Source organism: Pseudomonas sp. P105, assembly GCF_032614175.1.
In the GTDB taxonomy this organism is placed as follows: domain Bacteria; phylum Pseudomonadota; class Gammaproteobacteria; order Pseudomonadales; family Pseudomonadaceae; genus Aquipseudomonas; species Aquipseudomonas rhizophila.
Genome location: NZ_CP126693.1, coordinates 3,400,767 through 3,514,457 on the forward strand (window position 1 = coordinate 3,400,767; position 113,691 = coordinate 3,514,457).

104 protein-coding genes and 7 pseudogenes (2 of these 111 running past the window's edge) are annotated in these 113,691 nt (G+C 60.2%); 49 read left to right on the forward strand and 62 right to left on the reverse strand.

Going from position 1 to position 113,691, the window contains the following annotated elements; translation table 11 throughout:
* Both QOM08_RS15250 and QOM08_RS15255 read left to right on the forward strand, forming a co-directional pair.
* A protein-coding gene (locus QOM08_RS15250) for an NAD(P)H-quinone oxidoreductase (protein WP_160892220.1) crosses the window boundary here: on the forward strand, positions 1–630 show its 3' portion. 372 nt of this gene lie to the left of the window's left edge; the window shows 630 of its 1,002 coding nt (coding positions 373–1,002); the start codon falls outside the window, past its left edge; its stop codon occupies positions 628–630.
* 373 nt (positions 631–1,003) lie between these two features.
* A pseudogene (locus QOM08_RS15255) lies at positions 1,004–1,240 on the forward strand (nucleotidyltransferase family protein); the annotation flags it as partial.
* 86 nt (positions 1,241–1,326) lie between these two features.
* On the opposite strand, the gene QOM08_RS15260 reads toward QOM08_RS15255, so the two are convergent.
* A complete protein-coding gene (locus tag QOM08_RS15260) occupies positions 1,327–1,728 on the reverse strand; it encodes a GFA family protein (protein ID WP_076384371.1) in 402 nt (133 codons plus the stop codon).
* 164 nt (positions 1,729–1,892) lie between these two features.
* On the opposite strand from QOM08_RS15260, the pseudogene QOM08_RS15265 reads away from it, so the two are divergent.
* The 4 genes and pseudogenes from QOM08_RS15265 to QOM08_RS15280 all read left to right on the forward strand — a co-directional run.
* Positions 1,893–2,047: pseudogene (locus QOM08_RS15265) on the forward strand (DUF6124 family protein); the annotation flags it as partial.
* A 277-nt stretch (positions 2,048–2,324) separates the two neighbouring features.
* Entirely contained in the window at positions 2,325–2,621 is a 297-nt protein-coding gene (locus QOM08_RS15270; protein WP_047225704.1) for an ArsR/SmtB family transcription factor, read from the forward strand.
* A gap of 55 nt (positions 2,622–2,676) precedes the next feature.
* Positions 2,677–3,687 (forward strand): zinc-dependent alcohol dehydrogenase family protein, encoded by a 1,011-nt coding sequence (locus QOM08_RS15275; protein WP_047225703.1) that lies wholly within the window; start codon positions 2,677–2,679, stop codon positions 3,685–3,687.
* Positions 3,688–3,783 (forward strand): annotated as a pseudogene (locus QOM08_RS15280) (transposase domain-containing protein); the annotation flags it as partial.
* Positions 3,784–3,987: 204 nt separating this feature from the next.
* Here QOM08_RS15280 and QOM08_RS15285 read toward each other — a convergent pair.
* The 3 genes from QOM08_RS15285 to QOM08_RS15295 are packed head-to-tail and all read right to left on the reverse strand — an operon-like array spanning position 3,988 to position 7,664.
* Positions 3,988–5,016 (reverse strand): DUF2955 domain-containing protein, encoded by a 1,029-nt coding sequence (locus tag QOM08_RS15285; protein WP_107322330.1) that lies wholly within the window; start codon positions 5,014–5,016, stop codon positions 3,988–3,990.
* Positions 5,006–6,145 carry an HlyD family secretion protein gene (locus QOM08_RS15290; RefSeq protein WP_107322329.1) on the reverse strand — a complete coding sequence of 380 codons (1,140 nt, stop codon included), beginning with the start codon at positions 6,143–6,145 and terminating at the stop codon, positions 5,006–5,008. Before QOM08_RS15290 ends, QOM08_RS15285 begins: the two co-directional genes overlap by 11 nt.
* The gene (locus QOM08_RS15295; protein ID WP_047225699.1) at positions 6,138–7,664 is read right to left on the reverse strand and encodes a TolC family protein; all 1,527 of its coding nucleotides are present in this window, start codon (positions 7,662–7,664) and stop codon (positions 6,138–6,140) included. Before QOM08_RS15295 ends, QOM08_RS15290 begins: the two co-directional genes overlap by 8 nt.
* A 116-nt stretch (positions 7,665–7,780) precedes the next feature.
* On the opposite strand from QOM08_RS15295, the gene QOM08_RS15300 reads away from it, so the two are divergent.
* From QOM08_RS15300 to QOM08_RS15310, 3 genes are all read left to right on the forward strand, one after another.
* Positions 7,781–8,287, forward strand: a complete 507-nt coding sequence (locus QOM08_RS15300) for a transporter suffix domain-containing protein (RefSeq protein ID WP_076384367.1) — start codon at positions 7,781–7,783, stop codon at positions 8,285–8,287.
* A 329-nt stretch (positions 8,288–8,616) separates the two neighbouring features.
* Entirely contained in the window at positions 8,617–9,858 is a 1,242-nt protein-coding gene (locus QOM08_RS15305; RefSeq protein WP_076384365.1) for an OprD family porin, read from the forward strand.
* A 62-nt stretch (positions 9,859–9,920) separates the two neighbouring features.
* Positions 9,921–11,516, forward strand: a complete 1,596-nt coding sequence (locus QOM08_RS15310) for an argininosuccinate lyase (protein ID WP_107322328.1) — start codon at positions 9,921–9,923, stop codon at positions 11,514–11,516.
* Positions 11,517–11,519: 3 nt separating this feature from the next.
* On the opposite strand, the gene QOM08_RS15315 is transcribed toward QOM08_RS15310, so the two are convergent.
* Positions 11,520–12,770 (reverse strand): cation:dicarboxylate symporter family transporter, encoded by a 1,251-nt coding sequence (locus QOM08_RS15315; protein ID WP_177513909.1) that lies wholly within the window; start codon positions 12,768–12,770, stop codon positions 11,520–11,522.
* Between the two features lie 113 nt (positions 12,771–12,883).
* Here QOM08_RS15315 and QOM08_RS15320 point away from each other — a divergent pair, with 113 nt between their 5' ends.
* Positions 12,884–13,807 carry a LysR substrate-binding domain-containing protein gene (locus tag QOM08_RS15320; RefSeq protein ID WP_188250790.1) on the forward strand — a complete coding sequence of 308 codons (924 nt, stop codon included), beginning with the start codon at positions 12,884–12,886 and terminating at the stop codon, positions 13,805–13,807.
* 22 nt (positions 13,808–13,829) lie between these two features.
* Here QOM08_RS15320 and QOM08_RS15325 read toward each other — a convergent pair whose 3' ends face one another.
* The 3 genes and pseudogenes from QOM08_RS15325 to QOM08_RS15335 form a co-directional block, all read right to left on the reverse strand.
* Positions 13,830–14,807 carry a saccharopine dehydrogenase family protein gene (locus tag QOM08_RS15325; protein ID WP_188250789.1) on the reverse strand — a complete coding sequence of 326 codons (978 nt, stop codon included), beginning with the start codon at positions 14,805–14,807 and terminating at the stop codon, positions 13,830–13,832.
* Positions 14,804–15,205: a VOC family protein gene (locus tag QOM08_RS15330; RefSeq protein WP_107322325.1), complete on the reverse strand. Its 402-nt coding sequence runs from the start codon at positions 15,203–15,205 to the stop codon at positions 14,804–14,806. Before QOM08_RS15330 ends, QOM08_RS15325 begins: the two co-directional genes overlap by 4 nt.
* A 16-nt stretch (positions 15,206–15,221) precedes the next feature.
* A pseudogene (locus tag QOM08_RS15335) lies at positions 15,222–15,302 on the reverse strand (3-oxoacyl-ACP reductase); the annotation flags it as partial.
* A 143-nt stretch (positions 15,303–15,445) separates the two neighbouring features.
* Between QOM08_RS15335 and QOM08_RS15340 the strand changes: the two are divergent.
* The 3 genes and pseudogenes from QOM08_RS15340 to QOM08_RS15350 all read left to right on the forward strand — a co-directional run bounded on the left by QOM08_RS15340 (position 15,446) and on the right by QOM08_RS15350 (position 19,591).
* Positions 15,446–16,342 carry an AraC family transcriptional regulator gene (locus QOM08_RS15340; protein WP_172833794.1) on the forward strand — a complete coding sequence of 299 codons (897 nt, stop codon included), beginning with the start codon at positions 15,446–15,448 and terminating at the stop codon, positions 16,340–16,342.
* Positions 16,343–16,453: 111 nt separating this feature from the next.
* Positions 16,454–18,220: a S8/S53 family peptidase gene (locus tag QOM08_RS15345; RefSeq protein WP_188250788.1), complete on the forward strand. Its 1,767-nt coding sequence runs from the start codon at positions 16,454–16,456 to the stop codon at positions 18,218–18,220.
* Positions 18,221–18,339: 119 nt separating this feature from the next.
* Positions 18,340–19,591, forward strand: a pseudogene (locus QOM08_RS15350) (MFS transporter).
* A gap of 30 nt (positions 19,592–19,621) precedes the next feature.
* Here QOM08_RS15350 and QOM08_RS15355 read toward each other — a convergent pair.
* A complete protein-coding gene (locus QOM08_RS15355) occupies positions 19,622–20,065 on the reverse strand; it encodes an HIT family protein (protein ID WP_076384354.1) in 444 nt (147 codons plus the stop codon).
* A gap of 151 nt (positions 20,066–20,216) precedes the next feature.
* Positions 20,217–20,564 carry a carboxymuconolactone decarboxylase family protein gene (locus QOM08_RS15360; RefSeq protein WP_139049898.1) on the reverse strand — a complete coding sequence of 116 codons (348 nt, stop codon included), beginning with the start codon at positions 20,562–20,564 and terminating at the stop codon, positions 20,217–20,219.
* A gap of 110 nt (positions 20,565–20,674) precedes the next feature.
* Between QOM08_RS15360 and QOM08_RS15365 the strand changes: the two genes are divergently transcribed.
* Positions 20,675–21,580 carry an AraC family transcriptional regulator gene (locus tag QOM08_RS15365; RefSeq protein WP_188250787.1) on the forward strand — a complete coding sequence of 302 codons (906 nt, stop codon included), beginning with the start codon at positions 20,675–20,677 and terminating at the stop codon, positions 21,578–21,580.
* A gap of 194 nt (positions 21,581–21,774) precedes the next feature.
* Here the strand turns inward: QOM08_RS15365 and QOM08_RS15370 are convergent, their stop codons facing one another.
* The 3 genes from QOM08_RS15370 to QOM08_RS15380 all read right to left on the reverse strand — a co-directional run bounded on the left by QOM08_RS15370 (position 21,775) and on the right by QOM08_RS15380 (position 26,222).
* Positions 21,775–23,826, reverse strand: coding sequence for a pyridoxamine 5'-phosphate oxidase family protein (locus QOM08_RS15370; protein ID WP_188250786.1), 2,052 nt, complete (start codon positions 23,824–23,826; stop codon positions 21,775–21,777).
* Between the two features lie 234 nt (positions 23,827–24,060).
* Positions 24,061–24,423 (reverse strand): response regulator, encoded by a 363-nt coding sequence (locus tag QOM08_RS15375; RefSeq protein WP_076384348.1) that lies wholly within the window; start codon positions 24,421–24,423, stop codon positions 24,061–24,063.
* Entirely contained in the window at positions 24,420–26,222 is a 1,803-nt protein-coding gene (locus QOM08_RS15380; RefSeq protein WP_188250785.1) for a PAS domain S-box protein, read from the reverse strand. The genes QOM08_RS15375 and QOM08_RS15380 overlap by 4 nt, the downstream gene beginning before the upstream one ends.
* Before the next feature lie 390 nt (positions 26,223–26,612).
* Between QOM08_RS15380 and fnr the strand changes: the two genes are divergently transcribed.
* Both fnr and QOM08_RS15390 read left to right on the forward strand, forming a co-directional pair.
* Complete coding sequence (gene fnr, locus QOM08_RS15385; RefSeq protein WP_076384344.1) at positions 26,613–27,365, forward strand: fumarate/nitrate reduction transcriptional regulator Fnr; 753 nt, start codon at positions 26,613–26,615, stop codon at positions 27,363–27,365.
* A 237-nt stretch (positions 27,366–27,602) separates the two neighbouring features.
* Positions 27,603–28,250, forward strand: a complete 648-nt coding sequence (locus tag QOM08_RS15390; protein WP_076384342.1) for a BON domain-containing protein — start codon at positions 27,603–27,605, stop codon at positions 28,248–28,250.
* Between the two features lie 29 nt (positions 28,251–28,279).
* Here QOM08_RS15390 and QOM08_RS15395 read toward each other — a convergent pair whose 3' ends face one another.
* Positions 28,280–28,969 (reverse strand): phosphoribosyltransferase, encoded by a 690-nt coding sequence (locus QOM08_RS15395; protein ID WP_047225681.1) that lies wholly within the window; start codon positions 28,967–28,969, stop codon positions 28,280–28,282.
* 264 nt (positions 28,970–29,233) lie between these two features.
* On the opposite strand from QOM08_RS15395, the gene arcD reads away from it, so the two are divergent.
* Both arcD and QOM08_RS15405 read left to right on the forward strand, forming a co-directional pair.
* On the forward strand, positions 29,234–30,727 hold the full coding sequence (arcD, locus tag QOM08_RS15400; RefSeq protein ID WP_188250784.1) for an arginine-ornithine antiporter: 1,494 nt from the start codon (positions 29,234–29,236) through the stop codon (positions 30,725–30,727).
* Between the two features lie 88 nt (positions 30,728–30,815).
* Positions 30,816–31,352 (forward strand): Hsp20/alpha crystallin family protein, encoded by a 537-nt coding sequence (locus QOM08_RS15405; RefSeq protein WP_047225871.1) that lies wholly within the window; start codon positions 30,816–30,818, stop codon positions 31,350–31,352.
* A 185-nt stretch (positions 31,353–31,537) separates the two neighbouring features.
* On the opposite strand, the gene QOM08_RS15410 is transcribed toward QOM08_RS15405, so the two are convergent.
* From QOM08_RS15410 to QOM08_RS15425, 4 genes are all read right to left on the reverse strand, one after another.
* Positions 31,538–32,893 (reverse strand): MBL fold metallo-hydrolase RNA specificity domain-containing protein, encoded by a 1,356-nt coding sequence (locus QOM08_RS15410; protein ID WP_107322777.1) that lies wholly within the window; start codon positions 32,891–32,893, stop codon positions 31,538–31,540.
* Between the two features lie 101 nt (positions 32,894–32,994).
* The gene (locus QOM08_RS15415; protein ID WP_047225679.1) at positions 32,995–33,885 is read right to left on the reverse strand and encodes a universal stress protein; all 891 of its coding nucleotides are present in this window, start codon (positions 33,883–33,885) and stop codon (positions 32,995–32,997) included.
* 61 nt (positions 33,886–33,946) lie between these two features.
* Positions 33,947–36,319, reverse strand: a complete 2,373-nt coding sequence (locus QOM08_RS15420) for a phosphoketolase (protein WP_076384338.1) — start codon at positions 36,317–36,319, stop codon at positions 33,947–33,949.
* 136 nt (positions 36,320–36,455) lie between these two features.
* Entirely contained in the window at positions 36,456–37,349 is an 894-nt protein-coding gene (locus QOM08_RS15425) for a universal stress protein (protein ID WP_047225677.1), read from the reverse strand.
* Positions 37,350–37,655: 306 nt separating this feature from the next.
* On the opposite strand from QOM08_RS15425, the gene QOM08_RS15430 reads away from it, so the two are divergent.
* The gene (locus QOM08_RS15430) at positions 37,656–38,219 is read left to right on the forward strand and encodes a GNAT family N-acetyltransferase (protein WP_047225870.1); all 564 of its coding nucleotides are present in this window, start codon (positions 37,656–37,658) and stop codon (positions 38,217–38,219) included.
* A 55-nt stretch (positions 38,220–38,274) separates the two neighbouring features.
* Here the strand turns inward: QOM08_RS15430 and QOM08_RS15435 are convergent, their stop codons facing one another.
* A complete protein-coding gene (locus tag QOM08_RS15435) occupies positions 38,275–39,186 on the reverse strand; it encodes a universal stress protein (protein ID WP_047225675.1) in 912 nt (303 codons plus the stop codon).
* Positions 39,187–39,292: 106 nt separating this feature from the next.
* Complete coding sequence (locus tag QOM08_RS15440) at positions 39,293–40,537, reverse strand: MgtC/SapB family protein (protein ID WP_076384332.1); 1,245 nt, start codon at positions 40,535–40,537, stop codon at positions 39,293–39,295.
* A 236-nt stretch (positions 40,538–40,773) separates the two neighbouring features.
* Here QOM08_RS15440 and QOM08_RS15445 point away from each other — a divergent pair, with 236 nt between their 5' ends.
* From QOM08_RS15445 to QOM08_RS15465, 5 genes are all read left to right on the forward strand, one after another.
* Entirely contained in the window at positions 40,774–41,697 is a 924-nt protein-coding gene (locus tag QOM08_RS15445; protein WP_076384330.1) for a universal stress protein, read from the forward strand.
* Positions 41,698–41,742: 45 nt separating this feature from the next.
* Positions 41,743–44,520 carry a cation-transporting P-type ATPase gene (locus tag QOM08_RS15450; protein WP_188250782.1) on the forward strand — a complete coding sequence of 926 codons (2,778 nt, stop codon included), beginning with the start codon at positions 41,743–41,745 and terminating at the stop codon, positions 44,518–44,520.
* Positions 44,521–44,580: 60 nt separating this feature from the next.
* Positions 44,581–45,015, forward strand: a complete 435-nt coding sequence (locus tag QOM08_RS15455) for a universal stress protein (RefSeq protein ID WP_076384326.1) — start codon at positions 44,581–44,583, stop codon at positions 45,013–45,015.
* A 68-nt stretch (positions 45,016–45,083) separates the two neighbouring features.
* Complete coding sequence (locus QOM08_RS15460; protein ID WP_410479075.1) at positions 45,084–45,719, forward strand: c-type cytochrome; 636 nt, start codon at positions 45,084–45,086, stop codon at positions 45,717–45,719.
* Between the two features lie 10 nt (positions 45,720–45,729).
* Entirely contained in the window at positions 45,730–46,647 is a 918-nt protein-coding gene (locus QOM08_RS15465; protein ID WP_188250780.1) for a c-type cytochrome, read from the forward strand.
* Positions 46,648–46,708: 61 nt separating this feature from the next.
* On the opposite strand, the gene QOM08_RS15470 is transcribed toward QOM08_RS15465, so the two are convergent.
* From QOM08_RS15470 to QOM08_RS15500, 6 genes and pseudogenes are all read right to left on the reverse strand, one after another.
* Positions 46,709–46,996 carry a cyd operon YbgE family protein gene (locus tag QOM08_RS15470; protein WP_107322782.1) on the reverse strand — a complete coding sequence of 96 codons (288 nt, stop codon included), beginning with the start codon at positions 46,994–46,996 and terminating at the stop codon, positions 46,709–46,711.
* Positions 46,993–47,115 carry a cytochrome bd-I oxidase subunit CydX gene (gene cydX / locus QOM08_RS15475; RefSeq protein WP_188250779.1) on the reverse strand — a complete coding sequence of 41 codons (123 nt, stop codon included), beginning with the start codon at positions 47,113–47,115 and terminating at the stop codon, positions 46,993–46,995. Before cydX ends, QOM08_RS15470 begins: the two co-directional genes overlap by 4 nt.
* A gap of 22 nt (positions 47,116–47,137) precedes the next feature.
* A pseudogene (gene cydB / locus QOM08_RS15480) lies at positions 47,138–48,273 on the reverse strand (cytochrome d ubiquinol oxidase subunit II).
* On the reverse strand, positions 48,266–49,837 hold the full coding sequence (locus QOM08_RS15490; RefSeq protein WP_047225665.1) for a cytochrome ubiquinol oxidase subunit I: 1,572 nt from the start codon (positions 49,835–49,837) through the stop codon (positions 48,266–48,268). Before QOM08_RS15490 ends, cydB begins: the two are co-directional and overlap by 8 nt.
* A complete protein-coding gene (gene cydP / locus QOM08_RS15495) occupies positions 49,834–50,034 on the reverse strand; it encodes a cytochrome oxidase putative small subunit CydP (protein ID WP_188250895.1) in 201 nt (66 codons plus the stop codon). Before cydP ends, QOM08_RS15490 begins: the two co-directional genes overlap by 4 nt.
* Before the next feature lie 144 nt (positions 50,035–50,178).
* Positions 50,179–51,504, reverse strand: coding sequence for a sigma-54 interaction domain-containing protein (locus tag QOM08_RS15500; RefSeq protein ID WP_047225664.1), 1,326 nt, complete (start codon positions 51,502–51,504; stop codon positions 50,179–50,181).
* Positions 51,505–51,730: 226 nt separating this feature from the next.
* Here QOM08_RS15500 and QOM08_RS15505 point away from each other — a divergent pair, with 226 nt between their 5' ends.
* The 7 genes from QOM08_RS15505 (at position 51,731) to QOM08_RS15535 (ending at position 57,456) form a co-directional block, all read left to right on the forward strand.
* Positions 51,731–52,609: an MBL fold metallo-hydrolase gene (locus QOM08_RS15505; RefSeq protein WP_047225663.1), complete on the forward strand. Its 879-nt coding sequence runs from the start codon at positions 51,731–51,733 to the stop codon at positions 52,607–52,609.
* Between the two features lie 42 nt (positions 52,610–52,651).
* On the forward strand, positions 52,652–54,322 hold the full coding sequence (locus tag QOM08_RS15510) for a bifunctional protein tyrosine phosphatase family protein/NAD(P)/FAD-dependent oxidoreductase (RefSeq protein WP_047225662.1): 1,671 nt from the start codon (positions 52,652–52,654) through the stop codon (positions 54,320–54,322).
* Positions 54,323–54,350: 28 nt separating this feature from the next.
* Positions 54,351–55,154, forward strand: a complete 804-nt coding sequence (locus tag QOM08_RS15515) for a sulfite exporter TauE/SafE family protein (RefSeq protein ID WP_107322786.1) — start codon at positions 54,351–54,353, stop codon at positions 55,152–55,154.
* Between the two features lie 43 nt (positions 55,155–55,197).
* On the forward strand, positions 55,198–55,632 hold the full coding sequence (locus QOM08_RS15520) for a YeeE/YedE family protein (protein ID WP_047225660.1): 435 nt from the start codon (positions 55,198–55,200) through the stop codon (positions 55,630–55,632).
* A gap of 2 nt (positions 55,633–55,634) precedes the next feature.
* Complete coding sequence (locus tag QOM08_RS15525; protein WP_047225659.1) at positions 55,635–56,054, forward strand: DUF6691 family protein; 420 nt, start codon at positions 55,635–55,637, stop codon at positions 56,052–56,054.
* A gap of 13 nt (positions 56,055–56,067) precedes the next feature.
* Complete coding sequence (locus QOM08_RS15530) at positions 56,068–56,256, forward strand: DUF2892 domain-containing protein (RefSeq protein WP_047225658.1); 189 nt, start codon at positions 56,068–56,070, stop codon at positions 56,254–56,256.
* A gap of 84 nt (positions 56,257–56,340) precedes the next feature.
* Positions 56,341–57,456, forward strand: a complete 1,116-nt coding sequence (locus QOM08_RS15535) for an ArsO family NAD(P)H-dependent flavin-containing monooxygenase (protein ID WP_188250778.1) — start codon at positions 56,341–56,343, stop codon at positions 57,454–57,456.
* On the opposite strand, the gene QOM08_RS15540 is transcribed toward QOM08_RS15535, so the two are convergent.
* The 12 genes from QOM08_RS15540 to QOM08_RS15595 form a co-directional block, all read right to left on the reverse strand.
* On the reverse strand, positions 57,453–58,820 hold the full coding sequence (locus QOM08_RS15540) for an ATP-binding protein (RefSeq protein WP_188250777.1): 1,368 nt from the start codon (positions 58,818–58,820) through the stop codon (positions 57,453–57,455). The two genes, QOM08_RS15535 and QOM08_RS15540, sit on opposite strands and share 4 nt — an antisense overlap.
* Positions 58,817–59,479: a response regulator gene (locus tag QOM08_RS15545; RefSeq protein WP_047225655.1), complete on the reverse strand. Its 663-nt coding sequence runs from the start codon at positions 59,477–59,479 to the stop codon at positions 58,817–58,819. Before QOM08_RS15545 ends, QOM08_RS15540 begins: the two co-directional genes overlap by 4 nt.
* Positions 59,480–59,490: 11 nt before the next feature.
* Positions 59,491–60,135: a tetratricopeptide repeat protein gene (locus tag QOM08_RS15550; RefSeq protein ID WP_076384310.1), complete on the reverse strand. Its 645-nt coding sequence runs from the start codon at positions 60,133–60,135 to the stop codon at positions 59,491–59,493.
* On the reverse strand, positions 60,132–60,941 hold the full coding sequence (locus tag QOM08_RS15555) for an SDR family oxidoreductase (RefSeq protein WP_047225653.1): 810 nt from the start codon (positions 60,939–60,941) through the stop codon (positions 60,132–60,134). The genes QOM08_RS15550 and QOM08_RS15555 overlap by 4 nt, the downstream gene beginning before the upstream one ends.
* The gene (locus QOM08_RS15560) at positions 60,928–61,602 is read right to left on the reverse strand and encodes a TenA family transcriptional regulator (RefSeq protein ID WP_076384308.1); all 675 of its coding nucleotides are present in this window, start codon (positions 61,600–61,602) and stop codon (positions 60,928–60,930) included. Before QOM08_RS15560 ends, QOM08_RS15555 begins: the two co-directional genes overlap by 14 nt.
* Positions 61,599–63,080 (reverse strand): AMP-binding protein, encoded by a 1,482-nt coding sequence (locus QOM08_RS15565; protein WP_188250775.1) that lies wholly within the window; start codon positions 63,078–63,080, stop codon positions 61,599–61,601. Before QOM08_RS15565 ends, QOM08_RS15560 begins: the two co-directional genes overlap by 4 nt.
* A complete protein-coding gene (locus tag QOM08_RS15570; RefSeq protein WP_047225650.1) occupies positions 63,070–63,747 on the reverse strand; it encodes a thermostable hemolysin in 678 nt (225 codons plus the stop codon). The genes QOM08_RS15565 and QOM08_RS15570 overlap by 11 nt, the downstream gene beginning before the upstream one ends.
* A 69-nt stretch (positions 63,748–63,816) precedes the next feature.
* Positions 63,817–65,046: an organoarsenical effux MFS transporter ArsJ gene (arsJ, locus tag QOM08_RS15575; RefSeq protein ID WP_047225649.1), complete on the reverse strand. Its 1,230-nt coding sequence runs from the start codon at positions 65,044–65,046 to the stop codon at positions 63,817–63,819.
* Between the two features lie 9 nt (positions 65,047–65,055).
* Positions 65,056–66,060, reverse strand: a complete 1,005-nt coding sequence (locus tag QOM08_RS15580) for an ArsJ-associated glyceraldehyde-3-phosphate dehydrogenase (RefSeq protein ID WP_047225648.1) — start codon at positions 66,058–66,060, stop codon at positions 65,056–65,058.
* A 68-nt stretch (positions 66,061–66,128) separates the two neighbouring features.
* The gene (gene arsH / locus QOM08_RS15585; RefSeq protein WP_047225647.1) at positions 66,129–66,845 is read right to left on the reverse strand and encodes an arsenical resistance protein ArsH; all 717 of its coding nucleotides are present in this window, start codon (positions 66,843–66,845) and stop codon (positions 66,129–66,131) included.
* A 65-nt stretch (positions 66,846–66,910) separates the two neighbouring features.
* Entirely contained in the window at positions 66,911–67,282 is a 372-nt protein-coding gene (locus QOM08_RS15590) for a metalloregulator ArsR/SmtB family transcription factor (RefSeq protein ID WP_047225646.1), read from the reverse strand.
* 8 nt (positions 67,283–67,290) lie between these two features.
* Positions 67,291–67,704 carry an arsenate reductase ArsC gene (locus tag QOM08_RS15595; protein ID WP_047225645.1) on the reverse strand — a complete coding sequence of 138 codons (414 nt, stop codon included), beginning with the start codon at positions 67,702–67,704 and terminating at the stop codon, positions 67,291–67,293.
* Between the two features lie 234 nt (positions 67,705–67,938).
* On the opposite strand from QOM08_RS15595, the gene arsB reads away from it, so the two are divergent.
* Positions 67,939–69,024, forward strand: coding sequence for an ACR3 family arsenite efflux transporter (gene arsB, locus QOM08_RS15600; protein WP_076384300.1), 1,086 nt, complete (start codon positions 67,939–67,941; stop codon positions 69,022–69,024).
* A 94-nt stretch (positions 69,025–69,118) separates the two neighbouring features.
* Here the strand turns inward: arsB and nhaA are convergent, their stop codons facing one another.
* Positions 69,119–70,312, reverse strand: coding sequence for a Na+/H+ antiporter NhaA (nhaA, locus tag QOM08_RS15605; RefSeq protein WP_047225643.1), 1,194 nt, complete (start codon positions 70,310–70,312; stop codon positions 69,119–69,121).
* Between the two features lie 266 nt (positions 70,313–70,578).
* On the opposite strand from nhaA, the gene QOM08_RS15610 reads away from it, so the two are divergent.
* Entirely contained in the window at positions 70,579–72,294 is a 1,716-nt protein-coding gene (locus tag QOM08_RS15610; protein ID WP_047225868.1) for an amidase, read from the forward strand.
* A gap of 32 nt (positions 72,295–72,326) precedes the next feature.
* Here the strand turns inward: QOM08_RS15610 and QOM08_RS15615 are convergent, their stop codons facing one another.
* Positions 72,327–73,181, reverse strand: coding sequence for a LysR family transcriptional regulator (locus QOM08_RS15615; protein ID WP_047225642.1), 855 nt, complete (start codon positions 73,179–73,181; stop codon positions 72,327–72,329).
* 74 nt (positions 73,182–73,255) lie between these two features.
* On the opposite strand from QOM08_RS15615, the gene QOM08_RS15620 reads away from it, so the two are divergent.
* Positions 73,256–74,203: a DMT family transporter gene (locus tag QOM08_RS15620; RefSeq protein ID WP_076384298.1), complete on the forward strand. Its 948-nt coding sequence runs from the start codon at positions 73,256–73,258 to the stop codon at positions 74,201–74,203.
* Positions 74,204–74,209: 6 nt separating this feature from the next.
* Here the strand turns inward: QOM08_RS15620 and QOM08_RS15625 are convergent, their stop codons facing one another.
* Positions 74,210–74,689 (reverse strand): DUF488 family protein, encoded by a 480-nt coding sequence (locus QOM08_RS15625; RefSeq protein WP_230682590.1) that lies wholly within the window; start codon positions 74,687–74,689, stop codon positions 74,210–74,212.
* A 149-nt stretch (positions 74,690–74,838) separates the two neighbouring features.
* A complete protein-coding gene (locus tag QOM08_RS15630) occupies positions 74,839–75,747 on the reverse strand; it encodes a LysR substrate-binding domain-containing protein (RefSeq protein WP_076386626.1) in 909 nt (302 codons plus the stop codon).
* A gap of 91 nt (positions 75,748–75,838) precedes the next feature.
* Between QOM08_RS15630 and QOM08_RS15635 the strand changes: the two genes are divergently transcribed.
* On the forward strand, positions 75,839–76,831 hold the full coding sequence (locus QOM08_RS15635; protein WP_047225638.1) for a DMT family transporter: 993 nt from the start codon (positions 75,839–75,841) through the stop codon (positions 76,829–76,831).
* A 67-nt stretch (positions 76,832–76,898) separates the two neighbouring features.
* On the forward strand, positions 76,899–77,294 hold the full coding sequence (locus tag QOM08_RS15640) for a VOC family protein (RefSeq protein ID WP_076384292.1): 396 nt from the start codon (positions 76,899–76,901) through the stop codon (positions 77,292–77,294).
* On the opposite strand, the gene QOM08_RS15645 is transcribed toward QOM08_RS15640, so the two are convergent.
* The gene (locus tag QOM08_RS15645) at positions 77,291–78,235 is read right to left on the reverse strand and encodes a LysR family transcriptional regulator (RefSeq protein ID WP_188250889.1); all 945 of its coding nucleotides are present in this window, start codon (positions 78,233–78,235) and stop codon (positions 77,291–77,293) included. The two genes, QOM08_RS15640 and QOM08_RS15645, sit on opposite strands and share 4 nt — an antisense overlap.
* A gap of 145 nt (positions 78,236–78,380) precedes the next feature.
* Between QOM08_RS15645 and QOM08_RS15650 the strand changes: the two genes are divergently transcribed.
* Positions 78,381–79,583, forward strand: coding sequence for an MFS transporter (locus QOM08_RS15650; RefSeq protein ID WP_188250888.1), 1,203 nt, complete (start codon positions 78,381–78,383; stop codon positions 79,581–79,583).
* Between the two features lie 71 nt (positions 79,584–79,654).
* Here the strand turns inward: QOM08_RS15650 and QOM08_RS15655 are convergent, their stop codons facing one another.
* Together QOM08_RS15655 and QOM08_RS15660 are read right to left on the reverse strand one after the other, a co-directional pair.
* Complete coding sequence (locus QOM08_RS15655; RefSeq protein ID WP_047225635.1) at positions 79,655–80,434, reverse strand: EAL domain-containing protein; 780 nt, start codon at positions 80,432–80,434, stop codon at positions 79,655–79,657.
* Between the two features lie 136 nt (positions 80,435–80,570).
* Positions 80,571–81,893 (reverse strand): APC family permease, encoded by a 1,323-nt coding sequence (locus tag QOM08_RS15660; RefSeq protein WP_047225867.1) that lies wholly within the window; start codon positions 81,891–81,893, stop codon positions 80,571–80,573.
* Between the two features lie 254 nt (positions 81,894–82,147).
* On the opposite strand from QOM08_RS15660, the gene napE reads away from it, so the two are divergent.
* Genes napE through QOM08_RS15685 form a run of 5 tightly spaced genes read left to right on the forward strand, consistent with a single transcriptional unit; the run spans position 82,148 to position 86,216 of the window.
* On the forward strand, positions 82,148–82,315 hold the full coding sequence (gene napE / locus QOM08_RS15665) for a periplasmic nitrate reductase, NapE protein (protein ID WP_076384284.1): 168 nt from the start codon (positions 82,148–82,150) through the stop codon (positions 82,313–82,315).
* Positions 82,316–82,351: 36 nt separating this feature from the next.
* A complete protein-coding gene (locus QOM08_RS15670) occupies positions 82,352–82,612 on the forward strand; it encodes a chaperone NapD (protein ID WP_076384282.1) in 261 nt (86 codons plus the stop codon).
* On the forward strand, positions 82,609–85,113 hold the full coding sequence (gene napA, locus QOM08_RS15675) for a nitrate reductase catalytic subunit NapA (protein WP_188250774.1): 2,505 nt from the start codon (positions 82,609–82,611) through the stop codon (positions 85,111–85,113). Before QOM08_RS15670 ends, napA begins: the two co-directional genes overlap by 4 nt.
* Positions 85,114–85,124: 11 nt before the next feature.
* On the forward strand, positions 85,125–85,610 hold the full coding sequence (locus QOM08_RS15680; protein WP_047225631.1) for a nitrate reductase cytochrome c-type subunit: 486 nt from the start codon (positions 85,125–85,127) through the stop codon (positions 85,608–85,610).
* A 9-nt stretch (positions 85,611–85,619) separates the two neighbouring features.
* Positions 85,620–86,216: a cytochrome c3 family protein gene (locus QOM08_RS15685; protein ID WP_013692861.1), complete on the forward strand. Its 597-nt coding sequence runs from the start codon at positions 85,620–85,622 to the stop codon at positions 86,214–86,216.
* Between the two features lie 24 nt (positions 86,217–86,240).
* Here the strand turns inward: QOM08_RS15685 and QOM08_RS29115 are convergent, their stop codons facing one another.
* The 7 genes and pseudogenes from QOM08_RS29115 to QOM08_RS15715 form a co-directional block, all read right to left on the reverse strand.
* Positions 86,241–86,735, reverse strand: coding sequence for a methyl-accepting chemotaxis protein (locus QOM08_RS29115; RefSeq protein WP_370695198.1), 495 nt, complete (start codon positions 86,733–86,735; stop codon positions 86,241–86,243).
* A gap of 93 nt (positions 86,736–86,828) precedes the next feature.
* A pseudogene (locus tag QOM08_RS29120) lies at positions 86,829–87,596 on the reverse strand (PAS domain-containing protein); the annotation flags it as partial.
* A 218-nt stretch (positions 87,597–87,814) separates the two neighbouring features.
* The gene (locus QOM08_RS15695; RefSeq protein WP_223194332.1) at positions 87,815–90,172 is read right to left on the reverse strand and encodes an efflux RND transporter permease subunit; all 2,358 of its coding nucleotides are present in this window, start codon (positions 90,170–90,172) and stop codon (positions 87,815–87,817) included.
* A 120-nt stretch (positions 90,173–90,292) separates the two neighbouring features.
* Complete coding sequence (locus tag QOM08_RS15700; RefSeq protein ID WP_188250771.1) at positions 90,293–91,372, reverse strand: WD40/YVTN/BNR-like repeat-containing protein; 1,080 nt, start codon at positions 91,370–91,372, stop codon at positions 90,293–90,295.
* An 86-nt stretch (positions 91,373–91,458) separates the two neighbouring features.
* Positions 91,459–92,820, reverse strand: coding sequence for a DUF1329 domain-containing protein (locus QOM08_RS15705; protein ID WP_107322802.1), 1,362 nt, complete (start codon positions 92,818–92,820; stop codon positions 91,459–91,461).
* 18 nt (positions 92,821–92,838) lie between these two features.
* A complete protein-coding gene (locus QOM08_RS15710; RefSeq protein ID WP_188250770.1) occupies positions 92,839–94,485 on the reverse strand; it encodes a DUF1302 domain-containing protein in 1,647 nt (548 codons plus the stop codon).
* Positions 94,486–94,579: 94 nt separating this feature from the next.
* A complete protein-coding gene (locus QOM08_RS15715; protein ID WP_160892158.1) occupies positions 94,580–95,347 on the reverse strand; it encodes a coniferyl-alcohol dehydrogenase in 768 nt (255 codons plus the stop codon).
* A 277-nt stretch (positions 95,348–95,624) separates the two neighbouring features.
* Here QOM08_RS15715 and QOM08_RS15720 point away from each other — a divergent pair, with 277 nt between their 5' ends.
* Entirely contained in the window at positions 95,625–97,454 is a 1,830-nt protein-coding gene (locus QOM08_RS15720) for a sigma-54-dependent Fis family transcriptional regulator (RefSeq protein WP_047225625.1), read from the forward strand.
* 7 nt (positions 97,455–97,461) lie between these two features.
* Here QOM08_RS15720 and QOM08_RS15725 read toward each other — a convergent pair whose 3' ends face one another.
* The 4 genes from QOM08_RS15725 to QOM08_RS15740 form a co-directional block, all read right to left on the reverse strand.
* A complete protein-coding gene (locus tag QOM08_RS15725; RefSeq protein WP_188250769.1) occupies positions 97,462–98,136 on the reverse strand; it encodes a TetR/AcrR family transcriptional regulator in 675 nt (224 codons plus the stop codon).
* A gap of 63 nt (positions 98,137–98,199) precedes the next feature.
* On the reverse strand, positions 98,200–99,105 hold the full coding sequence (locus tag QOM08_RS15730) for an alpha/beta hydrolase (RefSeq protein WP_173406877.1): 906 nt from the start codon (positions 99,103–99,105) through the stop codon (positions 98,200–98,202).
* A gap of 18 nt (positions 99,106–99,123) precedes the next feature.
* Positions 99,124–100,566, reverse strand: coding sequence for a coniferyl aldehyde dehydrogenase (locus QOM08_RS15735; RefSeq protein WP_173406876.1), 1,443 nt, complete (start codon positions 100,564–100,566; stop codon positions 99,124–99,126).
* A 287-nt stretch (positions 100,567–100,853) separates the two neighbouring features.
* Positions 100,854–101,096 (reverse strand): hypothetical protein, encoded by a 243-nt coding sequence (locus QOM08_RS15740; RefSeq protein WP_188250768.1) that lies wholly within the window; start codon positions 101,094–101,096, stop codon positions 100,854–100,856.
* Between the two features lie 115 nt (positions 101,097–101,211).
* Between QOM08_RS15740 and QOM08_RS15745 the strand changes: the two genes are divergently transcribed.
* The 3 genes from QOM08_RS15745 to QOM08_RS15755 all read left to right on the forward strand — a co-directional run bounded on the left by QOM08_RS15745 (position 101,212) and on the right by QOM08_RS15755 (position 104,502).
* Entirely contained in the window at positions 101,212–102,222 is a 1,011-nt protein-coding gene (locus QOM08_RS15745; protein WP_188250767.1) for a response regulator, read from the forward strand.
* Between the two features lie 3 nt (positions 102,223–102,225).
* Entirely contained in the window at positions 102,226–103,179 is a 954-nt protein-coding gene (locus tag QOM08_RS15750) for a sensor domain-containing diguanylate cyclase (protein ID WP_107322807.1), read from the forward strand.
* A 99-nt stretch (positions 103,180–103,278) separates the two neighbouring features.
* The gene (locus QOM08_RS15755) at positions 103,279–104,502 is read left to right on the forward strand and encodes a zinc-dependent alcohol dehydrogenase (RefSeq protein ID WP_173406875.1); all 1,224 of its coding nucleotides are present in this window, start codon (positions 103,279–103,281) and stop codon (positions 104,500–104,502) included.
* An 82-nt stretch (positions 104,503–104,584) separates the two neighbouring features.
* Here the strand turns inward: QOM08_RS15755 and otnI are convergent, their stop codons facing one another.
* From otnI to QOM08_RS15780, 5 genes are read right to left on the reverse strand one after another with little or no spacing between them, the layout of a single operon-like run.
* Positions 104,585–105,361: a 2-oxo-tetronate isomerase gene (otnI, locus tag QOM08_RS15760; RefSeq protein ID WP_047225619.1), complete on the reverse strand. Its 777-nt coding sequence runs from the start codon at positions 105,359–105,361 to the stop codon at positions 104,585–104,587.
* A gap of 5 nt (positions 105,362–105,366) precedes the next feature.
* Positions 105,367–106,005 (reverse strand): 3-oxo-tetronate 4-phosphate decarboxylase, encoded by a 639-nt coding sequence (gene otnC / locus QOM08_RS15765; RefSeq protein ID WP_047225618.1) that lies wholly within the window; start codon positions 106,003–106,005, stop codon positions 105,367–105,369.
* Positions 106,002–107,273, reverse strand: a complete 1,272-nt coding sequence (otnK, locus tag QOM08_RS15770; RefSeq protein ID WP_047225617.1) for a 3-oxo-tetronate kinase — start codon at positions 107,271–107,273, stop codon at positions 106,002–106,004. Before otnK ends, otnC begins: the two co-directional genes overlap by 4 nt.
* Positions 107,274–107,275: 2 nt before the next feature.
* Complete coding sequence (ltnD, locus tag QOM08_RS15775; protein WP_076384245.1) at positions 107,276–108,184, reverse strand: L-threonate dehydrogenase; 909 nt, start codon at positions 108,182–108,184, stop codon at positions 107,276–107,278.
* Positions 108,185–108,205: 21 nt separating this feature from the next.
* Positions 108,206–108,922: a FadR/GntR family transcriptional regulator gene (locus tag QOM08_RS15780; RefSeq protein WP_230682588.1), complete on the reverse strand. Its 717-nt coding sequence runs from the start codon at positions 108,920–108,922 to the stop codon at positions 108,206–108,208.
* A gap of 191 nt (positions 108,923–109,113) precedes the next feature.
* Here QOM08_RS15780 and denD point away from each other — a divergent pair, with 191 nt between their 5' ends.
* Together denD and QOM08_RS15790 are read left to right on the forward strand one after the other, a co-directional pair.
* A complete protein-coding gene (gene denD, locus QOM08_RS15785; RefSeq protein WP_316911787.1) occupies positions 109,114–110,070 on the forward strand; it encodes a D-erythronate dehydrogenase in 957 nt (318 codons plus the stop codon).
* Positions 110,071–110,129: 59 nt separating this feature from the next.
* Positions 110,130–111,536 (forward strand): GntP family permease, encoded by a 1,407-nt coding sequence (locus QOM08_RS15790; RefSeq protein ID WP_076384241.1) that lies wholly within the window; start codon positions 110,130–110,132, stop codon positions 111,534–111,536.
* A gap of 66 nt (positions 111,537–111,602) precedes the next feature.
* On the opposite strand, the gene treA is transcribed toward QOM08_RS15790, so the two are convergent.
* Positions 111,603–113,234, reverse strand: coding sequence for an alpha,alpha-trehalase TreA (treA, locus tag QOM08_RS15795; RefSeq protein ID WP_316911788.1), 1,632 nt, complete (start codon positions 113,232–113,234; stop codon positions 111,603–111,605).
* A 262-nt stretch (positions 113,235–113,496) separates the two neighbouring features.
* Between treA and QOM08_RS15800 the strand changes: the two genes are divergently transcribed.
* A protein-coding gene (locus tag QOM08_RS15800) for a substrate-binding periplasmic protein (protein WP_047225614.1) crosses the window boundary here: on the forward strand, positions 113,497–113,691 show its start. 576 nt of this gene lie beyond the right edge of the window; the window shows 195 of its 771 coding nt (coding positions 1–195); its start codon is at positions 113,497–113,499; the stop codon falls past the right edge of the window.

Sequence of the window (113,691 nt, forward strand, 5' to 3'; positions counted from 1 at the left end):
TTCGTCACTGCCCATGAAGCGATGATGCATCTGGCTCGGCTCAAGGCCAGCGACTCGGTGCTGATTCACGCTGCTGCTGGAGGCGTTGGGTCTGCCGCCGTGCAGCTGGCTTACGCCACAGGCGCCACGGTGTATGCGACAACTGAAGGCAGCAAGTTGTCTCGCGTCGAACACTTGGGGGCAGATGTCGCGATTGACTATAAGACACAGGACTTCGCCGAAGTCATTGCCGATAAAACCAACGGTCGAGGCGTCGATATCGTCATCGACTTCGTCGGCGAGCCCTACTTCGCACGCAACGTCGCGTCCCTTGCGCATGGCGGCCGCCTGATTCAGGTTGGCATCCTCGGCGGTGGCGGCAAAGTAACTATAGAGCTGGAGCATATCCTCTACCGTCACTTGCAAATCATTGGCACGGTCATGAAGTCCCGCACGCAGCCGGAGAAGCACGACATGATCAGGCGCTTCCGTGAGCATTGGCTTGATCGCTTCGATGGCGCTGCAAGCCTCGAGCCTGTCGTTGACAGCACGTTCCCGTTATCACGTGCCGCCGATGCACATCGCCGGATGGAATCTTGCAAGAACGTCGGGAAAATCATTTTGACCATGCAGCCTGAAGACTTGGTTTGAGTCTGGCGTCTTGCGATAGAACTGAAACGGTGCCCCTGGTGGGCACCCTTCAGGATGAAAAAACCATCTTCACAGGACTAGGCCCGTTGCTCCATGGCTTCTCAGGTACTACGGTCGTATTCGCCTTCTCAGTAACTCGGATAACAGCATCGGCATCCCGGACTCCTGATTACCCGGCTCATTTCCTGGCCCATAGGTTTCCCCTGTTGAGGCTTCCCCCTGCACCTCATGGCGCAACATGCATGACTCGGGGTCGGGTTGATTCGCCATTTCTTACCCCTATCGAACTTCAAACTCATCAACGCAGCCGCCCACTGTTTCATGCCCTCTGGCAGCGGCGCCCCTTTTGTTCGTCGTTGCTTTAACGGTATGGGACTATCCCCAGCTTGAGTCGGCTAAAGACGGAGTTGATCGCTACCTGGTTTCGGGTACCTGCATTGGTTTGGATATAGAAACCGGCGAAGTTTATGCCCCCAACGGCCTAGCCGACACTGAGCAAGGACTCCTTCGCATCAACCCAAAGAATCCCAAGCCAGATCTGTTCGATCAGAAGGCGAAAAGTTATCAGGCTCGCTGGCCTTGGCTCAGGATCGTAGAAACCCAAAGTTGAATCGGAGCGCTTGGCATATCCCGGCCAAGCAAAAGCGGCAACCCTCTCACCTTTGCTCAGCGTGAGACATATCGATATTGATGACTTTACTGGCTGCCCAAGCGTTCCTGCGACAGTGTGTACCAAGGAGCTGCGCTATCGAAATGAACGTGTTTCTGCTTTTGGGGCAGAAAAGGCGTATCGAGGGTACCCAGTGCTACCGAAACCCAGCTGGCAAACTCCCCTTGAGAACGTGACCAGAACAGCGTCGAACCGCACTGCACGCAGAACTCTCGTAATACCGTCCGTGAAGATGCATAGGTTTTGATGCTGGTGGCGCCACTGAGTATTCGAAGCGCGTTACGCGGAACGCTGCCGTAGGAAGCAAACGCTGCTCCGTGACTTTTGCGACACTGACTGCAATAACAATGACTCACTGCTTTCGGTGGGGCGAGCAGTTCATAACTGACGGCTGCGCACAGGCAGCTTCCTTGGTAAACCTCTGGCATAAGTTCATCCGTGCCGGTGAAAAACGTCAGCGTAACTGTCCAGGCCTAGTCAGTCGACAGGCCATTTCTGAACGGAGGTCATCCGGCTTACGACCGCAGCGTCTCCGAGCGTGGTCAAGCTTTCGCCACGAAAATGTACGCGTTCCTCGGAGCATGGTTCGTTGCTTAGCGAGACCCTGGCCTCAGCCGATGCAATGGTTAGCGACCTGGCTTCGAGCTGGATGGTTCACGACGTCACGCTGCCCTCGGCATTCAGCAACTGATCGAACTGAGTGCGATGCTGGCGAACCGGGTGCTGGAAAACGTGGATCCGCGATAGCAGGTGAGCATCCTGCTAATAAAACAACCCCGGTATCTTATCTCGGGTTTGTTTCATTTCGTCTCACTGTCACTCTGCTCAAACTGCGAGTGAAAAACAGCGAGAACCGTTGATTGCGAGAGGCGGCTTGCGGCCAGAAGCAGTCGTTCAGGCATAGACCGGGGATGTCTACCGGAGCGGGGTCGATTCAGCTGGATGCGTTTTTGATTTCAACCCTTTGCGCGGGAGCATAGATTACTTATTGAACATTTCGTAAAAAAGCGTAGCATTTCCGCCCATGATACTCGAACAGCTCAAAGCCCTGGGCAATGACACTCGCATGCAAATGATGGAGTGGCTCAAAGACCCACTCAGTAATTTCCCCCCACAGGATCATGGCGATCCTGCGATAGGCGTGTGCGTCACCCATTTGCAGCACAAGGCGGGGCTTTCACCTTCTACTGCGTCTGCACATTTAGCTATCTTGCAACGTGCAGGCTTCGTGCTGACCACCCGCATCGGAAAATGGACTTACTACCGGCGCAATGAGCAGGCGATTAATGACTTTGCGGCTAGGCTGATCATCGAATTGTAATTTTTAAACATTCATTTCGTTATTTCGCGTAATGAGAAAACATGAGGGAACCTCTATGAGCAGCAAAACTATCTTCGTTGAACCCGGTGGCGGCTATGAAAAGGTTGTGGTTGGCAGCAGCGAAGTCCGAGCCGCAGCGCGTGGCGAAATCACCGTACGTCTTCATGCAAACTCGCTCAACTACCACGACTTCGCGGTGGTCAGCGGTATGTGGGGCCCTAGCGAAAAACGCATCCCCATGGCCGATGGTGCAGGTGAAGTCATTGCTGTCGGCCCAGATGTCACTGAATTCAAGGTAGGTGACTCGGTCGTCAGCACCTTCTTCCCGGAATGGATCAACGGTACGCCACTGGTTGAAGGCTTTGTCAGCGTGCCAGGTGATGGCATTGACGGCTACGCTCGTGAGCAAGTAACGGCCAACGCCACATCGTTCACCCTCGCGCCTATTGGCTACAGCCATGCTGAAGCGTCGACGCTTACCACCGCTGGCCTGACTGCATGGCGCGCCCTGATGGCCGATGACTCACTCAAGCCGGGCGACACCGTGCTCGTCCAAGGCACTGGTGGCGTTTCAATTTTCGCCCTGCAGTTCGCTAAAATGGCCGGCGCTACCGTTATTGCGACCTCTTCAAGCGACGAAAAACTTGAACGTCTGAAAGCGCTAGGCGCTGATCATGTGATCAATTACCGCAAAGACCTCAACTGGGGCGAAACTGCACGCGCGCTAACGGGTGGCCGTGGTGTTGACCACATCATCGAAGTCGGCGGCCCTGCGACGCTTGAGCAATCGATGAGTGCAATTCGGGTTGCTGGTCACATCTCCGTCATCGGCATATTGAGTGGCGTAAGCGGTGCAATGAATTTTGTACCGGCACTGATCAAGCAAGTGCGTCTGCAGGGTGTATTGGTGGGTAGCCGCAGCCAGCAGCAGGACATGATCCGAGCCATCAATGCTAATGGCATGCGCCCGATTATTGATCGTCATTTCCCTATGAGCGAGATTGTCGAAGCGTTCAAGTATCAGGAAACCAACCAGCATTTCGGCAAAATTTGCCTGGATATCTAAGCACGCATGCATGGGCATGATCCGTATGCCTATCTCAAAGATCTGCTGCCACGGCTGCCGACGCAGCGCACGAGAGAGATTGGCCCCTTGCTGCCTGTCACAACCGGCAGCAAGGGGTCCAGGCTGTGTGAAAACACCGCCGAGCAGTTCAAGACCTGCGGTTTAAAACAGTATGAGTCGATAGTGGACTTTCACGACCGGCAGTCTGCATCGCCCCAAAGTGAGTAAACGCTTTTGCCACCCCTTGCCATGATTTCTGAGGATTTCATCGCAAGGATTGCCCATGAAGCGGTCTATCCATCAGATTAATTCTTGAGCTCGTCTTGGTTGTCGCTGATCCAGAATATGAACCATCAGGCAGGCGTACAGCGTCACGAGAATGAACAGTCCCATGCGTACGGCAAACGCCGTGTAGACGTCCTTGCCTGCAATGCTGTCTTGAACCGACTGGCCCAGCAGAATAATCAGGGTGATCAGGCTGTTGAGCCAGAACCCTGGGCTTAACCGTGTAGGGCTTAGCCCATATAGCTTGCGCGCCAGCACGAGGCCGAACAGCAGCATCCAAAGGAAGAACATCCATAGATGTACAAAGAGGCTCAGTGCACACCAGAACAATACCGCCAGTAGGCCTCCCAACAAGGTCGAGCCAATCAGTTCTCGAGCGGCATTGCGCGACGTCGTTGTCGAACTCTGCTGACCCAGGCTGACCGCTTTCAAGACAATGGGCAGGTAAGTGGCCGGATCAATCAGGGCCACCAGAAACGCCGGCAATACAATCAGCGCTGCCCGTAGCGCAACCCTGTCGACGTCTTCCGCCCGCAAGGCCGGGGCCGCGGGTGGTGACGGAGTATTGGCTGACTCGGGAAACAGCCAATGACTTATCGCCAGCACGATGACAGCGAGGATCAAGCCTTTAACCAATGCACCGATGATCATCATCGCCAAGTCAAAATCGACGAAGCCAGCTGAGGAGATCATGGTCAGGCCGATCACCAGAAACGTGACGATCAGGTTATTGCCGCCACGCAGACCCAATCGAAAAACCAGGAACAGGCTCACGCCGACCAGGAGAACGCCGCTGAACGGGTAGTAGCGCAGGATTGGGATAAGCAATAGGCCTACACCGGAGGTCAACATCGCGACCAGGGCCAGTGTCAGTCCGGCCTTGAGTTGCAACGGACGATTGAGGGTGGAAATCAAAAGTACCGCAAGCACGGGCGCGATAAAGGGAATCGGCAAGGCCATGCCGAAGCTGACCGCAAGGCACAGCGCGGTGCCTGTAGCCAGGCGCAACGCCCGCTGAGTCCTCGGCGTCCGCTTAGTAGACATAAGACAGCCAACTCATCAGCCTCAGAAATATGCGGCCCAGTGGATTCAGCGGGTTGCCTTGAGCGGGGAAAGCCATGACCTCGGCTTGGCCACCGGCACGTATCGCGCGAGTGTCACGCAGCCTGGCCATTGAATCCTCGGAAAATTCGATGATCACCGGAAAACGCTGTGCCGGACGAAGCCAGTCCCGGCTGTTCTGCACAGTTGGCAATGTACCGGGCGCTGTCGTCGGCCCCACGCTGACGCCGTAGCCGACACTGCGTACACGCCCGTCGAACACTTCGCCTGGCAATGCATCCAGGACGATCGCCACCGGTGTCTGGGGCTTGACCAGACCGAGGTTGTTTTCGGTCATGTCTGCACTGATCCACACATCATGGATGGCGATCAGGGTCATGACTGGGCTGCCGATGGCTGCGAACTGCCCCGCGTCGGTGCGTAGATCGGTGATCAAACCTGCCGAACGTGCGCGAATCTGTGTATTAGCCAGGTCGAGTTCAGCTTTCGACAACGCGGTGGCGGCGCTGCGCAGCAAAGCGTTGTTTTCCGCACTGCCACCTTCTTGCTCGCGCGCGCGCTGGACCTCGGCACGGGCGGCGGCGACCTGGCTGAGCGCTTGTTGGTAGTTGGCGCGCGATACTTCGAGCAAGCGTACGGAAATGGTGCCTGGGTCTTCGCGGTACAAACCCTCGAGCCGCTGGTTGTCCTGCCGCGCCTTGAGTTCATTCGCCTGGGCCGCTCGCAAATTGGCTTGTGCCGCGGCTATGCCAGCGGTGCTGGCACCGATCTGTCGACGGGTGGACTCAAGATCTGCATGCGCACGGTCCACGGCAATCTGATATGGCTGAGGATCCACTTCGAACAGCACGTCTCCCGCCTTGACGTCCTGATTGTTACGCACGTTGACGCGGATGACTCGACCAGCCACTTCCGCAGCCACCGGTATCACAAAGGCACCGACTCGAGCCTGTTGCGTATAAGGCGTAAAGCGGTCCGCCAACAAGTACCAGACCAGACTCAGTGTGATCAAGATCAGTACCCACTTGATGCCTTTTGAGCCGGATTCAACTGGCGGTTCTGGCGCCTCGGGGGAAGAGGCATCGGTGGAAGACTGCGCGGCTTCACTCATGATTGTTGACCTTTTTCGGTTCCGCTGCTGAAGGCTCATCCAGCAAGTTGCCCCAGTCCGTGCGCCCTTCCATTTGCTGGCGGGTGGCCGGGGCGACTTTCGGTTGGACGCTGTACCAACCGCCGCCCAACGCTTTGTATAGGGCAATCACATTGCTGACGGCATTGCTTCGGCTGACCAGGTAATTGTCCTGTTGCTCCAGCAGTGCGCGTTGCGAGTCGAGCACCCGCTGGAAGTCCGAGTACCCTTCCCGATACAGGGCGTTGGCCAGCACCAGTGATCGCTTGGCGGCGACTTCGGCCTCACGCAGGATTGCTTCGCGCTCCAAGGACTTGATCAGTCCATTGGCTGCGTCATCTGCCTCGCGTGCCGCTTGGCGCACCTTTTCGCGGTACCCTTCGATCAGTTGCTGCAACCGCGCATCCTGCACGCGCACGTTATTACTGATCTGGCCATGGTCGAACAGATTCCAGCGCAGACTCGGGCCACCGATCAGGTCCAGACTCCTGGGGGTGCCATTGAGCGTATCAGTCGTCCAAACGATGCTGCCCAGCAAGGTCAGCGACGGATAGAAATCGGTTTCGGCCACGCCGATCAGGGCCGACTGGGCCGCGACATTGAGTTCTGCGGCACGCACGTCGGGCCTGCGCAGCAGCAGGTTGGCCGGTACATCCTGCAGCACGGTACGGTCCACCAGCGGAATCCATCCTTCATTTTCGACCAGTTGCGGCAGAGCGCCGGGCGGCCGTCCAATCAGTACCGCCAACGAATTACGGGTACGCAGAACCTGATCCTCGAAGTTGGGGATGGTACTGAGGGTGCCCAGGTATTGGGTTCTGGCTTGTTGCAGGTCGAGCTCTGCATTCTGGCCGCTCTTGAACAGCTTCTCGGTTATCTCGAAGTTGCGCTTTTGCTGCTTGGCGTTTTCCTTGGCCACGCGCAAACGTGCTTCGGTGGTACGCAGCGAAAAGTAAGTACTGGCTAGTTGGGCGCGCAGCAGAACCAGCCCGTCTTCGAAATTGGCCTGGGCGGCGAAGTAACTGGCATCGGATGATTCAATGGCGCGACTGAAGCGCCCCCAGAAGTCCAGTTCCCAACCAATGTCGAACCCCGCACTGTATTGCCAGAAATGACTGTTTTGCGGACTACTTCCGCCGGATTGCTGACGGTTGAAGTACAGACTGTCGGCGCTGGCTTGCTGCAGTTGGGGGTAACGCCCGCTTTGGGCAATACCCAGCTGGGCCCGCGCCTCAATCACCCGCAGACCGGCAACTTTAAGGTCTGAATTGTTGGCATCCGCCTCGGCAATCAGACGATTGAGAACCGGGTCGCCGAAAACTTGCCACCATTGACGAAAGTCCGGGGCCCGGCTGCGTTGGCTGACTTGCTCAAGGGCAGGAGTAGTCCAGTGTCCTGGCCACGCCTCCCTCGGTGACTGAAAGTCTGGCCCCAGGCGCACGCAGCCGCTCAAGCCGAGCACTCCAAACACTAGCAGTTGGCCCGATCGCGTCAGATGCATGCGTTTTTTCCAGTCAAGGAAGATTACAGGAGCATAGACGCCCTGATCGCCCGCAGACTGCTAAGCTTTTCAGCATCGTTATATTTGATAAGACCCGTCAAAAAGGTACGGCAGCCATGAACTCCCCCCATACCGCTAAATGGCGCTTCAAACTGGGTATAGCCATCATTTGTCTGATGCTAGGCTCCTGGCTGATGGTGCCAGTCGCGGCGGCGCTCGATGTGCCTGGATCAAAGATCGCAGCGCTGACTGGGGTCCTGTTTATCAGCAACAAAGTCCTGCTGATTCTCGTCATCGCCGTCATGGGCAAGGCCGGCTTCCAGCAGTTGAAGGGCAGCTTGGTCGGTTACGTGTCCGGGCTTGTGCCTTCCATGAAGGACGAAGTTGGCCCGGTTCGTCATCGAATCGGCATCGTGATGTTCTGCTTGCCGTTGATCTCCTCATTCCTCGAGCCTTACGTCGATGCCTTCTGGCCAGGTCTCAGACCGAACCTCTGGCAGGCCCAATTGCTGGGTGACGTCATGCTGATTGGCAGCTTTTTTGTACTCGGGGGGAATTTCTGGGAGAAGGTGCACGCGTTATTTGTGCGAACTGCACGTGTCTCGGACTCAAGTGCGACGTGAGTCGACGATAGAAACGAAGGCTTTCAACCCTAGCGGACGTTAGCTGCCCAGCGTCAATCAGGACCGGCGCCCCCGATCGCTGGCACGTCCAGCGGTGCGACTTCGCAAGCCAGTCCTTGGCTTCCCAAACCCCAACGACACATGAACATTGAGCACGGTAAGTAGTCCGCAAAAAACCCTAACTCGCCCCACCCATACGCAAAACATCTGAACTCAGTACATAACATATATTTTCAATTCCCTCGCACCGGTGACTAGCATTCGCCCGGACGCTGCGTGGCCTTCTATCTGCGGCGTCTACCTCCAATAAAAATAATCAGGAGACATCAATGCACAGGTCATCGAAGCCGCTCGCCGCGGCAATTGCGACCGCTACGCTGGGCGCGAGTTTGCCGGGCGTGGTCATGGCCGACTTTCTTGCGGACAGCAAGGCATCGCTGGAACTGCGCAATTTCTACTTCAACGCCGATTACCGACAGGAAGACGCCAACCAGTCGAAACGCGAAGAATGGGCGCAGGGCTTTCTATTGAACTACGAGTCCGGATTCACCGAAGGGCCGGTGGGGTTCGGTATCGATGCGATTGGCCTGCTGGGGGTAAAGCTCGACTCGGGGCCGGACCGGCAGAACTCTGGCCTGTTGCCGGTCGGCGATGACAAGGCACCGGATGAGTACAGCCAGCTGGGCGTGACAGCCAAGGCGCGTTATTCGAAAAGCACGCTGTACGCCGGCACGTTGGTGCCGAAGCTGCCGACCGTGCTGCCCAACGACTCGCGCCTGCTGCCGCAGACTTTTCGCGGCGGGATGCTGACCTCGCGGGAAATCAGCGGGCTGACGCTGAACGCGGGGCGCCTGACCCAGAACAGCCTGCGCAACTCCCCCGCTAATGAGGACATGCTGGTGGCCGGCAAGGGCATCAGCGGCGGTCAGGCCAGTGACCGGTTCGATTTCGCCAGCGCCAGTTATCGTTGGACGCCCAAACTGACCACGGGCTATCACTACGGCCATCTGGATCAGAACTACAAGCAGCACATCTTCAACCTGGCGCACGTGCTGGCGCTGGGCGAGGACCAGGCGTTCAAGAGCGATCTGCGCTTCGCCCGTTCCACCGAGGCCGGAAACACCAACGTCGACAACGATGCCTTTGGCGCCAAGTTCACCTATGAGCTTGGCGGTCACGCGTTCGGGGCGGCGTACCAGAAGATGAGTGGCGAGACGGGTTTTCCGCATATCAATGGCACCAATTCGTATCTGGTGAACTACGTGATGATCTCGCCGGACTTCGCCAGCCCCGGCGAGAAGTCCTGGCAGTTGCGCTACGACTACGACTTCGCGGCCGTGGGCATGCCTGGGTTGAGCTTCATGACCCGCTATGTGCGGGGCGACGATTTCGACGGCCCTGGCGGACGTGACGGCCGTGAGTGGGAACGCAATACCGATATCGGCTACGTGTTCCAGCAAGGCGCGCTGAAGAACTTCGGCGTGAAGCTGCGCAACGGCACCTACCGAAGCACGGGCAATGACATCGATCAGACCCGCTTCATCCTCAGCTACACATTGTCGCTGCTCTAACGCCCGCCCACACCGCACCGTTGCCCGAGCGGGCAACGGTTTTGCTGAACAGGATATTGATCATGACTTTGCGAAAAACACTGCTTTGCCTGGCCGTGGCGTGCGCCCTGGCCACCACCCAGCTGAGCGCACAGGCGGCAGACACTGCCGACCTGCCCTGCCGCACCACAGCCGAATGCGCGGCCGAGGCGGCGAAGATTGGCGCGACGGTCGATCGTGCTGGTGCCAAGCACAGCAAGCACGACAACCAGTTCACCTGGGTCAACCGGATCAACAAGGCGTCCATCGTCATGCTGACTGAAGAAGACATCGTCAGCCGCCAACAAGGGCAAGAGATCGCCCGCGGCGTTCAGTACGTGATTGATCAGGCCGGCAAACCCGACGGCAAGAAGCCCAGCGACGTGCTACAGATCGAGCGCATCATGATCGACAAGATCGGCCCGCAGGCCTCGCTGATTCACTCCGGCCGCAGTCGCCAGGACATGTACGCCACCTACCGTCTCGCGACCTTGCGCAGCCAACTGCTGGATTACACCGACGCAATGAATGACACTCGCGCGCAACTGCTGAAGCTGGCGAAGGACAATGTCGATACGCTGATCCCCGCCTACACCAATGGCGTGCAGGCGCAGCCGATCACCTACGCCCATTACCTGCTGGCTTATGAGGCCGCGTTCGAGCGCGACGCCCAGCGTATACGCGAGCTGTATGAGCGTCTGAATCTCAGCCCTATGGGCACGGCGGTGCTGGCCAATTCCGGCTGGCCACTCAACCGTGAACGCCTGGCCGAATTGCTCGGTTTCGATGGCGTCCGGGAAAACTCGCTGGATGCCGGACAGGTCTCGACCTATGACATTCCTATTGAGGCGGCCGGGATTGCCTCATCCTCGGCGATTCGTATCGGCGCGATGCTGGGCGACATCCATACGCAATATCATCAGATTCGGCCCTGGCTGTTGCTTGAGGAAGGCGCCACCTACACCAGCAGCGCCATGCCGCAGAAGCGCAACCCGGGCCTGATCATGCGCGCGCGGGAATCGGCCACTGATGTGGTCGGTCTTGCCCAGACCGTCACTCTGCGTGCGCACAACGTGACCACCGGCATGACCGACTACAAGTTCGCCTTCGACGCACTCGGGCTGTTCGATAATGCGCAGCAGATGTTCGTCCGCACGCGCCAGGTCCTGGATGCGCTGGTGATCAATCCGCAGCGTGCGCTGGAGGAACTGGAAGGCGAATGGACCACCTCGATGGAGCTGGCCGACACCCTGGAGCGCGAGCACAAGGTGCCCTTCCGTATCGGTCACAGTTTCGCCTCGCTGGTGGTAGGCCATGCGCGCAAGGAAGGTTTCGTGCCAGCCAACTTCCCCTACGCCGAGGCGCAGCAACTGTTCACCAAAGCGGCGCAGAAGTACAACTGGAAGACCCGCACCCTGCCGCTGACTGAGCCAGCTTTCCGGGCCACTTTGTCGCCGCAGAACATGGTCAAGACCCGCGTCGGCACGGGCGGCCCGCAACCGGCCGAAGTCAAGCGCATGCTCAAGGAAGCGAACGACGCGCTGGCCGGTGATCAGCACTGGGCCAATGGTCGCCGTGAGCGGCTGGCGAAGGCCGAGACCAGCCTGGACAATGCCTTTGGCGCACTGCTGAAGAACTGAGCCCTAGCGCTTCCCGGCCACAGCGTCGGGAAGCGTCGCCTTCCTCCCGGGCATCAGCGCCTCGCGCAGGGCCAAGCGGTCAAGCGCACCACTCCAGGCCGAGATCACCACACACGCCAGGCTGTTGCCGATCACGTTGGTCAGTGATCGGCATTTCATCAATCGCTCGACACCGAGCAGGAGCCCGAGGTTTTCCAGCGGCACCAGATTCAGGCCGGCCACCGTGGCGGCAAGCGTCAAAAAGGCAGAGCCAGCCGCGCTGGTCGAGCCCATCGAGGTCACAAGCGTCACCAACAACAGCATTACCAGAAGCGGTCCATCCAGCACTACCCCAGCGGCCTGGGCGAGAAACACCAGGGCACAGGTCAGGTAGATATTCGAGCCGGTGAGATTGAAGGTGTAGCCAGTGCTGAGCACCAGCCGCACCACCCGCTGATCGCATCCGGCCCGCTCGAGCTTTTCGATCAGCCCTGGCACCGCCGCCACCGAAGCGCCGGTAAAGGCCACCAGACAAAGTTCGGCCTTGATATAGACGATGAGACGCCATAACCCCAGGCCGGTGCACCGCGCCGTCAGGCCCAGCACCAGGGTGACAAACAACAAACAGGCGCAGTAGACAGTGCCCACGAACTTGAGCAGCGACCAAGCGGATGCTGGCCCATAGCGCCCCACCGTGAAGGCCATCGCCCCGAAGGCGGCCAGTGGCGCGAATCTGAGCACCTTGCGCAGCGCCCACAGCAGCCAGCCGACCAGCGCATCCAGCCTGCGCCGCAGCGGCTCGCCCGCATCACCGGCATAGCCAAGCCCCAGGCCGAACACCAATGCAGCCAACAACACGGGAAGAATGACGGTATGAGCCATTATCTGAGCCAGGCTGGTCATCACCGCCGAGGGCAGATCGCTGATCGGCCGCGCGATGGAAGCCGGGAGCGACTCACCGCCGACGCCAGGTGCCAGCAATATCGCCAGTGCCGCCCCGGTGATCAGCGACAGCACGGTCATCAGCAGGAAGTAAGCCAGCACGCGGCTGGCACACCGCGTCTTTTGCCCGCGCTCGCCGAAGCCCGCCACCGCAGAAGACACCAGCACGAACATTACCAGGGGTACCGCATGGCCGATCACGCCGAGAAAAACATCGCTCAGCGGCTTCATCCGCGTCGCCCATTGCGGCTGCACGACACCAAGCGATATGCCCAGGGCAATCGCGATCAGGATCAGCAGGGTATCGTTGCGGTATAGCTTGGCTAAAATCATGGGCCGTCGCGCAATATTGTTGTTTTAGTCGCTTCAGTGCCCCGTATCCTAACCGATCAAGAGCCGCAGTTGCGCCACCGGTCTGCTCCCGCCCCACCAGGACTCCCGTTTATATGGAACTTCGCCATCTCCGCTATTTCGTCATGGTCGCCGAAGAAGGGCATTTCACCCGCGCCGCCGCGCGCCTGAACATGCAACAACCCCCGCTGAGCCAACAGATCCGCGCGCTGGAAACCGAACTCGGATTCGAATTGTTCAAACGCCATCCCAAGGGCGCTGACCTGACCACCGGTGGCGCAGTATTTCTGGAGGAGGCCAAGGCCATCCTGGCCCGCGTGCAGGACGGTTCGCGTCGGGCTGCAAGGGTGGCCAAGGGCGTGGAAGGCACATTAGCAATTGGTTTCACCTCATCAGCCGCGGCACACCCGCTGATCCCGCGCATCATCCGTGCCTTTCGCGAACAGTACCCGGCGGTGGCAATCACGCTCGCCGAAGGCAACGCCGGTCGCTTGACCGAACGTGCCAGCGCCGGCCAGTTGGACGTGAGCATCCTTCGTGCGCCGGTCAGCCGACCAGACGGGATCGAGTTCCATCGCCTGCTGGTGGAGGAATTATTGATGGTGTTGCCGGTGGGCCACCCCGCATTGGCCGAGCACCCCGATGCCGTAGACCTGCGGGCCATACGTGACGAGCCCTTTATCCTGGTTCGTCGGCCCGGCGCGCCGGGGATGTACGCCAATCTGTTGCGCGCCTGCGAGGCGGTCGGCTTCGAACCGCGAGTCGCTTTCGAAGTGGAAAGAATGCTGACCAATGTCAGCCTGGTTGCGGCTGGTGAGGGTGTCTCGGTCGTGCCGGCCTCGATGCGCGACATTCACCGGGAAAGTGTCGTCTACCGTCGCATCCTGGGCGCCCGCCCCCGCCTTGTCGCACCGCTGACGCTGGTCTGCCGCCAGGACAACGAATCGCCCGCATTGCGCAATTTCGTCGTGCTGGCTCGGGACCTGGCGAAGGGATATCGCAAGCAGGCCGTAGGGTGATCGTGTGGAGCGCTATAGCGCCCTATAAATCAGTGATTGTCGTCCCTGCAATCGTCTCGGCGAAACCGACACCGAACATCCGGCCCGGGGTTTCAAAGCCTGCCCGCCGCTCACCGTCCAGCACCCGCCGCGCCGCCTCCACAGCCGCCAGGGGGGTGTAGGTGTAGCCGTTGACGGTCTCGATCATTGAACGCGCTACCGTGCCGTCAGCTCCTGTGACTTCTGCCACGGCGCGGGCGCGGTTGGCCTCACGTTGTTCAACGCTTGGGCCGTCGGAAAGTTGTGACAGGTCGCCTTCGGGAAAGGCATCACCGGTGATATTCACGAACATGGCGATATTCGGGACTGCGGTGGAATGCCACCCGGTGATCAGATCACCGAAGGACAGCGGTGCGCACAGTGCCGGGCCATCGCCAAAGTCGAAGTGCTGAGGCTGCGCGTCGGGTGTTGCCACCAGTAATCCGTCCACCCGCGCCAAGAGCCCCGCGCCGATGATCTCGCTGACGCTCAAAGCCGATCCCCGTGACATGGAGCCTGCGACCTGCAGCGCCATCTTCAGCGACTGCGGATCCTGTACACGACGGGCGACATGCATGGCCAGGCAGTCTGTCGGCACCACGTCCCAGCCGACGCCGGGCAGCAACATGACACCCGCTTGGACGGCCTGTGCGCCAAGCTGTTCGGCCTGCCGATAGACGTTGATCTCGGCAGTGATATCCAGGTAGTCGACCCCAGCCTTGATGCAGGTCTGCATCAGGGCGGGCGCTGTCTGTGCAAAAGGCCCGGCGAAGTTCAGCAGCACGCTGATGCCTTCCAGGGATTGTGCTGCGTGTCTATCCGGGCTGAACACTCGGTACGTGACGTTCAGTTGAGCAGCCAGAGCCTGCAACCTTTCGCCATTGCGTCCGGCGATGACAAATTCCAGCCCCAACGCTTTGGCATGCTCGGCAGCCATGCGCCCGGTGTAGCCCGTCGCGCCGTAGATCATTAATTTTTTCATTGATTGTGCTGCCAGTTCTTGTAGACGAATTCGAGGCTGTAGCCATCCGGGTCAAGGACATTGGCTGCGTAGTAATCGGGGTCGTAATGCAGACGTGCGCCGGGGGCGCCGTTGTCGCGGCCGCCACTGGCCATGGCCTCCGCATACGCCGCGTTGACCTCGGCCTTGCTGCTCGCCACGAAACCGACATGCACGGCTCGCCCCTCGACCACGCCCTCGCGCAACCAGAAGAACATCCGCCCATTGGCGCCGAAGCCCTTGAGATCCGGGTGGCCTGGCGGTCCGTCCTTGCCGTCGTAATCAAGTCGCACGGTAATGCCCAGCGGGGTCAGTGTCGCGGTGTAGAAACGGATGGAACGCTCAATGTCGCTGACTGAGATAAAAATATGATCAAGCATGCGCTAGCCTCGCTATTCAGATGTTGTAGCTGCCCGCGACTTCGATCGTCTGAGCATTGATCCAGCGTCCTTCTTCGGACAGCAGCATGGCGATCACGCTCATTCGCTGCGCCACTGTCACTGAGTTGAGTCACCACAGTAACCATCGCCTTGGTAGCGAGCGCAGCCGTTCCTGCTCGAATCCTGCCTGTTTCTACTTTTTGCTTGCGTGGACGCATCCGCCTGCGTTCAGATGGCCCCATGACCAACCCACTCAATGAACTGCGCGCCCTGGCTGCTCGGGCCGAGAACCGCCGCACGGAAACGGGCATACCGCGCCTGGCCATGGTCCAGGGTGAAATCCCGGCGCATTTGCTGGCCGCCGTTTACGAACCGATGATCAATCTGATTCTGCAAGGCAGTAAGTCAATGACCATCGGCGACCGTACGCTGGACTATGACCCTGCGACCTATTTCGTCATGTCCATCGAATTGCCAGCGGTCGGCCAAGTCCATCCCGCTGCGTCCGGCGAACCTTACCTGGCGGTCAGCCTGACACTCGACCCGACGGTCCTGGCAACTTTGCTCGCCGACCTGCCAAAGCCTGTCGGCCAATACGAAAAGGATGCGGGCTTTTCGGTAGCCTCAGTCACGCCCGAGTTGATGGATGCCTGGGTCCGCATGCTGCGGTTGATGAACCGGCCTGAAGACATTGCGGCCCTTGCCCCAGTTTACGAACGAGAGATCCTCTACCGGGTGTTACAAGGCCCTCACGGCTGGATGCTGCGTGATATCGCAGCACCCGATAGCGCCATGGCTCGGGTCAGCCTCGCGATCCAGTACATTCGCCGGGAATTTGCCGAGTCCATTCGCGTGGAAGCGCTGGCACAACGGGCTGCGATGAGCGTTTCGGCCTTTCACCGTCACTTCAAAGCCGTGACCGCGCTGAGCCCTCTGCAGTACCAAAAAAGAGTGCGTTTGCTTCAGGCTCGGACACTCCTGGTCGCCCATGCCAAAAGCGTTACCAGCGCGGCATTGGAGGTCGGTTACGAAAGCGCTACACAGTTCAGTCGCGATTACGCACGAGTATTCGGACTGCCCCCAGCACGCGATGCGGCAAGAATTCAGGGTGAAATCCTCGGCGAGCAGATCAGATGAAACGGTTTTTTCCCCGGATGCTGTGAGTCAGTCACCGTTGCTGTTCGCGCTGAACGAAACAGGCCACGGGGCAGTCGGAACACCAGGCCCCTCGGCAAAGAAACCTGACTCATGTCCTTACGATCTGCTGTCCTCGCTACGTTGCTCACGTTGGCCGCCAGCACGGCGGCCGCCGCACAAGAACCGCTGCGTCTGGAACGCCTGGACCGCTGCGGTGACCTGCTGCAGAGCCAGCATCAGGACTGGTGCCTGACGGTGCATGGCTTGGATACTCAAACGCCACAACTGAAACTCGGTGAAAAAACGCTACCCGCGCTCATTGTCCAACGCGAAGGGCAAAACCTGCGCGTGCGCCTGGACAGCGCCGCCTATCAGAGCGGCCCTATTTGGCTGGAAGACGGGCAGCGCGTCAGCAATGCAGCCTGGCTGAGCCTGCGCAACAGTCACGTATTGGCCGCCGGGCCGGACGAAGTCGCCAAGAACATGGACGGCTTGAGCACCTACGTCGATCTGGTGAGCCTGTTGATCGAGGAAAATCACGATGGGCGCCAGGAAGCTGAGCGTCTCGCCCAAAAATACGGCGCCAAGGTCGTCGGCAGTATTGCTCCCCTGAACCTGTATCAGCTTCGGCTACCTGCCAAGGATCTGGTGCAGCGCGACGCGCTGGTGCTACGGATGGGCAGCGAGACCAGTGTCGATGCCGTGGTGATCGAGGAGTCGGCGGCAGAAGAGGCCGAGCAAGCCAGCGCTCACCCCGAAGAGCCGAAGAAGCCGGCCCTGGACTCCGATGAATGGGCCGCCAACCGTTTTCTCGACGCGGTGAACTACTACCAGCGGCGCATTCCTGCGCGGCAACCGCCCACCCCGCCGCAACCGGTGCGCATTGGCCTGATCGAACGTAACGTGGATTTCGACACCGCCGATTTCGCCGACTACCTCGGTGGCTGCTCGATGCCGCGCACCTGCGTCTATGCGCGCGATGCGAGTACGCCAGACAACCACGGCACCACCGTCGCCGGCATTCTCGCCGCGCGCTGGGATGACGGTGGAAACACCGGTTTTCTCCGGGGTCTGGACAAAGCCAGCGGTGGTTTCGAAGTCATTGTCGAGCGCAACTCCGATGCCGGGATCACCGCCAACATCGCCGCCTCGGTCAACCTTGTGGAGGACGGCGTGCGGGTGCTCAACTGGAGCTGGGGCATTCACCGCGTTGGCGCGAAAAACGTCAAAGGCGATGAAGTCGACTCGCTGTTGCGCTCAGGCATCGCCATGAGCGGTTACGAGGAACTGCTGGAAGAGTTTTTCCTGTGGCTGCGCAAGGAGCATCCCGACGTGGTGGTGGTGAACTCCGCCGGCAATGGGTCTTCGTTCTCGGGCACCGATGAATACCGCCTGCCCTCTTCGTTCATCACCGAACAACTGCTGGTGGTCGGCGGGCACCAGCGCAACGAGCGCGCCGGGGTTGCCGTCGATGATCCGGCCTATGCGGTCAAGCGCAGCTCCTCGAATATCGACATGCGCGTGGACATCACCGCCGCCGCTTGCGCCCACGCCTCGACCACCAGCGCCGGCGAAAACGGCGCAGTGCATTGCGGCACATCCTATGCCACGCCCATGGTCGCGGGCTTGCTGGCGGCGATGCTGTCCATCAACCCGCAACTCCAGCCCGAGCAACTACGCATGCTGCTCCGGCGCAGCGCCATGACCATTGGTGAAAACCACGACTTCGAACGGATGGATGGCGAGGACCTCACGGCCCCTATCCTACCGTCGGAGCGCAGCTATCAGCTTAACGACAAGGACGTGGGGCGTTCGGCGCGGCTGGACATGCAAAAAGCGCTGGACCTGGCGGAGCAGAGCCGCACGCGCGTGCGCTGAACCTGGCACCGGGTGTGGGATAAAAAGTACTGGCTGCAGCGACATCCATAGTTTGACCCTCCTCGAAGTGAGCGATGCCTCAGGTGCATAACCTGTGAGCCCACATGGAGGAGATGGCGATGAAACCCACCCGTTTTTTTGGAAAGACCGTACTGGCCTGCACATTCATCCTGGCAATGATCGGATGGGGGGTCGGTTTCTATGGGCCGCCGATCTATATGCAGGCCGTGATGGATCGCACCGGCTGGCCGGTGGCCCAGGTGTCGGCGGCCGTTACGCTGCACTTTCTCAGCGGCCCCCTGGTCATCGCCAACCTGCCAAGGCTCTACGCGCGCTTCGGTGTACCGGCCATTACCCTGCTGGGCTGCGTGGTGCTGGGGGTCGGGGTGAATATCTGGGCTCAGGCCAGCCAATTATGGGTGCTGTATGCCGGGGCCATCTGCTCGGGCATCGGGTTGGGTGACATTGGGCGCCGCCGCCGTTAACACCCTGATCGCGCCCTGGTATATCAAGGAGCGGCCCAAAGCCTTGGGCAAGGCTTACAACGGCGCCAGCATGGGTGGGGTGATTTTCTCGCCGTTGTGGGTGTTACTGATCGAGCGTTTTGGCTTTGCCACGGCGGCGCTGGTGATCAGCCTCGCAGCCGTGGTGCTGCTCGGCTGCTTCGCCTTTCTGGTGTTCAATAAAAGCCCTCAAAGCCTCGGCCAGCATCCGGACAACGCCGACCAACCAGAACCGGTAGCGACTGGCACGAGCGCCGTACCCTGGACTGCGGCGCAAACTCTCAAGTCGGCCAGTTTCCGTTCCCTGGCAGCGGGCATGTCCCTGGGGTTGTTCGCCCAGATAGGCTTGATCGCCCACCTGTATTCGATTCTGGCGGGACGCATGGGCGCCCATGACGCCTCATTCGCCATGGGCCTGGCCACCGCCAGCGCCATGGGCGGGCGTTACGTGGCCGCACGCCTGATGACCCAAGGCGTCAACCGCCGTCAACTGGCCTGCCTGGGTTATGGGATTCAGATGCTTGGAACACTGATGCTCCTGGGCCTGGATATCCATCCGGCGGTCGCCTGGGTGGCGGTGGTGTTGATCGGTTCGGGAATCGGCAACGCCACTTCATTGCCGCCGTTGATCGCCCAGACTGAGTTCAGCCGTGAACAAACCGCCAGGGTGATTGCGCTGATGGTCGCAATCAGTCAAGCCACCTATGCCTTCGCTCCGGCGTTCTTCGGTCTGGTCCGTTCGGTCTTTGCCGAACCGAGTCAGGCCATCGCCGCTATCGTGGTTGCCGCCGTCGTGGTGCAAGGCCTCGCGATCCTGGCGTTCTACACGGGCGTGGTCACCCGCCCTTTCAAGAAAACCGTGTACTGACTCTCTACCTACGTCAGGATCGGGCCAGCGCTAGCCCCCTGCACGGATGCGCTCGACCAGACGTGCCTGCAGCACTTTGAGCTCCTCGGGGTCGGCCTTGCCCCGCCCATGTATGCCCGCCTCCTCGCCCTCCCAGCGAGGGACGATGTGTACATGAATGTGGTAGACCGTTTGCCCGGCCGGAGCCCCGTTGAACTGCGCGATTTGCACACCATCGGGTTTCAACTCGTCCACGATGACCCGTGTGAGCCGCTGCACGGCAGACATCATCGCGCCGAGGGCCGCAGGCTCGACATCAAGAATATTCCGGGCCTGGGACGCTTTGGGAATCACCAGGACGTGGCCGCGCGATTGAGGAAAGATATCCAGAAAGGCCAGTACATCGGCGTCTTCGTAAATCTTGTAGCACGGCGCGTCGCCACGAAGGATTAGCGCGAAGATGTTCTGCGGATCGTAATCGCCGTGCAGGCTCATGATCATTCCTTTAAGCGGTTGTCAGGACAGTTGACTGCCAGCAAGCCGGCATCAACCGATCAGAAGGTTTAGCACAATCAACTGGCTGTTTTCCATAAAACGGACAAAAACCCCGGTACTTTGCAGTGCCGGGGCCTGAAGTTGCGTTGCGTCACGCGCGGTTTTTCAACGTGTCATAGGCTTCAAGCGAACGCAGCGAGTAAATGTACGCAGCGCCTGCATTCAGCGAGATCGCGGTTGCCAGGGCGGCGGCCACTTCCTCTCGGCTCGCCCCGGCCTTGATCGCCGAGTCCGTGTGCGCGGCGATACAGCCATCGCAGCGGGTGGTGACCGCGATCGCGATTGAAATCAGCTCGCGGGTCTTGGCATCGAGTACGTCATTTTCGCTGGCGGCCTCCCCAAGGGCCATGTAGGCCTTGACCATTTTCGGGTTGCTCTTGCCCAGTGCGCCAAAGGCTTTTTGAATGGTGGGCAACAATTCAGACCAGTTGTGGAACATGGCATTAACTCCTGAGTGGGTTGGGTGTACTGTTTCGACGCCCTCAGTTTTTCACTCCGGCGCGGGTCGATTTTGTTCAATCCGCTCAGTTTTTTTGGCGATGCTCTCAAATGAATGCGATCGATCGACTCATCAGCCTGGCCAATGTGCGCGGCAGTCTGGATCTACGCTGTCAATTCCAGGGTGACTGGGCTCTGGATCATGAACAGCAAGCCCTGGGCAGAGCGCCCTATCACATCGTGTTGGCGGGAGAGTGCCGGGTGGAGTTTCCCGATGGGCAGCGTTTGCCCATGCGCGCAGGTGACATCCTGCTGTTGCCCCGTGGTGCGCGACACCTGATGCACAGCCCTGGAAAAACAGTGGCGCCAACTTCACCGAAACTCGTCACAGGTGGCGCGCTGCCGGTCCATCGTATTGGCAACGCCAGTGCCGAACTGGACATGCTGTGTGGCGACTTTCACTTCAATCGGGCCTCACTGCTGTTTGCCTCCCTGCCCGAATACCTGGTCATCCCCAGCGGCGCGTTGCCGGCCAACGGTCCGCTACCCGCGCTGGTGGAAGTCATTCGTGCGGAAGCCGATGAGGCCAAGGTCGGTGCTCGTTTTCTGCTCGATGCGCTTTCCCAAGCATTGTTCACGCTTATTCTGCGTGCGCATCTGGCAAATCACGGCCAGGACAGCGGCTCGCTGGCGCTGTTGGGCGATAAACGTCTGGGCCGAGCCTGGCAGGCGATGCTCGCAGATCCGGCCTACGAGTGGACGATCCAAGGCCTGGCGGACCTCGCGAACATGTCCCGCGCGAACTTCATGCGAACGTTCGTTCGCGTGGCCGGGGTATCTCCTTGGGTGTTGTTGACGCAAATACGCATGGAGTTGGCGTTCAGTCTGCTCAGCCATTCACATTTGGGCTTGAGCGATATTGCCGTGCAGGTCGGTTACCAATCCCAGGCGGCGTTCAGCAAGAAGTTCAAGGAGATTTACGGGCAAGCACCAGGAAAAGTGCGACGTACGATCTAGCCTGTGGCAAGGGCGCTGGGCTGGGCGATTGGAGCCAGAGATTCGATCGTTCCCACGCTCCTGCGTGGGAATGTCGCCAGGGACGCTCCGCGTTCCGCTTCTGGAAGGTGACGCAGAGCGTCACGGGATGCATTCCCACGCAGAGCGTGGGAACGATCAAAAAGCGGCTCTTTTGGCGAGGGAGTAGCACCTGCTCAAACGTCCAGAACCACGGTCTCACTCCCCTGTGCCGGCACTGCGCAACAGATCAGTACCTCATCTTCGGCAACCGGCTCGGCCGGACTGTTCAGATAATGCACCTGCCCCTGGCTTAGCCGGGTTTTACAGGTGCCGCACGAACCGCCGCGGCAGCTGAACTCAGGGCTCAGGCCCCGGGCTTCGGCAAGCTCCAGCAGGGTCCCGCTGCCCGGTTCCCAGCGGGCCTCCTTGCCGGAGCTGGCGAACAGGATCTTCACCGACTCGCTCGATGCAGGCACTTGCGGGGCCGCTGGCACGCTGACTTCGGCGTCGCGTACCAGTGTGGATGGGCCGAAGGTTTCGGCATGAATGCGATCGTCTGGAATGCGCAATTTGCGCAACCCGTCATACAGCGACTGGGTGAAGCTGCCGGGCCCGCACAGGTAGTAGTCATAGTCATCGAGCGCCAGCAGTTGCTTGAGCAGCTCTACATCGATCCTGCCCGTCGCGTCGTAGCCTTGCCCCACACCTTCCGTAGGCGGCTGGCTGACCAGGCGCAGTACCTTTACCTTACCTGCGGCACGCTTGACCAGCTCATCGATTTCCTCGCGAAATGCCAGGTCGGCTACCGTGCGCGCGCTTTGCACCAACCAGACCGGACGCATCCGACTCATGCGCAGGCCCTGATAAACCACTTCGCGCAACATCGACAACAGCGGCGTCACACCCACGCCCGCCGCCAGCAGCACCAAGGGCCGCCGCTCAGCGGCCTGAACGGTGAAATGCCCTTGGGGCGCTCGCGCCTCGATCTGCTGCGCCACCTCAATCCGGTCATGCAGATGCGAGGAGACCAAGCCCTCGCGCTTGACGCTGATGCGCAGGAAATCATCCGACGGTGCGCTGGACACGCTGTAGGTACGAATCAATGGCGTTTTCTGCCCCTCCAGCGAAATCCGCACGGGCAAGTGCTGGCCGGCGTCAAACCGGGGCACGCCCGCTCCGTCGGCGGCTTGCAGGTAGAAGGAGCGAATGTTGTGGCTCTCATCCACCACACGAACCACGCGCAATGGGCGCCATTGGGTCCGCAGGGCTTCGGCCTGCAAGCGCTCGGCGGCCTGCTCCCAACTGCCAGTCATCAATGAATTGGGCGAGTCGCCCGCGCTCTGGTCCTTCCAGCGCAACGGGATCGCGGCCTGGCGGTAAACCACGCGCTGCGGCTTGAAGCGCAGCAGCCGCTCGGCGCCCTGGAACGCGGCAATTTCGGGATCGTCCAGCAATACTTGGGCGGAACCGGTCATTTGCAGAAGATCGCCGGTCTTGAAATCGACGAAGATCAGGCCTGCGCGGGGATTGAGCAGGATGTTGCCCAAGGTGTTGAAGAACAGGTTTCCGGAGAAGTCCGGGATGGTCAGCGTGCCGTCCTCGTCCATGCGCACAAAACCCGGCTTGCCGCCGCGGTGGGACGCATCGACCTGCCGTTCGCCGTCGCGCTCCACATAGGTGGCGATGTAAAACGAATCAGCCGCTGTGATCAGGCGACGGGCCAATGGGTCCGTTGCCACCAGGTGCCGGGCGTCGCCGGCCTGTTCGCGGACAAAGGAATATTGGCGCAGGTTGATATAGCGAGGGCAATTGCCATAGGCCTGGCTGACGGAAATTTCCAGCCCGTGATCGAGCAGACGGCGAATGTTGCCGTTCATGCGATTGCGCCGGCGGGTGTGTAACTCGATACCCAGCATGCCGATGGCAGCCCCCTCGCCCATGCCCTCCTGGGCCGGATCGCTGGGTTGCGGCTTGAGATTGATCTGCAGGGTTTGCGGATCAGGTGAGCTCATGAAACCGGGCTTGCCGGTGCGCAGGGTCGCCCACACGTCACCTTGCCGATCCACGGCGCCCAATACCACGAAAGGCAACTGTGCGTAGAACTCCCGGTGCTGGTCCGGCATCCAGTTGCGCGCCAATTGTCGCTGGCCGACGCTGGTCATCATGTCGACCGCACCGACCGAGCGTTGCAAGGTCAGTTCGCCTTCATGCCAGGGTGAGGATTGTGGTTTCGCGGCTTCGTCCATCAGCTACTCCTCGCGCCCGCAGCCTTGCAGGCTGCGTTAAGACGCTACGGTCAGGGGGACTGCGCTACGCCTCTTGCCGAGGGTGCATTGCAGGTGGGGTTATCTTCTTCCCAAAGGGATTGGGGAGGAATACGCACGAACTGCAATCCACTGTTTCATAAACTGGAATGAACCGTCCAGGGCGCCTGCGGGGAATCACCAGGGCCGGACAGCGTGCCCGCTCATCGCTGAAGGTCAGCGCCCCAGCGCAAGAGCGATCTTCAGTTGCAACTCGTTTTCGGAGAATGGCTTGTGCAACACAGGACGATGGGCGAACTCGTTCGGCAGCCCGCTGGCACCGTATCCGGTGCTGAATAAAAACGGAATCTGGCGCGCCTGGAGAATTTCGGCAACCGGAAAAACCCGCTCACCGGCCAGGTTGACATCCAGAATGGCCAGGTCAATTGCCACCCGATTCGCCACTTCGCAGGCCGTAGCGAGCCGTGCCACTGATGCCACCACCACGCATTCGAGCTCTTCCAGCATTTGCTCGACCAGCATGGCGATGGTGCCTTCGTCCTCAACCAGCAGCACCCTGACTCCGGGGAACGAACTCATGGGCTGGACGCCTGGATCAGAAACGAGATTCGGCAGCAAACGCCCTTCGGGTCGAAGGTCAGGTCAAATGTCCCGCCCAAATCGCGCTCGATGCAGCGCTTCATCAAACGCGAACCCAACCCTTCCCGCTTGGGTTGGGCCACCCGTGGCCCGCCCTGCTCGCGCCAGTCCAGGGTCAGTAGCATTCCATCGGATTGTGGTTGCACAACCCACTTCACTGAAAGCGTGCCCGTCTCTACTGACATCGCGCCGTATTTCAGTGCATTGATCGCCAGTTCATTGAGGGTCATGGTGAGGTTGAGCGCAACGCGGGTGCCGACATCGACAGGGTCGCCCTCAACCACGATTCGACTGGGTTCCTGGCCAAATATCGGCATCAGCACTTCATGGGCAAGGGACCCCAGCGGGGTATGGCCCCAATGGCGCCGGGTCAACAGATCGTGAGCCCGGGACAACGCAAGCAGCCTGGCCTCGAAACGCCTGTAACCGTCGTTCGCATCCTCGGCATTGCGCGCCGTTTGTGCCGCCAGGGATTGCACGGTGGCCAGGGTGTTCTTGACCCGATGATTGAGTTCGTCGATCAGGGTCTTCTGCCGGTTCTGCGCCTGATTTCGCTCGGTGATGTCCACCAGCATGTTGATGGCGCCCACCAGGTTGCCATCGGCGTCATGCAGCGGTGTGGGATACGGCGCAAACGGCACACGAGTGCCATCCGGCCGTTCGGCAATGGCCTCGACACCACGTATCGGGCGGTTTTCCTTCAAGGCCACCGCCATCGGGCACTGGTCGTGGGGAAGCGCGCTTCCATCGGTATTGAATATTTTCCAGGTCACGCACCACATGTCCCCCAACTGTGGGGTTCGGCCAGACAATTCGACAGCCGCCCGATTGAAGAAGGTGATGCGCCCTTGTGCATCGGTTGTATAAACCGCAGCGGGCAGAGCCTCGAGAAGATTGCGCATATGCCGTTCGCTTTCGCGAATCTGGCTTTCCATTAGCTGGGCGAGCGTGACGTCGATGGTGAAACAGCGTGTGTGAAAGAGCTTACCGTCCTCGAAACGCCCATTGGAGGTAATCGCTACATGCCGGATCGTGCCGTCTTTGGCCCTCAACCGCGCCGGGTAGCTGTCCAGGCTTTCGCCGCTGCCCAGTTTATTGAGGATGTCACCAATAACGGGCTCATCCACATGAAACTCCGTAATGTGGCGGCCGATATATTCGTCAGCCGTATAGCCCAGCATGTTCAGCTCGGCCTTGTTGGCACGCTGGATGATGCCCGCGTTGCTGACAATGTGAAGCCCCACCGCGCTGTTTTCAAAAAAATCCTCGAGGTCGGCACTCTTGCGACGAAGCTCTTCGGCCATCGCATGACGCGCCGAGACATCCTGAAAACAGTTGATCGCCCCTTGAATGGCCCCGCGCCGATCCCTGAGGGCCCGGATGTTCACCAGCGCCATAAGCCGCGTTCCATCCGAACGCTCAATGATCACTTCCTGATTGCGTGTCGCAGCGCCGGTAATAAGCACCGAAGCCATGGGGCAGTCTTCGAAAGCCAGCGGCGTGCCATCCGGTAAAAAAAGCCGGTGCGAGCCGCAGAAGCGGTCACCGTTTTTCCCGATAATGGGCGTCCTGCCCCATAGCTCGACCGCTTCACTGTTGTACCTGACGAGCCAACCCTCGTGATCACAGAGGTATACCGCCCCCGGTATGGCGTCTAGCGCGCTCGCGCCCAGGGTGAGCAGGCTCTGGTACTCGCTCGGAGCGCAAACCTCCACGGCAAGCTCTTCAATGTTCGACATCTGGTAATCCTCAATCCGCCTGGCTGAAACGCCCACGCTCTCCATCGCCCCCGGTTTATGGCCGGAGTCGGTGATTCCAGCTCGGATAATCCTTCTGAATGCGGGTTCGGATATGTTTCATAGAGCCGTTATGTTGGAGGTCTAGATCCCTATTCACCGCGCTAGTTCATGAAAGTTCAACAGGTTCGGTGTTTGAACCTGGACAGGGATCTTTTCTAGCGCGCTGAAGAGCAGCAATTGAGTGTAGTCGGCCTCGTGTTTGTCGAACCATTCGCTTCAAGACCTGAGCTTGCAGATTGAAACATGACAGCCGGTATATCTATATACGACAAATTACAGGCGCAACGGGTTTGATCTTCTATGATTGCTCCAGCAAAGGAGTTTATTCCGATGAGCGAATCAGAAGCACGACTTCTGCGCGTGCATTCCCTTAAAACCGCTTGCTCCAACTGCAGCGTGCTTGAGCTGTGCCTGCCTATCGGGCTGACGGGCGGCGAAGTCGAGCGCCTGGACACCTTGATCTCACAGCGTGTGAAGGTCAAAAAAGGCGCGGCGTTGTACCGCATCGGCGATCCGCTGCGCTCTCTGTATGCGGTGCGGCTGGGTTTCTTCAAGACCAGCGTATTGTCGATGGACGGACGCGAACAAATCACCGGTTTCCAGATGCAAGGCGAAATGCTCGGTCTGGACGCCATCAGCACCGATCATTACGCCTGTAATGCAATAGCGCTGGAAGACAGCGAAGTTTGCCCGATTCCTTTCAGCAACCTGGAAAAACTTGCCCACGATTTGCCCTCTTTACAGCACAACCTCAACAAGCTCCTGAGCCAGGAGATCGTGCGCGACCACAGCATGCTGCTGTTGCTTGGCAACATGAATGCCGATGAACGTCTTGCGGCGTTTCTGCTGAACCTGTCTCAGCGACTTAACATGCGCGGTTACTCCTCCAGGGAATTCGTCTTGCGCATGAGCCGTGAGGCTATCGGCTCTTATCTGGGCCTGCGGCTGGAAACGATCTGCCGGGGTATCGCGCACCTGCGAGAAGAGGAACTGGTGGACATGCACGGACGCAACGTCACCATCCTGGACCTGCCCGGTCTCAAGCAAAAAGTGGCTGGTTGCCATCGCCATTCAGAGCGGTGAAACCCTCTCGAGGCGCTTGCATCACTGATCACGTGCCGTCACCTGATCGCCCCTTCCGCTGGCACGGTCGACCGCCCTGCTGATTTTCATCAAATCACAGGCCGTTGCCCCGACAGCGCGTTGCCCCACTTACACCCTTGTTGATTTAGCTCAATGTGTCGGCATCACCCAGGCGTAGAAAAAGCAGACCGGGCGCTGATAGCCCCGCCCGCTTCGCATTACCTGGAGGACGCCACGATGAGCGACTTGACCCTGCGCAAGACCATTCTGGAAGAACTGGAATTCCAACCCGACCTCAACGCAGCCCATATTGGCGTGGCCGTGGACAATGGCGTCGTCACCCTTTCCGGTCATGTCGGCAGTTATGCAGAAAAGATCAGCGCCGAACGCGCCGTCAAAAGCATCGAGGGCGTGCGCGCCGTAGCTGAGGAAATCCAGGTCCGACTGAATAAAAACGCCGGCACCGCAGACGACACCATTGCCAATCGCGCCTTGAAGATCATCAACTGGAGCTGCGACGTTCCTGAAGGCGACATAAAAGTCATCGTGCAGAACGGCTGGGTCAGCCTGGAAGGCGAAGTGGAATGGCAATACCAGAAAGAAAGCGTGGAGCGGTCCGTGTTCAAGCTGTCCGGCGTGGTGGGCGTGAACAATCGGCTGACCCTGCGCCCTCGAGTGGACGCTGGCAACATCCAGCGTCGTATCGAAGAGGCCCTTAAACGCAATGCCGAAGTGGATGCCAAGGCCATTCACGTCAAGGTCGATGGGGATGTGGTGAGGCTCGAAGGCAAAGTCCATTTATGGCGCCAGCGTAAAATCGCGGAACGGGCGGCGTGGTCGGTGCCGGGGGTCAGAGAGGTGGACGATCACCTGTTGCTTGTCTGAGTCGCAGGCCCGTTCGCAGTCCCGCCGCTCTACCCCTGAGACGCGGCGGTCGACTCCCGTTGCCAGGCTCGCTGCAGCAAATCGATGACGATTTCATCGGATGTCTGAGGGAAGTCCTTGTACCAATAGCCTATGGAAACCAGCCAGTCAGGAATAAGCGGACAAATCACCTCATCCACTTCACTGCGTAGCGCCTCCACTGTTTCAAGCGGCCCAACCGGCACGGCGACCACAACGCGCGAAGGCCCTTGCGTGCGGACCGCGTGGATCGCTGCCATCATCGAGGCCCCCGTCGCCAGACCGTCATCAATCAGGATGACCACCTGGTCCTTGAGTTGTACAGGCTCACGAGTGCCTCGATACGCCTGCTCACGACGCAACAGCTCCCGGGTTTCCCGGGCAACCACGGCGTCGAAACTGGGCTGATCAATCGGATGGGCACGAAGAGCGTCGTCATTGAGGATCTGTATGCCACCACTGGCAATGGCACCCATCGCGAACTCAGGGTTGGACGGCACACCCAGTTTGCGAACCAGCATCAGATCAAGGCGCACGTGCAGAGCGGTGACCACTTCATAAGCCACTGGAACTCCGCCGCGGGGCAAGGCCAGGACGATGACATCGGGTCGATGGGCGTATTTGAACAAATGTTCCACCAGCCCTTGCCCCGCTGCGCTGCGGTCCTTCCACACTGTTTGCATTGAGGGACTCTGACTCATTGGAAAACCTCCACAGGCTGTTGCGCCCCGTCGTTCAGCGTCAATCCAGCGTCCTCTGATAGAGCGGCCTCGGCGTTGATTTATGTCAATTTCCCTGCAAGGCAGCTCAGCCCTTCTCCTATGAAATTCACGCACGCACGCCCTGCATAACCTCTGATCTAAATCAATGCTACCCAGCCTCTTCACGCAGAGATTAATAACCAGCGCTAGAACCTTCGCTTCGGCGAAGGTCGTCGACCCCTTCGTCTCGTGGAGGCTTCAATCATGGCAACGCACCTGCAAGGCACTGAGCCGGTCATCCCGGCCGTCAAACCTCATCCTTTGGCCGGCAGTTTGCGAAAGGTCGAACCCAAACGCCTGTCATTGAGCCTGCTGGTTGCGCTGGTGGTGGGTTCGATGATCGGCAGCGGCATTTTCAGCCTGCCCCAGAACATGGCCTCCAGCGCGGGTGCCGGGGCTATCCTGATCGGCTGGCTGATCACTGGCGTGGGTATGCTGTCACTGGCCCTGGTCTATCAGACCCTCTCCAACCGTCAACCGGAACTCGATAATGGCGTGTTCGCCTACGCTCGTGCGCTTGGGGGTGAGTTCCTGGGCTTCAATTCGGCGTGGGGCTACTGGATCAGTGCGTGGATTGGCAACGTCAGTTATCTGGTGATTCTGTTCGCGGCACTCAGTTACTTTTTTCCCTTGTTCGGCGAAGGCAATAACAAGGCCGCGATTGCCGGTGCGTCGGTGGTGCTGTGGTCGTTGCATTGGATGATCCTGCGCGGGATGCGCACAGCGGCCAAGGCCAACGCCCTGACCACCGTGGCCAAAGTCGTGCCCTTGCTGCTGTTCATCGGCCTGGTGATCGCCGGATTTTCCAAAGACACCTTCATGGTCGACTTTTGGGGCACGCCGGCATTGGGTAGTACCCTGGATCAGGTCAAGAGCACCATGCTGGTGACGGTCTGGGTCTTTATCGGCATTGAAAGTGCCAACGTGTTTTCCGCCCGTGCCGCCGACCGGGCGGATGTGGGCAGGGCCACGGTGATCGGTTTCGTCCTGACATTGCTGCTGCTGATTGCCGTGTCGCTCCTGTCTCTGGGGATCCTCAGACAACCTGAACTGGCTGCCCTGAAGAACCCATCCATGGCGGGTGTTCTGGAGGCGGTGGCCGGTCCTTGGGGTGCGGTGTTGATCAGTATCGGCCTGATTGTGTCGGTCGGTGGTGCGCTGCTGGCCTGGACCCTGCTGGCAGCGGAATCGGTGTTCACGCCGGCCAGGGAAAAGGTCATGCCCCGCGCGCTGGCCTCGGAAAACCAGCACGGCGCGCCGGCCAACGCGCTGTGGATCACCAACGGCTGCATTCAGCTGTTCCTGTTGTTGACGCTGTATTCGAGCGCCAGCTACCTGGCCCTGATCTCGCTCGCTACCTCGATGATCCTGCTGCCTTATCTGTTCAGCGGCCTGTACGCGCTGAAGATGACCTGGCAAGGCCAGACCTACGCCGGGCACCGCGCCCTGCAACTGCGGGACATGGCCATCGCCTTGGTCGCCACCACCTATTGCATTTGGCTGCTCTACGCCGCCGGCCCCCGCTACATGCTGCTCAGCGCCCTGCTCTATGCCCCCGGTTCGCTGATTTACCTCAGCGCCCAACGGGCCAGGACCGGGCATGCGCTCAATGGTTTCGGCTGGGGGTTGCTGCTGGTGATCTGGGTGGCGGCGATTTTCGCCGGCTGGATGCTCTGGTCCGGCCAGCTCTCGTTGTAAGGCTTGCAAGCGTGCATTGACCCGTCCGGAACCGGTCCCTGGCAATGATGCCAAGTCCCGCCCGGACATCACCAAAGAGGAAAATCAAATGTCCAATTCAGTGAAAAAAATGCCGGTCGATACCCAAGACAACACTCAGCATCCGGCCAAGAATGACCTTTGGCATCCACTGGAAAAACTCCGTCAGCAGGTGGATCACCTGTTCGATGACTTCAACCGGGGTACAGGTCTTTCTCCCTTCAGTCGCGGACTGTTCGATGTCGAGCCATTCTGGCGCAGGGAGTTCTCCACAAGCCTGCCGGCCGTGGACATCAGCGAGAAGGAAAAGAGCTTTGAAATCACAGCCGAATTGCCCGGCATGGATCAGAAAGACATCGAAATCCGGCTCGCCAATGGCAACCTGATCATCAAGGGCGAGAAGAAAGAAGCCAAGGAAGAAAAGAAAAAAGGTTATCACCTGTCCGAACGCCATTACGGCTCCTTCGAACGGGTTTTCAACCTGCCAAAAGGCATCGATAGCGACAAGATCGAAGCTCAGTTCAGCAAAGGCGTGCTGACCCTGACGCTGCCTAAAAAACCGGAAGCGCTGAAAGCGGAAAAAGTCGTGCCGATCAAGGCTGACTGACGCTGTGCACCCTGCCCCTCGCCGGCCAACGACGAGGGGCTTTTTTTTGCCTGTGCATTTAGATGTGTTGTTGAAGCTGATGGGCCGCTTCGCGCGCAGGATCGCTCCCACAGGGGCCGGCGGTGAACACAAATACCGCGTACCTCAGGACCTTTGTGGGAGCGAGCCTGCTCGCGAAGGAGGCCTCAGAACTCCACGCTGTCGCGATACTCCGGCACCGATACTGACCAGCCCAACTCATCGCGAATGCGATGGCGCAGGACATCGGACGCGTTGGGTTCGCCATGCACGACATAGGTATGCCGGGGCGGTGTCTTGAAGCCGCGCAACCATTGCATGATTTCATCGGCATCGGCATGGGCGGACAATGTTTGCATCGGCACCACTTCGGCGTTGATTGGCACGTCCTTGCCATGGATGCGCACCGCAGGCTCACCCGCCACGATCCTTGCGCCACGCGTCCCCCCGGCCTGGAACCCTGGCATCAGCAAGGTATTGATCGGGTTGGGCGCCAGGCTCTTGAGGTGAAACAACACCCGCCCTCCGGTAGCCATACCACTGGCGGCGATGATCACCGCCGGGGTGCGTTGCAGGTCCAGGTTCATGGAATCCCTGGCCGAGCGCACCGGGTGCGCGATGTGGCACATGCCCTCACACTCCTCCCTGGACAAACGATGCTCATCGCCAAAGCGTTGATACAAGCGGGTTACATCAATGGCCATGGGGCTGTTCAGGTAGATGGGGATGTCCGGGATCGCCATCCGCTGTTTCAGGCGATACAGGTGATACATCAGCAGTTGTGCCCGACCGACCGTGAACGAGGGCACCAAGGTGATGCCGCCGCGCAATGCGGTGCGGGTGATGACTTCAGCCAGTTGATCTTCGGGCGATTGGCTTGGGTGCCTCCGGTCGCCGTAGGTGGACTCAACCAATAGGTAATCCGCCTGCTCGATGGTTTGCGGGGCAAACATCACCGGGTCCTCGGGGCGCCCCAGGTCGCCGGAGCACACCAACGTAACGCCAGCGGCCTGCACCTGCACCGTGGCTGCGCCCAGGATGTGTCCCGCACGGCGCAGCACAATCCCCACCCCACGGGCGATATCCACCGGATGATCGAACGCTATCGGGCGTAACAGTTTCAGTGCCCGCTCGGCATGCTCCCGGGTGTACAACGGCATGGCAGGATCATGCTTGGAAAACCCCTTGCGGTTGGCGTATTCGGCCTCTTCCTCCTGCAAGCGGGCGCTGTCGAGCAAGAGGATCTTGACCAGTTCACAGGTGGCCGACGTGGCATAGACCGGACCGCGATAACCGTTTCGCACCAGCACTGGCAGGTAACCGCTGTGGTCCAGGTGTGCGTGAGTCAGCACGATCGCGTCCAGGTCACGCATTGGCAGTTCGAAGGGGTCCCAGTTGTGCAAGCGCAATTGTTTGTAGCCCTGAAACAGCCCGCAGTCGATCAGGATGCGTTGATCGTCATGCTCCAGCAGGTACTTGCTGCCGGTGACTGTGCCGGCCGCCCCTAGAAACGTCATGCGCATGAGCGTGCTCCTGAACAATCGATTGGCGTTCCATTGGTCGCACTATTCGCCCAGCGGGCCATTGATTTTCATCAAGGACACAGCCATGAGCACCGGTTTCTTCACACAGCCAGTACGCTGCACGACACCTGATACAAAATATGCTCCGTGGTGCTACCCAACAGCCCGTGCGAACCACCCTTCTGCGAGCGCCCCATGACCACGACATCGACCTCATGCTCCAGGGCAAACTCACTCAAGGCTGAAACCGGATGGCCCAGCACGAAGTGCCTGCGCTCGGCCGGCACGCCGAACAGGTTGGCCAGCTCCAGGAATGTTTTTTCCAGGCTCCTGCGCAGTTCATTGCTGAGCTGTTTAAGCGTCAGGCCACCTCCGCCGACATCGCCGAGATAGACCGACGAAACCTCATAGGCGTGAACCAGATGCAACTCGGCGTCGCACTGCAAGGCCAAGCCGATTGCCTCGCGAATGATCCGGTCGTTGAGCCCACTGTTTTGCGCAAAGTCGCTGGAAGGGTCCACCGCAGCAACCACTTTGCGCGGCAAGGCGTGGCCGGTGGCGCCCACCAGGTACATGGGAACCGGGCACTGGCGCAACAGACGCCAGTCCAGCGGAGTAAGGAAGGCCCGTTTGAGCAGGGGCTCGTGTTGCACCTGCTTGATCAGCAGATCAGGCTGGATTTGCGTAACGTGCTGCAGAATCTGCTCGTCCATGCCGTCGACCCAATCCACCTGCGTGGTGACCCTCAGGCCTCGGCGCCGCATCTTGTCGGCCTCCTCCTCCAGCCAGTGACGGTGGTCCTGCAGGTAATTCTGACGCGCTTCATCACGGGGCTCCTGCTCCAACAGCTTGAGAATGTCCAGTGACGGCACCAACGCAGAAACATGCAAGTGCGCCCCGCTGGCCGCCGTCAGGGCCGCTGCGTGATGAAGGGCCGGAGAGTGTCGCTGTGCCGGGTTGAGGATCAGCAGTAAGCGCTGGTACTGGCTCATGATGGATCTCCAAAAAGTCAGGGCGAACGGCGCGATGTCGAAGTCGTGACAGGGCGTACAGTCAACCCGGCGCCGGCGTCCAGCGCCAGTTCAGGACCTCGGGCATGTCCTGCCCATGTTCGATCAGGTAAAGCTGGTGCTTCTCCATGGTGGCCCAGTAGCGGTCCCGGGCGCCCTCCACCAACGGTTGCAAGCGCGGTACCCGCTGGATGACATCGAAGGCCAGTTGGTAGCGATCCAAGTGATTGATGACCGCCATGTCGAACGGGGTGGTTGTGGCCCCCTCCTCCATGAAACCGCGCACATGGAAATTGTCATGGTTATGGCGCTTGTAGACCAGACGATGGATCAATGAAGGATAGCCGTGGAACGCGAAAATCACCGGTTTGTCCACGGTGAACAACTCATCGAACCCGGCATCCGGCAGACCATGGCAATGCTGTTGCGGCGGTTGCAGGGCCATCAAGTCCACCACGTTCACCACCCGCACGCGCAGATCCGGCACGTATTGGCGCAACAGTGTCACGGCGGCCAGGGTTTCCAGGGTTGGCACATCACCGGCGCAGGCCATCACCACATCCGGGTCGTCATCGTTCTGGCAGGCGAAGGCCCACCGACCGATGCCAATGGAGCAGTGCCTGATGGCCGAATCGATATCCAGCCATTGCCACTCCGGTTGCTTGCCGGCCACGATCACGTTGATGTAATCGCGGCTCTTGAGACAGTGATCGGCCACCGACAACAGGCAATTGGCATCCGGCGGCAGGTAGATACGCACCACATCGGCACTTTTGTTCGCCACATGATCGATAAATCCCGGATCCTGATGGGAGAAACCATTGTGGTCCTGGCGCCAGACGTGGGATGTGAGCAGGTAGTTGAGCGAAGCGATCGACGCGCGCCAGGGAATCTGCGCAGCGGTCTTGAGCCACTTGGCGTGCTGATTGAACATCGAATCGACGATATGGATGAACGCCTCATAGCAGGAGAACAGGCCATGACGGCCCGTCAGTAGATAGCCCTCTAGCCAGCCTTCACACACCTGCTCGCTGAGGATTTCCATCACCCGGCCTTCGCAGGCCAGGTTGGTGTCCCCCGTTTCAAGTGCCGCCATCCAGGTCTTGCCACTGACCTCGTACACCGCATCAAGGCGATTGGAGGCGGTTTCGTCGGGGCCGAACAGGCGAAAGTTGCCAGCCTTGAGGTTGTACTTCATCACGTCCCGGACAAAACCGCCCAACACCCGGGTGGACTCCGCCTGCACACTGCCGGGCGCGGAGAACTGCACGGCGTAATCCGTAAATCGAGGCAGCTCAAGTGACTGGAGGAGCAAGCCGCCATTGGCATGGGGATTGGCGCCCAGACGCCGATGCCCTGTGGGCGCCAGCGCCGCAATCTCCGGCAGCAATGCACCACTGGCGTCGAACAGCTCCTGTGGCCGGTAACTCTCGAGCCATTGTTGCAGTTGCGTCAGATGCATGGGCTGCTCGAAATGACTCAGTGGCACCTGATGGGCGCGCCAGGTGCCCTCGACCTGCTGACCGTCGACGAATCTCGGACCGGTCCAGCCCTTGGGCGTGCGCAGCACCAACATCGGCCACAGTGGCCGCTCCAGTTCATGTGCCGACGAGTCTGCACGGGCCGTACGCTGGATTTCGCGGATCTTGAGCAGCATGGCGTCCAGGACCATCGCCAGTTGCTGGTGAACGCTGTGGGGGTCGTCGCCTTCGACAAAATAAGGATCGTAGCCATACCCGTACATCAGGGCTGACAGCTCGTCTTCACTGATACGCGAAAGCAGCGTGGGGTTGGCGATCTTGAAGCCGTTGAGGTGAAGGATGGGCAGAACCGCACCGTCACGCCGGGGGTTGAGGAACTTGTTGGAATGCCAGCTCGCCGCCAGCGTACCGGTTTCGGCTTCACCATCGCCGATAACGCAGGCCACGATCAGGTCAGGGTTGTCGAACGCCGCACCGTAGGCGTGGGCCAGGCAATACCCCAGCTCCCCGCCTTCATGAATGGACCCCGGGATCTGCGCCGAGACATGACTGGACAACCCGTAGGGCCAGGAAAACTGCCGGAACAGGCGCAGCATCCCGTTCTCGTTCTGTTCCACCGAGGGATAACACTGGGTGAAGCTGCCCTCCAGATAGCTCTGGGCGACGATGGCTGGGCCGCCGTGTCCGGGGCCGGTGACCAGGATCATGTTCAGGTCGTGGGTCTTGATCAGGTGATTGAGGTGAACGTAAATCAGGTTCAATCCCGGCGTGGTGCCCCAGTGGCCCAACAGGCGTGGCTTGACGTGGCCCAGTAGCAGCGGTTTGCGCAACAAAGGGTTGTCTTTGAGGTAAATCTGCCCCACAGCCAGATAATTGGAAGCACGCCAATAGGCGTCAATGCCTTCCAGTTGGTCGGGGCTAAGAAAATCACTCATCACATTCTCCCAAAGAGGCTGGATTACCCGCGAACTGCCCTGATCGCTTGAACCGATATCGAACGGTCTGCCACGACTGATTCTGGAGCGCTTGAACAAACCCGACTTGATTTACATCAGAGTCAACGCGCCCTGCTCATACCCTGACTGCCAACAAGCTGCCCGACACCGAATACAGGGCCCGTTCCGTCGTGCTACCGATCAGACGGTCCAGCCCAGCGCGTTGCTCGGTGCCCATCACCACCACATCAGCCTCGAACTCATCGAGGAACTCATGGATCACCGGCACCGGCAGGCCAATGACGAAATGACGGCGCTCGGGTGGAATGCTCCACCGCTCGGCCAAATTGATGAACGCCGCATGCAGCGACTCTCGCAAGGCCTCGGCAAAATCTTCATCCCAGGCCCCAGCCACCAACGAAGCCTCCCCGTTGAAGGCCGGAGACAGATCGCAGGCGTGCAGCAGATGCAGCGGGGCATTGCATTGCAGGGCCATTGCCCCAGCGGCCTGGATAATGCGCTCGTTCAAGGCGTTGGCCTGCGGATTGGCGGGGTCCACCGCCGCCACGACCCGACGTGGCAAGCTGTGGGTGGCGCGATTGACCAGATGCACCGGCACCGGGCAATCGCGCAGCAGATGACAGTCCAGGGGCGTCACGAAAACACGTTTGAGCAGCGGCTCGAGGGTCACATCCTTGATCAGCAAATCGGGCTGAAACTGCTCGACGTAGCGCAGGATGTCCAGTAATGGATGAGTGGTCCAGACCACATGGGTCGTCACATCCAGTCCTTGCTCCTTGAGCAGCGCCGCCTCCTCCACCATCCAGCGACGGTAGTGGTGCATATAGCGCTGAGCTGTCGCTTCATCGTTCTTTTCGCCCCACAAATGCGTGTGAGGCGGTGGTTGAACGAATGCGCACAGGTGCAAGGCCGCGCCACTGACCCTGGCCAGGGCACAGGCGCGACGCAGCGCGGCAGACGGATGCAGGTCGGCTTCAACGATCAATAGCAAACGTTGGTACTGTCCCATTACACACCTCCACTGGTCTGTTGGCCATCAGGTCCCCAGCGGTCCCTCTCTGGCATGTGCAACAGCCTGCGCTTGTCACCCCGGGGCGGCTTGATCTTTATCAACTGCATGCACATACCTGTGGGAGCAAAGCTTGCCCCCCACAGGTTTGGCTCCCACTGAAATTGCTCCCCGGCATTGATCATCGACGAGCGGATTCGCGAGCACTGATCCAGATCAGAATCGATCTGCCACGCCGGCGTAGAACAGTAGCGAATGCACGGCCTTTGCCGCGCCGAAGGTTCACACCCGATGGAGGAACGCATCATGCTCAACGTCAAAGACCACAATGAACGCGCCGCTGCCCTGTATGCCAGCATCAGCGGCAAGCACTGGATCCAGGCCCTCAGAGATGGCCGGCACGTGTTGATCAGGCCGCTGAAGGAAGAAGATCGCCAGCGTGAGTATGACTTCATCAAGCGTCTGTCACCGGAGTCCCGGCACATGCGTTTCCTGGCGCAAATCAATGAGCCCGGCGCGGCCATGCTCGACCAGTTGATGGATGTCGACTGCAAGACGCGCATGGCTTACATCGCCCTGGTCCACGACAACGGCCAACTGATCGAAATCGGTGTCAGCCGCTATTGCGCTACCAGTGAACACGAATGCGAGTGCGCCGTGACCGTGGCCGATCAATGGCAGCATCTGGGACTGGGGACGTTGTTGATGGAGCATTTGATAGAGGCGGCCCGCAAGAACGGCTATCGCCAGCTGTATTCCATCGACGCCGCCGATAACGCCCCTATGCGGGATCTGGCCCATAGCCTTGGGTTTGATACCCGCACCGACCCCGATGATGCCCGGCAGGTCATCCACCGGCTCTATCTTTAACCACAGTGCATTGCGCGGGACCCGGGGCCAGGCCCCGCGCAAGGTCACCCTGCCGTCACTCGCCCGGCTTGATTGCCCATATACTGCAAGGTGCCCGTTGCAGCACCTGCTCGGCAGTACTGCCCAAGTGCTTGTCCAGACCTCGATGCTGTGTCGTGCCCATGACAATGACGTCGCACTGATGATCGGTGGCGAACGTGCAGATGCTGCTCAGCGGCGCACCTTCGATGAAGTGACGCTGCTGCGGCGGCACGCCGTGACGCTCGGCCAGGGATTCAAACACTTCGTGCTGCGCCTGCCCCAATGCTTCATAGAGCCCGGTGGCGAGCGGGAGCGCACCCACGCCCATATCGGCGGCGTACACCGCCGTCCAGTCGAAGGCGTGCAACAACTCAACCTGGGCGTTGCATTGATCGGCCAGTTTCACGGCGGCATCGACGATCCGGTCGTTGAACACCAGGTCCTGCTCCTCGCTGCGCAGCACATCGACGATCGCCAGGACCTGCCGGGGCCGCGGATGACGCGCGTCGGTGACCAGGTGCACCGGCACCGGACAGTCGCGCAGCAGGCGCCAGTCCATGGGTGTGAAGAAAATCCGCTTCATTGCCGGTTCAGGCTCGGCGTCCTTGATGATCAGCGCCAGTGGCATCTCTTTGACGTACTGCTGCAAGGCCTGATAAGCGTCTTTGCCCCAGACCACCTCGCTCGTCGCCTCCACTCCATGGCGGCGCGCCAGCTCAGCCTGTTGCCACAACCAGTGCCGGTGCGTTTCCAGATACCCGTCACGGGCCTTCTTGACTTGTTCTGGCGCAAAAAGACCGGCCACCGAGAGCACCTCCAGATAATCGATGGCGACGATGTGCAGGGGCAGATCCAGCGCCAGGGCCAGTTCGGTGGCGCGGTCGAACGCAGGCGAACGGGTCATGGCATCGGGTGCCAATAACAACAAACGTTGGGTCTGGGACATGGAACACCTCGGCACGTGGCGGCAGCCACTTAAAGGATTGAGGGTTCCAGAATGAACGTATGCCACGGGCAGGACTTGATCTTCATCAAACTGCCACCACACAGGCTCACAGATTCGGGAGCAGAACGCCGGCCCACATTCCCAGCGTCACCAGCACCTGGCCGGGGATGAAATACCCGGCGAAACGCCGTCCGCCACTGAGCCAGGCCACTACGCATTTACTCAGGGAATTGCTGCTCATCGCCATCAAGACCGGTATGGCGATGCCATCCAGGGGTAACAATCCGGCCTTCGCCAGGGAAGCAACAGAGGCAATTGAAGCATGAGCATCAACCAGCCCGCTGAAAACCGCCGTTACGGTTACCCCGGTCTGGCCGAACTCGGCAAGCATCGCCGACGACAGGAGCGTGATACCGGCCATCGCCAGGACTACCGTCAAGGCCAGTTTGAGGTTGAAGGCCCCGCCGCGCTTGATCGGTTCATCCGCCCGAGCCCTGGGTCGGGGAAACATCAGCATTCCGGCGTAGATCAATGTTGTCAGCAGGCCACAGAGTAGCGGGCCCCACATCCAAAGCAACAGGGCCGGTTCTACGGCACCGAGGATCAGCCCTATTTGTGCCACTGTCGCCAGATTGGACAACACGGCAGCGGCGCTCAGCACCTTGAGATTGGCCGGTTCTTTCGCGGCGATGTTACCCATGGTGGCGACGGTCAGCGTGGCCGAGGCGAACCCCGAGGCAACCGCGCTGAGGGCGTAACCGTAGTGAGTGCCGAGGGTCCGCACCGCAACATGCCCCAGCGCACCCACAGCCATCAACATGACCGTCAACATACAGATGGTGCGCAGGTTGATCGCATCGTAAGGTCCGAGAAAGCGATCCGGCACCAGCGGCAACACCACCAGCGCGGCGATCAACAGCACCAGCCCGTCACGCATTTCCGCGGCGGTCAATTGGTTACGGGCAAAATGGTGCAGCGCCTGGCGGCTGGCGAGCAGACCGGCCATCACCACGCCGATCGCGATCGCCAGGGCCGGGGCGGTCATGCAGAGCGCCCCCAACGCCAGCGCCGCGAATAACGCCACTTCGCTGGTGATACCGGGGTCCTGGTCGAGGTTTCGCCAATACGCCGCCGTGACCAGTGCCCCCAGCGCAAGCGCCACGAACCCGAGCAGCAAGACTCCGCCAGCCTGGACCGTGACATACCCCAGCAACGAGGTAATGGCAAAGGTACGCAGGCCGGCGAAGTCGCGCCGAGCGCCCTCGCCTTTGCGTCGCTCGCGTTCTAGCCCAATCAACAAGCCGATTCCGAGCGCAGCGGCGGCATTGGCAAAGCCCAGGGTTTCGCTCATGGCCTCGGTTCTATACTGAGTGTTCCGGTTGTACCTGAGTCCAGGGTAGTCCCTGGGAGGATTTCATGATCAAACATAGCGCTATTGCCAGGCGTCGTGTGCATTGATGCCACGCTTCTGGCATGAGCTTGATGCAAATCAAGTGACCGATGCCCGATACGATCATGATCAAACCCTGGCTCCACGCGGCGCGAAGGCCGTCGGGTACCCATACGTCCATGCTCGGGAGGTTTGTCATGTCCACGCAATCACGTTTGATGTTGGTCGTCTCGCCGCTGATGGAACACAGTCCGGCCTTCGACCGGGCAGCGGCGCTGGCCAAGGCCGAAGGCGCCGCGCTGCACATCGTTGCCTTCGACTACCTCGAAGGCCTGGCCACCGCCAGCCTGGTCAATGAGCAGGCCCTGGAACAGATGCGCTTGGGTTACGTTGAACGCCATCGCCACTGGCTGGAAGACCAGGCCCGGCCACTGCGCAAGCTGGGCATTGAAGTCACGACCGAAGTGGCGTGGGTCGAGAGACCGCTGCAGGAGATTCTGGTCCACCTCAAGGAGCAGCCGATGGATGCCCTGATCAAGACGGTGGAGCATGAATCCTGGTTCTCGCGCCTGATGTTCACCCCGCTGGATGTGCACCTGCTGCGCGAAAGCGAAGTACCTTTGCATTTCGTCAACAAAGTCACCCACGCCCGTCCGCGCAAGATTCTGGCGGCCATTGACCCCTTTCATCTCGACGGCCGCTACGAAGGCCTCAACGACCGGATCCTGAGCGAAGCCAACAAACTGGCCACCTCCTGCGACGCGAGCCTGGAAGTCATCTACGCCTATGACCTGTCGTCCATCACCGCCTCCGAATATGGTTTCGGCAGCGGCTCGATGTTCTTTTCTTCCACCCTGGCCCGGCAGCTCTATGAATCCCAGGGCGAGGCGTTTGACGCGTTGGCCGAGCGCAACGGCATCGCGCCGGAACAACGACGCATGGTCATGGGCGACCCGGCCAAGGTATTGGCCAGCTACGCGGCATCCCATGACATTGATGTCATTGTCATGGGGCGCGTGCGCTACAAAGGTTTGGACAAGTTGATCGGCAGCACCGTGGAAGGCCTGCTGTACAAGATGCCGTGCAGCTTGTGGGTGATTGCACCGCAGCAGTTCGATTGAACGCATGAATACCAACAGCATAATGAGCGCAGGGATAGCGACCTGATGAACCGAGCGAGCAACGCACCGACCGAGCGGGATCCGATTCCCATAGATGTCGAGGCTTGGTACACGCTGCCTGCGCAGCAGGTGCTCGAACGGCTGGAGGTCAATGAGCACACCGGGCTGAACGATGCAGAAGTTCAAGCCCGGCTTGCGCGCACAGGCTTCAATCGCTTGCCGGAATCGGCGCGGCGCCCCGCGTGGCTGCGTTTTCTGTTGCAGTTTCACAATATCCTGATTTATGTGCTGCTGGGCTCTGCGGTGATCACTGCGCTGTTGCAACACCTCTGGGATACGGTGGTCATTCTGGCGGTGGTGGTGGCCAACGCCATCATTGGCTATGTCCAGGAGGGCAAAGCGGAAAAAGCCATGGACGCGATCCGGCAGATGCTGGCGCCCCGCGCCGCCGTGATTCGTGCCGGTGAACGTTTGAGCATCGCGGGTGAAGCGCTGGTACCCGGCGATATCGTCTTGTTGGAGGCCGGCGATAAAGTCCCGGCAGACCTTCGCTTGCTGCACGCCAACAGGCTGCAGATCCAGGAAGCCATCCTGACCGGTGAATCCGCCGCCGTGGAAAAGCACACTGAACCTGTGCGCCTTGGAGCGCCCCTGGGTGATCGTGCCTGCATGGCCTTCAGTGGAACCCTGGTGACCTGCGGACAGGCCACCGGGGTCGTCGTTGCAACCGCGACCGCCGCCGAGATCGGGCGCATCAGCAATCTGTTGTCGGAAGTCGAGACACTGACCACGCCATTGGTCCAGCAAATGAACGTCTTCGCGCGCTGGCTGACGATCCTGATTCTGCTCGTCGCCGGGCTGCTACTGGTTTACGGTCATTTTGTCGGCCATTACGCATTCAACGAAATCTTCATGGTGGTGGTGGGCATGTCGGTCGCTGCCATCCCCGAAGGACTGCCCGCCGTTCTCACCATTACCCTGGCGGTCGGGGTTCGCGCGATGGCCCGTCGCAACGCCATCGTACGCCGCTTGCCCGCCATCGAAACCCTGGGATCGGTTTCGGTCATCTGCACGGACAAGACCGGCACCCTCACCCGCAACGAAATGATGGTCGCATCAGTGGTCACCCGTGATCTGACGTTCACGGTCGACGGTGCCGGTTATCAGCCGTCGGGAAACATGAACCTGGCTGACCAGTTGATCGACACCTCCAATCACCCCACGTTAGCCGAACTGGGACGCGCCGCCGCGCTTTGCAATGACGCGGTGTTGAGGCTGCACGATGCCACATGGAAGGTCGAGGGCGATCCCATGGAGGGCGCACTGCTGGCGTTTTCCGTGAAAGCCGGAATCGATGGCGAAGAAGAGCGACGCACCTGGCCCCGCACCGACGCGATTCCGTTTGACGCCAAACACCGCTTCATGGCGACGTTGCACCACAACCATGAGCGACAGGCGTCAATCTATGTAAAAGGCGCGCCGGAACAGATCCTGGCCATGTGCGCGCAGCAGCGTGGCAGTACCGGCGCCACGGAGCCGCTCAATGCTGACTACTGGCACCAACAGGCAAACACCATTGCCGGCAAAGGTCAGCGCGTGCTGGCGTTTGCCAGCCGCCCCGTGCCGTCCGAGCACACCGTTCTGGAGTTTGGCGACGTGCAGGGTTCGCTGACCCTGCTTGGCATGACAGGCATGATTGACCCGCCTCGCCCCGAGACGATCCAGGCGGTCCAGCAATGCCAGGCTGCCGGTATCGCAGTCAAGATGATCACCGGCGATCACTCCGGCACCGCCGCCGCGATCGGCGCGCAAATCGGCCTGCAAAATCCCGACAAGGTGCTGACGGGCGTCGACCTGGACGCGATGAACGACGGCACGCTCAAAGAAGCGCTCAAGGACGTGAATATCTTCGCCCGCACCAGCCCTGAACATAAGCTACGGCTGGTGATGTTGCTGCAATCGAACGGCATGACCGTGGCCATGACCGGCGACGGGGTCAACGACGCGCCCGCGCTCAAACGCGCTGACGCCGGCATCGCCATGGGTGACAAAGGCAGTGAGGCGGCAAAAGAGGCGGCGGACCTGGTGCTGGCCGATGACAACTTCGCCTCCATCGTGGCCGCCGTACGTGAAGGCCGGACGGTCTACGACAACATCAAGAAAGTGCTGAGCTGGACGTTGCCCACCAACGCGGGCGAAACCATGACCATCATTGTCGCGCTGCTGTTTGGCCTCACCCTGCCGGTGACACCGATTCAGATCTTGTGGATCAACCTGATTACCGCGATCACGCTGGGTATCGCCCTGGCGTTCGAGCCGACCGAAGAAAACACCATGCGCAGGCCGCCACGTTCAAGGCACGAGCCGTTGATAAGCGGCGCCTTGATCTGGCACATGGTGCTGGTTTCGATCCTGTTTCTTTGCGGCGTCTACGGCATATTTACCTACGCGCTCGACCGGGGCTACCCGGTGGAGTTGGCCCGCACCATCGCCGTCAACACGCTGGTGGTGATGGAAATATTCCACCTGTTCTTCATTCGCAATCTTTATGGCACGTCACTGACTTGGGAGGCTGTCAGAGGTACAAAGGTCGTGTGGCTGACCGTTGCAGTGGTAACCTTCGCTCAGTTCGCCATCACCTACGCGCCTCCCCTGCAAAGGGTGTTTGCCACTCAAGCGATCCCCTTTATGGATGGGCTATTGATTATCGCAGTGGGCATCGCGCTCTTTGCGATCATCGAAACTGAAAAACAGATTCGGCTACGGTTAACCGACCCCAAGGGCGCTACGCTCATAGTGGGACAGACCCCGAAGTCACCCTGACGCTGCGGCTGGCATGGTGTTCGACCAGCCGCTGGATGTTACTGAAAGAGGATTCGGAAAATGCACAAAGTATTGGTCGCTGTCGATGGTTCAGAGCACTCCGAACGTGTGGTGCATTACCTCATTGGACTGATCCAGGACGGCGGATTGCTGGGAGGCAGCGTGGAGGTGCACCTGGTCAATGTGCAGTCATTTTTACCCACTCGCATCGCGCAAACCATGAGCAAGGATGAACTTGACCGCTACTACGACGGCAAAAGTGCCGAAGATGCGAATAAGGCAATCACTCTTCTGAAACAGCAAGGCATCGCCTTTACTTTCCATACACTGCACGGCGACGCGGCCAGCAGAATCGTGGCGTGCGCCAAATCCTTGGGGTGCGACAGCATCATCCTGGGTTCGCACGGCAGTGGTTTTCTCGAAGGCATCTTCCTGGGCTCTGTCGCGGCCAAAGTGATCCAGCTGTCCAGTATCCCGATTACCTTGGTCAAATAACCGAGTGTGAGTTGCAGTTGATGGCGCACCAGGGGGCCTGTCCCCCATAACGTCTGCGAGGCAGAACGATGGGTATGTCACGATGGGGATCAGTCCTTGCTTTATCCGGTGCGCTGGCAACATCCGCTTATGCAGCTGACGCGCAAAAGATCTTCACCCAGGGCGGGACCAACCCCGCCGCCATTGCCTGTTCAACCTGTCATGGTGCGGACGGTACAGGGATGCCCGCGGCTGGCTTCCCAAGGCTTGCAGGGTTACCTGCTGAGTACTTCGCAAAACAAATCGCGGATTTTCGCTCAGGCTCCAGGGCCAACCCAATCATGCTTCCTATCGCCCAGGCATTGAGCGAGGACGAGGTACAAGCCCTCGCCAGCATGCTCGCCAACATGCCAGGCCCACCCGTCAAACCCATCAATCGTGCGCAGGCGGCCAAGGGCCTGGGGCAGACCCTGGCATTGAGAGGCGCATGGGATCGAAACATACCCGAGTGCGTCTCCTGTCATGGCCCCGGCGGAATCGGGGTCGGTGCCTCTTTTCCACCGCTGGCGGGCCAATCGGCTCAGTACCTGGTCTCGCAACTGAATGCCTGGCGGCAGAAGACCCGGAAAAATGATCCAGACGAACTCATGGGCCACATCGCGAGGTCCCTCACTGAAGCCGAGGTCGAGGCTGTTTCCCGGTATTTCGCTGAGCTCAGTCAATAGAGGTCTGGCCATGAAATCATTCATCGCGGCACTCATCAGTTTGAATATGGTATCGATGGCTGGCGCTGCTGATGTGGCAGATGCATCGCCCCCTTCGCCCGGCCCAGACGCCCCACAACAGCGGACGGCGACATTTACTCCGCCAGCAGAGGACACGCTGCCTGATAACGCCTTTGGCCGTTTGGTCCGGCAAGGGCATGCGATCTTTGTCGATACTAAAACCAACGCCCCCGAGTTCGTGGGAAACGGGATGAACTGCACCAATTGTCATTTGGACCAAGGCAGAAAAGCCGACTCGGCGCCCCTTTGGGCGGCTTACACGATGTACCCGGCTTATCGAAAAAAGAACGACAAGGTCAATACCTACGCCGAGCGCCTACAAGGCTGCTTTGAGTTCAGCATGAACGGAAAACCGCCTCCGGCCGACGGGCAGGTCATCGCCGCCCTGACTGCCTTTTCCTACTGGTTGGCAACAGGAGCACCGCTAGGCCAGGAACTGCCCGGGCGAGCTTATCCTGAAGTGCCGCAACCGGCGGGAGGCTTCGATGTGGCCAAGGGCAAGGTCATCTACGCCCAGCAATGCGCGGTGTGTCATGGCAACGAGGGCGAAGGCCAAAAGGCCGGGGGCGATTACGTATTCCCACCGTTATGGGGCAAAGACTCATTCAATTGGGGCGCGGGGATGCATCGCATCAATACCGCAGCCGGGTTCATAAAGTCGAATATGCCATTAGGTAAAGGCGCCACCCTGTCCGCCGATGAGGCCTGGCACGTTGCTGCCTACATGAACAGCCACGAACGGCCGAAAGACCCCAGGATGATTGCCGGTTCTATCGAGCAGACCCGGTTGAAATTCCATGCCAATGACGGGATCAATCTTTATGGCAAAGAAGTGAACGGCGTGATACTTGGCCAGGGAACTGAATGAACGGCGCAGCCAATACTACTGTCGCCGTTCTCGTGCAGCGTTATTGAACGTAAGCCCGCCTTCACCGCACGAACATCAGCCATCCGGCCAGCACCAATGCCGCAGTGCAGGTCCAACCTGAAAACAGCCAGCGCCAGAGCCACCGGCGCGGGATAAAACCCACGCCCCTGACGAAAGCCACACTCATCGCCGCAAACAAAGCACCCGCCAGTGCGTGATCAGCTTTTCCCTCCGAGGTTGCCATCATCGGCGGGTACAGTGTGCAGGCAAGCATGATGGTGATGGCGATCATCAGACTCGCCAGATGAATGCGTGAAGACGGCTGGGTATCTGAGCGTTGCTGAATCATCGCTGCTGCTCGTCATTGTCACTCAAGGCCCGGTTCGCTTCGTTCTCCCCCCACATTGCATTCAATATCGCCAGCAACAGCGCAAAGCCGACTCCCAACATCCAGGCGAAATGCCACATATTCTTTGCTCCTTTGCCGGCACTAGTAGGCCGAATGCTCGTTGGCTTTGATCTGGGCAACGGTGACTTTTCCGCTCATGACGCGATACGCCCAAGAGGTATAAATCACGATCAGGGGCATGAAGATCAACGTGGCCCAGAACATGATCGCCAAGCTCAGGTGGCTGGAGACACTGTCCCACACCGTCAGGCTTGCCGCGGGCATGGTTGATGAAGGCATGATGAACGGAAACATTGAGACGCCTGCCGTGCTGATCACGCCAATCACCGCAAGCGATGAGGCGACAAACGCCGACAGCGTACGGCGCACCATCAACAAGAACGCAGCAGCTACAGCCCCGCCCAATCCAAGGACGGGCAGCAGCCAAAGCAATGGATAGCGTTCGTAGTTGGCCATCCAGGCGCCAGGTTCACGTACCACAGTCTTGCTGAGGATGTCCGGCAGCGCCGCGGTATCAACGAGCGAGGTGATGCGGTAGCCGTCAATCCATTGCAGCCAAATGCCGGCCACGATGAATGAGCACACCAGCACGATCGCCGCCGCCACCGCACCTTTTACTGCCCGGGACTGGATAATCCCCTCAGTGCGATGGGCCAGATAAGTGCCGCCCTGCAGGGTGATCATTGCACTGCTCACAACACCGGACAGCAGCGCGAAAGGATTGAGCAGTTGCCAGAAACTGCCGGTGTAGGTAGACACCAGATAGTCATTGAAGTGAAACGGCACGCCCAGCAGCAAGTTGCCAAACGCAATCCCGAACACCAGCGGAGGCACCGCCCCTCCGACAAAGAGCCCCAATCCCAGGTGCTGCGCCAAGTGGCGTTGTGGATCTTGCTACGGTAGTCAAACCCCACCGGGCGGAAGAACAACGCCCAGAGCACCAGAATCATCGCCCAGTAGAAACCACTGAAGGCAGTGGCGTAGACCACAGGCCAGGCCGCGAACAAGGCGCCGCCAGCGGTGATGAACCAGACCTGATTACCATCCCAATGCGGCCCGACGGTATTGATGACAACGCGCCGCTCCAGGTCATTGCGGCCAACGAATGGCAGCAGCGTGCCGACGCCCATGTCATGACCATCCATGATCGCAAAACCGATCAGCAGGACGCCGACCAACGCCCACCAGATTATTTTCAGGGTGAAGTAATCAAGCATGGTGAAGCTCCTTCAGATGAGCGTCGTGAACATAACGGCCTGTACCGAGGCTGCCAGGCCCTTGGCGGGCGAACTTGACCATCAGGAACATTTCCACCACCAGCAAGACGGTGTAGAAAACGATGAACCCGGCCAGCGAGCCATACAGGTTGTTGACGCTGAGCGTGGACACGCTCATGTGGGTCGGTAATACGCCGTAGATCGTCCAGGGCTGACGGCCGTATTCGGCGACAAACCAGCCCAGTTCACAGGCGATCCAGGGCGCCGGCAGCATGTAGAGTGCCCAACGCAACAACCCTCGGTGGCGGGTGCGGTTCGACTTCAGCGTGCTCCAGAATGCCAGTGCAAAGAGCATCAGCATCGCAAAACCCAGGCCGACCATGATCCGGAACGCCCAAAACATAGGCGTCACGCGCGGAACCGTATCGTTCACCGCGGTTTCGATCATGGCCGGTGTGGCTTGGTTGACGTCCTCGACATAGCGCTTGAGCAGCAACCCGAAGCCCAGATCAGCTTTGTATTCTTCGAACGTCTTGAACGCCGCCGGATCGCTGCGATTGGCTCTCAGTGCTTCCAGCGCATTGACTGCGCTAATACCGCGGATGATTCGGGCGCGGTTCTTTTCCTTGATCTCATGAATGCCGGGAATCTGCTGGCTGACCGAGCGGGTCCCGATCAGGCCCATCAACCATGGCACCTCGACCTCCCAATTATTTCGGGATTGAGCTTCATCGATGCTCGCGATCAGCGTCAGGCCAGCCGGCGCGGGCTTTGTTTCCCACATGGCCTCCATGGCCGCCAGCTTGGTCTGCTGCGCCTCCCCCACCGTGTAACCGGACTCATCGCCCAGTACGATGACGCTCAGCACAGAGGCCAGGCCGAATGCTGCGGCGACCCGAAAGCTACGTTTGGCAAACTCGACATCACGATTTTTGAGTAAATACCAACTGGAGATCGACAGCACAAACATCGAACCGGTGACATACCCGGCCGAAACCGTATGGACAAACTTGGCCTGGGCCACCGGATTGAACACCACCGTCCAGAAATCGACCATTTCCATGCGCATGGTGATGTAGCTGAACTCTGAGCCCACCGGGTTCTGCATCCAGCCATTGGCGATCAGGATCCACAGCGCCGACAGGTTTGTGCCGATTGCCATCAACAGCGTGACCAGCAAGTGATGCTGTCTCTTGAGACGGTCCCAACCAAAAAAGAACAGCCCGATCATGGTCGATTCGAGGAAGAACGCCATCAAGCCTTCGATTGCCAGCGGTGCACCGAAGATGTCCCCGACATAGTGCGAGTAGTAGGCCCAGTTGGTGCCGAACTGAAATTCCAGGGTGATCCCGGTGGTCACCCCCAGCGCGAAGTTGATGCCAAATAGCTTGCCCCAGAAGCGCGTCATGTCTTTCCAGATGACGTTACCGGTCATCACATAGACGCTTTCCATGATGACCAGCAGCCACACCATGCCAACGGTGAGCGGTACGAAAAGGAAGTGATAAAGCGCCGTGGCTGCGAACTGCAGCCGCGACAAATCCACCAGTTGTTCTGAGATCACTTGCTTGCCCCTTGAGCCGAGGTGGGTACACCGAAACGGTTGCCGACCGCGTTGGAATCGACGCTGACGTGGAAATCCTGGATGAATAGCCACCACAGCACTGCCAGCAGGAGCAGCTTGATAAGCACTGCTGTGAGCAGATGACGGCGCAGTCGTTTGTCGGAAATAGTCATGTCGGTGCAGTTAGCACGCGCCATGCCAAGGCCCAGGGTCAGGTTTTTATCGTTAAATAACAGCAGATTAGGAACGTAACCTGGGAGAAGGGGGATTTTGCGCCAACCTCAGAGGCTGCCAATCTGCCATGACGGCAGTGATTGGCAGTCAGGTGTCATCGCGGCTGATCAGGCCAAACCCTGCTCTTTCAAGCGCCGGTATAAAGTCCGTTCGCTGATACCCAAGTGCCGGGCCAGCTCACTGCGGGTCCCTTTGAACGCAGACAGGATCTGGGCCAACGAGTGGCCATCAGCAACAGCCGGGTTAGCCAGTCGTTGGGCTGTCGCATCGGGGACCTGGGGTAAATGCACGGAATGAATGACCCCGTCATCGGCAAACAGGCTGGCTCTTTCCAGCACATTACGAAGCTCGCGGATATTGCCCGGCCAGGAGTATCGCTGCAGTTGCATCAAGGCATCGGCGTCGATGGTCAGCCGGCGCTTGCCCGTACCGGAACGTTGCAATAACGAATTGACCAGCAGCGCGATGTCCTCCATGCGATTGCGCAGAGGCGGTAAATGAATGGGAAATACGCTGATGCGGTAGTACAGGTCTTGCCTGAACTCACCCTGGGCCATCATCTGTTCCAAGGGCTTATGGGTGGCGGCAACCAATCGGAAATCTGCATGCAAGGTTTCCACGCCGCCAACACGGCGATAGGTTCCCGACTCAATCAGCCTGAGCAGTTTCACCTGCATGGCCAGGGGAACGTCGCCGATTTCATCAAGAAACAGCGTACCGCCCTGGGCTGTTTCGACCAGGCCCTGCTTGCGCAGGGTGGCCCCGGTGAACGCGCCTTTCTCGTGGCCGAACAGTTCGCTCTCAAACAGCGTTTCAGTCAACCCGGAACAGTCCACTACCACAAAGGGCCCGTTGGCCCGCTCGCTGGTTTCATGGACCGCACGGGCAAACAGTTCCTTGCCCGTACCGGACTCTCCCAACAGCAGCACCGGCAACATGGACGGCGCGACCCGCTGCAGTTCCGACAGTGCACGGTTGAACGCCGGAGAGCTGCCCACCAGGCCCTCGTTGCTGGGCCGCGCTGAGGCGCTGCGTACCAGGGTAAGACGCTCCACATACGCGGTTATGTCGCCATGGTCATTGAGGATCGGCCGCAGCTCCACGTCGACATGTTCAGGCCCGCGGGGGGTGTGGTGAATGTGCAGGACCCGGTCCGGGCCGCGCATTTCCCTGGCCTTCTTCATCGGGCAGTTCTCCCCCGCCTGATCGCAAGGCACATCGTAATGGTGGGAAATCCGATAGCACTTATGACCAATAAACGGTTGATCGGCACTGCCGAACTGGCGCCGATAGGCGGTGTTCGCCGCCAGAATGTTGTAGTCCGGGTCCAGCACGATCATCGGCTGCGGCTCGTGCTCGAGAAACGAAACCAGAGACTGCACCTGGTCCGGCGGAGGGATCGAATTGTTCGGGGTTGGCAGGATAGTGCTCATCGGGGTTCCTGTGGATTCATCCGGACGCAAGCGACACTGCCACTATGCCAACAAACACTGCCAATGGCAGTTGTTTATTCGTGTGCGTGAAAATGCCGCATCCCACCTACAAAAATAAACACAACAAATTCAGATAGATAGCTTTGATTTTTCGCTCACTCGGTGCATGGCAGACTTATTGCTATGTCAGGTTAAACCAGTCGGCAACAAGACCAGGAGACCGATCATGACCGCTACACTGCACGTCGAAGGATTTTTCGATCCCGATACTCATACTGTCAGTTATATCGTGCTTGATCAGGCGACCCGCCACTGCGCACTCGTGGACAGCGTACTGGATTACGATCCCAAGTCCGGCCATACCACGACGACGTCTGCCGACACGTTGATCGCCAGGGTGGCCGAGCTGGACGCCAAGGTTCAATGGATTCTTGAAACCCATGTCCACGCCGACCACCTCACGGCAGCGCCTTACCTCAAAGAAAAGCTGGGAGGCAAGATCGGCATCGGCAGTCGCATCACCACCGTGCAGCAAGCCTTTGGCACGCTGTTCAATACCGGTGATGACATGGCCCAGGATGGAAGTCAGTTCGATCATCTGTTCGTCAATGACTACACGTTCTCCATCGGTTCGCTGCAATGCCGCGCACTGCATACGCCGGGCCATACACCCGCCTGCATGACGTACGTCGTCAGCGACGCCAGGCAAACGGTGGCATTCGTCGGCGACACCCTGTTCATGCCCGACTACGGTACGGCGCGCTGTGATTTTCCTGGTGGCGATGCCCGCACCTTGTTCCGGTCCATCAACAAGGTACTGAGCCTGCCGGCCGATACGGTGCTGTACATGTGCCACGACTACCAGCCCGACGGCCGCGAGGTACTGTTCGCCAGTACCGTTGCCGAGCAGCGCGCCGACAATATCCATGTGCGCAACGGCATCAGTGAAGAAGAGTTCGTGGCCATGCGCACCAAGCGTGACAGCACGTTGGAAATGCCGACGCTGATCCTGCCATCGGTTCAGGTGAACATGCGCGCCGGACACTTTCCTGAGCCGGAATCGAACGGCACACGCTATCTGAAGATCCCGCTCAACGTGCTCTGACGTCCCCTCCCCCTATAAGAAAATCCCATCACGGAGACCACCATGGACATCCGCCACCTTGCGCCAGGCTTAGCGGTATCAGAGCAGATTTTCCCCGATCAATTGACGGAACTGAAAAACACCGGCTTTCGCGCCATCGTGTGTAATCGCCCGGATGGCGAAGGCAGCGATCAACCCTTGTTTGCCGAAATCAAGCGCGCGGCTGAAGCGCTGGGCATTGAAGCTCACTATCTGCCCGCGGAATCGGGCAAGGTCACCGACGAGCAAGGCGTTGCCTTCGGCCGGCTATTTGAATCGCTGCCAAAACCGGTGTTGGCGTATTGCCGCTCCGGCATGCGCTCGACAACGATGTGGGCGCTGTCACAAGCGAGCCTGCTGCCTCTGCCGCAGATCGTCGAAACAGCCAAAGATGCCGGGTTTGACATGAAAGGCGTTATCCGCCGGATTGCAAACAAGGGGCAGACCCCGATCGAAGTGGCCGAGGCCGAACATGCGGTGGTCATTATCGGGGGCGGCGCAGCGGGCATTGCGGCGGCATCCAGCTTATTGGCCAGGGAACCGGGGCTCGACATCGCCATCATTGACCCGGCAGATGTGCATTATTACCAGCCCGGCTGGACGCTGGTCGGTTGCGGTGTCTTCGATGCCCCCCGGACCGCCCATACGATGGGCTCGACCATTCCTCGCGGCGTGCACTGGATCAAAGCCGCCGTGGCCGCTTTTGAACCCGAGAAAGATGCGCTCATTCTCGATGGGTGCAGAGTCGTCAAGTATCAACAACTGATCGTATGCCCTGGCCTGAAACTCAACTGGAATGCCATTGAAGGTCTGCCGCAGACATTGGGTCGCAACGGCGTTACATCCAACTACCTGTATCACCTCGCCCCCTATACCTGGGAGTGCGTGCAGCAACTGCGCGGTGGCCGGGCCATCTTCACGCAACCGCCGATGCCGATCAAATGTGCCGGGGCGCCGCAAAAAGCCATGTATCTCTCTGCCGACCACTGGCGGCGTGAAGGGGTACTCGGCAACATCAAGATCGATTTCTGCAGTGCCGCAGCTGTGCTGTTCGGCGTGCCCGATTACGTGCCGGCCCTGATGGAGTACATCCGCGCCTATGGCATCGACCTGAACTTCGGCAGCACGCTGACGAGCGTTGACGGGCCCGCGCGAACCGCCACCTTCAGTTGCGCCCAGCCCGATGGCACACGCCAGCTTGTCACGCGCGACTTCGATTTGCTGCATGTGGTGCCCCCACAGATTGCGCCAGACTTTATCCGCGTCAGCCCCCTCGCCGATGCCGCTGGCTGGATTGATGTCGATCCCGACACGCTGCGCCATAAAACCTGGGCGAATATTCACGCACTGGGCGACGCCACCAACTCCAGCAATGCCAAGACCGCCGCGGCCGCTCGCAAGCAGGCGCCCGTGGTCGCCCATAACGTGCTGGCAGCCATGGGCAAAGCCAAGGGCAACGCTCATTACGACGGTTACGGCTCCTGTCCGCTGACAGTCGAACGGGGCAAGATCGTCCTGGCGGAGTTCACCTATGGCGGCACCGTCGCCCCCAGCTTCCCGTCCTGGCTGATTGACGGTACCCGGCCATCGCGGCTGGCCTGGCTACTCAAGGAGCGGATTCTCCCTCCGTTGTATTGGAAGGGCATGCTCAAGGGACATGAGTGGCTGGCTAAACCGGAGTTGGCGGATCTATGAACCCAGACCTCAAGGCAAGGAGAGAGGGATGATCATCATCTTGCTGCTCGGCCTGACCGTGGGTGTGATTCTGGCGCTGACCGGCGCTGGCGGGGGAATACTGGCGGTTCCCCTGCTGGTCTTCGGCGCGGGCCTGAGCATGGCCGAAGCCGGGCCCATTGGCTTGATGGCGGTGGGTTTGGCCGCGTCCCTGGGTGCGGTGATGGGCCTTAGAAACGGCACCGTACGCTATAAGGCTGCGCTGCTGACCGCAGGCGCGGGCATCATCTGCTCTCCACTGGGGATCTGGCTGGCTCAGCGCACGCCCAACCGTCCCTTGACGCTCCTGTTTGCCCTTCTATTGATGTACGTGGCCTTCCGGGCCTTTCAAAAGTCACTGCCCTCGCGCGCCGATTGCAAAGCCACGTCGAAGCGCAAACCCCCGCCTTGTGTACTGGACGAAAACCGCGGCAAGCTCCATTGGACCGCACCCTGTGCCTGGGCGCTGACGGTCTCCGGCATGGTCGCCGGCGCGCTGTCCGGCCTGCTGGGTGTGGGCGGCGGTTTTGTCATGGTCCCGGCACTCCAGCGCTACACCAATCTGACCACCCAATCGGTGCTCGCCACGTCGCTGACGGTCATTGCCCTGGTTTCAATTTCCGGCGTGGTGGCGAGCTCGGCGGCGGGTCATTTGCAATGGGCGATTGCCGTACCTTTTACCCTTGGCGCATTGTTGGGAATGACCGGCGGCCGCTTGCTCGCCGCCCGGCTGCCGGAGCCCTATCTGCAAAAAGGCTTCGCCATTCTGGCTGCGCTGGTGGCCCTGGCATTGGTTGTAAAAGCCCTGGGTTAATCGCCTGCTGGAGTCTCAACGTGGTTTGTATCGGAGAAATCTCATGAACATTGACTGGCTCAACTTCACGCCCTGGTCAGCCCTTGCCGGCGGTGCGTTGATTGGTTTGGCTGCCAGCCTTTTCGTTGTCGCCAATGGGCGTATCGCCGGCATCAGCGGTTTACTCGGCAGCCTGCTGCAGCGTGGTAGCGAGGGGGTTAGCGAGAAAGCGCTGTTTCTGTTGGGGCTGCTCGTTGCGCCGCTGCTATGGGGCCTATTCACCGCGTTGCCGCAGATCGAGTTTCAGAGCGGCTGGCTCGGCCTCAGCGTCGCCGGCCTGCTGGTGGGCATCGGCACCCGCTACGGGTCGGGCTGTACCAGCGGCCACGGCGTATGTGGCCTGTCGCGCCTTTCACCGCGTTCGATGATCGCCACGGCATGTTTCATGTTCAGCGGTTTCGCCACGGTCTTTGTCCTGCGTCATATGTTGGAGGGTTGAACATGCTCAAACTGACTGCATTCATGGCCGGTCTGGTGTTCGGCTTCGGTCTGCTCCTGGCGGGCATGGCCAATCCGAGCAAAGTCTTGGCGTTCCTGGATGTGACCGGCACTTGGGACCCCTCCCTGGCCCTGGTCATGCTCGCAGCGATTGGTGTCGCGATCGGCCCACTGACCTGGGCCCGCCGCCAGACCCGTTCGGTGCTGGGAAACCCGATGCAATTGCCGGTCAAGCGTGAGCTGGACCCTCGCCTGATCGGCGGCAGCCTGCTGTTTGGCATCGGTTGGGGGATAGCCGGTATCTGTCCGGGGCCCGCCGTGGCGATCCTGCTCACCGGGCACTGGCAAATCATCGTATTCATGGCGGCCATGCTGGCTGGCATGTTGTTGTTCACCGCGCTGGAGAACCGGCGCACTCACTGATCGGGAGATCGTCATGAAAGCCAATATCGGAACCATCGACCGTAGCTTGCGTATTGCCGCGGGACTTGTCCTCATTGCCCTCAGCCTGAGCGGCGTGATCGGCTTGTGGGGCTGGATCGGCCTGGTGCCGCTGGCGACGGGGATCTTCCGTTTCTGCCCGGTCTATACATTACTGGGCATCAGGACCTGCAAACGCTGCTGAGGCGGGTGCTGCCGCGCCTGCAAATGACGGTACTGTCAGCAATTACACCGGCTTGTTTTCCCACCTCAATCGGAGACCACCGTCATGACTCATTCGCCTGCCACTGCCAGTCAATATGACGTGGTGATTGTCGGTGGAGGCCAATCCGCCTTGGCAGTGGCGTATTTCCTGCAGCGCACCCGACTTTCGTTCGTCATTCTCGATGCCGAGCAAGGGCCAGGAGGTGCCTGGCGCCATGGCTGGAACTCTTTGCGTCTATTCTCCCCCGCCACCTGGAGCTCGATCCCAGGCTGGATGATGCCGCCCACGCAGGATGGCTACCCATCACGCGACCATGTGATCGACTACCTCAAGCAGTACGAACAGCGCTATCAATTGCCCATCGTGCGTCCCGTGCGCGTCACTTCTGTAGAGCGTACAGAAACCGGGTTGCGGGTTAAGGCGCACGATAGACATTGGGACGCCAAGGTTGTGGTCAGCGCCACCGGCACCTGGAGTACCCCGTTCATCCCCCACTACCCCGGCGCGGGATTATTCGCCGGTCAACAGCTGCACTCGGCAAACTACCTCCAAGCGCAGCCGTTCACCGGAAAAAAAGTCCTGGTCATCGGTGGCGGCAATTCAGGGGCGCAGATTCTGGCCGAGGTTTCCAGGGTTGCCGAAACCACATGGGTAACACCTGTTGAACCCCTGTTCCTGCCTGATGAAGTGGATGGGCAGGTGTTGTTCGAGCGCGCCACGCAGCGCTGGAAAGCGCAACAGGAAGGTCGCGTCATCGAACAGCCCGTGGGTGGGCTGGGTGACATCGTCATGGTACCGCCCGTTGTCGAGGCCCGGTCGCGCAACGCGCTCAAATCAGTCCGACCTTTCGAACGCTTCACCCGCAACGGCGTAATCTGGGCCGACGGGAGCGAGTCTGCGGTGGACGTGGTGATCTGGTGTACCGGCTTCCGACCCGCCCTGCAGCATCTGGAGCCACTGGGTGTGCTCAACGCTGAAGGACGCGTGGACGTTGACGGGACTCATTCGATTCAAGAGCCCAGGCTATGGCTGGTGGGCTATGGCGAATGGACCGGTGCGGCCTCCGCTACGCTGATCGGCGTAACACGCACGGCCCGCAGCACGGTCAACGAAATTGCCGCTTTCCTCGTCGGTCCATCCGATGCCCAAACACTACCGGCACGCGACGAGCAAGGTTAAAGACGGCCCATCTGCAACGTGGCGCGCAGACCTCCCTCGGGGCGATTCTCCAACCGGACCTGCCCGCCAAGCCGATTGGCGATGGTCCGCACGATCGTCAAGCCCAACCCGGCACCCTGGTCGTTGCCGCGGCTGTAGAAGCGTTCAAAAAGCCGGTCCCGTTCGGCCTCGTCTATGCCTGGCCCCTGATCCTCGACCGCCAGCTCGTAATGATCTCCCTGTCGGGCCAGCCGCACCGTGATCAAGCCGTTGGGGGGAGAAAAGTTGGCCGCATTGGTCACCAGGTTGTTCAAGGCAATATCGATGGACACCGGATCAATCCTCACCGGGTCGATGTCATCACTGACGTCCAGGACCAGCTCCAGCCCCTTGCTGAGCAACCAGGGGGTCATCTGAACCAGACTTTCACGCACCGTGGCGGGCAGATCGATCACGGCGGGTGCAGGCACGCCGGCTTGTGGTTCAAGGCGTGCCATGGTGAGCAACTGATTGACCAGGCGCGTGGTGCGATCCACTCCGACGATCAGATGCTGCAGGGACTCACGCCGGCTCTGCTCATTCCCCGCCTCCATCAGGTTCTGCGCATGAACCCTGAGCACCGCCAGGGGGGTTCGCATCTCATGGGCTGCGTCGGCAATAAAACGCCGTTCACGGCCCATCAACTCCTGAATCTGCGCCAGCACCCGATTGAGCGCCGCTTGCATGGGCTCCAGTTCGCTGGGCAGCGGCACCAATTGCAGAGGCTCCAGTGAGCCCGGATGCCGCGCACGCAACTTGGCTGCCATGTCGACCAGAGGCTTGAGCCCCCAGCCGATGGCCAACCAGATCACGGCGGCAAGAATCAGGCTGCCGATCAGATTAGGCACCACCGTGTGACGGACAATACGATCGACCAGATCGGACCGCACATCATCACGCTCCCCTACCCAGATTTTCAGGCCGTACTGTGTATCATCCAGTACGAACGCCCGCCACATACAGTCCTTTTGGTCTATCACGTCGCTGAAACCAGGAGCAATCGGCGGTGAGGTGAATGTCGGTGCACTGGAGGTGTGAACCAGCAACGCACCTTTTGAATCCCAGACCTGAAAGGCGATTTTGCTCTCATAGGGATGTCCATCGACTTTGGGAACCGCCGACGCCAAGGCCGAATTGAATGCCTGATACAACTGCGCATGTTCCTTGCTGGCCATGGGCATGCGCATGACACCCTGCAACAGCCGGGCGTTCTGGGCCAATTGAGCATCGTAGACTTCAGCGATCTCGTGGTTGCTGTCATGCAGATTGAATACGGTGATGATCAACAGGCCAACGAACAAAAGCCCCAGGATCAGCGTGAGGGTGCGCCGCCGGATTGAAGTCATCGGCGCTCCTCCACCAGATACCCGACGCCACGAATGGTACGGATCAGGTCGGTGGAAAATTTCTTGCGCAGGTGGTGAATATGCACTTCCAGGGTGTTGCTCTCGGCCTCCTCGTTCCAGCCGTAAAGCAATTGCATCAGATGATCGCGCGTCATGACCCGGCCCGGCGGCGACAGCAATTCATGGAGCAACTGATACTCCTTGGGCGTCAACGCCACCGGGTTGCCCTGATAGCTGACCTGCTGGGTCCCCGGATTGAGGCTGATGCCGGCATGCTCGATCAGCGCCTGGGCACGACCGGCGCTGCGGCGCAACAAGGCCCGTAACCGGGCCTTGAGTTCCGCCAGATCGAAGGGTTTGATCAAGTAGTCGTCGGCCCCGGCATCGAGCCCGGCAATGCGATCTTCGGTGGCGTCCCGGGCGGTGAGGATCAGCACCGGCAGGTTGGAACCGCTGTCACGCAAGCGACGCAACACCTGCAGGCCGTCCATCCGTGGCAGGCCCAGGTCAAGCACAGCCAGGTCAAAGGTTTCGCTGAGCAGTGCGTGCAAGGCGCTGCTCCCGTCCTTCAACCAGTCTACGGTATAGCCTTCGCGGCTCAGGGCCTGATGGATGCCTTCGCCCAGGGCCACGTCATCCTCGATCAGTAATAAGCGCACGCACACTCCTCTCAGCCAAGTTTTTTGTTCACATCCACCAGCAACGCTTCGATTTCCTTGCGGCGCCCCGCGTCAGCGGTTTCCCGGCCGGGCCGTGGCGCTGCCTGCAAGGCTTTTTGCAGGGCAACCCGGGCTTCAGCGTAGCGTTTCTGACGGTAGAGGTGATCGCCCCAGAAGTACAGACTGTCAATGCCGTTTGGGTTCAGTTGCAGCGCCTGCTGGAGCAGTTGCTCGGCCTTGTCCGAGTCGCCAAACCCCAAGGGCCAGCCGGGAACCCGATCATAGAGTGCGCCGAGGCTGGTGTAGGCCGAGCCTTGCAAGGCTTTGGGATCCAGGGCCAGGGCCTGTTCCAGATCAGCCTTGGCGTCCTTGACCTTGCCCAGCGCACCGATCCCGCCTGCGGCCCCTGCCCAACTGCTTTTGACAATGCCCGACCAGATCCAGGCCTCGGCCACTGACTGGCGTTGCTGCTTGAACGCCGAAGCCTGGGCGGCGAGTTTTTCAAAGGCATCGGCACGCTGCCCCTCAGGCAACTCATATTGGATATGCGCCCAGCTTTGCTGGATGCCTGTGAGACGCTGCTGGTCGGCGTCATCCAAGGCCCAGGCGCTTTGAGCCAGGGCGCCGAACAGTAAACAGATCAGAATTTTTTTCATGGTTTGAGGTGCTCGTTCTCAGGTTTATGGCTCAGACGGCGAACCAGTGGCAGTTGCTTGCGCAGGCCACGGTCCACCAGGTTGGGCAGCAGGCTGTTGAGGCCGACGAAAAAACGCTCGGGCCAGCCCAGATACAGCTCGCGACGGTCGCCGGTAATGGCATGTATGACCGCCGAGGCCACCGCGTGCGGATCATCGACGTTGGCCTTAAGCGCCTGGTTGAGGGCTTGGGCCGCCGGGCTGTTCATCGACGTACGTGTAGCCCGGGGCGCCACGTAGAGCACGCCGACCCGGGTGTCCGCCAACTCTCGGCGCAGCGCTTCGGAGAACCCGCGCAGGGCGAACTTGCTGGCGCAGTAACTGGCGTAGCCTGGGTAGCCGATCGAGCCGTAGGTCGAGCCGACATTGACCACCATGGCGCTGGCGGCCTGTTTAAGCAGTGGCAGCAACAGTTTGCTCAAACAGATCGGCGCGCTGATGTTCAACGCCAGCATGGCGTCGATCTCACTGTCCTCGAGTTGTTCGAGCATGGCAAAGTGGTTAACACCGGCGGCATTGATCAGCAGGTTGATGCCGCCCAAGGCCTCGGCGGCGGCCAGCACCTTGCGCCGATCACCTGGCACAGTCAGGTCTGCGCCAACCCAGTACAACTGCTGCGGGTAGCGTTCGATCAAGGGTTCCAGCGCTTCGCGATGCCTGGCCACGGCCAACACCCGAGCGCCACTGGCGCATAGGGCCTGGGCGATGGCTAGGCCAATTCCGCCACTGGCACCGGTCAAGACGATCCGGGCGTCACACAGGCGCATGCTGGTCCCCCTTGTCACGGGGCAGGCCCCGGAACATCTCGGTGTAGAGCGTGTACACCACTTTGGAGGCGTGGATCACCGCCGCCTGGTCGGCCGGATCCTCCAGCTTGTTCATCAGGCCGCGATAGGTCTGCATGTGCTCGATATCCAGCGAGCCGTGGGAGCTGAGGTAACTGAAAGCGGTGGGCGGCAGTTCCAGGTGTTCACGAATGGCGTCGGCGGCGTGGGTCGCCAGAGCGATGCTGGTGCCCTCGAGCACATTGACCATGCCGAACAGCCCCACCGGATTGCCCCGGGCGATCAAGTCATACAGGTAACTGACCATCAATTCGATAGGCAGCGACGGCTGACCATCACGCACCGCATCCTTGTCGCCTCCACACACGGCGATGTCATCCAGCACCCATTGCTCATGACCGTATTCCTCGTCGATGTACTCGCACACGGCCTTGCGCAGCCATTCCAGGTGCGCTGGCAGGCGTGCACCGCAAGCCATCATCAACGGTACGGTGTGGCGCACGTGGTAGTAGGCCTGGATCAGAAACGCCCGGTAACTGGCCAGGCTGACCTGGCCGTCGAGGGCGTCACGGATAATCGGCAGATTAAACAGCGTTTGACGTTCCTGATGGGTGGCTTCTTGCAACGTGTCGAAAAAACTCATGACGGATATTCCTCGGACAGAATGGATTCGCTGAACAACCCGCGGTAATGCTCGGCAATCGCTTCACGGCGCGGTCGGCCGTTGGCGGTGAGCAGGCCGTTGGCTGCGGTGAAGGGGTGCGCCAGTCGCGTCCAGTGATGGACCTGCGCGTAATCGGGCAACGCCTCGTTGGCCTTGTTTACCGCCAGCTCCAGCGCTTGATCGGAGCAGTCGGCGCGGGTGGGCCACAGCAATGCATGGTTGTGCGGCAAGGCTTCGCCATAGACGAAGGCCTGGCTGATGGTGCCGCCTTGGGTGAGTTCGGCTTCGACCCATTCAGGGTTAACGTTGCGACCGAAGCTGGTGACGAATTGGTGCTTCTTGCGCCCGCGCAGGTAAAGGAACCCGTCGGCGTCGAACTCCCCCAGGTCGCCGCTGGGCCACCAGTCGGCGGGCGGCGGAGGCTCCCCCAGGTATCCGAGCAAGGTCGAGCCCTTGATCATGACCTCGCCGTCTTCGGCCAGACGAACCTGCACATGGGGCAACGGCTGACCGACACTGCCGGCGCGGTTGGCCTGTGGGCGGTTGAGGCACACCACCGAAGCGCATTCCGACAGCCCGTAGCCTTCAAATACCGGCACGCCAGCACGCTGGGCTCGTTGCAGAAGATCATGGGATACCCGCGCACCGCCCACGGCGGCGAACCGCAAAGCGTGTGGGTAGAACGCTTTCTGCTCGGCAGCCGTGACCAGCATCAGCAACAATTGTGGAACCAGGATCAGACTCTGCGCCCGGCGCTCGGTCAGGCACGCCAACAGGCGCGCCGGGTCGACGCCACTGGCGCCCTGGATGCCGAGGGTTTTCTGGCCAGGCAGGCTGAGCATCGCCCCGGCATACAGCGCCGCGTAGCACCCGAGGTTTTCCAGAAGCACCGCCAGGGGCAGCAGCGCCAGGTGATGCCTTGGGTTGACCGGCCGGCTGGCCTGTTCCAGCTCACGGGCGACCCGCAGCAGGCTGTCGGCACTCAGGCAGACACCTTTTGGCGTGCCGGTGGTGCCCGAGGTAAAGGTCAGCTTGGCGGTGCCCGTCGGCAAGCGGCTCGGTCCGGGGTAATCTTTGTGCCAGAACTCGCCGCTGTAGTGGTAACCGGCGGCCTGGAGTTCGGCGGCCAGTCCCGGCTCGGCAATCACCCGCTGCGCCTGGCTCTGCTCCAGGCAATGCAAGCGTTGAGCCGGACTGAAAAAAACCGGCAGGATGACGCAGGCCAGACCTTCGAACAAAACCGCCAGGTCCCAAAGCATGGCTTCGACACCATTATCCAGGGCCAGAGCAACAACCTTTATGTGTTCATCGCGCAAGCGTTGTTGGCGGTACACCACTTCGGAGTAAAGCGTGGCGTAGTCCAGCCGCAAGTTATCGCCCCACAGCGCCACGGCGTAGCCCTTGCGTTGGGCATGCTCACGCAGGGTGAGTTTGAAGCGCTCCACTTCAGGCAACATGGCACGCCTCCCCGTAGGTCTGTGAAAAACCCAGGCGATCGAACAGACCGGCATCGCGCAGATGAACGAAGCCGGCGCGGATGTTGCCGACATGAACCCATGGCTGACTCTCGTAGTAGCGGCCCCAGAGGTGACGGTCTTCCCCCAGGCGCTGCGGGTCGGCCGGACACAGGGTCACGGGCTTGAGGCCAAGGCGATGGAAACTGTTGACCAGGCCGATATTGCCGGTGAACGCCACCCACTCCAGCCCGCCCATCGCCAACAGATAGGTGATCGCGATAATGCTCAGGCGAGCGCTGCCGGTGTCGCTGGCGGCCAGATTGCCAACTTCGACAATGCCGGCGCGATCCACTGCGCAGTCTGCATCGGCCTTGATCAAAGGCTCGATGGGATCGTCCAGATAATGCTCGAGAAACAGCGGTCCCTGGGCGGCCAGACGCACGCCTGCCACGGCGCAAAGCCTGCCGTCAGCATCATCGAGCCCGAACAGTTCGGGCATGAAGTGACGAATCTCTGCGCCGTGCGCCTGGTGGAAACGCCGGTGGATGAAGGCTTCGAACTCATCCCGGCGGGGCTCTCCCGGCATAGCCCGGTGCAAGTGGCGAACCGGCTGGCCGGCATTGCCGAAAGCCAGCGGTAGATGGATGTTCCAGTCAGAATCGGGCATGGGTCAACGTTCTCCCTTGGGTATGGGGAGAAAGTATCGAGGCCGTTTCTTAACGAAGTCTGAAGGTGGTTAAAGATCGACCGCCGGACTGGCGTGACGAGGCAATCCAATGGAAATCAAAGCGGCGAGCAGCACGAAGGCGCTGGAGATCCATAAGCACGCCTGCAGCCCGTACACTTGATAAACCCAGCCAGAAAGCACCGTTCCGATCAGCCGTCCCATGGCGTTGGACATGTAGTAAAAACCCACATCCAGCGATACGCCGTCTTCCTTGGCGTAGGACACGATCAAATAGCTGTGCAACGAAGAGTTCACCGCGAACAGCGCACCAAAGACCATGAGCCCACCCAGTAGCACCGTCTGTGGTGCCAACCCGCTGTCGAGTCCTAGCGCAATGGCCGCGGGCAGACCCGCCAATGCCATTGCCCACAGACACGCCGCACGGCCATCCGGCACGTGCCCACGTTTCTTGCCAGTGATGTTGGGCGCAAAAGACTGCACGATGCCGTAGCCGATCACCCAAGCCGCGAGGAAACCGCCGACCTTCCAGAAGTCCCAACCGAAAACACTGCTCAGGTAAACCGGCAGGGCCACCACGAACCAGACGTCGCGGGCACCGAACAAGAACATCCGTGCCGCCGACAAAATGTTGATCGCGCGGCTCTTGGAGAGGATGTCGCGAAACCTGGGCTTGGCTTTAGCTTTACCCAGATCCTTTTTCAACAGGATCAGGCTGGCGATCCAGATCAACGCCAGTACGCCGGCCATCGCCAGCAGCGCACCTTTGAAGCCGATGAGGGCCAGCAAGGCGCCCCCCAGGAAGAAACCAACGCCCTTGAGGGCATTCTTGGAGCCGGTGAGAATCGCCACCCACTTGTACAATTGCCCCTGTTGACCATCGGGAACCAGCAGCTTGATCGAGCTTTTCGCGCTCATCTTGTTCAGGTCTTTGGCGATCCCGGACAGCGCCTGAGCGCCCATTACCCAGGGGATGGTCAACCAGACCGAGGGAACTGTCAGCATCAACAGCGCCACGACCTGCATCCCCAGGCCGATATTCATGGTTCGGTTCAGGCCAAGCCGGGCACCGAGGTAGCCGCCCACCAGGTTGGTGATCACGCCAAAGATTTCGTAGAACAAAAACAACGCGGCGATTTGCAGCGGGCTGTAGCCCAACGCATGAAAATGCAGCACCACCAACATGCGCAAGGCGCCATCGGTGAGGGTGAAGGCCCAGTAATTGCCGGTGACGAGCAGGTACTGCCGCACTTGCGGAGCGAGGGCTGACAACGCTTTCATGACCGTTCCTCAGACTGTTCGACCGACCATCCGGGCCAGTTCCACGGTACGGTTGGCATAGCCCCATTCATTGTCGTACCAGGCGTAGAGTTTGACCTGGGTGCCATTGATGACCATGGTCGACAGCGCATCAATGATCGACGAGCGCGGGTCGGTTCGGTAATCGATGGACACCAATGGGCGCTCCTCAAAACCGAGGATGTCCTTGAGTTCGTTCTCGGAAGCGTCCTTGAGGAACTGATTCACTTCTTCGACGGTGGTGGCTCGCTCGACCTCGAAGACACAATCGGTCAGCGAAGCGTTGGCCAGCGGCACGCGCACGGCGTGACCATTGAGGCGCCCGCGCAGCTCCGGGAAGATTTCCGCGATGGCCGTGGCCGAGCCGGTGCTGGTGGGAATCAGACTCATGCCCGAAGCCCGCGCACGGCGCAGGTCCTTGTGGGGTTGATCGAGGATGCTCTGGGTGTTGGTCAGGTCATGAATGGTGGTGATCGAACCGTGGCGTATGCCGAGCTTCTCGTGGATGACTTTCACCACTGGCGCCAGGCAGTTGGTGGTGCATGAAGCGGCGGTGACGATGGCATGATCGTCGGGTTTGAACAACTGATGATTGACGCCCATGACGACGTTCAATGCGCCCTTCTCCTTCACCGGGGCGCTGACCACCACGCGCTTCACACCCTGGTCGAGATAACCCTGAAGCACGGCAACCGTCTTCATTTTTCCGCTGGCTTCGATCACCAGATCGCAGCCCGACCAATCGGTGTCGGCAATCGCTTTATTGGCTGTGACCTTGATCCGCTTGCCATCGATGACGATGTTGTCGTCCTCGGAGCCAGCCTCTGCATTCCAGCGACCATGCACCGAATCGAAGTTCAACAGATGCGCATGGGTCGCGGCGTCACCCGCCGGGTCGTTGATCTGCACAAAGTCGAACTCCGGCCAATGCCAGGCGGCCCGCAATGCCAGGCGACCAATACGCCCAAAACCGTTGATACCCACTTTGATCGTCATGTTGTTGTGCTCCTGTGGCTGGTGTCTATGGAGTTCGACTGCCGGTCGAACCAGGCGTTGGGCTTGACTCAGATGGAGCGCTGATTGACGCGATTCATCAATTCTTGCGCCGACTCCTTGCGCTCGGAATAGCGGTCGACCAGGTAATCCTGGCGGTCGCGAAGCAGCAGCGTGAACTTCACCAACTCCTCCATCACATCCACCACGCGGTCATAGAACGGTGAAGGCTTCATCCGGCCGCTGTCGTCAAACTCCATATAGGCCTTCGGCACGGAAGATTGGTTGGGAATGGTGAACATGCGCATCCAGCGTCCCAGCACCCGCAGCTGATTGACCACGTTGAATGACTGCGAGCCACCGCATACCTGCATGACAGCGAGGGTTTTGCCCTGGGTCGGGCGTACCGCGCCCATCGCCAGCGGTACCCAATCAATCTGCGCCTTGAACACCGCGCTCATGGACCCGTGGCGTTCCGGCGAGCACCAGACCTGGCCTTCGGACCACTGCATCAGCTCGCGCAGTTCCTGGACCCGGGGATGATCGACCGGCGCGTCATCCGGCAGCGGCAGCCCCGACGGATTGAAAATCCGCGCCTCGGCGCCGAAGTGCTCCAACAACCGAGCGGCCTCCTCTACCAGCAGGCGACTGAAGGAACGCTCGCGCGTCGATCCGTACAGCAGCAAAATGCGTGGCTTGTGGCTGGATGTGGTTTCGATACCGAGTTTGTCTGTCGACGGAAGATCGGCCAGTTCGGTTTCGAGTTGGGGAATAGAGTCATCAAACATAGTCTTTTCCTGCGCGACGGCGCTTTGGGAATCATCGAGCCAGCGGCATCGTCTACCGGGGCTCGTCAGGCAATTTTGCTCTCACAACAAATGGCGACCCGTTCAGGACGGTCCCCCATTGCTTCCAGACGCTTGGCATCGGGGCTTAACCAGTGCTTGTTGGTTTCGAGTACCACGGTCAGTACCTGCAGCACCCAGTCAGGAAGATTGGGGTGCAGTCGGTAGTAAACCCATTGACCTTGCCGACGGTCCGAGAGCAAACCGCAGGTGCGCAACTGCGCCAAGTGCCTGGAGACTTTGGGCTGACTCTCGTTCAACGCACAGGTCAGCTCGCAGACGCACAACTCCCCCTCTCGGGTGATCAGCAGCATCATGCGCACCCGATTGTCGTCGGCCAGGCATTTGAAGACAGTGGTCGGGGTCAGATGGTCAGCCATTTCAGTTCTCAGTGTTTGGTTTTCACCAAGACAAACATCTTGATGCGCTCATGAATTTCGTGAAGCGTGTGACGGAACGCGTCGGGCTTGGTGCTGGTGACCGGATCTTCAAAGCTCCAGGTCAACGCCTCGCCAGCATCGGGGAGCGACTGGCACTGCGCAGTTGCTTTATCGCACAGGGTAATCACGTAATCGAAACGCTCTCCCTGAAACTCATCAATCGACTTGCTGCGTAACCCGTCAGTACTGATTCCAAGGTGCGACAAGACCTCGAAGGTGCGCGGGTCGACCGCGGTCGGAACCGTGCCGGCGCTGAACGCCTCGAAATGTTCCGAATCCGTGTGCCTGAGCAGCGCTTGGGCTAACTGGGAACGAGCAGCGTTGGCGGTGCAGACGAAGAGAACGCGGGCTTTGCCAGTCATGATGAAGCCTCATCCAATATACGGAAAACCGAATATATGATTATCCGAATATAAGGTAAAGCCCCCGCCGTTTATTTTCCCTGCCACGCAACGTCTACAATCAGAACGAGATAGAATCCTCTTGGGGGTATTCTCTGAACAGGATCGCGCTCAGTTCAGAAATATATGTTTTTTTCCATATACGCTCTGCATCCGGAACCTGTGCGCGCAGACGTACAAAGAAGAGGTTTGAGTATGAGCACCCGCCAGCCCATCGGCTTTTTCGAGCGCTACCTGTCAGTGTGGGTCGCCCTCTGTATCGCCGCCGGCATTGGTCTGGGCAGTCTGTTCCCACGGCTGTTCCAGACCATGGCCGATTATGAATACGGTTCGGTCAATTTCATTGTCGCGGTACTGATCTGGCTGATGGTCTATCCGATGATGGTGTCGGTGGACTTCTCCAGCCTCAAGCGCATTCACGAACGGCCCAAGGGGCTGATCATCACCCTGGTGGTCAACTGGTTGATCAAACCGTTCACCATGGCCGGGCTGGGGGTGTTGTTCTTTCATTATTTCTTTATCGACCTGATCGATCCTCGCGATGCCGGCCAGTACATCGCCGGTCTGATCCTGCTCGGTGCCGCGCCGTGTACTGCCATGGTGTTCGTCTGGTCGCAGCTGACACGCGGCGACGCCACCTACACCCTGGCGCAGGTGGCACTGAATGACGTGATCATGATCTTCGCCTTCGCGCCGCTGGTGGCGCTGTTGCTCGGCGTGACTGACATTGAGGTGCCTTGGGCAACCCTGATCCTTTCGGTCGGGCTGTATGTGTTGATCCCGCTGATTGCCGGGGTACTCACCCGGCTGAAGCTCAGTGCCTCGGCGCAAAACGCCGGCGAGGCCGAGTATGCGGTCACGCGCTTCAACGCTCGGGTCAAACCCCTGTCGATACTCGGCCTGCTGGGCACCGTGGTGCTGCTTTTCGGGTTTCAGGGGCAGATCATTCTGGATAAACCACTGCTGATTGCTTTGATTGCCGTGCCCTTGCTGATCCAGTCCTACGGCATTTTTGCCATTGCTTACGCGGCGGCGCGGCTATGGAAAGTACCCTTTAACGTGGCGGCACCCTGCGCCCTGATCGGCACCTCGAATTTCTTCGAGCTGGCGGTGGCGGTGGCAATTGGTTTGTTCGGCCTTAACTCCGGGGCGGCCCTGGTCACCGTGGTCGGGGTGCTGGTGGAAGTGCCGGTGATGCTGTCGCTGGTGGCTTTTGCCAACCGGACCCAGGCCTGGTTCCCGAAAGAAGGCGTAGAGATGACGCCAACCGCCTCACCATGACCACAGCATCGCTGCGAACGAGAAATACTGTGGTTAACCCAGGCGAGACGAACTGGATAACGCGGCATGGACAATGCCCCTGCCGCGTCTCACATCAGTTTTTCTTGGGACCTACTTTCATCAGCAACATGACGCCGATGATGGCCGACAGGGTCGAGCCCAGCAGCACACCGACTTTGACCTCATCGACCAGATGCGGCGCATTGGGAAATGCCAGCGCACCGATGAACAGGCTCATGGTGAATCCGATCCCGCACAACAGCGCCACGCCGTACATCTGCGACCATCTGGCCCCCTCAGGCAGTTTGGCCAAGCCGAAACGAATGGCCAGCGCCGCCAACCCGAACACCCCAAGCTGCTTGCCCAGCAACAGCCCCATCGCCACGCCCATCGGTACCGGATCAAGCAGATTATTCGGCGAAATACCGGCCAGGGACACGCCGGCATTGGCGAAGCCGAAGATGGGCACAACCGCAAAAGCCACCCATGGATGCATCTTTTCTTCGAGGTAGAGCAGTGGCGACCACCCGCCTTCGTTGGAGTCTCCAAGGGGGATACACAGGGCAAGAATGACCCCGGCCAAGGTCGCATGGATGCCCGATTGCAGCATGAAGTACCAGAGCAGTGCACCGGCTATCACATAGGGAAACAGCCGCTTGACGCCGCAACGGTTGAGTACCACCAGCAGTGCCGTAACGCCCAGGGACGCCAGCAGCATGTTCGTCGACAAATCGCTGGTGTAGAAGATCGCGATGATGAGGACGGCCCCAAGGTCATCCAGAATCGCCAGCGCGGAGAGAAAGATTTTCAAGGAGATGGGCACACGCTTGCCCAGCAGCGACAACACCCCCAAAGCAAACGCGATGTCAGTTGCGGTGGGAATCGCCCAGCCGCTCAAAGTCTGTGCATTACCCCAGTTGATCGCCACGTAGATCAAGCCCGGCAGCAGCATACCGCCCAGCGCCGCAAATCCCGGAAGGGCTCGTTGGCCCCAACTCGACAACTGGCCTTCAAGCATTTCACGCTTGATCTCAAGGCCGACCAGTAAAAAGAACAGAGCCATCAGGCCATCATTGATCCAGTGCCCCACCGAAAGCCCCAGGGCTTTGATGTGCAGCGTGGAGAAGTACACTTCTGACCAGGGCGAATTGGCTACGATCAGCGCGGCCAGGGCGGAAGCCATCAGAATCAGGCCGCCAGCGGATTCAGCGGCGAAAAAACGGGAGAGGAAAGCCATGGCGGAAGGTGACTCACTTTTATTATTCAGGCGCAACGGTTCCGGGCTCATAGGCACAGCGACTCCGCGCTGGCGGCCCGACCTGCGCTTGATTAAACCTGCCCTGCCGCGTTTTGCGGTGACACCCTTGGGCCGTATTCTATACAAAAGGTACTGCCCGAGTGTGGGCGGTTTTCTAATTAGGCCCTCTGGCGGTTATCCCGTAGTAAAGTGCATGCAACCGACATGAGAACCCACTTTGAGATGTCTGAAGTGCCCAAGACCCAGTTTGAATGGCCCCGCGCGTCACACCCCCAGTCAGCCGCAACGGTAACAGCATGATCGAAATTACCGAAGTCTCCATCGCACAACTGCGCGCAGCGCTCCAGTCCGGTCAGACGACCGCGGTCGAACTCGTCCAGGCCTACCTTGCCAGGATCGATGCCTATGACGGCGCCGACACGTCCACCGCCCTCAACGCTGTGGTCGTGCGAAACCCCGATGCCCTGGAAGAAGCACAGGCGTCCGATGCCCGTCGGGCCAAGGGACAAACCCTCGGTCCGCTCGATGGCATTCCCTATACCGCCAAGGACAGTTATCTGGTGAAGGGGCTCACGGCGGCTTCTGGCAGTCCGGCGTTCGCGAACCTGATCGCTTATCGCGATGCGTTCACCATCGAACGGCTTCGCGCCGCCGGGGCGATCTGCCTGGGCAAGACCAACATGCCGCCCATGGCCAATGGCGGCATGCAGCGCGGTGTCTATGGCCGGGCTGAAAGCCCCTATAACGCGGACTACCTCACCGCCCCTTTCGCATCGGGCTCCTCGAACGGTGCAGGCACTGCAACGGCAGCCAGTTTCGCCGCGTTCGGCCTTGCCGAAGAAACCTGGTCGAGCGGCCGGGGCCCGGCCTCGAACAACGGATTGTGTGCCTATACACCTTCGCGCGGGGTGATTTCGGTACGCGGCAACTGGCCGTTGACGCCAACAATGGACGTCGTCGTGCCCTATGCCAGGACGATGGCGGATCTTCTCGAAGTGCTCGACGTCGTGGTGGCGGACGATCCTGATACCCGGGGCGATCTGTGGCGCATGCAACCCTGGGTGCCCCTCCCGCCTGTCGACTCGGTTCGCCCCGCCTCATACCCGGGCCTTGCCGCCCATAAGGAAGCACTCGCTGGGGTCCGCTTCGGAGTTCCGCGCATGTACATCAACGCCGATCCCGAAGCGGGCACGGCTGAGGCTCCCGGCATTGGCGGGCCGACGGGGCAGCGAATCAACACCCGAGCCTCGGTCATGGCCCTGTGGGAAGACGCCCGCAAGGCGCTCCAAGCCTGTGGCGCGCAAGTGATTGAGGTCGATTTCCCGCTGGTGTCCAACTGCGAAGGTGATCGTCCGGGCGCGCCGACCGTATTCACTCGGGGCCTGGTGTCCAAGGAGTTCCTGCACCATGAGTTGTGGGACCTGTCGGCCTGGGCGTTCGATGACTTTCTGCGGGCCAACGGTGATCCGAAACTCAATCGCCTGGCCGATGTTGACGGACCGCTGATATTCCCCCACGACCCGGGCACCCTGCCCAACCGTGAGGACGACCTGGCCGCTGGCATGGATGAATACGTCAGGATGGCCGAACGCGGCATTACGCCGTGGGACCAGATCCCCACCCTGGCGGACGGACTGCGGGGCCTTGAACAGACACGTCGAATCGATCTTGAAGACTGGATGGACCGGCTAGGGCTCGATGCGGTGATATTCCCGACAGTCGCCGACGTTGGCCCCGCAGATGCAGATATCAACCCGGCGTCCGCCGATATCGCCTGGAGCAACGGGGTCTGGGTCGCCAATGGCAACCTGGCCATCCGGCACCTGGGCGTGCCCACCGTTACTGTGCCGATGGGCGTGATGGCGGACATTGGCATGCCTGTAGGGCTGACGTTTGCCGGACGTGCCTATGACGATTCGACCCTGTTGCGCCTGGCTTCGGCGTTTGAGTCGCTGGGCTCCAAACGGGTGGTCCCACCGCGTACGCCGCCGTTGTCGGGCAGTAAAAAATAAACCTGGTGGGCGGGATTGCCCCGCCCCTTTCATCAAAGCCGAAAATATTGCTGCATGGCTCGGGAGAGCAGGTTCACCGCCTCATCGGCATGGGACGCCTGCGCTCGAATGAACACCACCTCGTGCTCCGGCACCCGGGGCAGATCATCGAGGATCTGCATCTTGTCCGTCACCCGGGCCCGGTCTATCAGACTGATCGCCAAGCCGGCCTCCACACACGCCTTGACGGCCTGGGTGGAGGGGCTTTCCAGGACAATGCGCGACTTGCGAGCGCATTGCTTCAGCGCTTCCACCATGGCTTGTCGATAAGGGCACTGCGCCGCATGCACGGCCAGTGGCAGCGGCTGCGTCGAGGCAATCACGCTATTGATCGGGCCGACCCAAACAGGTGTCGTGGAGGTTAACCGCAGCGACTCTGTGTCCGGCAGCTCCTTCGGCCGGGCAATCATCGCAGCCTGGAGTTTTTCACGTTGAACCTGATCACGTAGCGCGTAGCTTGGCGCCGTCCTGAGCTCCAGTACCACGTTCGGCCAGGCGGCTGCGAATGTCGGAAGGATGTCGCGGATGACATGGTCCGCATATTCATCCGGCACGCCCAAGGTGATACGCCCCGCCAGACGGGTGCCATGCAGATCGGCCAAGACCCGGTCGTGGGTACTGAGCAACTCGGTGGTAGACAGGAGCAAACGCTTGCCCAGTGCGGTCAGGGAAACCGCCTGATTGTCACGGTTGAGCAATCGTCCACCGGCGACCGCTTCCAGCCGCTGGATGTGCACGCTCACCGCTGCCGGGCTTTTGTGCAGTTGCTCCGCCGCCGCACTGAATTTGCCGATGCGCGCCACCGCATGAAAAGTCCGTATCAGTTCGATATCGAGTATGGCCGGCATAATTCAACCTTTGTGAATGACTGCTGCACTATATTTTGATTTATTAGATTAGCCTGCTTTCGTAGCCTGTGGGCATGAATGCATACCGATCGATCTCATGCCCTGCTCTCTCCAAACCTCAATGGCACCAGGCGATACCTCTGTTCTTACTCGAGGCGGCGCTGGTGTTGAGCTGGAGTTCAGGCTTCATCGGCGCGCGCTTCTCGCTTGATTACGCGCCGCCGTTACTGGTCGTGTTCTGGCGCTGCGTGCTGGTCACGCTCGTTCTGTTCCCGTTTGTCGCCAGGAACTTGAGGCGAACCTCGGCTGCCGTGCTGCTGAAAAACGCCGGCATCGGTTTGCTGGCCATGGCGGGGTATCTGGCGGGTATTACCCAAGGCATTGCCTTGGGCGTACCGGCCGGGCTCGCTGCCCTGTTCGCCGACCTTCTGCCCATGGGCCTGGCTTTATTGGCCGCGGGCGTCCTGGGACAGCGACTGGCCTGGCCGGTTTGGGCCGGCCTGGTCATCGGCCTGATCGGGGCCGCGCTGGTGACACATGGCGCGCTGGCCTGGGGCGATGCGCCCTTATGGGCTTATGCGCTGCCGCTGCTTGGCATGCTTTCACTCGCCGTCGCGACATTGTGGCAAAAGCACCTCCCGCCATCGCAGTCCTTGGGCCTACTCCCCAACCTATGGCTGCAATGCTGTGTTTCGGGCTTTGCCTTCGCTTTGGTCGAGGGCTTACAGGGCAGCCTCGCACCGATACCCAGCACAGGTTTTATCTTGAGTGTCCTGTGGACCGCGGGCTTGTCTACGATTGGCGGATATGGGCTCTACTGGCTGTGCCTGCGCCGCGCGTCAGCCACCCGGGTCGCCAGCGTCCTGTACCTCAGCCCCCCCGTTACGATGCTGTGGGCCTGGGCGATGTTCAACGAACCTCTTTCCTGGCAAATGGTGTCGGGCATGGCGGTGTCCGGGATCGGCATCTGGATGGTGGTGCGCACCGAAGCTCGGCAGCCAGTGGCCGACACAGCTCAGTAGCCCTGTTCACTCTCCAGCGGGATAAGTCAATTTCAGCCCGTGAACCTTCGCAGCCGGACTCAACACCGCTGTATTGGCTTTATCTTTGTCCATGATATGGATGACTTCTACACCGCGAAGCAACAGATAGTCGGCGACGATCCTGCGATGGCAACGCCACCAAACAGCCTCCGCACACATGATGGCGCAGTGGTGAGTCTTGCTGAGCGCGAGGAGGCGATTCAGACCGACCTCAAATTCTTGCGAAAGGGCGTAGTCCGCGTAGTTATGGAAACTTCGATTGACCCAGAATGCGTTGACCTCATCGGCAACGGTCTTTGATTTTTTTCGTAATCCGCCAAGCTCCGGAATCTGTTGATGCCCGATATCGAATTCGGCCAGTCGGTGTGCAAGCGTATCCAGATTGTATTGAGGATTTGTCCGTGATCGCGGGACGGTCCTGATATCGACAATGGTATCGACACCAAAACCGCTGACGATCTCCACGAACTGTTCGAGGGTTCGGGTCGAATGACCCACTGTGTAAACACAGACACTTTGCATAAATACTAATCCACACCTGATTTCTTTCAGATGACCTGTGCAAGCAAGCCAGGTTCTAGTGGATTCACGCAAATCCGCCAGGGTGACAGCCGTCAGCCCTCACTTGCCAACTCCCCCTCAAGCCACTCGATCAGTGCGCTCACTTCAGCGCGATCTGCTGCGTGCGAATTTCTGAAAACCGATATCGCTTCAGGCAAGGGAACACTTTGCGCGCAAGGCCTCACCAAAGCCCCACGCTCAATCAGCCTTGCGGCGGTGCGGCGCCATCCCAGTGCAATTCCGTGCCCCTCCACCGCCGCCTGAAGCATCAAGGGGTAGCTGTCAAATACAGTGCCTTGAAGATCAACAGCCGGTATCTGTCCAAACGCTTTTAGCCAACCCTCCCACTGCATCCAGTGAGGCGGCGTAGTGCGATAGTGCAAAAGCGTGTGGCGAGCAAGCTCACTGACCTGCATGGGCGCTTGGACATTGAGGTATTGCGGACTGCACACCGGAAACACCTCATCGCTAGCGGTAAAGACCAGAACATGCGCACCACTGGGGCGCCCGGTGCTTTGCAAGGCCACGTCAAAATGCTCATTGAATTCAGTCAGCGGCCGGGTTGAAGTGGCCACCTGGATTTCGATCTCCGGGTATTGCTGGTGGAATGACGAAAGGCGCGGCATCAGCCAGTAGAACGCCTCGCACAATTGGCACAGCAGAACGACACGGTTCTTGCCAGGCGCCTGGCGAAGGGTCTCGGCGACATCGCTGATACTGCGCAAGGCGCTGCTCACCACACGCCCTAGCTCGCGTCCTTCCTGGGTGAGAAACACTGCGCGGTTGCGCCGACTGAAGAGCTTTAGCCCAAGATTCTCTTCAAGTCCCCGTATCTGCCGACTGATCGCCGCTTGGGTAATGTGCAGCTCCTCGGCGGCCTTCGAAAAACTCTCCAGCCGCGCCGCCGCTTCAAAAGGCAATAAACTGGCGAGCGGCGGTAAAGACTTTCCAAGCGTATTCATAATCACCGGTAATGCATCCGTGGCCGAGAACTCGTTTGTAGCATAGCCCTGACGCTGCGCAACATGAGCTGAATATCTCATGGATAGACCGATGCTCAGGAATGACTCAAACACCACCGCAGGCGTGGCCCTCGCCGTCGTCGCCACTCTGAGTTGGGCCTTGAATTTCGTAGCGCCCTACGTCACCGGTGCCTATTCGATCTACGACTTGATGATCGTTCGGTTTCTGATCGCCGGGACGCTGGGTATGGGCGTCATGGTGTTCTATCGAGCTCGACTTCGACGCCTGAGCCGCGAACAGCAGCTTCTTGGCGCAAGCCTGGGAATTATCGGGTACCTCGGCTATAGCACTTGCATTGCCGCCGGAGTGATTTACGGAGGGCCGGTACTGACCCCTGCACTTATTGGCATGGTGCCGCTTCTGCAGGCCGTGCTCGGCAACGCCACGAGCAGAACCCTCGAATGGCGCAAGCTCGTGATACCACTGGCGTTGATGACAGGCGGGCTGTTGCTGTTGAACGTCGGCAGTCTCAATCACCTCCCAACTGGCGACAGTGCCTGGCGCAAGGGGCTGTTCTTTTCAATCAGCGCAGTGATCCTCTGGCTCGTATTCGCCGCGTTGAATCAAAGGGGCCTGGAAAAACTTGCCGTCAACGCATCAGGGGCCTGGACCGGCTTGATGATGGCAGGCGCCGGGCTGGGCACCTTGATCGCCTTACCCGCCGTACTGGTGCTTGATCTTCTGAAACTGCCAAGTCTGGGCTTCAGTGTTTCCGTGGCTGGGCCGTTGTATGCCTGGGGGCTCTTTATCGCGCTGATGTCATCGGTCGTCGGGGCCTGGGCGTGGAATGCCGCGTCCCGTCGCCTGCCCATGGTGCTTAGCGGGCAACTGATATCCCTGGAGTCGCTCTTCGCGACGATACTGGGCCTGATGTTTCATCAGCGGCTGCCCACACTTTGGGAAACCTCAGGGCTAGCCGGTGTTCTTGTCGGCGTGGTTGTGGCCGTTCGTATCATCCTGACATCCAGTGAATCGACCGACCGCGCCCGACACGAGGAGAACATCGCCAGGCGCACCCGGTGATGCATCTTTCACTGATCATCGTTTCGCGCCAGACTCATTCGATTCCCTGACCGCAAGGATAGCCAGCATGATCTCTCACGTTTTCCTAGGCATAGGCGATTTCGACCGCGCGTTCGCTTTCCATTCAAAGATAATGGCCGGGCTGGGCCTTACGTTGAAGTTCTGCGACGCCACTAAAGGCTGGGCCGGTTGGGTTTGCGAGGGCTCGCCTCGGCCGATCTTCGTGATTGGAAAACCATTTGACGGCAACCCAAGCGCGCCCGGTAACGGTCAGATGGTGGCGCTGCTGGCACCCAGCCGGGAGCTTGTCGCACGCAGCCACGCAATGGCGCTGGCCCTGGGAGGAACGTGTGAGGGAGCGCCTGGATTGAGGCCCCATTACCACCCCGACTATTACGGCGCCTATTTTCGAGACCTCGACGGCAACAAGCTGTGTGTCTGCTGCCATGATCCGCTGGGTTAGACGTCCACGGCTTTGCGAGGATTGCCTTCTACCGGCTGACACAAATTGGCCGCAAGTGCTTCCAGCAAGGCACTGACCTTGGGAAGCTTCTCACGGCTTTTCTGCCAGGCAAGGTTGATCACCATTCCGTCGGTTGCCAGATGGGCAAGCACCTCAATCAACGTGCCCTCCTCAAGCTGCCGCTGGATCAACCATGAAGGTAACTGTGCAATCCCGCACCCGGCCGATACCGCAGCAACCAGCCCTTCACCGTCCCCCACGACCAACGCTGGCGACACCTGCTTTCTTACCGTCTCGCCGGGACGCTCACCGGCAAAATTCCACGGACTGAGCTTGCCGTCCGGCCAGCCATAGGCGATGCACTGGTGATGTTCCAGATCGCGATCGGTCATGGGGATGCCATGCTTGGCCAAGTACATGGGTGAAGCACAGAAGACATGCCATTCACGACCCAGGTAACGATGCCCCAGCGCGTCAGGCCAAACCTGTGAGCCGCCAATGGTGACGACGATATCCACGCCTTCCTGGAGAGGGTCGATGAAACGATCCGTGAACGAGATGTGCGGCACCAGCCGCGGATAGTCCTGGATACACCGCAAGATGATGGGCATCACTTGCGAACGACCAAAGGCTGCCGGAAGGTCAAGCCGGACCCTGCCCTGTGGCTCGGCGTCTTCAGCACGCAGAGACAGCTCGGCCTCTTCAAGGTCTGCAAGCACCCCCGTGCAGGTGCGATAGAACGCCGTCCCAGCGTCCGTCAGCGATACCCGCCGGGTGGTGCGATCGAACAATCGAGCGCCAAGGCGGCTCTCCAGACGGGCGACGCTTTTGCTGATGGCCGAGCCCGTGAGGCTCATCCGCTCTGCGGCGACCTTGAAGCTGCCGGATTCGGCGACGCAGACAAAGACATCGATCCCCTTCAATCGCTCGGAGGAAAACATTAGGCGTCCTGTTATTGATGAATTGAGTTCAACCTGCAATGGAAAATCCATCATAAATCAGAACTGGATTCCTCAGTAAACTTGCCGCGAGCGTATTGCGCCACGCTGCGCCCCTGGCAATGATCGATTGAACAAAGAGGCAAGGATGCTCGCTACCCTTAGAAACTACCCCACGACCGTCAACCTGCTGCTTTGCGCGTCTTCGATACTGACGTTGAGCCGAGCGATCACGCTGCCCTATCTGGTTATCTATCTGTCCGAAAACTTCGCCATGGGTGTGGCGGATATCGGAGTGGTCATCGGCAGCACACTGATCATTGGATCGCTATTGAGCCTCTATGGCGGTTTCCTGGTTGACAGGCTATCCAGCTACCGACTCATTCTGGGGTTCAGTGGGTTGTTCAGCCTGGGGTTCCTTGGGGCAGTCGTGACGCGCGAACTCTGGCTTTTTTTCATCTGCCTGGTGCTGATCAATCTGGCATATGCCGTCATCGATATAGCGGTCAAAGCGGGATTTGGCAGCTTGCTCCCCGCCGCCGAACGCAGCGAAGTGTTCTCGATCAAATACACGTTGACCAACATCGGCTATGCCGTCGGACCGTTTCTCGGGGCGGGAATTGCCAAGCTAGGGATCAGCTTGCCCTTTCTATTGTCTGCCGGGCTCGGTGCCGGCTTCTTTCTCATTTACTTCGTTTGGGGCGACAGACATTCCGCCCCCGTCGACGCAGGCCAGACGCCTGCGCCTTTCCTGGCGGTGGGCAAGGTTCTGCTCCAGGATTACCGGCTGGTATGTTTCACACTAGGCGGCCTGCTCAGCGCCGTGGTCTTCGGCCAGTTCACCGCCTATCTCTCGCAGTATCTGGTGGTTACAACCACGCCGGAGAACACCTACCGAATCATCAGCGCTATCGTCACGACCAATGCGCTGATGGTGATCAGCTTGCAATATTCCATCGGCAAGAAAATATCCCATCGGCATCTGAATCTTTGGCTAGTGGCCGGGCTGGGAATGTTCCTCATGGGCCTGGCCGGTTTCGCCCTGTCCAACTCGGTGATGTTCTGGGTGATGTCCATGGCTGTATTCACTGTCGGGGAAATAATCGTATTCCCCGCGGAATACATGTTCATCGACAACATCGCGCCCAACCATCTGCGCGGCATGTACTACGCCGCGCAGAACCTCGGCAACCTGGGGGCCGCGGCCGGGCCGTTGCTCTGCGGCGTGGTCCTGGCCACGCAACCGCCCCACAGCATTTTCTACATGCTCGCGCTCTTTATTATCGCGGGAGGAGCTTTTTATATATTGGGTGCTTCCCGCTGGATCAACCACGGCCGACAAAAACCGTGAAAAGCCTCTGCCATCTCACCCAGCGAACAAAAAAGCTGTCTTTGGAAAACGCCTTGAACGGCCCGTACGCCTCAGTCAAAACTGCCAGGCGGGAGGCGACCGACCTCAGGTCTTGCGAACAGGTATCCCTGCATCAGATCGATACCCAGCTCCAGAAGCGCGGCGCTTTCCCCTCGCGTCTCAATGCCCTCGGCTATGACGGTAATGCCCAGGCGTTTGGCGACCAGGACGATACCCTCGACAATCGCTTGCTTGACGGTGTCTTGATCAATCGTGCGGGTCAACGCCATATCAATCTTCAGCACTTGCGGCTGAAACATGGCCAGCAGATTGAGTCCTGAGTAACCGGAGCCGAAATCGTCAATGGCGGTGGTGAAACCCTGGCGCTCGTACTCCACGAAAATCGACTTGAGGTGCTCAGGATCTACCACTTTCTCGCCTTCCGTCACTTCGAACATGAGTCGGTTTGGCGGGAAGTTTGTATTACGTGCGGCTTCCAGGGTTGCCCGGATACAGGTCTCGGGCCTGTACACGGCATTGGGCAGGAAATTGATGCTGAGCAGGCAATCGGCAATGTCCAGAATGCCCAGCCGGGCGGCTTCCTCGATCGCCTTCACGCGACACGCCTGGTCGAACCGGTAGCGGTTACCGTCATTGACCAGTCCAAGAATGTAGCCTGCCGATTCGCCATTGACGCCCCGCACCAACGCCTCATAAGCGAACGCGGTGCGCGTTCGTACATTGAAGATGGGTTGAAAGGCCATTGTGAAGTCGAACCCCAGCGCCTCATGGTTGCGGCATTCGGCGCAACCGAGGGATTTGAAGGCTGGGTCGGAGGAGTCTTGGGTCATGATCAGTATTCCGTTGCTTAACGGGGCATCCCCTGCACATGCAAGGAACTGTAGTCGACACCGTTTGAATCGGCACAGTCCGAGCTTTCTGGAGGACGTTTGAGTCCATGATTACCGACGGGACTCCTCCAGCCCGCTAGCCAGGCTTTATCGCCACGGGCATCGCGATACGCGTGCAGGCGTAAAGCAATATTCCGACAACCATCAAGGCTGCACCGCGAAGCCAGGTTTCCAGGCTTTGCTGACTGAGCAATATCAAACACGAAACGATAGCCAGAACGGGCACCCAGGTTGGCACCCGAAAATGCGCTTCCTCAACCGTGTCACGCCTTAACACCAATACCGCCAGATTTGTGCTGAGGAATACGAAAAGCAACAGCAGAACAACTGTCTGGGCCAATGCAGCAAGGGTGCCGGTCAGTGTCAACGCAATAGATACAAGGGTCGTGGCGATGATAGCGACCCAAGGCGTACGTCTGTTGGGCAGTACCTGCGCCAAGGCCTCCGGCAACAGCCCCAGACACGCCATTCCATAGGCGAGTCGACTGGCCATGATCAGAGTCAGCAACGCTCCGTTGGCCACGGCGATGAGCGCGATAAAGGCAAACACGCGAGGTGGAATGTTCAATCCCGATGCCCGGACGACTTCCAGCAACGGGGCCGACGTTGCGACCAGTTGCTCCATCGGCAGCACTGAAGAGGCTGCGACACCAACGGCCATGTAGACGACCCCGGCGGTCAACAATGCCGCAAATAAGGCGCGCGGATAGACCTTTCGAACATCACGTATTTCCTCAGCCAGATTGGCGGATGTTTCAAAGCCGACAAACGAATAGAAGGCCAGCAATGCCGCCCCCAACACCGCCAGCATCGGACTGACCCCCGGCTTGAATTGCAACGCGGCTTCCAGGTGAGCATCACCGGAACGGAAAAACCAGGCGGCAGCCACAACGACCAGAATCAGGCCTGACAGTTCTATGAGCGTCATCACCAGATTCGCCCCCAGAGACTCTTTTATTCCCCTGGCATTCAAGAGCGCTATGACCACCAGAAACACCAGGGCCGCGACGTGCGGTGAGACCTGAACAAATGCGCCCAGATAATCACCCGCGAAAGCCAGCGAAAGACCGGCAGCGCTTGTGACAGCCGCAGCCAGCATGCAGAACCCGACCAAAAACGAAATAAGCGGTGACTTGAATGCCTTCTCGGCATACACCGACGCCGCTCCCGCATGGGGGTATTTGGTGACCAGCTCCGCATACGAACCGGCCGTCAGCATTGCGAAGAATAATGCTACCAGCAACGGCATCCAGATCGCGCCGCCCACCTCCCCCGCGATCGTGCCGGCGAGCGCATAAACACCGGCGCCGAGTACATCGCCAAGAATGAAAAGAAACAGCATCGGTCCTGTCACCGCCCGGCGCAAGGAGGTCCGGGATTTAGGGGGCGTTACTTTCATATTCTGGCTCTGCTTCAAACATGCACGTGTTGGGTACCTCGCGTTGCGCCAGGCAGTGGTATGACTCTCTGAGTAGTGGAAGTATTTGCCCAGTGAAAGTTCAGAAATGTTCCCCATCATCGCGCCGTCCGGGTCAATCGTCAGAGTCATTTACTGGCCCTTGGTGGGACCGTTGGTCGAAAGCAAATCGGGCACACAGGCCAGTCCAGCAATCGTGATCTAGTATCAACGCAGGTTCGGCTGGAGAAGCCCCAATGTCGTTGGTTGAAGAACGCAAACCTGAACGCCGCAAGGAAACCCGGCTGTTCCTCTTCCTTGTCGTGTTCCTCTTTCCGCTGCTGTCGGTCGCCATCGTCGGCGGCTACGGTTTCCTCGTCTGGTTTTTCCAGATGCTGTATGGCCCTCCTGGCCCACCCCACTGACCGGTGGCTTTTTCTTGAGGCTATTGGAGCCCGTTCATGGACGAAACCCTGCATATCGCCAGTCTTGTCGTACTTGCCCGACCGGAGATGTTCGACACGGTCAAGGCCAACCTGCGCCTGCTCGATGGCCTGGAGCTGCATCAGGAAAGTGCCGCCGGAAAACTGGTGGTAGTGCTTGAAGCCGTGCATGAAGACCAGATCCTGCAACGCATCGACCAGATCAACAACCTGCCCGGCGTACTCAACGCGGCGTTGATCTATCACGAACTCCTCGAGCCCGAAGGAGACATCGAATGAGCATGACCCGCCGTGCATTCGTCAAGACCCAGGCCGCCGCCATTGCAGCCGCCGCTGCGGGCCTGCCGATCGTAACCTCTGCCAGCAACCTGGTGACCGAAGCGGACATGGTCATCCTGGACTGGAACAAGGCGCCTTGCCGGTTCTGTGGCACCGGGTGCAGCGTGATGGTCGCGACCCGGGATAACCGGGTGGTCGCCACCCATGGCGACGTGAAGGCCGAAGTCAATCGTGGGCTCAACTGCGTGAAAGGCTATTTTCTTTCAAAGATCATGTATGGCGTCGATCGCCTGACCCAGCCGCTGTTGCGCATGAAGAACGGTCAGTACGACAAGCAGGGCGAATTCCAGCCGGTCAGTTGGGAGCAAGCCTTCGACATCATGGAGCTGAAGTTCAAGCAGGCCCTGAAAAGCAAGGGGCCGGAATCGGTCGGTATGTTCGGCTCCGGACAGTGGACGGTCTGGGAAGGCTACGCCGCCAACAAACTGATGAAGGCCGGCTTTCGCACCAACAACATCGACCCCAACGCCCGCCATTGCATGGCCTCGGCGGTGATGGGTTTCATGCGCACCTTTGGCGCCGATGAACCCATGGGTTGTTATGACGACATCGAAGCCACCGATGCCTTCGTGCTCTGGGGCTCGAACATGGCCGAGATGCACCCGGTGCTCTGGAGCCGGGTCACCGATCGCCGCCTGAGCCAGCCCCATGTGAAAGTGGCGGTGCTGTCCACCTTCGAACATCGCAGTTTCGAGTTGGCCGACATCCCCATGGTGTTCAAGCCGCAAACCGACCTGCTGATTCTTAACTACATCGCCAACCACATCATTGAAAGCGGCGCGGTGAACCAGGATTTCATCAGCAAGCACACTCGCTTTGCCCGGGGTGCCGACGACATCGGCTACGGCCTGCGTCCTGACGACCCACGGGAAACCAGCGCGAAGAATGCCGGCAAGGCCAACACCTGGACGGATATTGACTTCGAGGCGTACGCCGCCTTCGTCAAGCCTTACACGCTGGAGCGAACCGCCAGGGAGACGGGGGTTGCCCCTGAGCGACTGAAAAGCCTGGCACAGTTGTATGCCGACCCCAAGCGTAAGGTCGTGTCGTTCTGGACCATGGGGTTCAACCAGCACACGCGTGGCGTCTGGGCCAACAACCTGATCTACAACATCCACCTGCTTACCGGCAAGATCAGTGAGCCGGGCAATAGCCCGTTCTCGTTGACCGGTCAACCGTCGGCCTGTGGCACGGCACGTGAAGTGGGGACTTTTTCCCACCGACTACCGGCCGACCTGGTGGTCACCAATCCCAAGCATCGCGTCACCGCCGAGAAAATCTGGAAGCTGCCCGCCGGCACCATCCAGGAAAAGCCCGGCTTCCACGCGGTGGAACAGAGCCGCATGCTCAAGGACGGTGTGCTCAACGTGTGCTGGACCCAGGCCAGCAACAACATGCAGGCCGGACCGAACATCATGCAGGAAGTCCTGCCGGGTTGGCGCAACCCGGACAATTTCATGATTGTCTCCGACGTCTACCCCACCGTTTCCGCCCAGGCCGCCGACCTGATTCTGCCCAGCGCCATGTGGGTGGAGAAGGAAGGCGCCTTCGGTAACGCTGAACGACGCACGCAATTCTGGCATCAGTTGGTGACGGCACCGGGAGACGCCCGGTCGGACCTGTGGCAGTTGATGGAATTTTCCAAGCGCTTCACCACCGATGAAACCTGGCCCGCCGAATTGCTCGCCAAGGCACCTGAGCTCAAGGGCAAGACCCTCTTCGAGGTGCTGTTCAAAAATGGCCAGGTGGACCAGTTCCCCGTCGAGCAGTTGGAAGCCGGCTACAAAAACGATGAAGCCAAGGCCTTTGGGTTTTACCCGCAGAAGGGGCTGTTCGAGGAGTACGCCCAATTCGGTCGCGGCCATGGACATGACCTTGCCGCATTTGACCGTTACCACAGTGAACGGGGCCTGCGCTGGCCGGTGGTGGATGGCAAGGAAACCCGCTGGCGTTATCGCGAGGGGCTGGACCCCTATGTGGAGAAAGGCAGCGAGGTGCAGTTCTATGGCTATCCGGACAAGAAGGCGATCATTTTCGCCCTCCCCTACGAACCGCCGGCCGAGGCACCGGATGCGGACTACCCGTTCTGGCTGAGCACCGGGCGCGTTCTTGAACACTGGCACACGGGCAGCATGACCCAGCGAGTCGAAGAACTCTACAAAGCCGTGCCGGATGCGCTGGTGTACATGCATCCCGAGGATGCCAAGGCCTTGAAAGCACGGCGCGGCAGTGAAGTGAAGCTGATCAGCCGACGCGGTGAGATCCGTGCGCGCATCGAAACCCGCGGGCGCAACAAGCCGCCTCAAGGATTGGTATTCGTGCCGTTTTTCGACGCCAACAAGCTGATCAACAAGGTCACGCTCGATGCCACCGACCCGATCTCCAAGCAAACCGACTACAAAAAGTGCGCGATACGCATCGAGTTGGTCAGCGTGGCCTGAGGAGAACCCTGATGCTTTTTCGAATGCTGCCCTTGTTTCTGCTTGCCGCGATTGGCGTGGTGATCGCGGCTGAAATCAACTACCCGCTCGACGCGCCAGCTCCGGATGGGCGTCGCCCCGGCGGCACTCTATCCCAGAACATGCCCGCCCCGCCCATTACCGATGAAGAAAACAAAGACCTCAAACGCGAGCGTAATTACCCGGATCAGCCGCCGACCATTCCCCACACCATCCGTGGCTATCAGGTCGACGCGAACGGCAACAAGTGCCTGTCCTGTCACAGCCGTGCCAACAGCGCACGGACCCAGGCAACGATGATCAGCATCACCCACTACATGGACCGCGATGGCCAAGCGCTGGCGGCCGTCTCACCACGTCGGTACTTCTGCAACCAGTGCCATGTACCGCAGGCGGACGTGAAGCCTTTGGTGGGAAACAATTTCGAGACAATCGACAAACTGCTGCAAGACAACGCCAACGCCACGAAGAAACCTTGAGGAGGCAACATGAAAGCACTGTTCGCCTTGCTCAAGGACTACTGGGGCGTCCTGCGTCGTCCGAGCCTGTATTACAGCCTGGGTTTCCTGACGCTTGGGGGCTTTATCGCCGGTATCGTTTTCTGGGGCGGCTTCAACACTGCACTGGAGGCGACCAATACCGAGACGTTCTGCGTGTCCTGCCATGAAATGCGTGACAACGTGTTTGTCGAGCTCAAGGACACGATCCACTACACCAACCGCTCCGGCGTACGCGCCAGTTGTCCGGACTGTCACGTGCCACACGAGTGGACCCATAAGATCGCGCGCAAGATGCAGGCCTCCAAGGAGGTCTGGGGCAAGATTTTCGGTACCATCGACACCCGCGACAAATTCCTCGCCCTGCGACGTGAACTGGCCGAGCACGAATGGGCCCGACTCAAGGCCAACGACTCGCGAGAATGCCGCAATTGTCACAACTTCGAATTCATGGACTTCACCCGGCAAAGCAAGCGCGCCTCGAGCATGCACTCGACCTCACTGGCCAATGGCGAGGCAACCTGCATCGATTGCCACAAGGGCATCGCTCACAAGTTGCCTGATATGAGCGGCGTCAAAGGCTGGTGAGGAGGTTCGGGCCGCCCATACGCATCAACCTACCCAGCCGATGGCCGTTTTCGGGATGACCTCGGACTCATCGAGTTTGGAGGCAAACATGCTCACCGCTTCGAGTGCGTCACTGGTACCGGTTCTGATCTGCAGAATAACCGATCCGGCCTGATCGGCCAGGGTTACGCCACGCAGGGCGCCCTCCTGGGTCACCGTCATGCTGGCGACGGCGTCACGGGTTTCAGACAGAATCAGGCCGATCATCTCGGCAATCTCGGCCGTCGAACGGCTGGTGCGCCCGGCCAGTTGCCGGACTTCATCGGCGACCACCGCAAACCCTCTCCCTTGATCGCCGGCCCGCGCCGCTTCGATGGCCGCGTTAAGGGCAAGCAGGTTGGTCTGGTCGGCGATGCCGCGAATGGTATTGACGATGGCCGTGATCTCTTCAGAACGCGCGCCCAACTGGCCGACCAATCGTGCAGAGGCTCCGATATTGTCAGCGATCTGGCGCATTTCCTTGGCCGTCTGCTGAATCACTTGCGAGCCCTGTTCAGCGACTTTCTCGGTCTCGGCAGAGATGTGGTAGGCACGGGAAGCGCCGCGCGAATCCTCTTCGAATTTCTCGACTCGTTCGCTGATGTCACTGGCGAACTTGATGATTTTGCTCAGCTTGCCTTCGGCATCGTAGACCGGGTTGTAACTGGCCTCCAACCAGACAACCTTGCCGTGCTTGCCCAGACGTTTGAATTGACCACTGAAAAATTCACCGCTATTGAGGCGACGCCAGAAATCGCTGTATTCGGAGCTGCTCACCAGCTCCTGCTCGCAGAACAGCCGGTGGTGCTTGCCTTTGAGTTCCGCCAGCGAGTAATTCATGACACTGAGGAAGTTGTCGTTAGCGGTCAGGATGTTGCCGTTCAGATCGAATTCGATCACCGCCATAGCGCGATCGAGTGCTGCCAGCTTGCCTTGGGTTTGCGCCTCGTTTGCTACCCGCACGGTGACGTCGAGTGCATATTTGACCACTTTTACAACGCGGCCTTGTTCGTCCACTACCGGGTTATAGCTGGCCTCCAGCCAGACATTCCCGCCCTTGCCATTGACTCGCTGAAAAGTGCCCGACACGAATTGACCGGACCGCAGGCGGTCCCAGAACTGACGATACTCGGGGCTGCTGACCAGCGCGGGCGTGCAGAAATCCCGATGAGACATACCGGCCAGTTGATCTGCCCGATGCCCCATCGTATGCAAGAAATTCTCATTGGTGCGCAGTACCTTGCCATCTGGGCTGAACTCCACAACGGCCATCGACCGCTCCAGAGCACCCACCAATCCTTTGTACGTTGCCAATTCGGCTGTCCTAGCCATCAATTCACTTTTCAGCGTTGAATTAAACATGACGTACCCTCGGCGAACCCACAAATCGATCGGACCTTATTGAGGGTATCGGCGAGTTGGCTGAAGGCTAAATACGGCGTGAAAGATTATGTTTTGACGCCAGATAAACGGCAGAAAAACCGTTTTGACTTGTCTCCATCGGATCGTGGAAATGGCCAGACCAGGCAAGCCGCATTGGCCTGCCTGGTCTGGCCCTTCGGTTGCCAGCGGACCGTCAGTCAGCCCTCCCCGACCGGCTGCAACACGCCGGCGGCCTCAGGCTTTTTTGCGAACAGCCTTTGTGGCAACAGGAAGTACGCCAGTGCAGGCAACAGGATCAGCGCGCCGAGCATGTTCACCAGGAACATGAAGGCCAGCAGGATGCCCATGTCGGCCTGGAACTTGATCGGCGAGAAAGCCCAGGTCGCCACGGCGATAGCCAGGGTGACGCCGGTCAGCAGAACCACCTTGCCGGTGAACAGCAGCGCGCGGTAATAGGCCTCGGACAGCGTGGCGCCGGCGCGCATGTGGGTCAGGATCACGCTCAGCACATACAGCGCGTAGTCGACCCCAATGCCCACCCCGAGGGCGATCACCGGCAAAGTCGCCACCTTCACGCCCATGCCCAGACCCACCATCAGCGCCTCGCAGAGGATCGAGGTGAGCATCAGCGGCAGCACCGCGGCGAGTACCGCGCGCCAGGAACGGAAGGTCACCCAGCAAAGCAGGATCACGGCACCGTAGACCCAGAACAGCATCTCGCGCATGGCCTTCTTCACCACAATGTTAGTCGCCGCCTCGATGCCGGCGCTCCCCGCAGCGAGCATAAACTTCACGTCCGGCAGTTGCTGCTGGGCGATAAAGGCTTCGCTGGTCTGCACCACCCGCTCCAGAGTGTCAGCCTTGTGGTCGGCCAGGTAGACGTAAAGCGAGAGCAGCGAACAGCCCTGGTTGAACAGTTCACGCGGCGCACGGGTCTGTACCGCGCCGAGGGCCCCGTCATTGGGAATCAACTCGTACCATTTGAAGTTGCCCTCGTTATACCCGGCGGCGGCGATCTTGCTCAGGGCGGCCATGGAGTTGGTCGACTCGACGCCCGGCAATTGCTCCAGTTGCCAGGCCAAAGCATCCACCGCCGCCAGGGTCGGATAGCGGGTGCACTGGTCTTCCGGGGTTTTGACCATGACCACGAAAATGTCTGAACTGGCCGCGTAGTTCTGCGTCATGAAAGCCGCATCGCGGTTGTAACGCGAGTCTGGACGCAGCTCCGGAGCGCCCGGGTCCAGATCGCCGATTTTCAGGTGCAGGCTGACGGCGAAACCGCCGACCGCCAGCGCCAGGCCCACCAGGCAAGCGCCGTAAGCCCAGGAGCGCCGGGTGAACAGGTCGAGGAAACTCCAGAGCGGATGCTTGACGTTTGCTTTCAACTCAGCGGTTTCGGCCCGCAAGCTGCGCTCGGCCGCCTTGGCGCCGACACCGATATAGCTGAGCAGAATCGGCAGCAGGATCAGGTTGGTGAAGATCAGCACCGCCACTCCGATGCTGGCGGTAATCGCCAGGTCCTGGATCACGCGGATCTTGATCACCATCAGCACCGCGAACCCCACCGCATCACAAAGCAACGCGGTCATGCCGGCGGCAAACAAGCGGCGGAAGGTATAACGCGCGGCGACCACCCGGTGCGTGCCACGACCGATGTCCTGCATGATGCCGTTCATCTTCTGCGCGCCGTGGCTCATGCCGATGGCGAACACCAGAAAAGGCACCAGCGCCGAATAGGGGTCCAGGTCGTAACCAAGGCTGGCGAGCAGCCCGACCTGCCAGAGCACCGCCACCAGGGAGCAGAGCACCACCAGCGCGGTGCTGCGGGCACAACGGGTGTACCAGTAGAGCACCACAACCGTCACCAGCACGGCAACCACGAAAAACAGCATGACCTGGACCAGTCCGGCAATCAGGTCGCCGATGATCTTGGTGAACCCGGTGATGTGAATCTGGATTCGATCGCTCTGGTATTTGTCGCGCAACGCTTCCAGTTGCCGGGAGAACTCACCGGCATCCAGCGCCTTGCCGGTCACGGGATTGATTTCCAGCAGCGGTACGAATATCACGCTGGACTGGAAGTTGCCCGCCACCAGTTGGCCGATCTCGCCGGAGCGGGCAACGTTGGTGCGCACCTGCTCCAGGCTGGCGGCGGAACCGTCATAGGTGTCCGGGATCACCGTGCCGCCGTCAAGCCCCTCCTCTGTCACGGCCGTCCAGCGCGTGGTCGGCGTCCAGAGCGACTTCATATAAGGCTTGTCGACACCCGGCAGCAAATAGATCTCGTCGTTGAGCCTGGCGAGAACGTCGAGGTAATCCTTGTCGAAGATGTTGCCGTCCTTGACCGCCACGGCAATGCGCACAGAGTTACCCAGGCCGCTCAATTCGCTGCGTCGCTCAAGGAAATTGGCGACGTAAGGGTGCGACGTCGGAATGGTTTTTTCGAAACTGGCATTGAGACCGATCTTGCTGGCCTGGTAACCCAGCACCAGGGTGGCCAGCAGGCAGAGCAGAATCACCCAGGGGCGATGATTGAAGATCGCCCGCTCGCCCATGTTTCCGGAACGCGGATCGAAATCCTCCAGACGGGCGATTACCACTTGCTGTTCGAGGGCGGGATTATGGTCGTTCACATCGGACTCCGAATACGGCCGCATAGGGCTCTGGCAAGTGTTTCAACGTTGCGCCGAGTAAAGGTCATGCTTGAGGCGGGTCACGCCACTGAGGCCGACACCAATCAAGCTGCCGTCCGGGGCGGCCACCAGGCCGGCGATCGAGGTGCCGGTCGGTCCTTTCAAGTGCCGCAAGCTGCGGCCTCGATCGAGGCTGAGCAGCAGATCGCCGGCCTGGCTGGCCAGGATCAACGCGCCATCAGGCGAGCGAGTGCCAGCCGACAAAGCCACTTCCAGCCCCGTCTCGATCCGCCGCCAACTCACACCCTGGTCGCCCGACCAATAAGCATTGCCGCGCAGACCGAAGGCCAACAACTCTCCGGCCGAGCTGCCCTGCACACCGAAAAAACTGCCGTCATAGGGTGAATCGAGGGCCTCGAAGCGGCTCCCGTTGTCAGTCGAACGCAGCAGCAGACCGCGTTCGCCGACGATGAACAGCGCACCGCCCGCCGGGCGAATGCCGTACAGGTTGAGGCCCTCGGGGTTATCCACCTGCTGCATCCACGGCTGCCAACTGTCGCCACCGTCAGCGGTACGCAGAATCAGGCCATAGGCGCCGACCACATAACCGTTGCGACGGTCGCTGAAATACAGGTCGAGAAACGGCTTGTCCGGGCCATCGGCGACCAGCCACTCGGCATCCTTGAGCCGCTTGGCGTCGCTGCCTTGTTGAGCCGAAACCAGCGCCAGGTGCGCCGCTGCGACACCATCGAGTTGCTTGACCCAGGTTTCGCCACCGTCGGTGCTGTGAAGAATCACGCCCAGATGACCGACAGCCCAGCCCCGTTCGGCATCCACGAACTGCACCGCCGTCAGGCTGACGCTGACCGGCACACGGGCCTGGCGCCAGCTCTGGCCGGAGTCATCAGAGAGCAGCACGATGCCGCGTTCGCCGACCGCCACCAGCCGATCGCCCGCCCGGGTTACCGCCAGCAGCACCGCACGGGGTGCCTTGGCACTTTGCAAGGCCGGCTGGTTGAGTAGTGCTATGCCCGGGCTGGCCGTCGCCCAGCCTGACACTGATAACGCAGCCAGCAGCAAGGCCACCGGTAGCGCCCGCATGAGTGAAAAATTACCGATCATGTCCGCTCCAACCGCCGCATAAGAATTATCCAACCGCTGATCGCACAACGCGCCGATGCCTGGGCTCCGGCGCCTTGCACAATCGCTTAGCGCATACTGTCGCTGGCCATGGCGTCAGGGGTGAAGAACGCGGACGGCGGACGCGGATAGCTCTGGTACTGCACATCCAGGTCGTTGGCCGAGGAGTTCAGGAAGTAGGCGCCGGTCTCCAGGTTGTAGCTGCCCCACATCATCTGAGCGGTCAGCGCGGGCATTTCAGGCGCCAACAACGTCAGCGAATAGTTATGCCGCCCCAACTTGCCTTGGGCGTCATAGCCGTCGAGCAGCAGCACTTGCCAGGAGTCCTCGTCCACGTAATAGGTGCGCTTGGGCACCACATGACGTTTGCCATCCTTGAGTGTCGCGCTCACGACCCACACCCGATGCTTCTCCCACCGCACCAGATCCGGGTTGAGGAAGCCTGGCTTGAGCAACTCGTCGCTGCTCGCTGCTGCCGCGCGGTTGTTGTTGTAGGGCACCAGCAACTCTTTCTTGCCAACCAACTTGAGGTCGTGGCGGTCGGTCGGACCGAAGATCATGAAAGCCTCGTCGAAGAAACCGACGCCCGAGGTGACGAAGTCCGGCGTATCGTAGGCAACGTTCGGCGCACGACGCACCCGGCGCTGGCCGACCAGGTACTGCCAGGCGGCACGTTTGCCGGGGTCCATGTCCCAGTGGGTCATCAGGCCCTCGCCGGCCTTGGAGGACGGTTGTTCCGTGGCCAGTTTGCCGATCAGAAACTTGCCCGCGAAGGTTTCCAGGCTGCCGTCTTTGAAGTAGTAGGGTTGCTGGTACCAGAAGCGCGCGCGGGTGGCCTGGATTTTCTTGCCGCCTGCGGTCATCAGCCAGGTATCAAAAGGCGAATAGAAGGTGTCTCCCCCCTGCCAGGACAGGCGGTAGTTCCACAGCACCTCGGCGCCGTTTTGCGGCAATGGAAATGGGATCCCGCCATAGGCGCCGCTGACCTTTTCGGTGGCCACCTCAAGGTTCGCGCGGGTAGCGTTTTTCAGGGTGTTGTCATACACCCACTGAGGCGCTGCGGCACTGCGCCGGGTGGGATAGACGTCCAGACGGTAAGCGGGATACTTCTGCAACAGGGCTTTGGTGCCTTCGGCCAATTGGTCGGCGTACTGCGCCATGTTGGACGCGCTGACCGAGTACAGCGGCTTGTCGGCGGCGAACGGATCAGCGCGTTTATCGCCATTCTTGTAGCCGGCCGGTGCTGTGGTGTAGCCACCTGTCCATTCCGGAATGCTGCCGTCTTTGTTGCCGGCGCGCTCGGCGCCAAGGGGGGTGAGGTCCGAGTTCAGGCGTGCGGCCTGCTCCGGGGAAACGGCCGCGTGCACCAGGCCGGCACTGAGCAAGGCAATGGCCAAGGCCGAAATACGCAAGGAAAGGTTACTGTGCATAACGAATGAAACCTCTTATTAGAATGTGGTTTTCACGTACATGGAGACAAAGTCACGGTCGGCCAGCGATTGCCCGTAGCTGAAGTTGCCGTCCTCGCGCAGCCCTGCCTCCTTCTTGCCGAAGAAGTTCACGTAGTTGATGCCGAAGTCCCAGCGTTGCAGGTAAGTGGCTTTGACGCCGACACTCCAGTCGCCGGCGTGGGTATTGCCGAACCCGGCCTTGCTGACCGCTGAGGAGCGCCCATCGAGGACCACGCCAAAACCCATCGGTACGCTCAGGTCGAGACCGTCGGCCACCTGGAAATAAGCCGGTTCGGCCAGCACGCGCAGCGCCGTGGCGTCCCGGGTGGTGTTGGCGTCCAATGCCGCGCGGTTGTCGGTGACGCTGAGGGTGCGGTTCCAGGCCAGTTCGGCGAGCACCGAACCCCCATCCCACAACGGGCCGGGCGACAGCAGATAGATGGTCGAGAGGTTGACGTGGGCGGTCTTGCCCTTGGCGTAGAGCGCGTCGCCGTTGTTGTCCGCCGCCATGACAGGTGTCACCACCTGCAGGTTGCTCACCAGCGGTGCGTCCCAGCGCACCGAGGTTTCGCCGGCGAAATTGAACGGGCCATAAGCCGTGGAGAAGCTGGCGCCGAGGGTTTTGATGTCTTCGGCGTAAACCTGGCGATAGGACCCCAGGATCGGCAGCCCGGTGGCCGCGGCCGCTGCACCGTCCAGATAGGCATAGAGCGCACTCGGCGCCTTGTCGTGATACTTGGCAGCGTAGAAGCCCAGTTCCAGTTCGGTGCCTTCGGGCTTGTAGCGCAGTTGCATGCCGCCTTGGCCGGAGTTCCTGGCCTCGATATCGGAGGCATGCACGGTGGTGTTGCCAAACACCTGGGTCCAGTCGCCGGAACCTTCGCCGATACCATCGTTGTCACTCAGGTAGCTGCCCGCCCCCGGCAAGTTGGAACGCTCCCATTCGAACTGATAGTAGGCACCCACAGACAACTGCGGGTTGATCTGCAACTGCCCGGACACCTGATTGACCGGACGCAGGATTTCCTTGAACTGGGTGCCGGGTACGCTGAGCAGCTTGACGATATCGCTCGGCCCCTGGGCATTGGCAATGCCGTTGCCCCCGTAGAACAGGCTTTCGCCATAAATCAGGCTATGCCGGCCCAGCCGCACGGTGCCCTGGCTCGACTCGCCGACATCACCCCGCACAAACACGAAGGCATCAAGCAATTCGGCGTCGCGCCCGTGCAGTTCGCGGGTATCGTCGAGAAAGTGCCGTTGCTCGCTGCTGTCGGTGCTCTTGTTGTAGATATCGTCGTACCAGGCCGCGCCGCTGAGGCGCAGGCCATAGTTTTCCCGGCTCAGGTCCATCTCACTGAACAGGTCCAGGCGGTTGGAGACCAGGCCGCTGCTGAAGTTCTTGTCGCCCTGACTCTGGATCGAGGGGTACAGGCCCCCCGCCGTCGGCGCGTTGACCAGATTGTCGTCGGCCCCTTGCAGACGCCACGCCTGGCTGTACTTGAGGGTGTTATCCCAGCGCAGGCGCCATTGACTGTCGCCCAAGTCTATTTGCGCAGCCTGGGGCTGGGAGGCCCAACCGGCCAGGCAGACCGAGAGTGCCAGGGCTGAACGCTTGAAGCCTGGATAGCATCGAGAGTTGTGCATGGTGTTCCTCATTGTTCTTGTTGTTGGAAGCATGTTTTTTGAACTGGCCGTTCGCTCGTAGTCGGCCGGTGGTCACTCGCCCAGGGCTCCTCGTTCAGATGTAGGTGGACGCCAGGCCACCATCGACCGGCAGATTGACGCCATTGATCCAGCGCGATTCGTCGGCACACAGAAAGGCGATGGCAGCCGCCACTTCATCGGCGTAGGCCGGGCGCTTCATACGATGAGCGTCAGCCTCGACGCGCTCTTGACCGAGCATGCTGACGAAATCACCCAGGATGGGCGTGAACACCGGGCCCGGCGCCACGCAGTTCATGCGCACAGAGGTCTGCAGGAACCAGGGTTGGGACTGCTGGTAATTCCAGACGATCAAGGCCTCTTTGAAATACTGGTAGCAGCTCTCCCGAGGCACCGGATGCTCGGCCAGCCAGGCCTGGCCATGGGCAAAGCTTTGGGTATCGGCCAGGGCCTTGTGCAGGTCTAGGCGCTGCGGCCATTGCGCACCCAGAATCGAGGCGACGTTGACGATGCTGCCTCCGGCAACAATGCGCGGTAGCACTGCCCCACAGAGATGGCGCACCCCTAGGTAATTGACCTGGGCAACCGCTTGCGGATCGGCGGTACCGGGGACTCCTGCAATGTTGCACAGGCCGTCGAGCGCCTGCGGCAACTGCTGCACGGCCGCATCGATGACATCCGGGTGGCTGAGATCAGCCTGGATGAAATCGTCCAGGCTCAGGTTGGGCTCATTGCGATCCATGCCGATGACGATGGCCCCGTGGGCACGCAGGATCCTCGCGGTTTCGGCGCCGATGCCCGAGGAAACCCCGGTCACGACTATCCTCTTGTTGGTCAACTTCATACGGGCTTCCCGATTCTTGCTTGTACTGCCTGCTCGAAGGCGGCGACAGCCAAGCCATATTGTTATTGCCGAATTAGTTAATCTCGGTAACTAGTTGTAGCAAGCGATATGCCATCTCTGAGTAATCGCAAGGCAACCGCTCAAGCACGCGGCATCCAGCGCAAACAGAGGCATGTGGGTATCTTGAGGGGGGATTCAGGCGTGTGAAAAAAGTGATGATTTCAGCAATTTCATGCTGCACTATGCGGATTATGATTATCCCGTTTAAGGATTTGTGATGGCGAACAAGCTGATTTCCCTGGCCGAACTCTCTCGCGCAACGCCAAACAAACCCGTGCGGGGTGCCAGCGAGCAGTTGCCACCAGGGGCGCCGCCTACCCTGCAGGACCTGACTGAATGCCTGATGTTCAGTCCGGGCGACGGCCGCATCTGGTTGAACGGCGCGCGCATGCTGCTGATCCACAACAGCGGCATCGGCGCGCTACGCCGAGAACTGATTGAAAGCATGGGCCTGGCCCGCGCCCGAGGCATCATGTTGCGCACCGGCTACCATTGCGGCGCCCGGGACGCCGCCCTGATCAAGGAGCGCTTCCCCGAGGCCGACATCCTGGCGCTGTTCGCCGCCGGTCCGATCATTCATGCGATCGAAGGCGCGGTGAAGGTCGAGCCGGTGCATTTCGAATTCGACATGAACCTGGGCACCTATTACGGCGAATTCCTCTGGCATCACTCCAGCGAGGACGACGAGCACATCGCCCAATACGGCATCGGCACCGAACCGGCCTGCTGGATGCAGACCGGCTATGCCACCGGGTACACCTCGGCGATGGTCGGCCGGCTGATTCTCTACCGCGAGGTCGAATGCCGTTCCACCGGTTCCAGCATTTGCCGGCTGATTGGAAAACCCGCGGAGGAATGGGACGACGCCGAAGCGGACCTGGCCGACCTGAACGCCGAACCTTTCGTCAGCACCGGCGGACGCAGCGTGACAGCCCATAGCCGCAGCGATAAAGGCGCCCTGCCGACCAGTTTGCTGGTTGATCCGACTCCCGCACAAGACAGCGACATGGTGGGGATTTCCTCGGCCTTCAACGCCGCCTGCCACATGTTGCGACGGGTCGCGCCGACCCAGGCAACGGTGCTGTTCACTGGCGAGTCCGGCGTCGGCAAGGAAATGTTTGCGCGGATGCTGCACCGCATCAGCCCGCGCCACGATGAACCCTTCGTCGCCATAAACTGCGCTGCCATCCCGGAAAACCTGATGGAGTCGGAGCTGTTCGGCGTCGAGCGCGGTGCCTACACCGGAGCCACTCAATCGCGCGCCGGGCGCTTCGAGCGTGCCGATGGCGGCACCCTGTTCCTTGACGAGATCGCCACCCTCAGCCTGGTGGCCCAGGGCAAGCTGCTGCGCGCCTTGCAGGAGGGCGAAGTCGAGCGAGTCGGTGGCAGCCGCACGTTGAAAGTCGATGTACGGGTGGTCGCTGCGACCAACGTCGACCTCCGCGCCGCCGCGCAACGTGGCGAGTTTCGTGAAGATCTGTTCTTTCGCTTGAATGTATTTCCGATCCATCTGCCGCCGCTGCGCGAACGCAAGGAAGACATCCCGCTGCTGATGACCCACTTCCTGCATCGCTTCACCCAGCGCCATGGTCGGCAGATCAGCGGCTTCACGCCGCGCACGGCCGATACGCTGCTGGCCTATGACTTCCCGGGCAATATCCGCGAGCTACAGAACCTGGTGGAGCGCGGCGTGATCAGCGCCCCGGACGGCGGCGCAATCGACCTGGCGCACTTGTTTACCAGCGGTGAACGCCTGGCCCAGCCCATGTTCTCCATCGGCACCCGTGGCCAACTGGCTGCGAGCCCCAACGACCCGCCGCCGGCCCGCCATGCAACGAGCGCCGCAGCCAGTACCGGCAGTGGTGCGAGTCTGGAGCTGTTCGGCGGCAAGGACCCGAGCCGGCTGTCGTTGCAAGAGATCGAGGACACCATCATTGACCACTGCCTGGGCGAAGTGAAAGGCAACGTCTCTGAAGCGGCCCGCCGTCTGGGTCTGACCCGTGCTCAGTTGTCCTATCGCCTGTCGCGACGCTCGGCCAGCGAATAGGCGCGCCTTATGGCGTAGATGATCGATGGATAAAGCAGCGGCCGAACAGGCCCAAGGTCACCTCGACCCGCTGCTCGATCTGCTCGTCGGACCAGGCCTGTTGGACCCCCAGGGTGAACAGCTTGAGCGGCTGGGAAATCAACAGCGAGTCGATCAGCTCCACCGCTGACTCGACATCTTCGTGTGCCAACAATCCCTTGCCGGCGGCCTTGCCCAGCCAGCCGCGCAACAAGCTCAGGCAGCGCCCGGCACCTTCCTGATACCAGATCCTGGCAAGGCCCGGCGCCGTTTCGCGTCCCTGGGCAGCCAACAGGTAGAGCCCCAGCGCCAACGGCGACAGGGTCAGGCGCGCCCATAACGTCAGGTACATGCGCAACTCGCTGAGCAGGTCCTCGGCGCAATCAATACCGCTTTCCAACAGCAGTTCAAGGGTGGACAAGTCCCTGGCCACCAGTTGCGAGAGCAACGCTTCCTTGCTCGGCACCAACAGGTACAGGGTCTTCTTGGAGATCCCGGCGGCGCGGGCGATAGCATCCATGGTGACGTTGGCAAAATTGCCGCTGCCAAGCGCCTGCGCCGCCGCATCCAACAGCGAGGTCATCTGCTCCTGACGGCTGCGCACCGGCGGACGACCGCGCCGGGTGGGCAGCGCAGTGGTTTCAGGCATTACGGTTTCAGGCATTACGGGTCCTGTTGAACGGCATGGTGCGCATGTCCTGATGGTGGTTTCACAAAGGTGCCCAGCTTAACGCAGCCTGCTCGCAAACGCCTTGCGCAGGGAGTCTTCGATAAGCTGCCACGCCTGCTGTGCCGAAGCATCCGGTCCCAGGTGAGTGAACATATGATCGCACCCGGTGAACATTCTCTCGGTCACCGCCACACCGGCCTGACGCAGTTTCTGCGCGTAGGCCTGCCCCTCGGCGAGCAGGATATCGTACTCGGCAGTGATCACCGTCGCGGGGGGCATGCCCTGCAATTGCTCGACCGTCGCCAGTAACGGCGATGCCAGAGGGTCGCGGGCATGCGCCGGATCGCTCAGGTAACAGCGATTGAAGAAGCGCATCAGGCCCGGGCCGAGCAAGGGTTTGTCAGAGGTCGAGCGCTTGAGTTCCGGATCCGCGGCTAAGTCCACGGCCGCATAGTCGATGACCTGATGCACCACCCGCAGCCGTTGGTGCTCCCGCGCCAGATTGGCCACGCCGGTGGCCAGGTTACCGCCGGCGCTGTGCCCACCGACTGCGATGCGTTGTGGGTCGATACCCAGGGCCGCGGCCTGTTCGGCCAGCCACTCAAGCACCGCGAAGCTCTGTCGCAAGCCGGCGGGAAAGGGAAACTCGGGGGCCAGGACATAATCCAGATTGACCACCAGGCAACCCAGGTTGTGGGCCAACCGCCGGCAATAGCTGTCGTCATGCTCCGGCACCCCGGCCACAAAACCGCCGCCATGCAGGTTCAGGTACACGGGCAAAGGTTCGCTGGACGGCGCCTGGGGCCAATAGAACAAGGCCCGTGCCGGGCCCCACGCCGTGGGGATGAGCTTCTCCTCGAACAGGCGCAACGGATACTGCGCCGCGTCATAGGTGAACTTGGCTTTCATGCGCTTGGCAAAGGCACGCAGCAGCTTGGCCTTGAGAGTCGACAACACGTTCATGATCAAACTCCTGAAGACTCAGTGGGCAGTCAGCAATTGATCCAGCAGACCGTGGATCATTGCGCCGTAAGGCGCGCGCATTGCCAGGTTGGACTCACCGAGCGGGCTCTGCACCACCACCGCCTTGGCATGGCTGAACGTACGGAAACCGTAGACACCGTGATACGCCCCCATCCCCGAGTGACCGACCCCGCCAAACGGCAGCGCCTCGAACACCACATGGCTCATGACATCATTGATCACCACACCGCCCGAAGTCGTGCGCTCCAGCACCTGCTGGCGCTCACCGGCGTCCTCGCCGAAGTAATAAGCGGCAAGGGGCCGAGGTTGACCGTTGACGTAGTCAATCGCCGTGGCGAAATCGCGATAGGTCTTGATCGGCAACAGCGGGCCGAAGATTTCCTCGCGCAGCACCTGCATCTGTTCAGTGGCATCCAGCACTAGCGTCGGAGCGATCTTGCGGGTCTGGCGATCGCCCAGGTCTTCCTGCGCCGGGTTGATCTCGATCAGCCGCGCCCCTTTGGCGCGAGCATCGGCCAGATAACCCTGCAGGCGGTCGAAATTGCGTGGGTTGATGATGGAGGTGTAGTCCGGGTTGCTGTGCAAGGAGGGATACATGGCACCGACGAAGCGCACCGCCTCGGCGACGAAGTCTTCCAGGCATTCTTTCGGCAGCAGCACGTAATCCGGGGCCAGGCAGATTTGCCCGGCGTTGAAGGTCTTCACGGTCATGACCCGCTGCACCACCGTCGCCAGATCGGCGCTACGGGACACCAGCACGGGCGACTTGCCCCCCAGCTCCAGGGTCACCGGCACCAGATTGTCCGAGGCTGCACGCATGATGTGCCGAGCCACCGCCGTACCACCGGTAAAGATCAGGTGATCGAACGGCTGGGCACTGAACAGCGCGCCGACTTCGGCATCGCCCAGCACCGTGGTGAGTTCATTCTCGTCAAAATATCGGGCGATCAATTCGCCCATCAATGCCGAGGTGCGTGGGGTCAGTTCCGAGGGTTTGAGCATGGCCCGGTTACCGGCGGCGAAGATGCTCGCCAGAGGCCCGAACGCCAGTACGATGGGAAAATTCCAGGGGCTGATCACGCCCACCACGCCCAACGGCTGGTACTCGACCCGCGCCTCGCTGCCGGGGAAGGGTGACGGATGCGATTGCGCTTGCATCCACTCGGCCAGATGCTCACGGCAATGCTTGAGGCTTGCCACCGAACCGCCGATATCGGAAAGCAGCGTCTGCTCGCGGCTACGATTGCCGAAGTCCGCCGACACCGCTGCGACGATGGCGTCACGATTGTCCAGCAGTAGCGCAATGGCCCGATCGAGGCGGTCGCGGCGCAGCTCCAGGCTGGCCGGTCCGTCAACCAAGTGGGCCTGTTTCATCCGTGCGAGCGTGGCAGTGAGTTGTTCGGCGCCGACTGGCGTAGCGTGGTGATCGGGACTGTGCATGGCGTGGGTTCCTGCTGGTTATATTGTTATTAGACAGCACTAAATACCATTTCGAGCAGACATCTGTGTCGACTCGCTGGGTGAGTATGCCAAAAAACAACAGAAAGGAAACCAGTAGGTTTCTTAATTTACAAACATCCCGACGCGAGGCTAAGAGCCCATAAACAGCCAGAAATACCGATAATATCCGGTTCGGACCACCAAAGGCGGAACCCCGGTGCGGATGTTTTTCATGGGCGGTTCAACACGGATCACGAGCAAAAAACTAAAACAACTGATTATTTTGATTAATCAATTATGTGTTGATCGACAACCCTGATTTGCGTCAGCCCTACCCGCTCGGCCTGCTCCAGGATCTGCGCAGGCGTCGCATCCGCGGTGGGCATGATCAGGCCGTTCTCTGCATCTCCAAAATGCAGCTGGAGCAGGTGTATCGCGGCTTCATGGACGGGCAGTTGAAGCTGCTTGAGCTCGAACGCGTGAGTGCGAGGCGCGTCGTTGAACAGGTAATTCACCGTGTAGTTGCGCATTGGACAGACTCCCGAAATGGATGAAGTGCATTTGACTAGCCTGACTTATTGGTCCAGTTTTTAGTTCAATGCAATGCGTGGCCTGCCTGAAGGCCTCGGCTGCCGTTCAATTCAAATGGGCGCCCCAGTGTCAGTGATTCCCTTAGTGGTATGCGACGACTCCAACATGGCCCGTAAGCAGGTGCTACGGGCGCTGCCGGCGGACTGGCCGGTCTCGGTCACCGAGGCCAGCAATGGTCGCCAGGCCATGGACGCCATACGCCAGGGGCTGGGCCAGGTGGTGCTACTGGACCTGACCATGCCGGAGATGGATGGTTACCAGGTGTTGAGCGCCTTGCGCACCGAAGGCTTGAAGGCGCAAGTCATCGTGATCTCCGGTGACGTGCAGGAGCAGGCGGTTCGCCGCGTGCTTGAGCTGGGCGCATTGGCTTTCCTGAAAAAACCTTTCGACGAAAACGAACTGCGCCAGACGCTCAGCCAGTTGGGCCTGCTGACGAAACCCGGCCAGACGCCGCCGCAAAATCGTCCGGCAACGAACACGGCCATCAGTTTTCACGATGCGTTTCGCGAGACGGTCAACGTTGCCATCGGCCAGGCCGCCGCCCTGATCGCCAAAGTGCTGGGTGTGTTTGTGCAGTTACCGGTACCGAACGTGAACATCCTTGAGGTGGGTGAGCTGCACATGGCGCTGAACGATGCCGGTAGCTCTGAACAACTCACCGCCATCTGCCAGGGCTTTATTGGCAGCGGGATTGCCGGCGAAGCCCTGCTGATATTTCACGAGTCGGAAATTGCCGACATAGCGCAACTGATGCAACGTCAAAGCAGCGACTATTCGGACCTGGAAATGCTGCTGGACCTCTCCAGCGTCCTGATCGGCGCTTGCCTGAGCAGCATTGCCGAACAGATCGACGTGGTGTTTTCTCAGGGGCATCCGCAGATTCTCGGCCAGCACGCGGCCATCGAGGAACTGATTCAAGTCAACCGCAAGCACTGGAAAAAGACCCTGGCGGTGGAAATCAGCTACAGCCTGGAAGGGCACGATATTCGTTTCGATCTATTGTTACTGTTCACCGAAGACTCGATCGAGCGGCTGACCCAAAAACTCACCTACCTGATGACCTGAGCCATGCCTGATTCCATTGATCTGAACGAGTTTCACTGGTTGCTGGCCATTGTTCAGAGCATCGATGTCGGGGTGGTGGTACTGGACCGCGACTACCGCGTGCAGGTCTGGAACACGTTCATGGAGAACCGCTCCGGGGTGCAGCCAAAGGACGCCCACGACCAGCATTTTTTCAGCCTGTTCCCGGAAATCGATCGCCAGTGGTTCAGCCGCAAGGTAGAAAGCGTCGCTGCCCTGGGCACCCCAGCGTTCACTGTCTGGGAGCAGCGTCCCTATCTGGTGCGGTTCAAGAGCTACCAGCCGATCACCGGCCAGGAAGAGTTCATGTACCAGAACACCACGCTGTTACCGCTGCGCTCGCCCGACAACACGATCAGTCACATCTGCCTGGTGATCTATGACGTCACCGACGTCGCCACCAACCGGCATCAACTACAGGCCGCCAATGCGCAATTGCAGCAGCTCTCCAGTACCGATCGACTGACCGGGCTGTACAACCGCGGTCATTGGGAGGCGAACCTGAAAGCTGCCTATGCGCGGCATCAGCGCTATGGCAATGCCTTGAGCCTGGTGATGCTCGATATCGACCACTTCAAACGGGTCAACGACACCTATGGCCACCAGGCCGGGGACAAGGTCATCGAGCAGGTCGCCAGGCTTCTGCACGAACACGTACGCGACTCCGACGTGGCCGGGCGTTATGGCGGCGAGGAGTTCGGTGTGGTGCTGTCGGACACCGACCAGACCGGTGCCCGGATGTTCGCCGAGCGCCTGCGCAAGGCCGTCGAAGAACTGCAGGTGCTGTACAACGACCAGAGCATCCGTTTCACCATCAGCCTTGGAGTGGCAGACCTGAGCCAGCCCTCGACCGGCCACGCCGAACTGATCGCCCGGGCCGACCAGGCGTTGTATACGTCCAAAAAAACCGGGCGCAATCGGGTGACGGTGCATGAGTAGATGATGACCGCCAGTCACGTGCCCGCGCTAATGCTCTGAACTTCCATCCAGCCTCCCGCCTCTGCCCTATATCACCACGCGACCCAGAGGCAGGAAGTCATGAGAGCACTCACTTACCACGGTGCACACAGTGTGAAAGTCGACACGGTCCCCGACCCGGTCCTGGAGGACAGTGACGACATCATTCTGCGTGTCACGGCAACGGCGATTTGTGGTTCCGATCTGCACCTTTATCGCGGAAAAATTCCCGCTGTCGAACATGGCGACATCTTCGGCCATGAGTTCATGGGAATCGTTGAAGAGGCCGGTTCAGCGGTGACCGCCGTTCAACCCGGCGATCGAGTGGTGGTGCCTTTCGTTATCGCCTGCGGCAGCTGTTTCTTCTGTCAGATGGATTTGTTCGCCGCTTGCGAAACGACCAACACGGGTCGTGGCGCGATTCTGAACAAGAAGGCAATCCCGCCCGGGGCAGCTCTGTTCGGTTTCAGTCATTTGTACGGCGGTATCCCTGGCGGACAAGCTGAGTATGTAAGGGTACCAAAGGCCAACACCGGGCCTTTCAAAGTGCCGGGAACCCTCTCGGACGAGAAGGTGCTGTTCCTCTCGGACATCTTGCCAACCGCCTTTCAAGCGGTGACCAACGCCGGGATCGGCAACGGCTCGAGTATTGCCATCTATGGCGCCGGGCCGGTCGGTTTACTGAGCGCCGCCTGCGCGCGGATGTTGGGCGCCGACCAGATCTTCATGGTCGATCATCACCCCTATCGTCTGGCCTATGCACAGAAAACCTATGGCGTTATTCCCATCAATTTTGATGAAGACGACGACCCGGCGGACACGATCATTCGCCAGACCAAGGGCATGCGGGGCGTGGACGGCGTGGTGGATGCCGTGGGTTTTGAAGCCAAAGGCAGCACCACCGAAACAGTGCTGGCTACGCTTAAACTCGAAGGCAGCAGCGGCAAGGCGTTACGCCAATGCATTGCGGCGGTCAGGCGCGGTGGGGTCGTAAGCGTACCGGGCGTGTATGCCGGTTTCATCCACGGCTTCCTGTTCGGCGACGCATTCGATAAAGGCCTGACCTTCAAAATGGGCCAGACCCACGTGCAGCGGTATCTTCCCGAGCTGCTTGGCCATATCGAGACCGGTCGCCTTAGCCCTGAAGTCATCATCAGCCATCGCCTGTCCCTGGAACAGGCCGCCGAGGGCTACAAGCTATTCGACAAAAAACAGGAAGATTGCCGCAAGGTCATCCTGACACCCGGCGAGCCCGATATTGTCTTGCCGGTAGATGACGACCAGGCCGTTCTGCTGAGTACGTAGGGGACTTATCCGGCGTCTGGGGCGAGAGGGTGTATTCATCGCATGCCCTCACGCCCTGCCTGGACGCCCTACCCCTCTCAGCTCAGCGCCAAGGCGCAAACCAGCCCAGGCCATCCTCGGTCAGGCCGCGGGGGTTGTACTCGCAGCCGATCCAGCCATCGTAGCCGGCCTCGTCGAGCAGTTTGAACAGGTATGGGTAGTTCACTTCTCCCAGGTCCGGTTCGTGCCGATCCGGCACGCCGGCAATCTGGATATGCCCGACACCGGCCTGGAAGCGCTGGAAACCGGCAATCAGATCGCCTTCCATGATTTGTGCATGGAACAGGTCCAGTTGCACACGCAGATTCGGCTCGCCCAGTTCGGCCAGGATCGCATGGCCCTCGGCCTGGCGATTGATGAAGTAACCCGGAATCGAGCGGCTGTTGATCGGCTCGATCAACAGTGTCAGTTTGTGCTCGGCCAAACGTCGTGCGGCGTAACGCAGGTTTTCCAGATAGACCTCGCGCATGCGCGGGCGCTGGCTCTCGTCACTCACCAGTCCGGCCATTGCGTGCAGTTTGGGGCAGCCCAGGGCGTGGGCGTATTCGATGGCCCGGTCGACACTTTCACGAAATTCCGCCTCGCGCCCCGGCAACGCCGCGATGCCGCGCTCGCCTGCGGCAAAATCCCCCGGTGGCAGGTTGAACAGCACTTGGCTAAGCCCGTGCTCGGCCAAACGTCCGGCCAGTTCGGCCGGTGCGAACTCATAAGGGAACAGGTATTCCACGCCCTTGAAGCCGGCCTTGGCGGCTCGGCCGAAGCGATCCAGGAAAGGTGCGTCGTTGAACATCATGCTGAGGTTGGCAGCGAAACGTGGCATTGCAGTCACCATTGGGCGCCGAAGGTCTGGCGCAGTTCTTCGATTTGTTCGTCGTCCAACGCCCGTACCGGCTGCTGGCGCAGCAACAGGTAGAGCTTGGCGGTTTCTTCGAGTTCTTCGATGGCATAGGTGGCCGCCTCCAGGCTCTTGCCCGAAACGACCGGCCCGTGATTGGCCAGCAACACCGAACTGTGCTGTCCGACCAGCCCGCGAATCGCCTCACCCAGCCGCGGATCACCGGGCCGGTGGTACGGAATCAGCGGCAAGCGCCCCACACGCATGACGAAATAGGGTGTCAGCGGTGGCAGGCACGACGTCGCGTCCAGGCAATCCAGGCACGAGACCGCCGCCGAGTGCGTGCAATGCAAGTGCACGATGGCACCGGAATCTTCACGGCCTTCATAGACGGCACGGTGCAGGAACGCTTCCTTGGAGGCGGGTTTGCCGGCCAGGTGGTTACCTTGCCAGTCGAGCTTGGCGATGTCGGCCGGGTCCAGGCGACCGAGACAGGCGTTGGTCGGTGTCAGCAGCCAGCCATCGTCCAGACGCACGCTGATATTCCCGGAGGAGCCGGGGCTGAGCCCACGAAGGTAGAGGGAACGGCCGATCTCGACGATCTCTTCGCGCAATTGGCTTTCTGTCATGCCAGCATCTCCCAGGCCTTGATCATGAAATCGGCGCTACCGAAGTTACCGGACTTGAGCGCCAGCGTCAGCGGCCGACCGGATTGGCCGAGCGTCTGGGTCCAGGGCACGCCGGGGTCGATGCTCGGCCCGATGCGCAAACCTTCGATGCCCAGCGCGCCGACCACTGCGCCGGAGGTTTCGCCACCGGCCACCAGCAGTTGGCCCACGCCCTGCTGTTCGACCAGCGCACGGGCAATCGCCGCCAACGCCGATTCAATGCGTTCACCGACCTGCTGCGCGCCGAACTGTTGTTGCACCCGGCGTACCTCGTCGGCTGGACTGCTGGCATAGATCAGCACCGGCCCCGGGTGGCCGGCAGCCCAGGCCAGGGCCTCGGCCACCAGTGCATCACCGCGGGCCATCAGCTCGGCGGCCTCAAGACGGAAAGCAGGATAGACCGCTGCCGCCTGCTCGATCTGGCCGAGGGTCGCTCGCGAACAGCTACCGCTGAGAATCGCCTGGCGCCCCCACCCCGCCTCCAGCCGGCTGGCTTCGCCGTTGGCCTGCAACAGCCCTCTGGCCTGCCAATCCTGGGCCATGCCCAGCGCCAGCCCCGAGCCGGCCGTGACCAACGGCAGATCGGCACAGGCCGCGCCTAGCACCTGCAAATCTTCATTATCAATGGCGTCGCTGATGGCGATGCCCACGCCCTCGGCGCGCAACGCGGCGATCCGCTGACGGGTCGCCTCGACGCCGGCGCGCAGGGTCCGGTAGTCGATCAGGCCGACCGGGTGGCGTGTCTGCGGCTGCAACACGCGCAGCAGGTTGGCGTCGCGCATGGGCGTGAGTGGATGGTCCTGCATCCCGCTTTCGTTGAGCAGCACGTCATTGGCGAACAGGTAGCCGTTGAACACGCTGCGGCGGTTTTCCGGAAAGGCCGGACAGGCCACGGTGAAGTCGCTGCCCAGGGCTTGAAGCAACGCATCGCTGACCGGGCCGATGTTGCCCTCAGCGGTGGAGTCGAACGTCGAGCAATACTTGAAGTAGAACTGTCGGCAGCCCTGCTGGCGCAACCACTCCAGCGCCTGCAGCGACTGAGCGACGGCTTCATCGGGCGCCAGGTTGCGCGATTTGAGTGCCACCACCAGGGCGTCGGCTTCACCCACCGCCAAGGGCCCGTGCGGGACACCAATGGTCTGCACAGTGCGAGCACCGCCGCGCACGAGCATGCTGGCAAGGTCGGTCGCTCCGGTGAAGTCATCGGCGATGCATCCGATCAGGGGCATGGTCAAATCTCCTCGTTGGCGGCGGCAGGCAAGTTGATGCCGGGGAATATCTTCACCACGGCGATATCATCCTCGCGCCCCAGCCCGGAAGCCGACGCTTGCTTGAACATCTGGTGGGCGCTAGCGGTCAGCGGCAGCGGGAAGACCGCCTCCTGGGCGCTGTCGAGCACCAGGCCCAGATCCTTGACGAAAATATCCACCGCCGAGCGCGGTCGATAATCACCCGCCAGCAGATGCGGCACGCGGTTTTCGAACATCCAGGAATTACCGGCGCTGTGACTGATCACCTCGTAGAGCGCCTCGGGATCGCAGCCCTGACGAATGCCATAGGCCATGGCTTCGGCCGCCGCGGCAATGTGGACCCCGGCGAGCAACTGGTTGACCAGCTTGATCTGCGAACCTTGCCCGGCCTCTTCACCCAGCCGGTAGACCTTGGCGGCGACGGCGGCAAGTGCCGTTTGCGCCCGTTCGAAGGCGGCCTCCGGCCCCGAGGCCATGATGGTCAACTCGCCCGCTTCGGCGCGCACCGCCCCGCCTGAAATCGGCGCATCGAGCATCAGCACTTGATGCTCGGCCAAGCGCCCACTGATGCGCCGCGCAGCCGCCGCCGAGATGGTTGCACAGGCAATGACCACGGAACCCGGACGCAACCGCGCAGCAATACCCTGCTCGCCGAACAGCAGTTGCTCGGTTTGCGCGGCGTTGACCACCACGATGAAGAGCAGGTCGCTGAGCGCGGCGCTGTCACTCAGGGCACTGACCGGCTGGCCACCTTCGGCGATGAAGGCCTGACGCACATCCTCGCGGATGTCGTAGCCCCATACGGGCAGACCAGCGCGCAAAAGTGCGCGCGCCATGCCCAGGCCCATGGAGCCCAGGCCGACCACACCAATACTGGATATTGCTGTCACGGGTGAATCCTCTTGTGGTTGTTATCCGGACGCGTCGGCCTCGCTTCGCGCTTCGCGCAGGCGGACTTCGGCGTTGCGCAGATGCGAGGAGGCCGCGGTACGTGCCGCCTCACTGTCACCTGCGGCGATAGCGGCGAGCAGCGCGTGGTGCTCCTGATCGACCTGACACATGTACTGGGCGTTACGCGCCTCGTTGCGACGGGTCACTCTGATCGCCTGTTGCAGCAGCTGGTGCAGAAAATCGATGGTTTCGAGAAAGTGCTGGTTACCGGTGGCGGCCACCACCGAACGGTGGAAGGCGAGGTCTTCGCGCACGCCGTCTTCACCCCGCTCGACCGCTTCGTCAAGCTCGGCCAAGGCGTTTTGCATCGCCCGCAGTTGCGCATTGGTGCGCCGTGCCGCGGCCAGCTCGGCGGCCTTGATCTCCAGCGCGCTGCGCAATTCGAGGATTTCCACCACCGCCTCGAAGTTGCCCTGGGGCGGAGACAGGCGCAGCGCGACACTGGGATTGGGCACGACGAAGGTGCCGCTGCCCTGACGCGAAGTGAGCATGCCTTCGCGCTTGAGCATCGAAATCGCTTCGCGCACCACCGTGCGGCTGACACCGTACTGCTCGCACAATGCCTGCTCGGTGGGCAGGCGGTTCCCGGCGGCCAACTGGCCGTCATGGACCGCTGCACTCAGGCGTTTGGCCAGCCGTTCGGCCAGCTTGGGGGTAACGTCGTTCAGACTGTCCACTCAAATTCTCCCGGCAATCGTCGCGCTGCCTTGCCACCCGCTGTGGGCAAGAAGAAAACACGCAACGGTTGCGTCCACGTTAAATTCATCATACAACATGACAACTGCTTGTCACCTGGTTCGTCAAATAACAAGAATACGGGGCGTTCGGCACCCTGCCCCGAATATTCTCCTTAAGCGGAGTGCAATACATGAAGATCCTGGTAACTGGCGGCGCTGGCTTTCTCGGCGCCCGCCTGATCGAAGCGCTGCTGGCGCCCACCGCGAGTGACTTGCTGCCCCCCGGCGCCAGCCTCGTCTCGGTCGACCTGGCGCCCTGCCCCATCGATGACCCTCGAGTGGTGTCGCACACCGGCGACATCTGCGACCCGGCCTTTATCAAATCGCTGATCGGCCCAGAGACCTGCCTGGTCTATCACCTGGCCGCGATCGTCAGTGGCCAGGCCGAAGCCGATTTCGACCTTGGCATGCGGGTCAATTTCGATGCGACCCGCGCCCTGCTCGAAGCCTGCCGCCAACAGGCCCAGGCACCGCGTTTCGTGTTCGCCAGCTCACTGGCGGTATTCGGTGGGCCGATGCCCGAGCAGGTGCCCGAAGAACTCGCACCGCTGCCGCAATCGTCCTATGGCGCGCAGAAGGCCATGGCCGAACTGCTGATCAATGACTACTCGCGCAAGGGCTTCATCGATGGCCGGGTGTGTCGCCTCCCGACCATTTCCGTTCGCCCCGGCAAACCCAACGCAGCGGCCTCGTCATTTGCCAGCGGCATCCTGCGCGAGCCCCTGGCCGGCGAGATGAGCAACTGTCCGGTACCACTGGATACCCGCATGTGGCTGTCTTCGCCGCAGACCGTGGTCGACAATCTGGTCCATGCCGCGCGCCTGGACGGCCAGGCGCTTGGCCTGCGGCGGCCCCTCAACCTGCCCGGCATCAGCGTGCGGGTCAGCGAAATGCTCGACAGTCTCGCCCGTGTCGGTGGCGAGGCGGCCCGCGCGCGGGTCAGCTTTGAGCCGGACGAGCGGATCCAGCGCATCGTCTGCAGTTGGCCCGGCGACTTCGACATCCAGCGGCCGCTGCAATTGGGCTTTCGCGGTGATGCCGATTTCGACAGCGTGGTAAGGGCGCACCAGCACAGCATGAATCACTGACCCAGGCGGCGCCGTGCGGTGCCGTCGTTCCATCCAATAACAACAAGAGTGATTACCCAATGGACGCAACTTCTATCGCCGGCCCACAGCTGATGGTGAGCCTGGTCCTGGCCATCGTCATCCTCATCGTGCTGGTTCTCAAGACCCGCATCCACGCCCTGCTGGCGCTGATCATCGCCGCCTCGATCGCCGGCCTGGGTGGCGGCATGGCGCCCGACGCGCTGGTTAAATCCATCACCACCGGCTTCGGTGCCACGCTGTCGACCATCGGCCTGGTCATCGGTTTCGGTGTGATGATGGGCCGCCTGCTGGAAGTCTCCGGCGCCGCCGAGCGGATGGCCTATACCTTCGTGCGCTGGCTGGGCAACAAACGCGAAGAGTGGGCGATGATGGTGACCGGCTACATCGTCTCGGTGCCGATCTTCTGCGACTCGGCGTTCGTCATCCTCAACCCGTTGGTCCGGGCACTGGCGCGCAACAGCGGCAAATCGATGCTGACCCTGGGTATTGCCCTGGCCAGCGGCCTGATGCTGACCCACCATGCGGTTCCACCGACGCCAGGGCCACTGGGGATTGCCGGGATTTTCAATATCGACGTGGGGTTGATGATTTTCTGGGGCGTAGTATTCACCATTCCCGGCACCTTCGTGCTGGTGGCCTACGCCCGCTTCATGGGCCCACGCATCGAGGCGATGATCGCGCAAAGCGGCCAGACACCGGTCGAACCCGCCACCGCCTATCGTGAAGTGCTCGAACGCGCCGATGCCCGCGAGGCCGAACTGCCGCCGCTGTGGCTGTCGATGCTGCCGATCGTGCTGCCTATCCTGCTGATCTTCGCCAACACCCTGGTCGTCGCCCTCGGCAAACTCAACGGCGACAGCACCCTGACCCAGAGCCTGTTCGGTCAGACCATCGCTTTCGTCGGCAACCCGGTCATCGCTGTCGGCCTCGGGGTGGTGGCGGCACTGTATGGACTGGTACCGCGGCGCCCGCGTGAGGAAGTCATCGCGCACATGGAGAAAGGCGTGGAAAGCGCCGGCATCATCCTGCTGGTCACCGGTGCCGGTGGTGCATTGGGTGCCGTGTTGCGCGACAGCGGTGCGGGTCAGTACATGGGCGAATGGGTCGCCACCTTGCCGCTGCCGGCGGTGTTGATCCCCTTCGTGATCGCGTCCCTGGTGCGCCTGATCCAGGGCAGCGGCACCGTGGCAATGATCACCGGCGCCTCGATTTCGGCACCGATCCTGGCCTCGATTCCCGACGTTAACATGGTCTTCGCCGCCCAGGCGGCGGCCATTGGCTCGATGGTCTTTGGCTACTTCAACGACAGCTATTTCTGGGTAGTCAACCGCATGCTCGGGGTCACCAACGCCAAGCATCAGATGCTGACCTGGTCGATTCCGACCACGATCGGCTGGTTCACCTCCCTGCTCACCCTGTTGCTCTTCAACGCCATTCTCGGATAACAGTGCCGGGCACCTGGGCAGGAACTGATAAATCCTGCCCAGGTGCCCCTTGCTCTTAGCGCCTGCTCATTCACCCACAGTCGTTGCGGAGGAATGTTCGCCATATTTGCTCAACAGTTTCAGCGTCACGCCATTCGTCCAGCCGAAACCGTCCTGCAACTCATATTCGCCACCTCCCCCGCCATCTCCCCGCCCGGATACGTCGTACTTCTCTACCAGCTTGTCTTCGTTGCGGTAAAGATTGTGTACCTGTTGCAGGAAGCGAGTGCCAATCTGCTGCGCCAGCGCGGTGTGCCCATAGCGATCCAGCCCCTCAACCGCCACCCACTGTAGCGGTGCCCAACCGTTGGGTTCGTCCCACTGCTGGCCATTGCTGACCTGCGTGGTGGCAATGCCGCCAGGGCGCAGCAGACCATCACGGACTGCCTCGGCCGTGCGATTGGCGTGGTCCGCGGAGGCAAGGCCGGTGTAAAGAGGAAACAGCGTGGCGGCCGTCAGTTGCGGGCGTTGACGGTGCTGCTGCCAGTCGTAGTCCACGTAGAACCCTGCATCGGCATTCCACAAATGCTGCTCAATGGCACGCTGCCGCCGGTCCGCGCGCTGACCATAGGCCTGGACGCATGGCGTGTTCTGCACGGTTTCACACGCCTTGGCGATGGTGCGCTCCAGGTGATAGAGCAGGCTGTTCAGGTCCACGGGCACAATGGATGTGGTGCGTATGGTTGCCAGGTTCTGGCCGTCGCCAAGCCAGCGCGAACTGAAGTCCCAACCACTCTCCGCCCCGGCACGCAGATCACGCCAGACCTCTTGCCTGGGTCTGTTCGAGGCCTGTTCGGCGGTTTTGACATCTTGCAACCAGGATTCCTGTCGCGGCGTCGAACGGGCATCCCAATAGCGATTGAGCACGCTGCCATCGGCGAGCTTGACCACATGTTGCGCGGCGGCACCCGGCTTGAGCCCCTCAGCGCCCTGCATCCAATAGGCGTATTCCTTCTGCAGTTGTGGAAGGTAACGCCCAAACGCCTGGTCACCTTCGATGTGCGCCTGCAACTGCACCATGTAAGCGAAGAATGGCGGTTGTGAGCGGCTCAGGTAGTAGGTGCGATTGCCATTGGGAATGTGCCCGTACGTGTCGATCATATAGGCAAAGTTATCGGTCATCTGGCGCACCTGGGCCTGATCCCCGCTTTGTTCAAGCCCGAGCATGGTGAAGTAGGAGTCCCAATAGTACATCTCGCGAAAGCGTCCGCCTGGAACGACATAGGGTTGTGGCAAGGGCAACAGGCTGCTGTAGGGCGGCACTTGGCGATAGGTACGGCTTAACACGGGCCAAAGGCTGTCGATGTGCTCTTGAATGGGCGCGCCCGGTTTCGGTGCCGGGCTTTGCGCTGCGCCGGACTCGATGAAGTTGTCCTTCACGAAGGTTTCGAGATCGAAGTCGCTGTTGTCGCGACGAGCCAGGTATTCGGCACGGATTTTCGAGGGGTCGCGGGTGGGCAGTGCGTCGACGAAATGCTTCTGGTCGGTGAACAGTTGGTTGTTCTGCACGGCTTCGAACAACTCGGGATATGCCTGGTCGGGCGGCAGATTGGCCCGTTCCTTGGCATCCATGTAGCCCCAGGTCGCGGGCGGTTGGCTTGAGCAAGCCGCGCACAGCAACGCGGCGAAGGACAGGCTGGTGAAATACAGTGGTCGCATCAGCGGCTCCATCATTTGTCGTTCCTGACAAACGACTGACACGGCCGAACAAACCCGGGTTCATTAAATGTCGCCGAATCGACAGCTGGAACAAGAGAGGCCACACTCAAGTTTTTCACAGGGTCTGGCCCGACCGCCCCAGGTTCAATGCCCCCCGGTTTCGACGGATGACACTCAAGCGCGTATAGGCCCAGCCGATAACACATTAAGTCAACGGCCCCCAGGCCGCGCCGGCACTGCTGGTTGCATAGGGTAACTCTCGATGATTTTGCCGTTTAACCGTCTGCTGATGAGCTGCGTCCTGGTGTTCCTGGCTGCAAGCACAGCCGTGCCAAACGCCGCCGCAGAGACTGCGCTGCGCATCGTTACGGAAGAACTGCCGCCCTATAACATGACGCAGAACGGGCGAGTGACCGGTATGAGCACCGAGGTGGTCCAGGCGGTGCTCAAGGAGGTC

Bases quoted from the DNA above. Each gene is read 5' to 3' on its own strand.
- QOM08_RS15260 (WP_076384371.1), bottom strand. From the start codon at position 1,728: ATGCCAGAGGTTTACCAAGGAAGCTGCCTGTGCGCAGCCGTCAGTTAT.
- QOM08_RS15270 (WP_047225704.1), top strand. From the start codon at position 2,325: ATGATACTCGAACAGCTCAAAGCCCTGGGCAATGACACTCGCATGCAA.
- QOM08_RS15275 (WP_047225703.1), top strand. From the start codon at position 2,677: ATGAGCAGCAAAACTATCTTCGTTGAACCCGGTGGCGGCTATGAAAAG.
- QOM08_RS15285 (WP_107322330.1), bottom strand. From the start codon at position 5,016: ATGTCTACTAAGCGGACGCCGAGGACTCAGCGGGCGTTGCGCCTGGCT.
- QOM08_RS15290 (WP_107322329.1), bottom strand. From the start codon at position 6,145: ATGAGTGAAGCCGCGCAGTCTTCCACCGATGCCTCTTCCCCCGAGGCG.
- QOM08_RS15295 (WP_047225699.1), bottom strand. From the start codon at position 7,664: ATGCATCTGACGCGATCGGGCCAACTGCTAGTGTTTGGAGTGCTCGGC.
- QOM08_RS15300 (WP_076384367.1), top strand. From the start codon at position 7,781: ATGAACTCCCCCCATACCGCTAAATGGCGCTTCAAACTGGGTATAGCC.
- QOM08_RS15305 (WP_076384365.1), top strand. From the start codon at position 8,617: ATGCACAGGTCATCGAAGCCGCTCGCCGCGGCAATTGCGACCGCTACG.
- QOM08_RS15310 (WP_107322328.1), top strand. From the start codon at position 9,921: ATGACTTTGCGAAAAACACTGCTTTGCCTGGCCGTGGCGTGCGCCCTG.
- QOM08_RS15315 (WP_177513909.1), bottom strand. From the start codon at position 12,770: ATGATTTTAGCCAAGCTATACCGCAACGATACCCTGCTGATCCTGATC.
- QOM08_RS15320 (WP_188250790.1), top strand. From the start codon at position 12,884: ATGGAACTTCGCCATCTCCGCTATTTCGTCATGGTCGCCGAAGAAGGG.
- QOM08_RS15325 (WP_188250789.1), bottom strand. From the start codon at position 14,807: ATGAAAAAATTAATGATCTACGGCGCGACGGGCTACACCGGGCGCATG.
- QOM08_RS15330 (WP_107322325.1), bottom strand. From the start codon at position 15,205: ATGCTTGATCATATTTTTATCTCAGTCAGCGACATTGAGCGTTCCATC.
- QOM08_RS15340 (WP_172833794.1), top strand. From the start codon at position 15,446: ATGACCAACCCACTCAATGAACTGCGCGCCCTGGCTGCTCGGGCCGAG.
- QOM08_RS15345 (WP_188250788.1), top strand. From the start codon at position 16,454: ATGTCCTTACGATCTGCTGTCCTCGCTACGTTGCTCACGTTGGCCGCC.
- QOM08_RS15355 (WP_076384354.1), bottom strand. From the start codon at position 20,065: ATGAGCCTGCACGGCGATTACGATCCGCAGAACATCTTCGCGCTAATC.
- QOM08_RS15360 (WP_139049898.1), bottom strand. From the start codon at position 20,564: ATGTTCCACAACTGGTCTGAATTGTTGCCCACCATTCAAAAAGCCTTT.
- QOM08_RS15365 (WP_188250787.1), top strand. From the start codon at position 20,675: ATGAATGCGATCGATCGACTCATCAGCCTGGCCAATGTGCGCGGCAGT.
- QOM08_RS15370 (WP_188250786.1), bottom strand. From the start codon at position 23,826: ATGGACGAAGCCGCGAAACCACAATCCTCACCCTGGCATGAAGGCGAA.
- QOM08_RS15375 (WP_076384348.1), bottom strand. From the start codon at position 24,423: ATGAGTTCGTTCCCCGGAGTCAGGGTGCTGCTGGTTGAGGACGAAGGC.
- QOM08_RS15380 (WP_188250785.1), bottom strand. From the start codon at position 26,222: ATGTCGAACATTGAAGAGCTTGCCGTGGAGGTTTGCGCTCCGAGCGAG.
- fnr (WP_076384344.1), top strand. From the start codon at position 26,613: ATGAGCGAATCAGAAGCACGACTTCTGCGCGTGCATTCCCTTAAAACC.
- QOM08_RS15390 (WP_076384342.1), top strand. From the start codon at position 27,603: ATGAGCGACTTGACCCTGCGCAAGACCATTCTGGAAGAACTGGAATTC.
- QOM08_RS15395 (WP_047225681.1), bottom strand. From the start codon at position 28,969: ATGAGTCAGAGTCCCTCAATGCAAACAGTGTGGAAGGACCGCAGCGCA.
- arcD (WP_188250784.1), top strand. From the start codon at position 29,234: ATGGCAACGCACCTGCAAGGCACTGAGCCGGTCATCCCGGCCGTCAAA.
- QOM08_RS15405 (WP_047225871.1), top strand. From the start codon at position 30,816: ATGTCCAATTCAGTGAAAAAAATGCCGGTCGATACCCAAGACAACACT.
- QOM08_RS15410 (WP_107322777.1), bottom strand. From the start codon at position 32,893: ATGCGCATGACGTTTCTAGGGGCGGCCGGCACAGTCACCGGCAGCAAG.
- QOM08_RS15415 (WP_047225679.1), bottom strand. From the start codon at position 33,885: ATGAGCCAGTACCAGCGCTTACTGCTGATCCTCAACCCGGCACAGCGA.
- QOM08_RS15420 (WP_076384338.1), bottom strand. From the start codon at position 36,319: ATGAGTGATTTTCTTAGCCCCGACCAACTGGAAGGCATTGACGCCTAT.
- QOM08_RS15425 (WP_047225677.1), bottom strand. From the start codon at position 37,349: ATGGGACAGTACCAACGTTTGCTATTGATCGTTGAAGCCGACCTGCAT.
- QOM08_RS15430 (WP_047225870.1), top strand. From the start codon at position 37,656: ATGCTCAACGTCAAAGACCACAATGAACGCGCCGCTGCCCTGTATGCC.
- QOM08_RS15435 (WP_047225675.1), bottom strand. From the start codon at position 39,186: ATGTCCCAGACCCAACGTTTGTTGTTATTGGCACCCGATGCCATGACC.
- QOM08_RS15440 (WP_076384332.1), bottom strand. From the start codon at position 40,537: ATGAGCGAAACCCTGGGCTTTGCCAATGCCGCCGCTGCGCTCGGAATC.
- QOM08_RS15445 (WP_076384330.1), top strand. From the start codon at position 40,774: ATGTCCACGCAATCACGTTTGATGTTGGTCGTCTCGCCGCTGATGGAA.
- QOM08_RS15450 (WP_188250782.1), top strand. From the start codon at position 41,743: ATGAACCGAGCGAGCAACGCACCGACCGAGCGGGATCCGATTCCCATA.
- QOM08_RS15455 (WP_076384326.1), top strand. From the start codon at position 44,581: ATGCACAAAGTATTGGTCGCTGTCGATGGTTCAGAGCACTCCGAACGT.
- QOM08_RS15460 (WP_410479075.1), top strand. From the start codon at position 45,084: ATGGGTATGTCACGATGGGGATCAGTCCTTGCTTTATCCGGTGCGCTG.
- QOM08_RS15465 (WP_188250780.1), top strand. From the start codon at position 45,730: ATGAAATCATTCATCGCGGCACTCATCAGTTTGAATATGGTATCGATG.
- QOM08_RS15470 (WP_107322782.1), bottom strand. From the start codon at position 46,996: ATGATTCAGCAACGCTCAGATACCCAGCCGTCTTCACGCATTCATCTG.
- cydX (WP_188250779.1), bottom strand. From the start codon at position 47,115: ATGTGGCATTTCGCCTGGATGTTGGGAGTCGGCTTTGCGCTGTTGCTG.
- cydP (WP_188250895.1), bottom strand. From the start codon at position 50,034: ATGGCGCGTGCTAACTGCACCGACATGACTATTTCCGACAAACGACTG.
- QOM08_RS15500 (WP_047225664.1), bottom strand. From the start codon at position 51,504: ATGAGCACTATCCTGCCAACCCCGAACAATTCGATCCCTCCGCCGGAC.
- QOM08_RS15505 (WP_047225663.1), top strand. From the start codon at position 51,731: ATGACCGCTACACTGCACGTCGAAGGATTTTTCGATCCCGATACTCAT.
- QOM08_RS15510 (WP_047225662.1), top strand. From the start codon at position 52,652: ATGGACATCCGCCACCTTGCGCCAGGCTTAGCGGTATCAGAGCAGATT.
- QOM08_RS15515 (WP_107322786.1), top strand. From the start codon at position 54,351: ATGATCATCATCTTGCTGCTCGGCCTGACCGTGGGTGTGATTCTGGCG.
- QOM08_RS15520 (WP_047225660.1), top strand. From the start codon at position 55,198: ATGAACATTGACTGGCTCAACTTCACGCCCTGGTCAGCCCTTGCCGGC.
- QOM08_RS15525 (WP_047225659.1), top strand. From the start codon at position 55,635: ATGCTCAAACTGACTGCATTCATGGCCGGTCTGGTGTTCGGCTTCGGT.
- QOM08_RS15530 (WP_047225658.1), top strand. From the start codon at position 56,068: ATGAAAGCCAATATCGGAACCATCGACCGTAGCTTGCGTATTGCCGCG.
- QOM08_RS15535 (WP_188250778.1), top strand. From the start codon at position 56,341: ATGACTCATTCGCCTGCCACTGCCAGTCAATATGACGTGGTGATTGTC.
- QOM08_RS15540 (WP_188250777.1), bottom strand. From the start codon at position 58,820: ATGACTTCAATCCGGCGGCGCACCCTCACGCTGATCCTGGGGCTTTTG.
- QOM08_RS15550 (WP_076384310.1), bottom strand. From the start codon at position 60,135: ATGAAAAAAATTCTGATCTGTTTACTGTTCGGCGCCCTGGCTCAAAGC.
- QOM08_RS15555 (WP_047225653.1), bottom strand. From the start codon at position 60,941: ATGCGCCTGTGTGACGCCCGGATCGTCTTGACCGGTGCCAGTGGCGGA.
- QOM08_RS15560 (WP_076384308.1), bottom strand. From the start codon at position 61,602: ATGAGTTTTTTCGACACGTTGCAAGAAGCCACCCATCAGGAACGTCAA.
- QOM08_RS15565 (WP_188250775.1), bottom strand. From the start codon at position 63,080: ATGTTGCCTGAAGTGGAGCGCTTCAAACTCACCCTGCGTGAGCATGCC.
- QOM08_RS15570 (WP_047225650.1), bottom strand. From the start codon at position 63,747: ATGCCCGATTCTGACTGGAACATCCATCTACCGCTGGCTTTCGGCAAT.
- arsJ (WP_047225649.1), bottom strand. From the start codon at position 65,046: ATGAAAGCGTTGTCAGCCCTCGCTCCGCAAGTGCGGCAGTACCTGCTC.
- QOM08_RS15580 (WP_047225648.1), bottom strand. From the start codon at position 66,060: ATGACGATCAAAGTGGGTATCAACGGTTTTGGGCGTATTGGTCGCCTG.
- arsH (WP_047225647.1), bottom strand. From the start codon at position 66,845: ATGTTTGATGACTCTATTCCCCAACTCGAAACCGAACTGGCCGATCTT.
- QOM08_RS15590 (WP_047225646.1), bottom strand. From the start codon at position 67,282: ATGGCTGACCATCTGACCCCGACCACTGTCTTCAAATGCCTGGCCGAC.
- QOM08_RS15595 (WP_047225645.1), bottom strand. From the start codon at position 67,704: ATGACTGGCAAAGCCCGCGTTCTCTTCGTCTGCACCGCCAACGCTGCT.
- arsB (WP_076384300.1), top strand. From the start codon at position 67,939: ATGAGCACCCGCCAGCCCATCGGCTTTTTCGAGCGCTACCTGTCAGTG.
- nhaA (WP_047225643.1), bottom strand. From the start codon at position 70,312: ATGAGCCCGGAACCGTTGCGCCTGAATAATAAAAGTGAGTCACCTTCC.
- QOM08_RS15610 (WP_047225868.1), top strand. From the start codon at position 70,579: ATGATCGAAATTACCGAAGTCTCCATCGCACAACTGCGCGCAGCGCTC.
- QOM08_RS15615 (WP_047225642.1), bottom strand. From the start codon at position 73,181: ATGCCGGCCATACTCGATATCGAACTGATACGGACTTTTCATGCGGTG.
- QOM08_RS15620 (WP_076384298.1), top strand. From the start codon at position 73,256: ATGAATGCATACCGATCGATCTCATGCCCTGCTCTCTCCAAACCTCAA.
- QOM08_RS15630 (WP_076386626.1), bottom strand. From the start codon at position 75,747: ATGAATACGCTTGGAAAGTCTTTACCGCCGCTCGCCAGTTTATTGCCT.
- QOM08_RS15635 (WP_047225638.1), top strand. From the start codon at position 75,839: ATGCTCAGGAATGACTCAAACACCACCGCAGGCGTGGCCCTCGCCGTC.
- QOM08_RS15640 (WP_076384292.1), top strand. From the start codon at position 76,899: ATGATCTCTCACGTTTTCCTAGGCATAGGCGATTTCGACCGCGCGTTC.
- QOM08_RS15645 (WP_188250889.1), bottom strand. From the start codon at position 78,235: ATGTTTTCCTCCGAGCGATTGAAGGGGATCGATGTCTTTGTCTGCGTC.
- QOM08_RS15650 (WP_188250888.1), top strand. From the start codon at position 78,381: ATGCTCGCTACCCTTAGAAACTACCCCACGACCGTCAACCTGCTGCTT.
- QOM08_RS15655 (WP_047225635.1), bottom strand. From the start codon at position 80,434: ATGACCCAAGACTCCTCCGACCCAGCCTTCAAATCCCTCGGTTGCGCC.
- QOM08_RS15660 (WP_047225867.1), bottom strand. From the start codon at position 81,893: ATGAAAGTAACGCCCCCTAAATCCCGGACCTCCTTGCGCCGGGCGGTG.
- napE (WP_076384284.1), top strand. From the start codon at position 82,148: ATGTCGTTGGTTGAAGAACGCAAACCTGAACGCCGCAAGGAAACCCGG.
- QOM08_RS15670 (WP_076384282.1), top strand. From the start codon at position 82,352: ATGGACGAAACCCTGCATATCGCCAGTCTTGTCGTACTTGCCCGACCG.
- napA (WP_188250774.1), top strand. From the start codon at position 82,609: ATGAGCATGACCCGCCGTGCATTCGTCAAGACCCAGGCCGCCGCCATT.
- QOM08_RS15680 (WP_047225631.1), top strand. From the start codon at position 85,125: ATGCTTTTTCGAATGCTGCCCTTGTTTCTGCTTGCCGCGATTGGCGTG.
- QOM08_RS15685 (WP_013692861.1), top strand. From the start codon at position 85,620: ATGAAAGCACTGTTCGCCTTGCTCAAGGACTACTGGGGCGTCCTGCGT.
- QOM08_RS15695 (WP_223194332.1), bottom strand. From the start codon at position 90,172: ATGGGCGAGCGGGCGATCTTCAATCATCGCCCCTGGGTGATTCTGCTC.
- QOM08_RS15700 (WP_188250771.1), bottom strand. From the start codon at position 91,372: ATGATCGGTAATTTTTCACTCATGCGGGCGCTACCGGTGGCCTTGCTG.
- QOM08_RS15705 (WP_107322802.1), bottom strand. From the start codon at position 92,820: ATGCACAGTAACCTTTCCTTGCGTATTTCGGCCTTGGCCATTGCCTTG.
- QOM08_RS15710 (WP_188250770.1), bottom strand. From the start codon at position 94,485: ATGCACAACTCTCGATGCTATCCAGGCTTCAAGCGTTCAGCCCTGGCA.
- QOM08_RS15715 (WP_160892158.1), bottom strand. From the start codon at position 95,347: ATGAAGTTGACCAACAAGAGGATAGTCGTGACCGGGGTTTCCTCGGGC.
- QOM08_RS15720 (WP_047225625.1), top strand. From the start codon at position 95,625: ATGGCGAACAAGCTGATTTCCCTGGCCGAACTCTCTCGCGCAACGCCA.
- QOM08_RS15725 (WP_188250769.1), bottom strand. From the start codon at position 98,136: ATGCCTGAAACCGTAATGCCTGAAACCACTGCGCTGCCCACCCGGCGC.
- QOM08_RS15730 (WP_173406877.1), bottom strand. From the start codon at position 99,105: ATGAACGTGTTGTCGACTCTCAAGGCCAAGCTGCTGCGTGCCTTTGCC.
- QOM08_RS15735 (WP_173406876.1), bottom strand. From the start codon at position 100,566: ATGCACAGTCCCGATCACCACGCTACGCCAGTCGGCGCCGAACAACTC.
- QOM08_RS15740 (WP_188250768.1), bottom strand. From the start codon at position 101,096: ATGCGCAACTACACGGTGAATTACCTGTTCAACGACGCGCCTCGCACT.
- QOM08_RS15745 (WP_188250767.1), top strand. From the start codon at position 101,212: ATGGGCGCCCCAGTGTCAGTGATTCCCTTAGTGGTATGCGACGACTCC.
- QOM08_RS15750 (WP_107322807.1), top strand. From the start codon at position 102,226: ATGCCTGATTCCATTGATCTGAACGAGTTTCACTGGTTGCTGGCCATT.
- QOM08_RS15755 (WP_173406875.1), top strand. From the start codon at position 103,279: ATGAGAGCACTCACTTACCACGGTGCACACAGTGTGAAAGTCGACACG.
- otnI (WP_047225619.1), bottom strand. From the start codon at position 105,361: ATGCCACGTTTCGCTGCCAACCTCAGCATGATGTTCAACGACGCACCT.
- otnC (WP_047225618.1), bottom strand. From the start codon at position 106,005: ATGACAGAAAGCCAATTGCGCGAAGAGATCGTCGAGATCGGCCGTTCC.
- otnK (WP_047225617.1), bottom strand. From the start codon at position 107,273: ATGCCCCTGATCGGATGCATCGCCGATGACTTCACCGGAGCGACCGAC.
- denD (WP_316911787.1), top strand. From the start codon at position 109,114: ATGAAGATCCTGGTAACTGGCGGCGCTGGCTTTCTCGGCGCCCGCCTG.
- QOM08_RS15790 (WP_076384241.1), top strand. From the start codon at position 110,130: ATGGACGCAACTTCTATCGCCGGCCCACAGCTGATGGTGAGCCTGGTC.
- treA (WP_316911788.1), bottom strand. From the start codon at position 113,234: ATGCGACCACTGTATTTCACCAGCCTGTCCTTCGCCGCGTTGCTGTGC.